Annotated in this window: 91 protein-coding genes, 1 tRNA gene and 17 pseudogenes (2 of these 109 running past the window's edge); 56 read left to right on the top strand and 53 right to left on the bottom strand. The window is 61.0% G+C overall.

What is annotated here, in order from left to right; translation table 11 throughout:
* The 8 genes and pseudogenes from tnpC (ACVWYI_RS02435) to ACVWYI_RS02470 form a co-directional block, all read right to left on the bottom strand.
* Positions 1-739, bottom strand: a pseudogene (gene tnpC, locus ACVWYI_RS02435) (IS66 family transposase) (its annotated part extends 509 nt beyond the left edge of the window); the annotation flags it as partial.
* 6 nt (positions 740-745) lie between these two features.
* A protein-coding gene (gene tnpC, locus ACVWYI_RS02440) for an IS66 family transposase (RefSeq protein WP_456664471.1) occupies positions 746-2280 on the bottom strand; the annotation gives its coding sequence in 2 pieces (ribosomal slippage) (positions 746-2118 and positions 2118-2280; 1536 coding nt in all).
* A 94-nt stretch (positions 2281-2374) separates the two neighbouring features.
* Positions 2375-2722: an IS66 family insertion sequence element accessory protein TnpB gene (gene tnpB / locus ACVWYI_RS02445; RefSeq protein WP_456661124.1), complete on the bottom strand. Its 348-nt coding sequence runs from the start codon at positions 2720-2722 to the stop codon at positions 2375-2377.
* Positions 2723-2857: 135 nt separating this feature from the next.
* Positions 2858-3115: a transposase gene (locus ACVWYI_RS02450; protein WP_456661125.1), complete on the bottom strand. Its 258-nt coding sequence runs from the start codon at positions 3113-3115 to the stop codon at positions 2858-2860.
* A gap of 88 nt (positions 3116-3203) precedes the next feature.
* Positions 3204-3491, bottom strand: a pseudogene (locus tag ACVWYI_RS02455) (transposase domain-containing protein); the annotation flags it as partial.
* 69 nt (positions 3492-3560) lie between these two features.
* Positions 3561-3915, bottom strand: a pseudogene (tnpB, locus tag ACVWYI_RS02460) (IS66 family insertion sequence element accessory protein TnpB).
* A complete protein-coding gene (gene tnpA, locus ACVWYI_RS02465) occupies positions 3912-4364 on the bottom strand; it encodes an IS66-like element accessory protein TnpA (protein ID WP_456661126.1) in 453 nt (150 codons plus the stop codon). Before tnpA ends, tnpB (ACVWYI_RS02460) begins: the two are co-directional and overlap by 4 nt.
* A 676-nt stretch (positions 4365-5040) precedes the next feature.
* Positions 5041-5313, bottom strand: coding sequence for a hypothetical protein (locus ACVWYI_RS02470; protein ID WP_456661127.1), 273 nt, complete (start codon positions 5311-5313; stop codon positions 5041-5043).
* Between the two features lie 209 nt (positions 5314-5522).
* Between ACVWYI_RS02470 and ACVWYI_RS02475 the strand changes: the two are divergent.
* Positions 5523-6107 (top strand): annotated as a pseudogene (locus tag ACVWYI_RS02475) (transposase); the annotation flags it as partial.
* Positions 6108-6157: 50 nt separating this feature from the next.
* Here ACVWYI_RS02475 and ACVWYI_RS02480 read toward each other — a convergent pair.
* From ACVWYI_RS02480 to ACVWYI_RS02495, 4 genes and pseudogenes are all read right to left on the bottom strand, one after another.
* Positions 6158-7714, bottom strand: a complete 1557-nt coding sequence (locus tag ACVWYI_RS02480) for an ISL3 family transposase (RefSeq protein WP_456664472.1) — start codon at positions 7712-7714, stop codon at positions 6158-6160.
* Between the two features lie 88 nt (positions 7715-7802).
* Positions 7803-8239, bottom strand: a pseudogene (locus ACVWYI_RS02485) (antitoxin Xre-like helix-turn-helix domain-containing protein); the annotation flags it as partial.
* Between the two features lie 481 nt (positions 8240-8720).
* A complete protein-coding gene (locus tag ACVWYI_RS02490; protein WP_456661128.1) occupies positions 8721-9809 on the bottom strand; it encodes a hypothetical protein in 1089 nt (362 codons plus the stop codon).
* A complete protein-coding gene (locus ACVWYI_RS02495) occupies positions 9806-13474 on the bottom strand; it encodes an AAA family ATPase (RefSeq protein ID WP_456661129.1) in 3669 nt (1222 codons plus the stop codon). Before ACVWYI_RS02495 ends, ACVWYI_RS02490 begins: the two co-directional genes overlap by 4 nt.
* A gap of 343 nt (positions 13475-13817) precedes the next feature.
* Between ACVWYI_RS02495 and ACVWYI_RS02500 the strand changes: the two are divergent.
* The 4 genes and pseudogenes from ACVWYI_RS02500 to ACVWYI_RS02515 all read left to right on the top strand — a co-directional run.
* Positions 13818-14178 (top strand): annotated as a pseudogene (locus tag ACVWYI_RS02500) (IS21 family transposase); the annotation flags it as partial.
* 458 nt (positions 14179-14636) lie between these two features.
* Complete coding sequence (locus ACVWYI_RS02505) at positions 14637-16034, top strand: M12 family metallopeptidase (protein ID WP_456661130.1); 1398 nt, start codon at positions 14637-14639, stop codon at positions 16032-16034.
* Positions 16010-17356 (top strand): CHAT domain-containing protein, encoded by a 1347-nt coding sequence (locus tag ACVWYI_RS02510; protein ID WP_456664473.1) that lies wholly within the window; start codon positions 16010-16012, stop codon positions 17354-17356. Before ACVWYI_RS02505 ends, ACVWYI_RS02510 begins: the two co-directional genes overlap by 25 nt.
* 13 nt (positions 17357-17369) lie before the next feature.
* Complete coding sequence (locus tag ACVWYI_RS02515; RefSeq protein WP_456661131.1) at positions 17370-18251, top strand: hypothetical protein; 882 nt, start codon at positions 17370-17372, stop codon at positions 18249-18251.
* Between the two features lie 300 nt (positions 18252-18551).
* Here ACVWYI_RS02515 and ACVWYI_RS02520 read toward each other — a convergent pair whose 3' ends face one another.
* The 5 genes and pseudogenes from ACVWYI_RS02520 to ACVWYI_RS02540 form a co-directional block, all read right to left on the bottom strand.
* Positions 18552-19619, bottom strand: coding sequence for an IS3 family transposase (locus tag ACVWYI_RS02520; RefSeq protein ID WP_456661132.1), 1068 nt, complete (start codon positions 19617-19619; stop codon positions 18552-18554).
* Positions 19586-19738: pseudogene (locus tag ACVWYI_RS02525) on the bottom strand (transposase); the annotation flags it as partial. The pseudogene ACVWYI_RS02525 and the gene ACVWYI_RS02520, both read right to left, overlap by 34 nt.
* 62 nt (positions 19739-19800) lie before the next feature.
* Positions 19801-20301, bottom strand: a pseudogene (locus tag ACVWYI_RS02530) (transposase); the annotation flags it as partial.
* 476 nt (positions 20302-20777) lie between these two features.
* Positions 20778-23714, bottom strand: coding sequence for an SUMF1/EgtB/PvdO family nonheme iron enzyme (locus ACVWYI_RS02535; protein WP_456661133.1), 2937 nt, complete (start codon positions 23712-23714; stop codon positions 20778-20780).
* A 613-nt stretch (positions 23715-24327) separates the two neighbouring features.
* On the bottom strand, positions 24328-24555 hold the full coding sequence (locus ACVWYI_RS02540; RefSeq protein WP_456661134.1) for a hypothetical protein: 228 nt from the start codon (positions 24553-24555) through the stop codon (positions 24328-24330).
* Positions 24556-24724: 169 nt separating this feature from the next.
* Between ACVWYI_RS02540 and ACVWYI_RS02545 the strand changes: the two genes are divergently transcribed.
* The 5 genes from ACVWYI_RS02545 (at position 24725) to ACVWYI_RS02565 (ending at position 29855) form a co-directional block, all read left to right on the top strand.
* Positions 24725-26029, top strand: a complete 1305-nt coding sequence (locus ACVWYI_RS02545; RefSeq protein WP_456661135.1) for a hypothetical protein — start codon at positions 24725-24727, stop codon at positions 26027-26029.
* Positions 26030-26085: 56 nt separating this feature from the next.
* On the top strand, positions 26086-27960 hold the full coding sequence (locus tag ACVWYI_RS02550; protein WP_456661136.1) for a serine protease: 1875 nt from the start codon (positions 26086-26088) through the stop codon (positions 27958-27960).
* Positions 27942-28661: an MBL fold metallo-hydrolase gene (locus ACVWYI_RS02555; RefSeq protein WP_456661137.1), complete on the top strand. Its 720-nt coding sequence runs from the start codon at positions 27942-27944 to the stop codon at positions 28659-28661. The genes ACVWYI_RS02550 and ACVWYI_RS02555 overlap by 19 nt, the downstream gene beginning before the upstream one ends.
* Positions 28662-28692: 31 nt before the next feature.
* Positions 28693-29280: a hypothetical protein gene (locus ACVWYI_RS02560; protein WP_456661138.1), complete on the top strand. Its 588-nt coding sequence runs from the start codon at positions 28693-28695 to the stop codon at positions 29278-29280.
* Between the two features lie 344 nt (positions 29281-29624).
* A complete protein-coding gene (locus tag ACVWYI_RS02565) occupies positions 29625-29855 on the top strand; it encodes a hypothetical protein (RefSeq protein WP_456661139.1) in 231 nt (76 codons plus the stop codon).
* A gap of 142 nt (positions 29856-29997) precedes the next feature.
* Here ACVWYI_RS02565 and ACVWYI_RS02570 read toward each other — a convergent pair.
* Together ACVWYI_RS02570 and ACVWYI_RS02575 are read right to left on the bottom strand one after the other, a co-directional pair.
* A pseudogene (locus ACVWYI_RS02570) lies at positions 29998-31556 on the bottom strand (ISL3 family transposase).
* 1005 nt (positions 31557-32561) lie between these two features.
* Complete coding sequence (locus ACVWYI_RS02575; protein WP_456661140.1) at positions 32562-32807, bottom strand: hypothetical protein; 246 nt, start codon at positions 32805-32807, stop codon at positions 32562-32564.
* Between the two features lie 227 nt (positions 32808-33034).
* Here ACVWYI_RS02575 and ACVWYI_RS02580 point away from each other — a divergent pair, with 227 nt between their 5' ends.
* On the top strand, positions 33035-35983 hold the full coding sequence (locus tag ACVWYI_RS02580) for an MrcB family domain-containing protein (RefSeq protein WP_456661141.1): 2949 nt from the start codon (positions 33035-33037) through the stop codon (positions 35981-35983).
* A gap of 51 nt (positions 35984-36034) precedes the next feature.
* Positions 36035-37132, top strand: coding sequence for a 5-methylcytosine restriction system specificity protein McrC (locus ACVWYI_RS02585; protein WP_456661142.1), 1098 nt, complete (start codon positions 36035-36037; stop codon positions 37130-37132).
* A 290-nt stretch (positions 37133-37422) separates the two neighbouring features.
* On the opposite strand, the gene ACVWYI_RS02590 is transcribed toward ACVWYI_RS02585, so the two are convergent.
* The 5 genes from ACVWYI_RS02590 to ACVWYI_RS02610 form a co-directional block, all read right to left on the bottom strand.
* The gene (locus ACVWYI_RS02590; protein ID WP_456661143.1) at positions 37423-39279 is read right to left on the bottom strand and encodes an AAA family ATPase; all 1857 of its coding nucleotides are present in this window, start codon (positions 39277-39279) and stop codon (positions 37423-37425) included.
* A gap of 49 nt (positions 39280-39328) precedes the next feature.
* Positions 39329-39850, bottom strand: coding sequence for an ABC-three component system middle component 5 (locus ACVWYI_RS02595; protein ID WP_456661144.1), 522 nt, complete (start codon positions 39848-39850; stop codon positions 39329-39331).
* On the bottom strand, positions 39847-40416 hold the full coding sequence (locus ACVWYI_RS02600; protein ID WP_456661145.1) for an ABC-three component system protein: 570 nt from the start codon (positions 40414-40416) through the stop codon (positions 39847-39849). Before ACVWYI_RS02600 ends, ACVWYI_RS02595 begins: the two co-directional genes overlap by 4 nt.
* 36 nt (positions 40417-40452) lie before the next feature.
* Positions 40453-40653 carry a hypothetical protein gene (locus ACVWYI_RS02605; protein WP_456661146.1) on the bottom strand — a complete coding sequence of 67 codons (201 nt, stop codon included), beginning with the start codon at positions 40651-40653 and terminating at the stop codon, positions 40453-40455.
* Positions 40654-40881: 228 nt separating this feature from the next.
* Positions 40882-40956, bottom strand: a tRNA-Gly gene (locus ACVWYI_RS02610).
* 273 nt (positions 40957-41229) lie between these two features.
* Here ACVWYI_RS02610 and trxA point away from each other — a divergent pair.
* Both trxA and ACVWYI_RS02620 read left to right on the top strand, forming a co-directional pair.
* A complete protein-coding gene (gene trxA / locus ACVWYI_RS02615) occupies positions 41230-42153 on the top strand; it encodes a thioredoxin (protein ID WP_247352503.1) in 924 nt (307 codons plus the stop codon).
* 31 nt (positions 42154-42184) lie between these two features.
* A complete protein-coding gene (locus ACVWYI_RS02620) occupies positions 42185-42862 on the top strand; it encodes an LON peptidase substrate-binding domain-containing protein (protein ID WP_247352505.1) in 678 nt (225 codons plus the stop codon).
* 12 nt (positions 42863-42874) lie between these two features.
* Here ACVWYI_RS02620 and ACVWYI_RS02625 read toward each other — a convergent pair whose 3' ends face one another.
* The 6 genes from ACVWYI_RS02625 to ACVWYI_RS02650 form a co-directional block, all read right to left on the bottom strand.
* On the bottom strand, positions 42875-45373 hold the full coding sequence (locus ACVWYI_RS02625; RefSeq protein ID WP_456661147.1) for an EAL domain-containing protein: 2499 nt from the start codon (positions 45371-45373) through the stop codon (positions 42875-42877).
* Between the two features lie 196 nt (positions 45374-45569).
* On the bottom strand, positions 45570-46163 hold the full coding sequence (locus tag ACVWYI_RS02630) for a cytochrome b/b6 domain-containing protein (protein WP_456661148.1): 594 nt from the start codon (positions 46161-46163) through the stop codon (positions 45570-45572).
* A gap of 61 nt (positions 46164-46224) precedes the next feature.
* Positions 46225-46503: a PepSY domain-containing protein gene (locus ACVWYI_RS02635; protein ID WP_456661149.1), complete on the bottom strand. Its 279-nt coding sequence runs from the start codon at positions 46501-46503 to the stop codon at positions 46225-46227.
* A 177-nt stretch (positions 46504-46680) separates the two neighbouring features.
* The gene (locus tag ACVWYI_RS02640; RefSeq protein WP_456664474.1) at positions 46681-47430 is read right to left on the bottom strand and encodes an SDR family oxidoreductase; all 750 of its coding nucleotides are present in this window, start codon (positions 47428-47430) and stop codon (positions 46681-46683) included.
* A gap of 74 nt (positions 47431-47504) precedes the next feature.
* Positions 47505-48308, bottom strand: coding sequence for a crotonase/enoyl-CoA hydratase family protein (locus ACVWYI_RS02645; RefSeq protein ID WP_456661150.1), 804 nt, complete (start codon positions 48306-48308; stop codon positions 47505-47507).
* A 43-nt stretch (positions 48309-48351) separates the two neighbouring features.
* The gene (locus ACVWYI_RS02650) at positions 48352-48702 is read right to left on the bottom strand and encodes a hypothetical protein (RefSeq protein ID WP_247352517.1); all 351 of its coding nucleotides are present in this window, start codon (positions 48700-48702) and stop codon (positions 48352-48354) included.
* A gap of 109 nt (positions 48703-48811) precedes the next feature.
* Between ACVWYI_RS02650 and ACVWYI_RS02655 the strand changes: the two are divergent.
* Positions 48812-49343 (top strand): annotated as a pseudogene (locus ACVWYI_RS02655) (TetR/AcrR family transcriptional regulator).
* A 61-nt stretch (positions 49344-49404) separates the two neighbouring features.
* Positions 49405-49602 carry a Trm112 family protein gene (locus ACVWYI_RS02660; protein ID WP_027535355.1) on the top strand — a complete coding sequence of 66 codons (198 nt, stop codon included), beginning with the start codon at positions 49405-49407 and terminating at the stop codon, positions 49600-49602.
* Between the two features lie 32 nt (positions 49603-49634).
* Here ACVWYI_RS02660 and ACVWYI_RS02665 read toward each other — a convergent pair whose 3' ends face one another.
* A complete protein-coding gene (locus ACVWYI_RS02665; protein WP_456661151.1) occupies positions 49635-50855 on the bottom strand; it encodes a ubiquinone biosynthesis hydroxylase in 1221 nt (406 codons plus the stop codon).
* A 149-nt stretch (positions 50856-51004) separates the two neighbouring features.
* On the opposite strand from ACVWYI_RS02665, the pseudogene tesB reads away from it, so the two are divergent.
* A pseudogene (tesB, locus tag ACVWYI_RS02670) lies at positions 51005-51878 on the top strand (acyl-CoA thioesterase II).
* Positions 51879-51909: 31 nt separating this feature from the next.
* On the opposite strand, the pseudogene ACVWYI_RS02675 reads toward tesB, so the two are convergent.
* Positions 51910-52804 (bottom strand): annotated as a pseudogene (locus ACVWYI_RS02675) (DUF4339 domain-containing protein).
* 240 nt (positions 52805-53044) lie between these two features.
* Between ACVWYI_RS02675 and ACVWYI_RS02680 the strand changes: the two are divergent.
* The 13 genes and pseudogenes from ACVWYI_RS02680 to xth all read left to right on the top strand — a co-directional run bounded on the left by ACVWYI_RS02680 (position 53045) and on the right by xth (position 66627).
* Complete coding sequence (locus ACVWYI_RS02680; protein WP_247352526.1) at positions 53045-53383, top strand: P-II family nitrogen regulator; 339 nt, start codon at positions 53045-53047, stop codon at positions 53381-53383.
* A gap of 231 nt (positions 53384-53614) precedes the next feature.
* The gene (locus ACVWYI_RS02685) at positions 53615-54916 is read left to right on the top strand and encodes an ammonium transporter (protein WP_247352528.1); all 1302 of its coding nucleotides are present in this window, start codon (positions 53615-53617) and stop codon (positions 54914-54916) included.
* A 43-nt stretch (positions 54917-54959) separates the two neighbouring features.
* A complete protein-coding gene (locus ACVWYI_RS02690) occupies positions 54960-55274 on the top strand; it encodes an ArsR/SmtB family transcription factor (protein WP_211394987.1) in 315 nt (104 codons plus the stop codon).
* A complete protein-coding gene (locus tag ACVWYI_RS02695; RefSeq protein ID WP_456661152.1) occupies positions 55271-55624 on the top strand; it encodes an SRPBCC family protein in 354 nt (117 codons plus the stop codon). The genes ACVWYI_RS02690 and ACVWYI_RS02695 overlap by 4 nt, the downstream gene beginning before the upstream one ends.
* Positions 55625-55665: 41 nt before the next feature.
* Positions 55666-56268 carry an ATP-dependent Clp protease proteolytic subunit gene (locus ACVWYI_RS02700; RefSeq protein WP_456661153.1) on the top strand — a complete coding sequence of 201 codons (603 nt, stop codon included), beginning with the start codon at positions 55666-55668 and terminating at the stop codon, positions 56266-56268.
* Positions 56269-56699: 431 nt separating this feature from the next.
* A pseudogene (locus tag ACVWYI_RS02705) lies at positions 56700-57040 on the top strand (P-II family nitrogen regulator).
* 37 nt (positions 57041-57077) lie between these two features.
* Positions 57078-58526: an ammonium transporter gene (locus tag ACVWYI_RS02710; protein WP_247352533.1), complete on the top strand. Its 1449-nt coding sequence runs from the start codon at positions 57078-57080 to the stop codon at positions 58524-58526.
* Between the two features lie 194 nt (positions 58527-58720).
* Complete coding sequence (locus tag ACVWYI_RS02715) at positions 58721-60319, top strand: caspase family protein (protein ID WP_456661154.1); 1599 nt, start codon at positions 58721-58723, stop codon at positions 60317-60319.
* A 119-nt stretch (positions 60320-60438) separates the two neighbouring features.
* Positions 60439-60843 carry a GFA family protein gene (locus ACVWYI_RS02720; RefSeq protein WP_247352536.1) on the top strand — a complete coding sequence of 135 codons (405 nt, stop codon included), beginning with the start codon at positions 60439-60441 and terminating at the stop codon, positions 60841-60843.
* A gap of 230 nt (positions 60844-61073) precedes the next feature.
* A complete protein-coding gene (locus tag ACVWYI_RS02725) occupies positions 61074-62288 on the top strand; it encodes an aminotransferase class I/II-fold pyridoxal phosphate-dependent enzyme (RefSeq protein ID WP_456661155.1) in 1215 nt (404 codons plus the stop codon).
* A 9-nt stretch (positions 62289-62297) separates the two neighbouring features.
* Positions 62298-64772, top strand: coding sequence for a DNA translocase FtsK (locus ACVWYI_RS02730; RefSeq protein WP_456661156.1), 2475 nt, complete (start codon positions 62298-62300; stop codon positions 64770-64772).
* A 152-nt stretch (positions 64773-64924) separates the two neighbouring features.
* Positions 64925-65681 (top strand): annotated as a pseudogene (locus tag ACVWYI_RS02735) (outer membrane lipoprotein carrier protein LolA).
* 130 nt (positions 65682-65811) lie between these two features.
* Complete coding sequence (gene xth / locus ACVWYI_RS02740; protein ID WP_247352542.1) at positions 65812-66627, top strand: exodeoxyribonuclease III; 816 nt, start codon at positions 65812-65814, stop codon at positions 66625-66627.
* Between the two features lie 54 nt (positions 66628-66681).
* Here xth and ACVWYI_RS02745 read toward each other — a convergent pair.
* Together ACVWYI_RS02745 and ACVWYI_RS02750 are read right to left on the bottom strand one after the other, a co-directional pair.
* Positions 66682-67127 (bottom strand): annotated as a pseudogene (locus ACVWYI_RS02745) (cyclic nucleotide-binding domain-containing protein).
* 58 nt (positions 67128-67185) lie between these two features.
* The gene (locus ACVWYI_RS02750) at positions 67186-67872 is read right to left on the bottom strand and encodes a response regulator transcription factor (protein ID WP_007598630.1); all 687 of its coding nucleotides are present in this window, start codon (positions 67870-67872) and stop codon (positions 67186-67188) included.
* Between the two features lie 235 nt (positions 67873-68107).
* Here ACVWYI_RS02750 and ACVWYI_RS02755 point away from each other — a divergent pair, with 235 nt between their 5' ends.
* Both ACVWYI_RS02755 and ACVWYI_RS02760 read left to right on the top strand, forming a co-directional pair.
* Positions 68108-68644: a L,D-transpeptidase family protein gene (locus tag ACVWYI_RS02755; RefSeq protein WP_456661157.1), complete on the top strand. Its 537-nt coding sequence runs from the start codon at positions 68108-68110 to the stop codon at positions 68642-68644.
* Positions 68645-68650: 6 nt separating this feature from the next.
* On the top strand, positions 68651-69424 hold the full coding sequence (locus ACVWYI_RS02760) for a 2-keto-4-pentenoate hydratase (protein WP_456661158.1): 774 nt from the start codon (positions 68651-68653) through the stop codon (positions 69422-69424).
* A 22-nt stretch (positions 69425-69446) separates the two neighbouring features.
* Here the strand turns inward: ACVWYI_RS02760 and ACVWYI_RS02765 are convergent, their stop codons facing one another.
* Positions 69447-70136, bottom strand: coding sequence for a YggS family pyridoxal phosphate-dependent enzyme (locus tag ACVWYI_RS02765; RefSeq protein WP_247352549.1), 690 nt, complete (start codon positions 70134-70136; stop codon positions 69447-69449).
* A 108-nt stretch (positions 70137-70244) separates the two neighbouring features.
* Here ACVWYI_RS02765 and ACVWYI_RS02770 point away from each other — a divergent pair, with 108 nt between their 5' ends.
* The gene (locus ACVWYI_RS02770) at positions 70245-71942 is read left to right on the top strand and encodes a diguanylate cyclase domain-containing protein (protein ID WP_247352552.1); all 1698 of its coding nucleotides are present in this window, start codon (positions 70245-70247) and stop codon (positions 71940-71942) included.
* A 3-nt stretch (positions 71943-71945) separates the two neighbouring features.
* Here the strand turns inward: ACVWYI_RS02770 and ACVWYI_RS02775 are convergent, their stop codons facing one another.
* On the bottom strand, positions 71946-72992 hold the full coding sequence (locus tag ACVWYI_RS02775) for a GGDEF domain-containing protein (protein WP_247447915.1): 1047 nt from the start codon (positions 72990-72992) through the stop codon (positions 71946-71948).
* Between the two features lie 193 nt (positions 72993-73185).
* Between ACVWYI_RS02775 and leuS the strand changes: the two are divergent.
* From leuS to holA, 3 genes and pseudogenes are all read left to right on the top strand, one after another.
* Positions 73186-75811, top strand: a pseudogene (gene leuS, locus ACVWYI_RS02780) (leucine--tRNA ligase).
* The gene (gene lptE, locus ACVWYI_RS02785; protein ID WP_247352557.1) at positions 75798-76349 is read left to right on the top strand and encodes an LPS assembly lipoprotein LptE; all 552 of its coding nucleotides are present in this window, start codon (positions 75798-75800) and stop codon (positions 76347-76349) included. Before leuS ends, lptE begins: the two are co-directional and overlap by 14 nt.
* A gap of 47 nt (positions 76350-76396) precedes the next feature.
* Positions 76397-77425: a DNA polymerase III subunit delta gene (gene holA / locus ACVWYI_RS02790; RefSeq protein ID WP_247352559.1), complete on the top strand. Its 1029-nt coding sequence runs from the start codon at positions 76397-76399 to the stop codon at positions 77423-77425.
* A gap of 274 nt (positions 77426-77699) precedes the next feature.
* Here holA and ACVWYI_RS02795 read toward each other — a convergent pair whose 3' ends face one another.
* From ACVWYI_RS02795 to hemJ, 7 genes are all read right to left on the bottom strand, one after another.
* Positions 77700-78584 (bottom strand): ParB/RepB/Spo0J family partition protein, encoded by an 885-nt coding sequence (locus tag ACVWYI_RS02795; RefSeq protein WP_456661159.1) that lies wholly within the window; start codon positions 78582-78584, stop codon positions 77700-77702.
* A gap of 148 nt (positions 78585-78732) precedes the next feature.
* Positions 78733-79587, bottom strand: a complete 855-nt coding sequence (locus tag ACVWYI_RS02800; protein ID WP_247448231.1) for a ParA family protein — start codon at positions 79585-79587, stop codon at positions 78733-78735.
* Positions 79588-79617: 30 nt separating this feature from the next.
* Positions 79618-80301, bottom strand: a complete 684-nt coding sequence (rsmG, locus tag ACVWYI_RS02805) for a 16S rRNA (guanine(527)-N(7))-methyltransferase RsmG (protein ID WP_456664475.1) — start codon at positions 80299-80301, stop codon at positions 79618-79620.
* Positions 80302-80400: 99 nt separating this feature from the next.
* Positions 80401-82281, bottom strand: coding sequence for a tRNA uridine-5-carboxymethylaminomethyl(34) synthesis enzyme MnmG (mnmG, locus tag ACVWYI_RS02810; RefSeq protein WP_456661160.1), 1881 nt, complete (start codon positions 82279-82281; stop codon positions 80401-80403).
* 250 nt (positions 82282-82531) lie between these two features.
* A complete protein-coding gene (mnmE, locus tag ACVWYI_RS02815) occupies positions 82532-83890 on the bottom strand; it encodes a tRNA uridine-5-carboxymethylaminomethyl(34) synthesis GTPase MnmE (protein ID WP_456661161.1) in 1359 nt (452 codons plus the stop codon).
* A 315-nt stretch (positions 83891-84205) separates the two neighbouring features.
* Positions 84206-85471 carry a transcription termination factor Rho gene (gene rho / locus ACVWYI_RS02820; RefSeq protein ID WP_247352569.1) on the bottom strand — a complete coding sequence of 422 codons (1266 nt, stop codon included), beginning with the start codon at positions 85469-85471 and terminating at the stop codon, positions 84206-84208.
* Between the two features lie 247 nt (positions 85472-85718).
* Positions 85719-86153, bottom strand: a complete 435-nt coding sequence (gene hemJ, locus ACVWYI_RS02825; protein WP_456661162.1) for a protoporphyrinogen oxidase HemJ — start codon at positions 86151-86153, stop codon at positions 85719-85721.
* A 456-nt stretch (positions 86154-86609) separates the two neighbouring features.
* On the opposite strand from hemJ, the gene ACVWYI_RS02830 reads away from it, so the two are divergent.
* The 4 genes from ACVWYI_RS02830 to dnaQ are packed head-to-tail and all read left to right on the top strand — an operon-like array spanning position 86610 to position 89439.
* On the top strand, positions 86610-87449 hold the full coding sequence (locus ACVWYI_RS02830) for a pyruvate, water dikinase regulatory protein (protein WP_247352572.1): 840 nt from the start codon (positions 86610-86612) through the stop codon (positions 87447-87449).
* A gap of 19 nt (positions 87450-87468) precedes the next feature.
* Positions 87469-88077, top strand: coding sequence for a Maf family nucleotide pyrophosphatase (locus ACVWYI_RS02835; RefSeq protein WP_456661163.1), 609 nt, complete (start codon positions 87469-87471; stop codon positions 88075-88077).
* 23 nt (positions 88078-88100) lie between these two features.
* Positions 88101-88694 carry a dephospho-CoA kinase gene (gene coaE, locus ACVWYI_RS02840; protein ID WP_247352576.1) on the top strand — a complete coding sequence of 198 codons (594 nt, stop codon included), beginning with the start codon at positions 88101-88103 and terminating at the stop codon, positions 88692-88694.
* 28 nt (positions 88695-88722) lie between these two features.
* Positions 88723-89439 (top strand): DNA polymerase III subunit epsilon, encoded by a 717-nt coding sequence (dnaQ, locus tag ACVWYI_RS02845; RefSeq protein ID WP_456647628.1) that lies wholly within the window; start codon positions 88723-88725, stop codon positions 89437-89439.
* On the opposite strand, the gene secB is transcribed toward dnaQ, so the two are convergent.
* The gene (secB, locus tag ACVWYI_RS02850) at positions 89436-89918 is read right to left on the bottom strand and encodes a protein-export chaperone SecB (protein ID WP_247352580.1); all 483 of its coding nucleotides are present in this window, start codon (positions 89916-89918) and stop codon (positions 89436-89438) included. The genes dnaQ and secB overlap by 4 nt on opposite strands.
* 419 nt (positions 89919-90337) lie before the next feature.
* Here secB and ACVWYI_RS02855 point away from each other — a divergent pair, with 419 nt between their 5' ends.
* The 3 genes from ACVWYI_RS02855 to ACVWYI_RS02865 are packed head-to-tail and all read left to right on the top strand — an operon-like array spanning position 90338 to position 93175.
* On the top strand, positions 90338-91033 hold the full coding sequence (locus ACVWYI_RS02855) for a Tim44/TimA family putative adaptor protein (protein WP_456661164.1): 696 nt from the start codon (positions 90338-90340) through the stop codon (positions 91031-91033).
* Entirely contained in the window at positions 91011-92588 is a 1578-nt protein-coding gene (gene mltA / locus ACVWYI_RS02860; RefSeq protein WP_456661165.1) for a murein transglycosylase A, read from the top strand. The genes ACVWYI_RS02855 and mltA overlap by 23 nt, the downstream gene beginning before the upstream one ends.
* Positions 92585-93175, top strand: a complete 591-nt coding sequence (locus ACVWYI_RS02865) for a Smr/MutS family protein (protein WP_247448241.1) — start codon at positions 92585-92587, stop codon at positions 93173-93175. The genes mltA and ACVWYI_RS02865 overlap by 4 nt, the downstream gene beginning before the upstream one ends.
* Here ACVWYI_RS02865 and ACVWYI_RS02870 read toward each other — a convergent pair.
* The 4 genes from ACVWYI_RS02870 to hslV all read right to left on the bottom strand — a co-directional run bounded on the left by ACVWYI_RS02870 (position 93172) and on the right by hslV (position 96970).
* Entirely contained in the window at positions 93172-94296 is a 1125-nt protein-coding gene (locus ACVWYI_RS02870; RefSeq protein ID WP_247448242.1) for a hypothetical protein, read from the bottom strand. The two genes, ACVWYI_RS02865 and ACVWYI_RS02870, sit on opposite strands and share 4 nt — an antisense overlap.
* Before the next feature lie 29 nt (positions 94297-94325).
* Entirely contained in the window at positions 94326-95630 is a 1305-nt protein-coding gene (gene hslU, locus ACVWYI_RS02875) for an ATP-dependent protease ATPase subunit HslU (RefSeq protein ID WP_247448243.1), read from the bottom strand.
* Positions 95631-95681: 51 nt separating this feature from the next.
* Positions 95682-96299, bottom strand: a complete 618-nt coding sequence (locus ACVWYI_RS02880) for a DUF2585 domain-containing protein (protein WP_456661166.1) — start codon at positions 96297-96299, stop codon at positions 95682-95684.
* A 110-nt stretch (positions 96300-96409) separates the two neighbouring features.
* On the bottom strand, positions 96410-96970 hold the full coding sequence (gene hslV, locus ACVWYI_RS02885; protein ID WP_456661167.1) for an ATP-dependent protease subunit HslV: 561 nt from the start codon (positions 96968-96970) through the stop codon (positions 96410-96412).
* A 191-nt stretch (positions 96971-97161) separates the two neighbouring features.
* Between hslV and hisB the strand changes: the two genes are divergently transcribed.
* The 7 genes from hisB (at position 97162) to coaA (ending at position 101925) form a co-directional block, all read left to right on the top strand.
* Positions 97162-97755 (top strand): imidazoleglycerol-phosphate dehydratase HisB, encoded by a 594-nt coding sequence (hisB, locus tag ACVWYI_RS02890; RefSeq protein WP_247352596.1) that lies wholly within the window; start codon positions 97162-97164, stop codon positions 97753-97755.
* A gap of 63 nt (positions 97756-97818) precedes the next feature.
* A complete protein-coding gene (locus ACVWYI_RS02895) occupies positions 97819-98349 on the top strand; it encodes a DUF2628 domain-containing protein (protein WP_247352598.1) in 531 nt (176 codons plus the stop codon).
* Entirely contained in the window at positions 98346-98996 is a 651-nt protein-coding gene (gene hisH, locus ACVWYI_RS02900) for an imidazole glycerol phosphate synthase subunit HisH (protein ID WP_456661168.1), read from the top strand. The genes ACVWYI_RS02895 and hisH overlap by 4 nt, the downstream gene beginning before the upstream one ends.
* Entirely contained in the window at positions 98993-99730 is a 738-nt protein-coding gene (gene hisA / locus ACVWYI_RS02905) for a 1-(5-phosphoribosyl)-5-[(5-phosphoribosylamino)methylideneamino]imidazole-4-carboxamide isomerase (RefSeq protein ID WP_456664476.1), read from the top strand. The genes hisH and hisA overlap by 4 nt, the downstream gene beginning before the upstream one ends.
* A 10-nt stretch (positions 99731-99740) precedes the next feature.
* Positions 99741-100517: an imidazole glycerol phosphate synthase subunit HisF gene (gene hisF, locus ACVWYI_RS02910; RefSeq protein WP_456661169.1), complete on the top strand. Its 777-nt coding sequence runs from the start codon at positions 99741-99743 to the stop codon at positions 100515-100517.
* Between the two features lie 103 nt (positions 100518-100620).
* A complete protein-coding gene (locus ACVWYI_RS02915) occupies positions 100621-100947 on the top strand; it encodes a phosphoribosyl-ATP diphosphatase (protein ID WP_247352605.1) in 327 nt (108 codons plus the stop codon).
* Positions 100948-100968: 21 nt separating this feature from the next.
* Entirely contained in the window at positions 100969-101925 is a 957-nt protein-coding gene (gene coaA / locus ACVWYI_RS02920; RefSeq protein WP_247352607.1) for a type I pantothenate kinase, read from the top strand.
* A 483-nt stretch (positions 101926-102408) separates the two neighbouring features.
* Here the strand turns inward: coaA and ACVWYI_RS02925 are convergent, their stop codons facing one another.
* The 4 genes and pseudogenes from ACVWYI_RS02925 to ACVWYI_RS02940 form a co-directional block, all read right to left on the bottom strand.
* A complete protein-coding gene (locus tag ACVWYI_RS02925; RefSeq protein ID WP_456661170.1) occupies positions 102409-102930 on the bottom strand; it encodes a histidine phosphatase family protein in 522 nt (173 codons plus the stop codon).
* A 213-nt stretch (positions 102931-103143) separates the two neighbouring features.
* On the bottom strand, positions 103144-105369 hold the full coding sequence (locus ACVWYI_RS02930) for an ATP-binding protein (RefSeq protein WP_456661171.1): 2226 nt from the start codon (positions 105367-105369) through the stop codon (positions 103144-103146).
* A 140-nt stretch (positions 105370-105509) separates the two neighbouring features.
* Complete coding sequence (locus tag ACVWYI_RS02935; RefSeq protein WP_247352612.1) at positions 105510-105977, bottom strand: hypothetical protein; 468 nt, start codon at positions 105975-105977, stop codon at positions 105510-105512.
* 109 nt (positions 105978-106086) lie between these two features.
* A pseudogene (locus ACVWYI_RS02940) lies at positions 106087-106998 on the bottom strand (YifB family Mg chelatase-like AAA ATPase); the annotation flags it as partial.
* A gap of 149 nt (positions 106999-107147) precedes the next feature.
* Here ACVWYI_RS02940 and ACVWYI_RS02945 point away from each other — a divergent pair.
* The 6 genes from ACVWYI_RS02945 (at position 107148) to ACVWYI_RS02970 (ending at position 114943) form a co-directional block, all read left to right on the top strand.
* A complete protein-coding gene (locus ACVWYI_RS02945; RefSeq protein WP_456661172.1) occupies positions 107148-107537 on the top strand; it encodes a hypothetical protein in 390 nt (129 codons plus the stop codon).
* Between the two features lie 33 nt (positions 107538-107570).
* On the top strand, positions 107571-108014 hold the full coding sequence (locus ACVWYI_RS02950; RefSeq protein ID WP_456661173.1) for a hypothetical protein: 444 nt from the start codon (positions 107571-107573) through the stop codon (positions 108012-108014).
* Positions 108015-108028: 14 nt separating this feature from the next.
* A complete protein-coding gene (locus ACVWYI_RS02955; RefSeq protein ID WP_456661174.1) occupies positions 108029-109042 on the top strand; it encodes a hypothetical protein in 1014 nt (337 codons plus the stop codon).
* A gap of 102 nt (positions 109043-109144) precedes the next feature.
* Entirely contained in the window at positions 109145-110869 is a 1725-nt protein-coding gene (locus tag ACVWYI_RS02960; RefSeq protein ID WP_456661175.1) for a recombinase family protein, read from the top strand.
* A 220-nt stretch (positions 110870-111089) separates the two neighbouring features.
* Positions 111090-113567 (top strand): AAA family ATPase, encoded by a 2478-nt coding sequence (locus tag ACVWYI_RS02965; protein ID WP_456661176.1) that lies wholly within the window; start codon positions 111090-111092, stop codon positions 113565-113567.
* Complete coding sequence (locus tag ACVWYI_RS02970; protein ID WP_456661177.1) at positions 113564-114943, top strand: McrC family protein; 1380 nt, start codon at positions 113564-113566, stop codon at positions 114941-114943. The genes ACVWYI_RS02965 and ACVWYI_RS02970 overlap by 4 nt, the downstream gene beginning before the upstream one ends.
* A 26-nt stretch (positions 114944-114969) precedes the next feature.
* Here the strand turns inward: ACVWYI_RS02970 and hxsC are convergent, their stop codons facing one another.
* Positions 114970-115343, bottom strand: the 3' portion of a protein-coding gene (gene hxsC, locus ACVWYI_RS02975) for a His-Xaa-Ser system radical SAM maturase HxsC (protein WP_456661178.1). Its footprint extends 718 nt past the window's final position; the window shows 374 of its 1092 coding nt (coding positions 719-1092); its start codon lies off the right edge, out of view — the gene reads right to left on this strand; its stop codon occupies positions 114970-114972.

A 115343-nucleotide genomic window follows, 5' to 3' on the forward strand; every position in this document is an offset into this window, starting at 1 on the left:
GCACATGGGACCAGCAGAACGCCAGTTCTACGTCACCGCGCTCAGCCAGGACCCGATAGCCGGCATAGCCGTCGACCTGGAGGATGCCGGCAAAACCCGCGAGGTGGACGATCGGCCGTTCGGCCTTGCGATCGGGAGCGTAGACATAGGCGACGGCGGGCGGGTCCGTGCCGCCCCAGGGCCGGTCGTCGCGGGCATAGGCCCAGAGCTGGCCGGTCTTGGTGCGGCCGCGTCCGGGATCGAGCACCGGGGCGGTGGTCTCGTCGGCAAACAGTTTTGTCGACTGCTTCAGCCTCGCGAGCAGTCGCTCATGCACCGGCCGCAACAGGAAGGCTGCCCGCCCGACCCAATCGGCCAGGGTCGAGCGATCCAGCTCGAGGCCCTGGCGGGCGTAAATTTGAGCCTGCCGATACAGCGGCAGATGGTCGGCATATTTGGCGACGAGTACCTGCGCCACGGTGGCTTCGGTCGGTAGCCCGCCCTCGATCAGCCGCGCTGGCGCCGGTGCCTGCACCATGGTCTCGCAGGCCCGGCAGGCATACTTCGGCCGCCTTACGACCAGGACCCGGAACTGGGCCGGCATGATATCCAATCGTTCGCTCACATCCTCGCCGATCCGGTGCAGCGCCTGCTGACAGCACGGGCAGGCGTGATCGTCGAGGTCGATCAGCATCTCGACCCGCGGCAGATGCGCCGTACGCATCCGGCCAGCACCCCGGCCAGGCGCGCCGGTCTGCCGTAGCGCTCAGGCGGCAGCCGCTTTGGACCTTCGGTCCGCCTTCCAAATCCACGGGAGCAGGTCGGCGGCTCTGTTGATGGGGTAATCCGGAAGCCTGGCCAGCACGTCAGCGAGCCAGGCTTGCGGATCAACGTCGTTCATCTTGCAGGTTTCGATCAGGGTATAGACGGCGGCGGCACGATAGCCGCCAGCATCTGAACCGGCGAAGGTCCAATTTCGTCTTCCGATAGCCACGCCGCGTAGCGCTCGTTCGGCAGCGTTGTTCGAGAGGCAGACGCGTCCGTCGTCCAGGAAGCGGGTAAACGCCGCCCAGCCGTTGAGCAGGTAGTTGATCGCCTTTGCAGTATCGTTGCCTGAGGAGAGCAAGGTCCGCTGCTTGCGCATCCAGATCTCGAGATCAGCAACGATCGGCGCGGACTTCTCACGACGCACCGCAAGTCGCTGTTCCGGCGTTTTGCCGTTGATGGTGCGCTCGATCTCGAACAGGATATCGATGCGCCGCACGGCCTCGCTGGCAATCGGCGCCTCTCCAGACTTCGCCAAATCAAAGAACTTTCTTCGGCCATGGCTCCAGCAGGCCGCTTCAAGGATTGGGGCCGGCTTCCTTTGGGCCTTGTAGAGCTGGTTATATCCATCAAAGGCATCGGCCTGCATCAGGCCCGCATAGCCAGCAAGATGGCTTCGCGGGTGCTCTCCAGCCCGGTTGCGCGAGTAGTAGAACAGGGCCGCCGGCGGATCCGTGCCGCCAAACGGCCGGTCATCGCGAACATAGGTCCAGATCCGGCCGGTCACCGTCTTCAGCTTGGCCAGTACCGGCACCGTCGTATCGTCGGCGTGGATGCGTTCCGCGCTCATGACGTGGATTCGGATGGCCTCAATAATGGGATCGAGTGCTACCACGCAGGCGCCGACCCGATCCGCGAGGGTCGAGACGTCGATCTCGATCCCCTCACGAGCATAAGTCTTGCTCTGCCGGTTCAACGGCTGATGCAGCAGGAACTTGTTGACCAGCACCATCGCCAGCAGGTTCGGTCCGGCAAAGCCTCGCGGGATCGGATGGGAGGGCGCCGGCGCCTCTGTGATCGCCTCGCAATCCCTGCAGGAGAACTTTTCGCGGACGCGCTCGATAATCTTCCAGCGCCGCGGCTCGCATTCCAGCGTCTTTGATATCACCTCGCCAAGCTTGTGCAGCCGCTCGCTGCCGCACTTACCACACGCGCAAGGCGCGGGTTCGACGATACGTTCGACCGGCAGGTTATCCGGTAAGGAGCGTCGCGACGGCCGCGGATTCTGCCCGTGCTTCTGTTTGGCGGCTTCTGGTGCTGCGAACTCGGCTTTGGTTTCCTGCTCCGCCTGAGTCTCTTCAAGATCCTCGATGGCAGTTCGAGCTGCTCGACCAGCAGCTTGCCACGTTCAGAAGATTGCCCGAACTGTTCTCGCCGTGCCTTGGCCAGCATCAGCTTCAGCCGCTCGATTTCCAGCCGGCCGACGGTCACTTCGCTCTTCGCCAGCGTCAGCTGTTCGCGCTGCGCAATGATCATCGCATGCGCAGCGGCAAGGTCGGTGGGAAGCGGATCGGCGTGCGTCGTCACGAAGACGAATCAACCATATTCGTCGCAAAAAATCCCGCTCGATTTAACCGGAAGCCTGTGGACGCCAGGTTGCCTGCGGCATCCGCCAGTCGATACCGGACAGCAGATAGGAGAGCTGCGCAACGCTGACCGTTACAACGCCGTCCGCCAGTGATGGCCACACAAAGCGGCCGCGTTCCAGCCGCTTGGTGAACAGACACGCGCCCTGGCCATCATGCCAAATGATTTTGATCAGGTCGCCGCGGCGACCCCTAAAAACGTAGAGATCACCAGCGTGCGGATCACGCTTCAAGGTCTCCTGGACCAACCGCGCAAGGCTTGGAAAGCCGCGGCGCATATCGGTGTGGCCGGTCGCAAGCCACACCCGCACATTACCCGGTATGGCAATCATCGGCGCTCAAGCACATCGAGGACCCGCGCCAGCGCTTCTCGATCGACGTGCGCGTCCACTCGGATACGTCGCCGGTTGCCAAGGTCGATCTCGATCAACCCAATACGCGCGGCCACCACAGATCGCCGTCGGCTATCACCCGCAGGTAAAAGCTTCGAAGTTTCTTCCGCTTCCGTGGCGGCGATGTGCACCGGCGCAAAAGATGGTACGACCTGTTCGGATGTCCGGGCTTGTCGACGCCAGGTAAATACCAGGCTGGCCGCTACTTCCGTTGCGACGCGCGACCGCAGTCACCTTTGCGCCCGGCGCCAGCGTCTCCTCGACAATTCGCGCCTTGTCATCCTGCGACCAGCGCCGCCGCCGCTCCAGCCCGCCCAAAACCTCGACTCGCATCGCCCGATGACCTTAAAGCTAGACTTAAGGTCACAGGCTTGGCGAATTACAGCGCGTCAGACAAGACGGCGCCCGTCGGATGCGTACGATGCGCCGGCAGCGCGCCTCTGTTCCTGCGGCGCCGTGCGGCTCGGCTCGATCGCTCGGCAGCATTGGCTGCATCGGTCGCGGCATCACTGCTCGCCTCGACCTGCTCGACCTCCTCCAGGCCGAGCAGCAACTGGTCCTCCGGCAGCGTCTCGGCCCGGCGGCCGAAGCGATGACGCTGCAACTCCTTGATGATCTGCTCGAGCCGCGCGGCGCGCGCCCGTTCCGCCAGCAGCATCGCCTTGAGCGTGCCGGGGTCGTCCGGAAGCGTGTCGGCCGTCGTCGCCATGATGCGATTACACCATGCATCGCGGCATCCCGCGAGCGAGACATGCATACTGATTCACTGTGCCGCAGTTCAACTCGCCTGGATCGGCGACGGTGTCTCGCGCGCGGCGTGGACGCGCTTCCAGTCCAGTCCTTCGAGCAAGGCTGACAGCTGCGCCGCGGTCAGGCGAATGACGCCGTCCTGCACGTTGGGCCAGCAGAACGAACCGGTCTCAAGCCGCTTGGCGAACAGGCACACACCCGTGCCGTCCCAATAGATCAGCTTCACCCGGTCGGCGCGCTTGGCGCGGAACACATACACGGCGCCGGAGAACGGATCGGCCTGCATGCTCTCACGCCAGGGCCGCGAGCCCTTCGGCACCCTTGCGGAAGTCGACCGGCCTGGTCGCCACCATCACCCGCACCGCGCCCGTCGGACCGATCACGTGCAGGTCTTCAGCGCATGGATCACCGCCGCAATCGTCGCGGCATCCGCGCCGCGGCCGACCCGGAGCGCGACGCCGTTGATCTCGAGCTCGATGATGCCACTGTTCTCGGCGCCCTCGGGCGCCTTCCGAAGGCGTCGGCGCTGCCGCGGTGAGCGCTCCGGCGGCGTGCACGATGGGGTAACGACAGCGGGCACGAACGTCTGCGGCTCGGGTCCCACAGGGCTCGCAACCGGCCGTCGCATTTGCCGGCGCCACGTAAACAGCTGTTGCGGCGACAATCCGTGCCGCCGCGCGACCTCCGATACCACGGCTCCCGGGGCCAGCGTCTCCTCGACAAACCGCGCCTTGTCGTCGGCCGAGAACTGCCGCCGTCGGCCGCTCTCCGTGATGACCTCGACCCGACGAACCGAGGTCCTGGGCTCAAGCATATGGTCAAGCTTAGACACAAGCCGATCTCCAATCAGAGATCGATCATTCCTCGCTCGAGGCCTTCAATGGAAGGTGGGACCGAAACAGCGCTTACAGCATAGGGGAGTGATCATGAACTTCAAAAGCTCACCAGATCACTGCTTGCTAGCCGCGTGGCAAAGCATCCAAGGGCAAGTTGCGGCGGATGATGCGGCTGGCGGACGCTACCGGTTCAGGCCCAAACCTGCGCGCTTATGCCGAACAGCTTCAAACCGAGCTTGAAGAGTGCAAGCTCCGGTACACCCCAATCCGGTGGCAGAAGACGATGAAGAAACCAAATTGTGGACGTGCCTAGCGACGTGCGGGAGTTGGTCGAAAGAACGATAGACCAAACCGAGAAGGCATTCTCCTTCTTCTTCCAACAAGCCAAGTTGCCCGGTGATCTTGCCCTGAACTTCGCCCAACCAGAACGTCACGACTGCGTTGGAATACGGTTCTCAGACCTAGAGCCCGTCGTAAGAAGACGAAAGTTGAGATTGAAGGGTTTCCTCGACCGGATCCTGTGCGCGTCGAGCAGCGCTTAGTTGAGCTGCGACATAAACTAGATGGGCGCGGCCTTCGGCACGCGGCAGCCTATGAGTTGCAAGAGCTCTTGCTCGAGTGCTTGGACAAGGCCGAGCGTCGCCATCTCATTACCTCGACGACTGTCGACGCTCAGAGCGCCTCAAGGAGCATATCGAAGAGGATCACTGATCGACTGGCAGAAGGCGTGAATATTCGAATTGAGACATCGGCCGAGCTGGAGGCAAAGCCGAGCGGAAGCTTGGCTCCTTTCAACCCGCTGTGCAGCTTTGGCTCGAAGCGCAGCAGCGAGGGAATCTCACGCTGGCAGCTCGTAATCAGCCTGGAGATGAATTGTTCTTTCTCGTGAAGGATGATGATCTTGCCGTCGTTTCGGATCGTCCGTTCTTGAGTTCCAGCCGGCAAAAGTGCTTTAGTCCTTGCGTTTCCTTAGTTAGCCGGCTTCCTCAGCAGGTTCGTCAGATTGCCCAGATTGCCGGGCTGAGCGAAGCGAGCCCGGTGTTTCTCAGGAGGAAAAGTTGACGTGGCCGACACTAGCAGTCTGCTGAAAAACCCCCTCGCCAGGGAGGGGACTTGATGATTCACTTTATCATCTCGAATCGGCGGAGACGATCATGCGCGGCAGGTTTACGGATCAGGGCGGCCTGTTTTCGTACATCGCGCCGGATAAACGTGTGCCAGCGAACCATCCGCTGCGGAAGGTCCGGGAACTTGTCCGGGATGTTTTGAGTGATTTGAACCGCAGCCTTGGAAAGCTATACGCCAGCGAGGGACGTCCTTCGATCCCTCCGGAGCAATTGCTGAGCGCCTTGCTGCTGCAGGTGTTCTACGGCATCCGCTCGGAACGCCAGTTGATGGAGCAGCTGGACTACAATCTTTTGTATCGCTGGTTCGTGGGACTGTCGCCGGACGATCCGGTCTGGGACCCGACCACCTTTACCAAGAACCGGGAGCGGCTGCAGAACGGCGATGTGTTCACGAAGTTCATGACCAGGCTTCTGAACCATTCTCAGGTCAAGCCGCTATTGTCGGACGAGCATTTTTCGGTGGACGGAACGCTGATCGAAGCCTGGGCTTCGCAGAAGAGTTTTCGCCCCAAGGACGGCAGCGGCGACGATGATGACGGCGCCAACTTCCATGGCCAGAAACGCAAGAACGACACCCATGCGAGCACCAGTGACCCGGACAGCAGGCTTTATTGTCAATCGGCGTTCAAATTTGGCTCTGACGCAATTTTGGTGCATCGGGATCATGTAGCACCGATCAAGCGGGCCTGCAGAAGATCGAGCTTGGCGCGCCCGTACATCTGACGCTTGACGAGCTTGAGCTTGGTAATCTGGCCCTCGGTCTGCCCGTTGGACCAAGATGTTTTAATCGCAGCGTTGATGGCGGGCCTTGTCTCTGGTGACACCGTTGGCGAAGACCCGACGAGACTTGCGCATGCTCGTTCCAGCCAAGGGTCAAGATCTACGTGAGCCTTCTTGCGGATCATCGTGTGGAAAGCTGCGATGATTTCGCGAGCTTCCACCAGGAGAGGAACGCCTTGCTCGATCGCCGCGATGGTAACGGTCTCAGACTTTGATAGCGCATCGCGGCCATTAGTCATCAGGCGGGCAATGGTTCTGGCGGACGGCACGCGCTGTACACTTTGAGCATCGGGCGTTTCGGCGCGCCGATGGCGTGTCGCCCACTCTCTAACAACCCGCTCGGAGCCCCTAAAACCCAGCCTCCTGAGGCGACGCCACAAGTCGGCACTGTTGTGATGACCACTCGTCCACTGGGCATCAAGCCAAGACAGATGATGTTCGAGAGAACTCTCACGCACTCTGAATACATCCGTTCGCTGACCTCGGAGCACCTTGCGGACGAGGCCTCGGCTATGTCCCGTAAGTCGTACGATCTCCTTTATGGAGACGCCCGTCTCCGCCTGTCTGAGGATTGCCGCGTTGGTATCCTCACGCCGTAGATAGCCCTCGTACTGGATCCGCTCCGCGGCCGTCAGCAAGGCAGGATTTATTGTGGCGGAGCCGACCGCCACACGAACCTGGCGCATTGATTTGCGGACCGCATCGAGAAATGCGTGGCTGGCATTCTCCATCAAATGCCAGCGGTCAGCGACCTGGGTGGCCTGCGGAAGCGCCTTGGCTACAGCAAGGGCGTAACCACCGCCGCGATCGCGCGCGACGACAGCAATTTGCGGCTGCCCCGAGAGCCAGGCCTGTGCAGTAGCTGGCTCTCTGTCGGGTAACAGGGCGATCGGTCGTCGCCGCTCGAGGTCGCAGATGATTGTTCCGTACCGCTGATTGCGCCGCCATGCCCAGTCATCGATACCGATCACGCTCGGCGCAGCAAAGGGCTGGCAACCGCGCCTTCGCACCACCCGAAGCAATGTATCGTTGCTCACGGGCAGCATAAGTCGGCGAGCGAAACTCGCGGCCGGGCGGCCACCTAGGGCGAGCCCAAGGTGATGGACCAGCAGATCGAGCCGCGCCGTTCGCCGCGCCCACGGCGCTAGAGCCCCGTCATCGAAGCGCTCGGTGAAAATACGTCGCCCGCACATAACAGTGACGCAGCGGAAGCGGCGCGCCACGACCATCAGGCGAACCGGCCGCCCCGCCAGCGGCAGATCGGTGAGGCATCGCTGATATCGGCTATGAATCCGCCCAGAACTGGCTCCGCATCCGGGACAGAGACTCTTGTCGCTCGTGGGACGGACGGTGATCACGGTCGTGGCGCCATCACAGACGGCGCGCTCCACGTCAAACCCAGGAGGGATCAGGACCGACGGTCGCAGGGCACGCTGCATCATGTTGATTCCTTTGTGAAACCAACGCGAGCCGGCGCTTGAACTTCATCAAAAGTGAGTCAGAGCCAATATTGCAGGCCGAATGACACTCAACATCAGCCGGTGTGGTCAACAGATCGATTGGCCTATGCTGGTTCAAGCCGATAGCCGGCCGTTTCAACCATTGCTCAGGTTCCTGCATGGAACCGAAAATGGAGGTTGCTTTCGCCAGGACTTCCGCGAGCTTCCATGTTCGCCCACTTTGCTCGGGCTGAGTGGCTTGGCTCCCGCGGAGGCATGGCGTTGGTAGGTGCGATGGCTCATTCCAATCGCTTTGGCGGAAGAGTCGTCCCAGCGAAGAAACGCTAGGTTCTCAACCAGATGTAACAGTGCTCTGGACGGCAGCCCGTTCAGAAGCATCTCATGCGCCTCCAACGGGCTTTGGGGAACCTTTCGAAAAGTGGGCGGAGCGCCAAGCAGCCTGGCGACTGCAGCTAGCCGCGTCTTCTCAATCGGTTGTGGCCGGTCGGTCCCTCGGTTACGCATTTAAAGTCGTTCAGTCATGTGTCGTTCCATACATGACAGTTGGCGCAAACGTTCCAGACAGGCGGATCGGCGTTCCGGCGGTGCCCGCGGGATCCGCCGGCAGGACGCCCTGCTCAAGGGCCTCGAAGCGAGTCGAGCCACCTCACTGAATATGGTGGGGTCGTACCCTCATGACCAAGATCCGGGGCATTCAGACAAGCGATTGAGCGCGCACCATTGGGCTTCGCGGTGCGGGATGTCGGCAATGCTGCGTAGCCACCTGGTGGGTGGGCGTCGCCAGCCAGACTCAAGGTTCGCTTAAATCGACTCGATTCTTCTTTGCGAGCACACGTTGATTTTATTGAAATGCGATATCGGTCCCTTACGCCGATCATAGTCGAGTCCCTACGCGGAATCACACGTTGTCCGCTTCAGGGATTGTCAGACTTCGTGAATCCAAGAACTTCGCATCGTAGCCCAACGATCCGGCCCGTGGCGTCAGTCAAATTCCCGGAAGGCGCGTCAATTCCTCGACGGTACGACGTTTCAGCCGATCCAGAGCCCAGAGTTGCGCGGCAGAATATTCCCGCGTTCCCTGCAAAATTTCGGCGCGCAAGTCGACGTAAGCCGTCGTAATACTACCCTTCCGGATAACATTCGTATTCCAGTCAGACTCCACGAGTTGCATCGCGTCGTATCGCGAACTCTTGAGTTCAGGACGGTCGAGATCATATACATCTCGAGAGCAGTCGCCATACTCGGAATGCGCGGCGGAGAAGCCGGTTGCATCGAATTCCAGGTGGTCGAACGGATTGAGTTTTCTGTCGTATGGATTCAGGAGCAGAGGAACCTCTCGAGCAAGATTCCGTGCTTCGCGCGAATGAGCACCTTTGACAGGAAAGCGCGTCTGCTTCGCACGCCGCGGTTGATTGCACAGGCTGCAGGATGGTAGGAGGTTTGTCTCGTCATATGCTAGCCAAAAATAGCCTGGATGGTTTTCGTCCTCGTCCACTTTTCCCTTCGGCCTGTAATGCTCGACATCTCCAGCATAGCCCGCGCGCGGCTTGTTTTCGCAATACGCGCACTTTTCATGAAACAGCTCAAAGAGGTGCCACTTCAGTTCTCTCCAGATATTGTCGTTGAATGAGATCGCAGTTTTAGGAAGTTTTTGCCCGGCTGCGGGCGTTTCTTCTTCGAGCTGTGCGGACCAAGAATCGATCTGTGAGATAGCCTCGGTCTCAGAACAGTCATTCTGCTTCTTGATCTTCGCGATCAGGCGTTTCTTGGTGCCGTCGATCTCGGTCAGGTCCGCTGGTGCCAGCCATGACCATCTGGCTCTGGCTTGGCCGCTAACGTAACTCCACCGATCCTTGATCCGCTGCCAGATCGCCTTGTCTTTGTAGGTGGCCGCTCTCTGTCGCCACTCACTGAAATCGTAAGGCGCTATCGAGATGACTGTCAGACCCTTGCGATCCAAACGTTCTCGCAGGCTGTTCGCATCAACCGCATGGCAAATGAACTCGTGCGTCGTATTCTTGCTGTCGCTGGCCTTGAACTTGAAATTGGGATCTACCCAAGTCCCCCAAATCATATGGGCCTCCGCGAGCCGGTGATGGACTCCGTGAGTTGCGCCTTCGCTTCTACCAAAACCCTTTCTTTCTCTTCGGAAGGGAGCTTTTGCAATCGGTTCTCGGCGAATTCGCGAATGAGTTCGAACGCCTCGCGCGCGGCCTTCGATTCATGCGGCGCGGGCGCTCGCATCTTGAGTTCGGCGGCGACGGTCTCCAGTTCCTTGGCGTCAGGATCCGACTTCGCGGCCAAGCGTGTAAACCTGTCTATCAACTCCGCCGTCCGGGCGTCGCGCGTCCGCTCCAGACCAAAGTAAGGTAGCATGAGGATCTGGTCGACGCGCCATCCTTCGGGGGGAATATCTATGCGCTCAGCGGCGATCTTCACGTCCTGAAGCGTAAGCGCCTCGCCCATTTCGACAATCTCACCGTCGCTAATTCGCAAATTGACGTCGGCCGGAACTTTGTATCGGCGCTCCTCCCGCGGCGGATCGTCATCGTCTACGGGCGCAGGCCCCGTCACTGTAATCTCCGTTGCGCCGTCCATCTGTTTGACATGTGCCACGCCGTAGATTTCCGATTGAACGGGGACGCTGCGAATGATCCATATCTCGTCCTTGGTCAGAGATCCCACCATGAGGGGAGAGTGAGTTGTGGCGACGACTTGAACACTGGGAAACTTTTTGCGAAAAGCTTCAATGAAGAGCTGTTGCCACTTCGGGTGCATATGGGCGTCGACTTCGTCGACGAGAACGAGCGGCCTGCTGTCAGCTGAGATATTCACTTCGTGCATTCGCTGGATGAGGTTTCCAATCCAGCACATCACGGAGCCGGCGCCTTGGCTCACGGCGCTTAGCGGCACGACGCTCCCGTTGCTTTCGATCCAGATTCCCAGTGGGTTCTTTTCGATTCGGGGACGGCCAATGCGAATTCCCGGACTGAGCGCCCCGAACACGTCGAAGAATTCCTCGATGACTTCCTGCTGGCCTGCATAATCCAGGTTGACGAGCCACTGTTTCAAGTTGGCGATACGTCCGTCGGGGGCTCCTTGGAGCAGTGGCAGCAGATCGTCCGGTCCGGGCTCGGCAATGGTTTCCGGGGACTTATCTGGGCCCGCCGGGTTCTCCCAGGGGATGCTTCGCAAAGCCGGAAAGCCGATTGCCAACCACCGGTCCGACTCGAGCGGCGAAAGGCCGATATAACGCGCCTTCACTTTTCCACCACGGATCCGCGTCAACTCCATGGTGTGCTCGCGGCTCTCGACCTCGAGCCGGATTGTGCCACGGTCTGCGCCCGAGCGCAGGAGCCTCTCCAGCAGTGCCGGATCGGCCGCTTCGCCGCACAAAGCTGCGGCAATCGCTTTCAGGATGACCGTCTTGCCTTTCCCATTGTCGCCGAGCAACAGGTTCCAGCCTGGCGTCAAGTCAAGACGCAGGGTTTCGAATGGCCCAATGTTTTCGAGCGCCACGGATTTTAACGTCATGTTGCCGGCTGTAGCTCGACTTGGTGTCGGCTTGGGGCGGATCGCGTCGGTCGCCTTCTCCAGATATTCGACGAATCCCGAGTAGTTGAATCCAGGCTCGTACTCCACAATGTGCATATTGTAAGTGCGATCAAGATAACGCACCTCGACGGGATCCAATTGGCCTTCCCGCGGTATCAATGCATATTGCCGGCGGGCTGGCGGTCCGCTCAACCCGAGGGCGTCGAGGAACCCGCGAATGCCATCGACGTTAGACCCGACAAACAGCGTGTGGTACTGGAGAAACAGGGTACCTAGAAATTGCTTGAATTGAGGATTTTCCGAGACCCCGGTTCTGAACTGCCGGGAATTGAGAACGACGGAATCGGGAAGCGCGGGCAAGCCGCTCACGTTGAGCGCAAATCGCGCCTTGGATTGAAGCACCGATACGAGCTGGGCCGTATCGGCCGGCAATAGGGCGGCTGTACTGAAGGCTTTGGCGAGCAAATTATCGAGGCCCGTGTTGAGCGCGCCGACGAACGGCAATTCCGCCAATAATTCGTGAGCATGGCTTGGCTGCGTAGAGGCTTCGAATGTGGTCCTTAGATACTCAGCGATATCCTCTCGCGGAATACGGTGCGATAAATCATCCCCAACCTCCTCCAAATCGCCGGCTTCGATTGCGGCATCAAGTTCCTTTGCGACTGCAGGATCGATCCGCGAGCGCTCCCTTGCGTACGAAAGCAGCCCTCGCAGCAGCTCTGGCCAGGTAGGCAAGCCTGCCTGAGCCCCGAGTCCGGCACCCGCATAGAGAACGCATTCCCCCGAGGCGATGGCGTCGATCAGCCCGACAGGTATCGCCTCCGGAGCACGCAACGGTTCGACGTTTTTCAGGTCGGGCCGAAGCACCTGTCGGATGCTGCGAAGCACCTCTTCGAAGGGTACCCGCGGCCATTCGGAGGAATCCGGCACCTCCCGCACCAGGCTTCCCACCGCATATTCACCCAGCCTTCGATAACACTCGTGCTCGTCCTCATCGAAGCTGCCGGGACGAACATCCAACATTGGAAACGTCGGGTGAGCGCTGGCGAACTGCAGTACGTCCGTTGGCTCTTCGCCAGTGACCGCGGGCTTGAAAAGTAGTAGAAAGCCGGCCTTGCCGTCGGGGTAGCGAATCGTTCCCATCTGGTAGTGTCTGCGGACCTGCTTTTTTTGGCTGAGCGGGCCGAACGAGAATTCAATTTCCACACCAAGATCCAGGCGACATTTCCGAATGACTCTCCCGAGTGCGTCGAAGGTAAGATCCGCATCGGACGTGCCATCGCAGGCGATCACGAATTCGCAGCGGCGCCGAACCAATTCGTAAATGCCAAGGCTATCGAACAGGCTGCCGGGATGTAGCCGAGAGATGGGAACTCTCTCTCGTACCAACAATCGGCTCAGCCCGGCCAGCAGACCGCGGTTAGCTACGGGAGCATCAGGCGGTGGCCCCGATGCGGTAATCGCCTCTGCGGTACTGAAGCGGTCAATCGGGGAAAGCGCTATCGGCTTCCGCTCGCCGACCACGGCACCAAACAGAGGATATGGCCCACCATTCGCAAGCTGACCGAGAGGGATGTCGCCGTTCAGGTATCGCTTACCTACAAAGTGCGAGATGGCGCGACGGGTCGGAAAAAGTTGCTTCAATCCAAGGATTGCGGCGGCTCCTAGCACAATTGGAGCCGTGACTGGGGTTATGAGTTTGGCCAGTTCTGGGACTAGTTGCGGCAGAGACCAATCCAAGGGCACGATCTTTGCCAGGAGCGGTATGAGGGCGGCTGTTCCGGCGAGCAGAAATAGTAGCGGACTGAGATAGTCGATCACCGAACTCAGGAAAATGAGCCTGTATGGGGCGTTCGGCAATGAGATCCGTTCTCTCGGCAAAGCATCATTGACGTGCTCGAATCCGTCCCGCGCGATCATCGCGGAAATTCGTCCGCCAATGTAGCCGCCGCCTCCAACACAGGAGAGATAGTCGATTCCACGCAGGAGCCCCGCCGCTGCAAGCCCTTGCAGCACGCCCAGGCAGAACGTTGCGCTGCGGAGTCCTCCGCTGGAAAGTGCGAGCCCAACAAGGCGAGAGGGATCTGTCTGGGATAGACCGTGCGCCGCGCGCACCCGGGCAATTTGCTCGCGCTCTGCAAGCATGCGTTCTTCTATGGAGCTTTCAGATAGCCAAACGGCCATTCCGGTCTAGCCTTCCCTTGAGGTTGGTTCGCGACGAGCCGCGCATGGCGGGGAATTTGCAGGGCAATATCCTGCTCATCCGCTGCGGCGAGCACCGATTGGTGTAGCACCGGTGGTGCAAAGATGGAACTCGGAAACTTGTGATTTAGTTTCCTTCGTTTCGTTTTTCGCCCTTGCGCCAGACCAGCAGCTGCACCGTACGCCGAGCGGGGCCCGCTTCGCGATCACGGAGCGAGGATACAGCAGGGCTCATTCCCCTTCTGCGGTCGGCGCTGCCGCGCGTGCCGCGCGACTGCAGGTGCCCTTGACAGCGCGAACGCCCGATCGCGGACGTCGAACACCGTGCAGCCACTACTCGGTCGACCCGGTCGCTTACACGCCGGCCTCCGGCTGCGAGGTCGAGAACCAGGTTGGACTGCTCAGGGAGCGGTTCTTCACGCCGCGGCCACGGTCCAAGAAACTGAACGAGCTAAGCGCTGGTTGCTCGACAAATGCATCGCCTACGCCAAGGCACATTGCCATCCGGAGCTGGCCGATCAGGCGATCTGGGATGTGTTCGAAGCCGCGCGTCCCAAGCTCGTCCCCTACGCCGGCCGGTTCGACGGCTTCCACGCGGTGCCGGCGTCTTTCTCGAAGATTTGTCTGGTGCGCTCCGAGAACAACAATACTCGGTCCCAGCCAGCGCGGTCGGGCGGCCCGTTGAGGGTCTAGGCTTCTGCTGACCGCATCGTGATACGTTAGGATAGAAGGATCGCTGCGGAGCATCCACAATCCTTTCGGGCGGCGAGACGACCTACGACCCCTAAGTATCTGATCTAACTTACATGATAAGCGCGACCGTCCAGCGCCCGTTGATCGTCTTCTTGACAATCCGGTTTCTGACATTCAACCTAACGTCATTGTTGGAAGTCGATACACTTTTGCGGCTGTTTTTTGGAGGGCTTTAAATACTTTGACCATTGAACGCGTGGTACGCGGAGATATTGCCGTGACCAATCTGCTTCGCAATGCAGCAGATCGCGCCGCCTACAGAGCTGAGCATATTGCAATTTCGCCATAGAGGCGGCGAATGCCCGAGAGCAAAGAGTCTCCCTATTCGCGCGAGGCAAACGCCTGCCTGATTTCGTTGCATGATGACAACTGCTGAGAGTTAGGAGGTCCGATGTCGATCATCGTCTGCCGACCGAAGAGTCTTCAGCTCGACATGCTCGCGAACGCGGAGCGGAAAGCGCTGATAATCAATCCAGCCAACGAGGCCGAGCGGCACACGATCGAACGCACGGCTATCGGGCGCCGAGGTGGCGCGCGACGCATCGCCGTGGTGATCGGGCGCAAATGGCCGGTCAAAGGAGTGCAATTGAGCGTCTCCTTCATGGACAGCCCGAAGAGCGATTTGCGAAGGCGCATCCTGCTGCACATGAACGCCTGGGGGCAGAAAGCCAACGTGAAATTTGCCGAGACCTCCGGCGTCGGTCAGGTCCGTATTGCGCGACTCGACTCTCCCGAAGACGAGGCAGGCTACTGGTCGTATGTCGGCACCGAAATCCTGGAGATCGACAAGGGTAAGCCGACCATGAACCTCGAAGGCTTCACGATGCGAACGTCGGAAGCCGAATTCAAGCGCGTCGTCCGTCATGAGGCCGGGCATACTCTGGGGTTCGACCACGAGCACATGCGCAGCGACATCGTGAAGCTCATTGATCGCGACAAGGCCATCAGATTCTTCGACGAGGACCAGGGCTGGACTCCCGAAGAAGTGGACGAGCAGGTTCTGACACCGCTTGCGAAAAAATCGATCATGGGCACCAAGGAGGCCGATCCGGTCTCGATCATGTGCTATCAGTTGCCCGCCGCCATCATGAAGAACGGCAAGCCCATCAAGGGCGGCAACGACATCAATCCAAGGGACCATGCGTTCGCGGCGTCGCTCTACCCGAAAAAGAGCAGGACCGCCACACCGCCACCACTCGACCCCGAGGTCATCTCGCAGCCGCCGCCGGAATCGGCAGAGCCCGATTCCCGCGAGCGGCCGGATGCTGCGACACCGCCGGGGTCCGAGATCCGAGCCACGTTTCCCGCACCGCGGAGCGGTCTGGTCAACGTATTCGAACTCGTTGTCATGGACGAGTTTCAGCCGAACCGTGAGGCGCCGCGCAACGGCGAGACGCCGGAATTCGCCCAGGTGCTCGCGAGCTACGGGGGCGCCCGCGTCGCATCGGTGATGCGGCTGCGTGCCGGCGCAGGCGGCGAGAAGACCCAGTTCGGAAAAATCATCGGCACGCACGAGCGCATCAAGAAATATACCAACCGGGTAGAAGGTTCGCTTCCCGGGGACAAGGACATGATCGCCTTTGGCGAACAGCTGTTTGATACGCTTCTTCAGGGCGATGTCCGCCGCTTGTACGACGAAGCGCGCACGCGGCAGGGCCGAAAGCTCGATTTCATCTTCACCTCGATGATTCCCTGGATCGCCGAAAAGCCCTGGGAGTTTGCCTACGATCCGGTGCGGAAGTGTGTTTCCTTGCGACCGAAGAGATGCGCTTTACGCGGAATGTTCTGACCAGTATCCCCGCCGACCAGATCGACCCGGATTCAGGACCGTTGCGAATCCTGGTCGCCTCGGCTCAGCCCGTCGGATACGCCCGTTTGTCCATCGAGCAGGAAGAGGCGGTGATCCGGCGCGGCTTCGAGCCGCTTATCGCGGCCGGGCTCGTTACCGTTACGGCGCTAGCGCGGGCAACAGCCGAAAAGCTGCACGGCCATCTCTCGAACGGCAAATTTGACATCGTCCATTTCATCGGCCACGGAACGTACGATGAGGAGCGCGGCGAGGGACGCCTCGTGTTTGTGAATGAGCAGGGGCAGGAACACAGCCTCGGCGAACGCTCGGTGCGCGAGATTTTCTGCAGCCGAAACCTGAGTTTGGTGTTTCTCAACGCCTGCGAAACGGGCGCCGCAGGGCGCGCCGAGTTCAACAAGGGAGTCGCGCAGTCGCTGGTCGCGCACGGGCTGCCGGCGGTGGTCGCAAACCAGTATAGCGTCCTGGACTCGTCGGCCACCTCGTTCGCACGGCACTTCTATTGGTCGCTCGCCCAAGGCAATTCTCTCGGCGAGTCGGCGCGTGAAGCGCGCATCGCTGTCAACTATTCATTGCAAGGCGAACCGATCGACTGGGCCGTTCCCGTACTGTATGCGCGAGATTCGGGCCAGGTACTGTGCAAGCCCCCAGCAAAGCGCAGCTTCGTTCCCGAAACCCGTGTGCGTCCCGATGCACGGCGTGCGACTGCTGCGTACAGCGTCCGCGTCGCCGTCTGGGACATGGACAATGTCTTTCCGGCACTGGACCGCACGCTCGCGCAGATGAATGCACCACAGAAGGAATTTGGCTTCGAACTCGTCCGGCTGTCGGTGCCGCTCGATGTCTGGGATCTGCGGGAAGACAAAACGATGTATCTATGGGCGGAACGCCTTGCAGATCGATTGCGCGGAACGACGGTCGAACTGGAGGTCGACATCCTGGCCTGTATTACGCGTCATCCGATGCGGGATGATGAATGGGAGAATATCTACGCTTGGTGGCCGTCCAATCGTAAGCCACCGATCCTGATCCAGTCCGTAGCCGGATTCGACCAGCTTGCGCCGGAAGGACGCGAAACAGATCGCGTGATCGCCAACGAGATGGTTGGGAACCTCGCCGGATTCTACGGCGATCTGGAGGGTCACGAGGAGGGAAGCAAGGATTGCCCGCTGTACTTCAACCGCGAGCGCCAATTCGAACATCTCGCCGCCCGGAAGCGGTTCGACAAGGATTGCCGGAAAAAACTGGAGGGGCGCGGCGTTAACCTCGATGCCCTCGATGCGCTGCTAAATGCCTTTCCATAAAGGGAGATGAGTGATGGCAAAGAAGACCCGCAGGTCCAGACGCTCAGCGCGCGTTGATGCCAGCGTCAGCGCCGCAATAAGGAGCGGCCAGGCGATGGCGGAAGAAGTCATCGCGTTCCGGACCGCACGGACCCGCAAGCGATCAGCGGCAGTCCGACGGATGGCGCGTGCGCCCAAACCACGTCGAGCGCCGGCCGCGACACAGATTCCCTCCCGGACGCGAGCCTTGCTCGGAAGTCCGGTGAGCGCGGGCGTGCTGATCGCCGAAGGCGATTCCTGGTTTGATTATCCCTTTCACGACGTCCTACAGATGCTCGAGGACGACTATCTTTACGATGTGGAATCCGTTGCTCACAAAGGCGATACGGTCGACGACATGGCGCACTCAGGCGGCCAGTTTGAGGAGTTTGCGAGGCGGCTGGAGAAGTTGTTGCGCGCCAACAAGGTCCCGCGCGCGATTCTGCTGTCCGGCGGCGGTAATGACATCGCCGGAGACGAATTCGCGATCCTGCTGAATCACGCGGCATCGTCCCTCCCGGCCATCAATGACGACATTGCTCGCGGGTTGATCGATGTGCGCCTGCGAGCGGCCTATGCACGGATCATCAGCGGTCTGACCATGATCGCGCAGGACCTATCTCGGGCGGCCGATTCCCATCGTGACACACGGCTACGACTACGCGCTTCCCGATGGCCGGGGCTTCTGGGGCGGATTCTGGCTGCTGCCCGGCCCCTGGCTGGAGCCCGGATTCCAGAAGAAGGGCCACGTAAACTTCGGCAAGAACTCCGCCGTGGTCGTCAAGCTCATCGATCAGTTCAACGCGATGTTGAAGGACGTAAGTGCCACCTCTGGCTTTGGACATGTCCATTATCTGAATCTTCGCAACACGCTTAAGCACGACGGGACCTACAAGAAGCATTGGGAAAACGAGCTGCACCCGACAGAGGAGGGCTTTAAGCTGGTCAGCAAGAAGTTTGCTGACCTGGTTGCGAAACTCTAGACCGTCGTTACTTGTCAATCGCGCGCCTTGAACACTAGAAGTCCCGTATCCCAACAAAGTCGGCAAGAAGGTTTGCGAGAGGAGGGCAATCTCAACCTCAATGCCCACCCTTGCTGAGATCCCGGAGGCCTTGAGCGTTGGAAAGCCTAACTGCAACGGCCGCAATTGCCTGGCTCTGACCTGCCCCTGAAGTTTCACCCAGTAGCGGTTAGAGTCTCGGGGGATGTTACGCCGTTTGGCGCGGTGTGAGCAACGTGCGATCGGCGGAGCTGGTCGGGGTTGCGCAGCCGATCGCACGTTGCGGTGAGGTAGGCGGCATAGGCCGCAGGAGTCAGATAGCCGAGCGAGGAATGCGGGCGTTGGCCGTTGTAGTCGCCGACCCAATCCGCAATCTTGGCGCGGGCGTGATCGAGGCCGAAGAACAAGGTTTCGTTGAGAAGCTCGTCCCGCATCCGGCCGTTGAAGCTTTCACAGAAGCCGTTCTGCATCGGCTTGCCCGGCGCAATGAAGTGCCAGTCGATCTTGTTCTCCTCCGACCAGGCCAGCATGGCATTGCAGGTGAACTCGGTGCCGTTGTCGGAGACGATCATGCCCGGCTTGCCGCGCTGATTGATCAGCGCCGTCAGTTCGCGTGCCACCCGCCGCCCCGGGATCGAGGTGTCGGGGATGGCCGCCAGACATTCCCGGGTCACGTCATCGACGATATTCAGGACCCGGAAGCGACGGCCGCTGGCGAACTGGTCGTGGACAAAATCCAGCGACCACCGGGCGTTCGGCCGAGCCTCGACCAGTATCGGCGCTCGGGTGCCCACGGCGCGGCGGCGGGCTCGGCGCTTGCGCACGCTGAGGCCTTCCTCTCGATACAGACGGTAGATCCGGTTCCGCCCGGACGGCTCGCCCTGCTGGCGAAGCAGCACGAACAGCCGGCGGTAGCCGAACCGCCGACGGGCATTAGCAAGCTCGCGCAAGTGGCCGCGTAGTTCGGTGTCCGGCGGTCGGCACGATCGGTACCGAACCATCTTGCGGTCAGCGCCGACGATGCCGCAGGCCCGCCGCTCCGACAGACCCATGACGGCCTGCAGGTGCGCGACGGCTTCGCGCTTGGCGACGGGCCCTACCATTTTTTTGACAAAAGCTCGCGTAGCGCTGCAGCATCCAGCATCTGCTCGGCCAGCAGCTTCTTCAGCTTGGCGTTCTCGTCCTCGAGTTGCCGCAACCGCTTGGCATCGGAGACGTCCAGACCGCCGAACTTCGCCTTCCAATTGTACAGCGTCGCTTCAGAGACGCCATGCTTCCGCGCCAAATCGGCAGCCTTCGCACCTGCCTCATGCTCACGCAGCACGCCAATAATCTGCTCTTCCGTAAACCTGGCTCGCTTCATCTGTCCGTCCTTCAGAAGGCCGGACTCTAACTTCAACTGGAGGAAATCGGCAGGGGCAGGTCAGCATGAAGCAGCTTGGCATCGGTCGGAAAGGTGATGGCCTTCGGCTGCACCGTGGTGTCGACGGTGACGCGCTTGAGGTCCTGGCCGCGTAACGCGCCGGCCTCGTGCGCCACCCGCAGGCTCTCCGCCAGCAGCAGCTCCAAACTTGTCGCCGAGCCGCTTGCGCCAATGGCTCAGGTCCGAGCGCTCGTGCGGGAAGGCATGCTGAAAGAACTCTTGCCCGGTGAAGAACTGGAAATACGGGTCGTGAACCCAGCGCTCGCAAACGCCCTCATCGGACAGCCCGTAAGTGTGCTTGAGCAACAGCAGCCCGATCATGAACCGGGTCTCGATCCCGGGCCGGCCATTCTCGCTGTAGAGCGGCGCGACCTCGCCGTCGATCCAGTCCCAATCGATCTTGCCGGCGAGCTGAACCAGCTCGTGCTTCATGTTGATGATCTGTCCAGCCGCGCCCGGAACAGATCGTTCGATCCCGTCGTCCTGTGCTTCTTCGGTCGCATCGGCCCCTCCGATGCACCACAGAATCATGGTCCGCAGCGAAAGGGAATCCACAAACGAAAATTGCAAGGTTTGGGGGCCTCAAGCCCCCAATCCCTGCAATCTCAAATGCCGCCGCAACCGGAAAACTGACTCCTGCTCAAACGCGCTTAGAGCCTTGTTCACGGACGACTGAAAAGTCGGCTGTTGCGGCACACAGACATCAGTGATCCAGTCTGTCTAATTGGCAGGACTGAAGGTCATGATGAGGCATCGGCAAGTCGAACAGGCTGCGTTGTTCTATGAGTTCTCGCTCGAGGTTAGAAGATTCGACTTCAGCTTGGCGGCCGAAATGACGCGATTTGGGATCTGAACACCGATCAGCGGATGAAGCTGCTGGGTTAGCCCATCCGGTCGGCCCACTTCCGTTGGCGCAAAGACGGTGGCGACGTCTCTGCCGATACTCTTGAGCGGATTTCGCACCCAGCCTTTTGGATCATCACTGTTGAGTTCTCCTTTCCGGTCCGAAAGGATGCTCTGTTTCACCCCCGTCAAAGTGGATACGGAGTACGGACGAATCTGAGCCCCTTGCTGTGCTCGTCAGGCCCCTCCCCTGAACAGGAGGCTTGGCCGGGCCACCTGTGATCGAGACGGATTCCGTGGAAAGCGTACGCGCAACCCGGAAACCCAGAATGTTGTTGCGATTTTCAGGGGAGTACCAAAACCGATTGGCCGAGCGGAGTACCCGCGGTTCGCTGACCCAGGAGCCTCCGCGTACAGAACGCAGATTGCAATTCCCATCGGTCCGCGCACTTCCGTCGTCGGGCGCCCCCAGGTATCCGCTCTGGTAGCAATCTTGCACCCATTGCCACACGTTACCGACCATGTCGTAAAGACCAAATGAATTGGGCTTGAACGATCCAACAGGAGAAGTTTGCTCACCATCCCATCTGGTTCCGCAGGCATTGCAGTTGGCATTCCCCTGGCCGATCTCATTGCTATCCCAAGGATAGGCAGTCGTGGTACGAGCGCGAGCCGCATATTCCCATTCGGTCTCCGTGAGCAGGCGATAGGGCCGATCGGTCATTCGCGTCAGCCAAGATACGTATCGCTGGGCGTCCTTCCAACTGACATTGATCACCGGTTTCCGGCCCCGTCCCAGGCCAAGGTCATCAATCCAGGGGCACCCTCCGAGCGAAGCGCAGAGATCCCAGTCGGCAAAGGTCACATCGAACTTTGAAACGGCAAATGGTTTGGCGATAGTTACCTCGCGTAGTGGATCCTCTTCCTTTGGATAGCGACCTAGCTCGGTGTCAGGTGATCCCCTCTTGTATTTTCCCAACTCGATAACGATCATCTCAGGGCAATCATCGTCCTTGCTGCATTCCTTGAATAGGTCCTTCGGCTTGAGCATGCGCTCGGCATCAGGCTTAAGGACGTAGGGCTGAAAGTGGTCGCGCATATACGGCCTAACGACGAAGAGCCAATGCGCGAACTCATGAAGGCTAGGAAAGCCGATGACGATGCTGACCGCCAGTAGCGCCGGGGCGGCGTAGGCGTTAATTTGTCTCAGAATTTGGCTTCGACGCCGGCCCAGAAAACGCGCGACGGCATGCGCAACAAAATCGTGCGATAATTCCCACTCCGCGCGCTCCTCGTCCAAAGTACGCGCAAGCCCAGCCTCGTCCAACGCGTTCAATACCGCTCGAACCTCCGCAGGCCGGAGCTTGGCATCGGCGACGAGCTCCTTTTCCGAGCGTGGCCGCTTCGTTCCTTGTTCAGAGATCATTTGCTCAAGCATTTGCGGCGCGCAGTCGCGAATGCCCGGCTGCTCAATTGTCCGCTCAATGTAGCGACGTACGAGAACCCCAGCATCGAGCGAGGGAGCAATGGGTTTACCAGAGGCAAGTACGTAACCAATTACATTCAGCGTGATTGGCCGCACCATTCCGGGTGTTTCATCCAACTCAGCGGCGCTCGTCAATAGCCGATCGATTGCATCCGCCTGCAATCCTAGCCCGGATTCTTCCATAAATGCGCAGGCGGACGGGAACATGAAACGGCCGACCTGGTACAGGTTCTCGCCGCTGCGCAGGAGGGGAAGGCCGATCTTTTCGAGCGGCACCTGATATTCGGTGCGCACGACAAGCATCAGGGTGAAGCCTTTCACAGGACGCGATCTAAGATCAGCGACGAACGCAGCGAATTCCCGCTGCTGCATCGGTTTGCCCAAGATCACGAACTCTTCGAACTGATCCAAAACCATGAGGAGCCGATCCGATGTCCGATCGACAAATTCCTGAATTGTCCCCCGAAGCTCGTGCTTCTTCGAATCCTGCGATTCCGCGTGCGCCGAGCGCAGTAGCGCGTCGAGCAAAGCACGTTTCGGGTGCTGCCATGCGCGCGCTTCAATCACCGTCCATCCTTGCTCCCTGAATTTCGGAAGGACATAGGCATTGAGCAACGAACTTTTTCCGGATCCAGAATCTCCGCATAAGAAGAGTAGGGCCTGATCGGATCTCTCGATCCATTCCAATACCCGCCGTTCCGCTTGGTCGGCTCGCTTGAACTTCGCACGATCTTCAATCGTGTTAAGATACGGTCCGATGCGGAAGTAACCAGTCTGCTTCGCGCCCGTTTTGACAGCGAGCACTTGCATCGCGCGCCGCGTCTTTTCCGCGAGCGCCTCTTGGACCACCTGGGCGATTACGGCGACAAGACAAAGTCCGATCAGAAGACCGTATGCCCACGTCGGAATTCCGAGATTGAGTGGGTCAATGATGTATTTTATTGCCGTAACGAAGAACAGAATCCCCAGCAGCAGCGACAATAAGGCTGCTGTACGTCCGAGCAGTCTGCCGGGCAGGAAGTTGCGGATCGCCTTGATATCGTGCTCGCCAAGTAGCGGCAATTTAGGAGCTCTAGACGTGGCAGTTTCGCCCTCGTCGACCGCGCTTTGCGGTTGTTTGCCCAAGCGAGGATAGTAACGATTTAGGAGAAATTCATGCTTGAACAGGCGCGCGAGGATTTCGGGCCAAGCAAGGACGTCCACTCTGAACAAGCCCTCAGCCGCATTCCGGTCGCTGATCAAGCGTGCGGCGGCTTGAATCTTCGCATCCGGGAGCGCCGTTGTTGCAACGATGAGGTGCCCGAGCGGTGGCTTGAATTTCTTGGCCTCCGATACTTCACGCTCGAGTTCTGCGCTCGCGAGCGCGTTTGACTCAACTGTCGAGCTCTTTAGCTTGCACTGGATACCGTGAAATCTGGTCCCATTCTTGGGTAGCCCGAATATGTCGACGCCGAACTGGTTCTGGCCTGATCGGCCGTGGCGTTGAATGTTCGGGCAATCCCACTCAAGCTCCCAGAGCGCCAGACAAAGCTCCTCGAAATCCTGCCAGTTCTTGGGAGGCGGTAAGTCGAAATACTGCGGGTCCACGCCCAGTCCTTCATGCTGGCTCGACTGTTGGAACTCACACTACCACCCGCTTCGAAGCGAGCGATAGGCGCGAAATGCGAGCGAGGCCTTGACGGCTAGGGGGCATCGTCCAGGAGGACGACGCCGAGGTAAAGGCTCCATTGACTGATGGCGCGCAGGCCATCGCAAACCATCGAAGTATCCTCGGGCAAATTCTTCTTTTGCGACGCACAACAAAAGTGGAGGCGCGCGTCGATGGCGTTTCGCTCAATTCCGAAGCTCTATCAGTTGTTGGATAGGTACGTTCAGTGGCCGACCTTCCGTTTGCCGCGACGCACAAGCGTAGATGTCTGAACTAGCACAACAAAGGGGGCACCAACGTCCGGGGTGATACTTGCAGGCTTAAATGAAAACTCTGCGTGTCCACATCGCTCGACCTTCTTCAGCGCCGGCTTCACCTCGGATTCGAAGCGCTCGGCGAGCGCTCAGCCAAGTCACTGATGAATAGCGAAGTGCTCGCCTCGACCATTTGAGAGCCGCATCGGCCTGCTGTGGTGCGACTTAAATTCTTTGTCTTTCAGTACTATCAAGCTGGCCGTCGCTCGGACTGCGGACATTTGGCTCGACATAAAACTCAGGAATCGCTGAGCATCTGCAGCGTTGCGGTTCGCAAGCCCATCACGTCCTGCATCAGGGTCGTCTTCGATCGTAAGTTGATCTCCGCCAGGAAGGCGGTCGAGTCCTTCCGCATTGCGGCTTCTGCGGGAAGCTCCCATTTGCTCCAGCGCGCCTTGACGTGCTTATCATCCAGCAGTTCGAGAGACTCCTCGCGCGACAACTTCTTCTGCTTCGACAATGACATGGCGAAATCCCATCAAATACCGAGACGTTGAGGATCTGCCCTCTGAGGGCAGATTTGAGTAGATAAGACGCCGGAAAGAGACTAAACTACCTAAGATAGACGTCAAATTTATATTCTCGGCCGCTGGACGGTCGCAAGACGCAGGCACGGGCTTCAATTTGGCAGACCGATGAATCCGTTCTTGATCTTCCCGCGGCCGCCGACGCTTCCTCTGCGGCCCTCCCGCATCTACGCACGGCTCGACGATATTGCCGAGCTTGCTAGCACAGGCGGCTGGGAATTCCTATTTGGCGGCCTCGATGCCGACTGGTTCGACCAGAGTCCCGGCATCGCGAAACTGCGCGGAAACCAACGAATCGGCATGATCGAAGTCATGCCCGTATTCTACTTGGAATTCGACGCCCAGATTGGCGATCCGCTACACCTGTTTGTAAGGACCGGGTTGATCCAGTCTGCTTGGATAGAAGTCAGGCTACAAGAGGGGCTCGGCGCTCGTCTCTATCGCAACCTCTACGCGGAGGCTGAGCCCATCAACATCGTGGACGTCAGGGCAGTCTCCGCTGAGGTCGCTGACGACCTTGATGAGGTTCACGAGCTGTCGGATTGGGACGCCACAGACGAAGCCGTCCAATCGAAACTCTCAAGGTTGAGGGGCTCGACTATCGAATCGCTTGCCGTTTACGACGTTGGTCAAGGCGCTGCCAATAGCGGCAGTCCATCGTCGAACAAGCCCGCCTTTTACTTCGATTTCGGAGGCGGAGTTCGATCCCACACTAGCACGAGGCCTCATTCGACACCCGATCTATGCTTGTGCGCTGATCCTCTGATCGTGCTGTCGCACTGGGATTCGGATCACTGGTCATCAGGTCCTCTCGTCGCGAAATCGCTGACTCTCGATTGGATAACCCCTTTCCAATCGATCACCTCTCCTCATCTTACCTTTGCCAGCTCGATTATTTCGGCAGGTGGTACGCTCTTGGTGTCGAAAGCAGCGGCTGGTAGGAGCTTTTCGGCCGGCCAACTACATGTCTATCGAGCCAGCGGGACTAGTCGGAACGATAGCGGGTTCACTTTGAACGTCGACCCGCCTACCACAGGCAGTCCATTCTTCTTTCCGGGTGACGCCGACTACACCTATGCCGCCGGCAAGCCCTCCATGAGCGCGGGGCTGGCAGCGACCCATCATGGTGGAGGTTGGAAAAGCACGCGGGGTCCGCCAACGGCCACGGGCCTGGGACGAGACCGGGTCGTGTTCAGTTACGGCATATTTCCCTCGGGACTGCCGAACACCTATGGGCATCCCACCTCTCGTTCAACCGGCGACCACGCGATGGCCGGGTTCAATCGTCTCGACACCCCATTGCGGACTGCCCCCGGTTCTACCGGCCACGTTCATCTGGACTGGGCGGGCACGCCCGTTGCTACCGCACCATGCGGTCGGCGCGCTTGCTATCAAAATCTGGACCAAGCCTGAGGCCTTCAACGAAACGCCATTTCGTTGGATCGCGATTTTCTCGTCGGAGGGCTGATATGACATCTAGCAAGCCAGCCAAGAAGAAGGCCAAGGCCAAGCCACCGGCTGTGGCAAATAAATCGACGAAAGCAGCGTTGCTAAGTTTATATGCAGCACAAAAATATCTCGACGGTGACGTCCAGAAGGGTGCGGGCCTGAAGATCCCCTTCGACGTTTACTTTCAGGACCCACTGTTCGCAAAGAACAATCCCGAACTAGCATTCGACCGATTGTTCGTCGCCTGGGAGCCAGGGTTGTCCTCTGGGCCGACCAGCGCTCGGTTCGCGGTGGTCGACTACAACGGCGATACGGGCGCATTGGTACCGCCCGTTCGGTGGGATTTCGGGACCAGGCAATTCATCGACTCTCATGGGACTGCCATAGACAGGAAGCTCTTGCACCGCTCCCTGCAGGCCCATCAACTGCATGTATGGGCGGTTCTCCAACGAGCCCTGGATTTCTTCGAAGGCGGGCCCGGTCTTGGTCGCCGGATATCTTGGGGATTTGAGGGTAACAGACTGATTGTCGTACCTCACGCCGGGTACGGTCAGAACGCATTTTACGATCGCCAGAGCAAATCCCTGCAATTCTATTATTTCGATGGAGCCGGAGGAGCGGTTTACACCTGTCTTTCCACGGACATCATCAATCACGAATTCGGCCATGCAGTGCTCGATGGCATCCGTCCTTACTTCATCGAGGCGATCAACCCGCAGACAGCCGCTTTCCATGAATTCATGGGTGACCTGACGGCAATACTGATCGCTTTCCGCAACAACGATTTCCGCAACTACCTGGTGGAAGCATCCGGCGGAGACCTCGGCAAAGATACGAAGCTAAACCGACTTGCTGAGGAGTTCGGTAAAGCGGTGAGCGACAAGCCCTATTTACGAACGGCTCGCAACAAAGAGAAGCTATCCACGCTGAGGGACGAACAGAGGCCACATCTACTGTCGCAGGTCCTCACCGGCGCAATGTTCGACATCATCATAAGGCTTTCGCGTTACTACATTGACAAACGCAAGCGTACAAAATCTCAAGCGTTTTGGGATACCATTCAGCGCATGCAGCAGATGGCCGTGCAGCCACTCGATCTGTTGCCGCCCGTGGACGCGTCGTTCAAAGACTACGCGCTGGCTGTATTGCGCATGGAGCAGATCGCCAATCCATCGGATCCAGACAACTACCGCGGCATGATGATGGATGTATTTATCGATCGCGAGATCCTAACAGACGCTGACATTAAGGATCTGAAACTGCCTCGTCAGGTCTTCGAAAGGCTAACGCTTGACGTATTCCACGAGGTGGAGGACCTATCCGGCTCACGGGCCGAGGCTTATAGATTCCTCGACGATAATCGAGACCGCCTCTACATACCCGCGAATGCTGACGTTGTAGTATCTGATCTTCACGTCGCGCAAAAGCTGACACGACAATCCCGTCGGCTGCCGAAACAGATAATCTTGCAATACATCTGGCGCGAGGATGTCGCGCTTGAGGGACCAAGGTTCGGCCGCTTCGAGGGACAATCGGCTAGCATGCTTTGCGGCGCCACGCTGGCTTTCGATCATGAAGGCAACGTCCTGGCATGGTCACGAAAAGCGGGGACCGAATTCTACGGGCGCGGCCAAAAGAAGGACGACGATCAACGCGAGCGCGACGAAGGCGTGAAGCGTAAAGCCGCATTCCTCGATTCGATTGCGGCCAGAGTAAAGGCCGGTCGGATCGGCAATGCCCTTGGAGGCGCAAAAGGAATGCTCGGCACGAAAATCCCGCCATTCGTTTCACGCGAAGTCGACGGCGCGCTGCGGTTCGAGCTCTCGCCTCATTTCGCCATTCATGACGACTCCAAAGACGATCTGGGTGAACGCCGATGGCAAATAAGCTCCTGATCCGCGCCTACAACGTCGAACTCGGCGACTGCATCTATTGTCGCATCCCAAAGGCGAAGTCGACACAAGGAGGTGCCGAGGACTTCCACATGCTGATTGATTGCGGCTCGTGGGGATCTTTCGCATCGTTGAAATCGGCGGTCGAGCACCTGAAATCCGAGCTGCCCGACGGAGATCACGGAAAGAAGCGGCTCGACCTTCTCGTCGTGACCCACGAGCACAAGGATCATATCGCCGGCTTCGACGCCGATCTCTTCAAGGACTTGGCGATTGGAAGCATCTGGATGAGCACGGCGATGAACCGCGACCATCCGCAATCCCAAAGAGCTTTCGCTCTCCAGGACTTTGCCAAGAGCGCAATGCGCGAATTGGCTGCGCAAAACCTGGAACTGGATCCAGAGCTTCGAGAGCTCGTGGAGCTGTATGGCGTCTCCAACGACGATGCGATTGAGACATTGCAGAAGACGCTTCCGCAGGCGAACCAAGATCAAGCCGAAGTACGTTCACGCCGGCGACACGGCTGCCAGCCTGGGAATCAAGCTCACAGACACGACGATCGAGGTCCTCGGGCCCGAGCAGGACATCGACGGATATTATCTGGGCGAAGACCCGGATGTTTCCCTACGGGGCTTCCAAGAAGGGGCAAAGCCCTTCAAGGCTCATATCGCAAAGGATTCCGGCTCGCCCCCCAAGAACATTAGCCTGGCCGATTTCCGGCGACTGCAATCCAGAATGATGTCCAATGCGCTCGCATTCGCGGATGAGGCCGGCAGCGTGATCAACAACACAAGCGTAGTCCTCCTGATTGAGTGGAACGGCAAGCGCCTGCTCTTCGTGGGAGATGCTGAGTGGGGCACTCGTTACAGACCGAAGAAACAAAACGCATCGTGGAACGTGATGTGGCATCTACACAAAGATAAGCTTGGAAAACCTATCGATTTTCTCAAGATCGGACATCACGGTAGCGTCAATGCCACCCCTTGGAACGACGCCGAGGACGGCGAACAGACCGAGGCTTCTGCGATCTTGGACGCTATCCTGCCTCTAGAGCGCGCCAGCAAAGCGAAGGCGGTCGCCTCGACATTACGCAAGAATTATAAGTCCATTCCAAGCTCGGCTCTCCTGGTCGAAATAGGGAATCGAGTGCAAGACTCTAAGGTTTATGAAAAGGTCCTCACCTCAGACGGCATCAAACTCAAGGATCTGCCCTTCTTCACACAACGTGAGAAGCGTTGGCTCGGCAGCAAGCAACCCCTCCGGACGGATTTCGAGGCCCTTCTTTCGAAAGACAATTTCGTCGAAGTGGAAATCGGATCGTAGGCACCTCTTTTGCAAGTTTGACGGGTACACGCACGTGAGCGATCTCGCGATTATTTCGAAAATAGAGGATACGGGCAACGATACGCCGCGCGCGGGCTTCGAAGTCAGAGACGTCCTCGGGGAGGTCGAGGAAGGCGTCGGTCTAAGCCTCTCTGGGGCGACTTCCGCGCGATGCTCTTCCACTTGGGGAGCCTGATCCGACTGAACGAACTGGGTCTACTGCCGACAATTGATTGCATCGCGAGTGTCTCAGGGGGGGCTCAATAGCTGCGGGAATTCTCGCAGCCGGATGGTCTCAGCTCCGATTTCGCGACGAAGGCGTTGCAGACGGCTTCCACGACGTAGTGTCGGTGCCGCTGCTGCGTCTTGCAAGGAAGCACGTGGACATTCCGGCCGTCCTGGCTGGGTGCATACCGTTCGTGCACGCGGCCAACGTCGCGGCGCAGATCTACGACCAGGCCGCATTCAAAGGGAAAACCCTGCAGAGCCTGCCTCAACACCCACGTTTTTGTCTTTCTTTCGACGAGCCTGCAAAGCCGGGTGCTGTGGCGTTTCGCGCGCGACTACACGGCTGATTGGAAAGTTGGCCAGTGGAAGGATCCGAATCTAAGTCTAGCCCTCGCGGTCGCTGCTTCGGCGGGTTGTCAATCGGCTTGCAACTTTGACCCCTCATCGGCGTCCAATTTTGGCTCTGACGCAATTTTGGTGCAGCACTGGTCATGTGGCGCCGATTAGCCGAGCCTGCAGCAAGTCGAGCTTGGCGCGCCCGTACATTTGGCGCTTAACCAGTTTGAGTTTGGTGATCTGGCCTTCGGTCTGTCCGTTGGACCAGGACGTCGTAATCGCTGCGCTGACGGCGGCTTTGTCCTTGATGACGCCATTGGCGAAAGACATGACGAGGCTTGCGCATGCTCGTTCCAGCCATGGTTCAAGCTCTCCGTGAGCCTTCTTGCGGATCATCGCATGGAAAGCGGCTATGATCTCTCGAGCTTCCACCAGGAGAGGAACGCCTTGCTCAATCGCCGCAATGGTGACGGTCTCTGACTTTGATAGCGTATCGCGGCCATTGGTCATCAGGCGGGCGATAGTTCTCGCGGACGGTACGCGCTGCAGGCTCTGAGCATCGGGCATTTCGGCACGCCGACGGCGTGTCGCCCATTCGTGCAACGACTCGCACCGAGCCTCTAAATCCCTGCGCCTTGAGGCAACGCCACAGGTCGGCGCCATTACAATGACCAGCGGCCCACTGAACATCGAGCCATGGCAGGTAGTGCTCGAGCGAGCTCTCGCGCACCCTGAACACGTCGGATCGCTGACCTCGCAATACCCTGCGGATGAGGCCCCGGCTATGGCCGGTGAGCCGTACGATCTCCTTTATGGAGACGCCCGTCTCAGCCTGTTTGAGGATTGCCGAGTTGGTGTCTTCTCGCCGAAGATAGCCCTCATATTGAATGCGCTCGGCGGCGGTCAATAAGTTGGGATTTATGGTGGCGGAGCCGACCACGATGCGGACCTGGCGCATGGATTTGCGAACAGCATCCAGGAAGGCGTGGCTGGCGTTCTCCATGAGGTGCCAACGGTCGGCGACCTGGGTGGCGTGCGGGAGTGCCTTGGCCACAGCAAGGGCGTAACCGCCGCCGCGGTCGCGCGCGACCACAGCGATCTGTGGTTGCCCCGCGAGCCAGGCCTGCGCAGTGGCTGGCTCTCTGTCGGGTAAGAGAGTGATCGGTCGTCGCCGCTCGAGGTCGCAGATGATCGTTCCGTACCGCTGATTGCGCCGCCAGGCCCAATCGTCGATGCCGATAACGCTCGGCGCAGCAAAGGGCGGACACCCGCGCCTTCTAACCACCCGAAGCAATGTGTCGTTGCTCACGGGCAGCATAAGTCGACGGGCAAAACTCGCCGCCGGGCGGCCGCCCAAGGCAAGGCCAAGGTGATGGACGATCAGATCGAGCCGGGTCGTTCGCCGCGCCCACGGTGCCAGAGCGCCGTCATCGAAGCGCTCGGTGAAAATGCGCCGACCGCACAGAACCGTAACGCAGCGGAAGCGGCGCGCCACGACCACCAGGCGAACCTGCCGCCCCGCCAGCGGCAGATCGGTGAGGCGCCGCTGATATCGGCTATGGATCCGCGCAGAACTGGTCCCGCATCCGGGACAGAGACTCGTCCCGCCTCGTGGGACGTACGGTGATCACGGTCGTAGCGCCATCACAGAAGGCGCTTTCCACTTCAAACCCGCGAGGGACCAAGGCCGACGGACGTAGGGCTCGCTGCATCATATTGATTCCTTTATGAAACCAACGCGAGCCGGCGCTTGAACTTCATCAAAAGTGAGTCAGAGCCAATATTGCAGGCCGAATGACACGCGTGGCCGTGAATGTTGGGATGAAATATGGGACATCGTTGGTCCCAAGACTGAATACGTCATGGCAGGTAATGGTGCGACCTGGCATGAGGATCAGTTTGTGCCTGTAACCGGACACGGTCGCGCGAGAATGTATGGTGGACGTATAGCTTCGGCCCAACCGATGTCGAAGATTAAGTCGGCGGTGTGCTCGTTGTCTGCAAGGACGTCACCTCCGAGCACATGGCAAGAGAAGCCCCAAAGCTTATTGATGAGGAGCTAAAGAACCGCGCCACGAACACCTTCGCTGTGCTTGGTGCCCATTGCCAACCGAACATTTCGTGACGTGTCGAGCCGGACCGATCTTGAAAAGTATAGGGGCGGCTTGCCGCGTTCGGACGAGCGCAAGTCTTGCCTACCGCAGCAAACTGGGCTGCTGCCCTGCTTCGAGATGTGGTCAACACCGCCCTGAGCGCGCACAGGCAGGCGAAGAGCGCATTACTACTTCCCGCCTCCACTTGTTCTAAAATCGCGACAGGCGCACTAGTAGGAGTCTTTTACCCGAGCCTGTCTTTGTGTCACTTGAGTTGGTTCTGCGGGATAGAGTGCTTGGCTCGGTTCGGCCCCCGCTCAAGGTTACGAGGGGCCAGAGGATCGCGTCGTATGAACTTCGATGTCGAAGCAGGTGCCGACCATGACATCTGCTCGATCCATATCCGGGCGCATCCAGCGCTGGGGCAATGGCTTGATCTGCCACGACGGACAACGAACGAATTGGACCAAGCGAGAACTCCGTCGCCGTAGTCACACCATGCAACGTGGGCCGATTTCGGGTTTGGGCATCTGGATCGCTTACGTCTCGTCTTTGTGTTCAAGTAGCTGAACGCGACGGGTAAACGGCCAACAGCGTCATTGCCCCTGCAGCATCCATCGCCTTTCATTTGGTGCTCGGTATGTCCTTCCCGATGGAATCGTGCAACTGCATACTGATGGCATGAATGGCGTCAGCGAGATCGTTTGGATCTCCCGTTTCTCGATGTGCGATCGCGGTCTCTTGTACAGTCTGCACAAATTCGTTTGCATCTAAAACGCCCTTCCGATCGAGCTCAAGCACCAACGTCCGAAGGACGGAAAGCATGCCTAGCACCAATCGATCCCCAGGTATCTTTCGGCTGGTCGCCATGGATCAACTCCCGCTATCTGGCTTAGTCCACAGTATCGGACCCGTTCGCGACTAGCTAGACCACTCAATTTTGGACCATCATCCAACTGCTAGTAGACCAGGAGTGCAATTTTAGGTCTATGCTTGCCCGGCGATAGTTTACAGTTTGGGGCGGGGATGAAATGGCTAAACTCGCGGGCTTACCTGAGGAAACGTTCAATGCGATGCAACGTGTCCGGGACACTGCCTTGGTTCGATTCGATAGCCTGTTCTCGCCCGGTAGCAAGCTATGGTCGCTCGCAAACCTTCAGCTGTTTCACGATATGTTTGTGGACCGATTTGACGAGGGTGACGGATCTTTTCTAGAAAAATTCAAAAAACAGCTCGAGGGCGCTAGTGACGACATTTTTCAGCTAGCCGCAGAGCTTCTATATACCCAACAATTCTTTACAAGCCTCTCCGGCCCCGAAAAGAAACTCGAAAACGTAGAAGCGGTACTTAGTTGGAGCGCGAATCCGCCACTGATTCCAGAATGGGCAGTCGTTGGTGTGAAGAATGGACTTGCGGGTGACCAAAGCTTCAACCAGCATCGACCATTCCATTTGGCATGGCTAGATGAATTTCTAATACATTGGCAAGCACTGCCGGAAGCGGATCGATCTGCTTTGCTTGCCGATCCTTGGCGCTTCGCGGCCGACGTTCGCAGTGTGGAGTCATCCCATGGAGCCTACCAGCCAATGCAGGAAGCTTGGCTCTACATCGTGTTTCCCGACAGATTCGAAAACATTTCGTCGAGAAAGGATAAACGGCGGATTCGCGAAGCCTTCTACGATCGCCTTAGAGGAGGTCCCACCGATAATATTGACGCCGATCTGTTGGAAATTCGAGGCCAACTAGCCGATCAAGAAGGAGAGGGCTTTCACTTCTACCGGTCGCCCATTGTTGAGCGATGGCAGGAGGCTAAGATTTCCGGGCGCGACATTGAGCTATTTCGGCAGAGCCGGTCTCGCGAAAAATACACTGATTTCACTACCGACGAGCGTACTGCGCACAAGAGAGTTCACGACGCACTTCGTAGACTGGGCGAAATAGCGCTCAAAGAGCTCGGGGGCGAGCGCGATTATGCATTGAAGCTAACTTCAGGCTTTCATCCGGTTTCAGGTATCCGAGGAAGAAAACCGAAGGACCTCTGGTTTGGGGTCTATCGTAAGGCTAACGATGAGAAATTCCTCGGGAATCCACAACTGTTCATGATCGTTTCTACCAGAGGGGTTGAGTGGGGATTTGCACCTCTGACTCATCCCGACGATTTCTCGAACCAGGACATCAAGCGTCGGACGAGAGAGGTAGCTAGTCTAGTCCTTGAACAGTTACCCATACCCGGCTCGCCAGAAGCTAAGGATCTGGGAAATCGATTATCAAAATCGGGCAAATGGAATTTGCGGCGGAAACAACGCCTGGAGCCAAACCACTCTGAGTTTCAATCCCTCGATGAATGGCTTTCGTTCCTGCGGTCCGATGACGGCATTCGAAATGCTGGTGGCGCAATTACACGTTACGTCCTGGCGGAGGAAGTTGATTCTGTTGATTTAACGGAGGGCGTCCGAGATTTGGCTCTCCTTTTCCGTCCGCTCATGGAACGGATGATAGCCGATGCTCCACCCAGCGCGGCCGCACCCCATGAAACTCAAACCATGATTTCGCAAGTACCTAAAGCTGGGTTGGTAACTCTCAGCGATTTGCTCCGTACGTTTCTACGCGAGCTGATTTCTGCGCAAAGTGGACCATTCCAGAAAACAGACCCACTTTGGAACGCAATGTCTGAAGTGAAAAGCCGTCTCGAGCAGTTTCCGGCAGTTCAGAACCGTCCAAACTTATTGATCAATATCAGCGTAGGTCAAGGCAACTGGGCGACGGTTCCTTGGATAGCGCTGTTGAATACAAAGATTACGAGATCGACTCAGGAGGGCATCTACGTTGTTTTTCTGATTGCAACCAAGTTGGATCGTATTTTTCTTACTCTCAACCAAGGCACAACAACTTTAGTCCGTGAGTTAGGGCAACGCGAGGCACAGAAGCAAATGCTTGATGTTGCCGGAAAAACAAGAGCGCTCATTCCGGAGCTCGCGGCCGCAGGATTCTTACTAAATAATGAAATCGAGCTTGGCGGTGGCGGCTGGCTTGCGAAGAACTATGAAGCCGGAACGATCGCTCATGTAGAATTGCCGACCGACGCATTTCCAAGTGATGAGAGACTAAATGAGCTGCTTGAGGCTGTACTCAACGCCTACGACCGAGCAGTAGATGAGCCCACTGGTGAGAAGGCGGCTTCAGGAGAGCCTCCGACCCCCGCCATTCCAAAGATAGAATCTTATACCTTGGAGAACGCTATCTCGGAGCTTTTTCTCGAGCAGCCAATGCTCGAACGGCTTTTAGCAATTTGGGCCGGAAAGAAGAACCTTATCTTACAGGGTGCGCCGGGAGTGGGTAAAAGCTTCGTTGCAAAACGACTCGCTCATCTGCTGATCGGACAGAAGGATTCGGGGCGCATTGAAACGGTTCAGTTTCATCAATCATATAGTTATGAGGATTTTGTCCAGGGATATCGTCCAGATGGAAAGGGAGGATTTACGCTGCGTGATGGCGTCTTCCATCGATTCTGCGAGAAGGCGCGGCTGTCGCCTAGTCGAAAACACGTTTTCATCATCGACGAAATTAATCGTGGAAACCTTTCAAAGATTTTTGGCGAGCTTATGCTTCTCGTCGAGTGTGATAAGAGAGGTCCTGCATGGGCCACAAGCTTAACCTACGCTCAACCTGATCAACCCAGGTTCTTTGTTCCAGAAAATGTCTATATGCTGGGTATGATGAACACTGCTGACCGGTCGCTATCAATGGTGGATTACGCGCTCCGCCGTCGATTCTCCTTCGTCTGGCTTGAGCCTATGTTTGGAAGCGAGCAATTCAAACAGTTTCTCGTTGACCGAGGCGTTCCGGAACTAGTCGTCGGACTGATCGTGACGCGAATGACGGCACTAAACCAAGCTATTGGCGAAGACCGATCCAATCTTGGGCCCGGCTATCGTATTGGACATAGCTTCTTTGTTCCTCCTCAGGATTTTGAGTACGACTCAACATGGTATAGGCGAGTTATCGAAAACGGAGGTGCACCCGTTGTTGGAAGAGTATTGGTTTGACGACCCAGACAAAGCCGACAGTTGGCGCGAAAAGCTCCTACAAAGTGCTCCATGACGATCCCGATCCGAAATCTTTATTATTTATTCCTCTATGCTTGGGCTCGATTTCCCGGCGGCTCGACCACAGAGATCGGGTTCGACAACAGTCCAGATCTACCGAACCTGTTTGCGAGATTATTGGTTGTCGGAACGCGCAGTCTTTTTAGACGCGGTCTCGATCGTGGATACAACGTGTACACATGTGAGTTACAGGGCCTGCGCGGACGCCTGCGCATGGACCGCATGATCAAGGGAGCAACGCAGCTTCGAGGCGCCACCGTCTGTGATGTTGATGAACTTTCTCACGATGTTCTTCACAATCAGATTTTGAAAGCCACGCTAGTCAGTCTCGCTGCTTGTCGAGGTGTGGAAGCGTGTAATAGGCACGATCTTCACGCATTGGCGCGACTGTTCCATGATGTTGAACAAATATCTCTATCGGCCAGCCATTTTCGTCGCACGTCTGTTTCGCGCAATAGCCGCGAATACGGCTTTTTGATAAGACTGTGTGAATTTGTCTTCTGGTCTCTCATGCCTGATGAGCGCGGCGCAAAGACACGATTCCAAACTGTTGATGAAGACGAAATGCGTATGTCTGCGGTTTTTGAAGAGTTTCTGCGTAACTTCTTTAAGATGCATCGCAGTGAGTATCGCGTACGAGCAGAATCGCCGGCATGGAACGTAAGCGAAGCAACTCCAAGTGATCTTGCGTTTTTGCCTCGTATGATTACGGACATAACTCTACGGCAGTTAGACCATACCATTATAGTTGACGCAAAGTTCTATAAGAGTGCTTTGTTGCAAAGCCCCTATGGTGAACGCGTACGATCGCAGCATTTATACCAGTTGATTACCTATCTCCAACACGAACGCGCACGGCAGGTAGGGATGGGGCTTTCAGGCATGCTGATTTATCCCGACGTTGGTCAATCGCTTCGTCTGCGTTATCGATTGCTCGGCATCCCCGTGTTGATTGCCACTGTGGACTTGAGCAAAGAATGGCCGATCATCGCCGCTGAGTTACATGAACTCTTGAATGATTGTGCGACGGCGGCGCGCAAATCTAGTGAAACCGAAAAACCTCAAGCTGGCTCGCCGCCGCAGCGATAGCCGACCTCGCGCGATGCTCCATTAAAATAGAGGTCATGAGCGTCGCGTCCGCCGCCCCACGGCGTTGGGTTACGCACCTGAAGCAAGATTCCCAAGCCGGCGCCACTATTCTTCATGAAGTTCTGCGGCGCGAGCTCGTCGAGCGGACATACCTCGAGCGGTCTGCGTTGCGCAGACAATTGGAAGCCGACGTCGCCGAGCGGCCTTCCGGATCATCGAGGGATGATCCGCCATACCCCCCAAAGCCCCTCCTATCTCTAACGGCTTCCGTCGTTGGCGCTTATCCCCCGTCAACTCATGATATCTATGGTGTGATCGTCTCTAGTCGAATACTTACCCACCACATAACCTTCATCGTCTAAGTCGGGAGCAATCATTGCTGTCGCATAGATAATTTGGTGCTCAACCTGAGACGCGTTTGAGACCTTCAAAATAAGGTTCTGGAAGTTATGACTTCGCTCGGGCTCCATTCCCTTGTCTTCGATCGTGTCGAGCATTACGAAGCGCGGGTGCCGAAACTGCGAATCCTTGGTTGCCGCTGCGAAGAAACCAAGAAAAAAACTGCTCCTCAAAATTGCGCGCGAACTAGCGGAAAAATACGAATGACCATCGACCGATATCCTGTTTGTGGCGAAATCAAACTGGACGCTCTTAGCGCTCTCGAACGAGTCCTGCCGCCGCAAATCGTGATGCAAAAGATCTCGCACTTCATCAGCAATCAAAGTGTAAGCTTGCTCCAAGCGGCGCGCCTGTGAAGCTTGCAACGCATCATTCTGCGATTTCAGTCGATTTATCGCATCGTTTAGATCGTTCTTCTCATTCGAAAGCTTATCTACAAGCTGGATGATGTGGGCCTTTTCGTTAAGGTCTTCAATCTGCCTGTCCAGATAGCCGGATCGGCGATGCAATGCCCGCAACTGCTCGCGTGCATCCGATGAGGGCAGACGTTGCAACGATGAAAGTTCACGCGAGCTAGTCATCCATTCGGATTCCAGCGTTTCGAGCCTTTTCCCGAAGCCTTCAAGCTTCTCTTGTCGGCGATCTTGTAACAGGCGCGACTGCTTCAACTGCAAGGCGGTATCATTTATTAGCGCCACAATACGATCGGAAGCCCGCGCAGTGTCAAACGGTGTTCGGCACAGGTGACAGGAATGCACCGCTTCCGCTTTGTCTTCAATGGCCGCAAAACAGGCGGGACAATTATTGAAGCGGACGTCACCGATATGGCGCGCCGTCATGTCTGCGTCAGTCAGTGCGCGCAGCTTTTGCTCTAGCGTGGAAATGAAGCTCGCCGAGTCGCTAATTGCGAGCTGCAACGCATCTCGTTCTTGGCGAACTGCCCCAAGGGACTTTTGAAGAGCTTGGGTCTTTGAATAGGCCTCGTTCTGAGCCTTGAGCGTCAGTTCGTCGTCTTTGGAGCTGACAAAAAGTTGCCGCTCTGCGAGTTCAATCTGATTCTGTAAGGCCGTACGCTCCGCCTCAAAGTTGCTTCTCTGCGCATCCAGCCAGGTTAGAGTCAGGCTGTGTTGCGTATTTCCAAGAACGCTAAATAGGCTGCGAAGTTCTGCGCTTTTTGCATCGAATTGCCGGGTGAGTTCTCTCAGCCTTACGGCGTTTTCGTAGAGCGCAGATTCGTAGCCACCCGCGAGCAACCGACCGATGGCGTCTCTTAGCGCAGGCGGATCAAATCGGCTCTCAAATCTGAAGATGTTTTCGACAGGGCTGAGCTGGTCGGAATAGAGCAAGCGCAAGATTTGATGGATCGTGAGGTTGCCAGATACATCGTTGGCAACCTCCGGAATGCCCAACAGTCTAAACAAAGCTTGAGAGAAGCTTTCCTGCGCGCTTGAGCGCCGGTAGGGATAGCGGGTCCAATCCGAGCGAGAAGCTGATTGGCTGGCTTCAAACGAGCCGCCAAATATTTCCATCGGCTGGCCGTTTTGAGATGATATCTCACGACTGAGCGTTGCAACCAAACCGTTTAGCGAAACCTCAACCAGCACTCGCGAGCATAACAGCGCGACCTCACTCCAATCGGACAAGTCGCCGCCCAGCCCATAGTAGATGAAGTTCAGTACGGTTGATTTCCCGGATGAGTTCTCGCCACGAATGACATTAACCCCCACGTGAAACAACTCATCGTACACCGGCCTATCGTTTCGTTCGACGACAACCCGCTTGACTATTAGCGTGGGGTTATACCGCGTCATGACGATATTCCAACAATCCCGTCCGGGCCTTCAAACCGTCCGTGCCTGGCAACTCATATTCAGTGGCGAGAGTTGTTAGAAACTCTTCCAATTCTTCGTCCTCTTTATGAAGCTGTTGGAGTCGATCGACTAATTCTGGCGCGATGCGTTCGCTCGTGGATTCAACTTCATTGAAGTGCCACCGAGCGGGCGAGAATATGTTTTGCTCTGCCAACGTGTCCATGGCTGCGTTTTGTATCGGCTCCATCCTATTGAAAAGGATACGGCTGTCCGGCTGCTCGCCGTATGGCTTCTTAGATTCATAGCGCTCGGCCAGTTTTCGAAACTTCCTGTGCTTCGGCATGAGTCGGATTTCGTTGATTCGGAAGGGAAACAGCTGATAGAAATCTAAAATCCGAAGATGATCGCGGTGCAGAGGACCGTGCTTCGAGGCAATCGGCCGTAGCCGGAGAAAACGGAAAGCTGTGTGGTATGGATCAAGAGCCGGTTCATAGGTGAGCTGAATCATTTGTGCCACCGGATGAAACACTGCTCGGCCAGCCAGTATAACATGCCCATGGCTGTTCCATGGTTCAGTACGAATACGTCCACACCGCATTCGTCGATGGTGGTCTGTACGATTCGGTCGTGAACGAGCTGGTCAATGTCCATGGCAGACACCAGCGCAATTTTGGGATGAACGAAGTGATTGAACTCGTGCTCGGCTTTCGCAAGTAGGTACGCAAAGATCTCTTGCGCAGATGCGTACAGCGACCACTTCTGAAGCAGCTTTGCGAACTGCTCTTTTTTATCCAAGGCCGCCCAAATTTCGTCTTCGCGGCCAGCCGCTTGCAGTTTCGCTTCTAAGCCTTCGATGCCATCGACCGGGCGGCGCTTTTGAAAGCTGGCTAGTGCATCGATGGTGTGTTGAGTGCGGATGTCGAGCGCGATTTCCGATTGTAGTCTGCGAATAAGCTTTTCGACGACACCGGAAGCGGCGGCTTGAGGATGGTAGTGGTGTTCGATCTTGTCTCTTGCAACAATATCGCCAGCCGCCCTTGCACCACTCTGGTTAATGACGTCGCCTGATGACACGACTTCACCGTTGTGAGTGCGAATCAGGTTTGTCGCTCAATTGGGTGTTCTCTTGTCCCGGCCGACAATGTCACCACCCGCCGTCGAGCCGCTTTGATCCAAGACGCTGCCCCCGTTGTTGGCGCGGTTGGTGCGGGTGACTTTATACGTGATGAGCGAACCGGCAGCTCCTCCGCCAACAAGGCCCGTCAGAAAGCTCCATATGGCAGCTGCGTGCTGCGAGAAGAAATCCGCCAATTAAGTCGCCCCCCATGATTCGGGAACAATGATTAGCGTCGAGCCGAAACGCAAGCGGGGGTTGCACACACACACCGCACAATTGGTCGAATAGGCCGGAGCATAAGCTTGCCGAAACGGACCTGAGGCTTCCCCGCGTTTTACCCCGGCTTTACCCCACACCTAAATTCGGCGCAGCGGCTCGCCCCAACGGGGGCAGCTAACTTGTTTTCAAATACTGGGGAAATTTGGAGCGGGCGAAGGGGCTCGAACCCTCGACCCCGACCTTGGCAAGGTCGTGCTCTACCACTGAGCTACACCCGCATCCTGTGTCGGCCGCGTAAGGCGACCGGCAACGGCTGTCGTATGCCAAAACCGGACGCCGAATGCAACAGCTACGCGCGGCATAGATTCGCATTGGACGGCCCATATGGACCCAAACCCGGCCAAATCGGCCAAAAACGCCCCGCAACCGCCGAATCGTCGCGCACGGATTGAAATTCGGCCGCCCCGGCCCAATTTTAGGGCGGACAGCGAAGCATATGAATTGGCGGCGTGCTAAAGACCCGCCATTCCAGATACAGACGAGGGGATCCCGTGACGATCATCGAACAGGGTAACGGAGCGGCGGGCCCGGCTGCGACCGATCTGATCAAGGACACGACCACCCAGACCTTCGTGAAGGACGTCATCGAGGAATCGAAGCACCAGCCGGTGCTGATCGACTTCTGGGCGGAATGGTGCGGCCCCTGCAAGCAGCTTACGCCCTTGCTGGAAAAGGCCGTCAAGGCCGCCAAGGGCAAGGTCAAGCTGGTCAAGATGAACATCGACCAGCACCCGGCGATCCCGGGCCAGATGGGCATCCAGTCGATTCCGGCGGTGATCGCCTTCGTCAACGGCCAGCCGGCCGACGGCTTCATGGGCGCGGTGCCGGAGAGCCAGCTCAACGCCTTCATCGAGAAGCTGACCAAGGGCGTGACCGCCCCGGGTGAGCCGAATGTCGCGGAAATCCTCCAAGAGGCCGAGGCCGTGCTCGCCGAGGGCGATGCCGCTGCGGCCGCCCAGATCTACGCGGAAGTGCTGGAGCACGAATCGACCAACATCGCGGCCCTTGCCGGACTTGCGAAATGCTACGCCACCTCCGGCGCGATGGAGCAGGCCAAGCAGACGCTGGCCATGGTGCCGGAATCCAAGCGCAACGATCCCGCGGTGAAAGCCGTGCAGACCGCGATCGATCTCGCCGAGCAGGCGCAATCGCTCGGGCCGGTCGCCGAGCTGGAACAGAAAGTCGCCGCAAACCCGCTCGATCATCAGGCGCGATTCGACCTCGCGACCGCGCTCAACGCGCAAGGCAACCGCGCCGCCGCCACCGAGCAACTACTCGCGATCATCAAGCACGACCGCAAATGGAACGACGACGGCGCCCGCAAGCAGCTGGTGCAGTTCTTCGAGGCCTGGGGCGGCACGGATGATGCAACCGTCGAGGGACGCAAGCGCTTGTCGATCATCCTGTTTTCCTAAGGCGAGCAGGCAAGGCCAGGGGACCGGGCAGATGCCGATCAATATCGAATATCGCGGGCCCGCCGACCTTCCGGAGATCCTTCCGGTGTTTCCGCTGCCGGGCGCGCTGCTGCTGCCGCGCGGGCAGATGCCACTCAACATCTTCGAGCCGCGCTACCTCGCGATGATCGACGACGCCTTCCGCGACGGCCATCGCCTGATCGGGATGATCCAGCCCGACATCGCGCACTCGCGGAAGAACTCCGACAGGCCGGCGCTGTTCAGCGTCGGCTGTGTCGGCCGCATCACCCAGCTCGCCGAATCCGGCGACGGCCGCTACATTCTCGAGCTGACCGGCGTCTCGCGCTTCAGGGTGCTCGAGGAGCTCGAAGTGCTTACCGCCTACCGGCAGTGCAAGGTCGACTTCTTCGCCTTCGTCGACGATTTCACGCCGCGCATGGGCGAGGACGAGGTCGATCGCGAGGCGCTGCTGACGGTGCTGGCGGACTTTTTGAAGGCCAACAACCTCAAGGTCGATTGGGAGGGCGTCGAAACCGCTCCCAATGAGGCGCTCGTCAACGCGCTGGCGATGATGTCGCCCTATGGCGTGGCCGAGAAGCAAGCGATGCTGGAAGCGCCTGACTTGAAGACCCGCGCCGAAATCCTGATCGCCGTCACCGAGATGGATCTCGCCAAGAAGCGCACCAGCGGCGATCCGCCGCTGCAGTGAGGGCCTGGACGCTCAGGCAGCGCGGACGGCCGCTCCGGCACCTCGCATCATTCTGGCGATGTCGGATGCAGGCATCGGCCGGCTGAAATAGTAGCCTTGCGTCTCGACGCACCCCTCCTCACGGAGGATATCCAGCTGCTCCTTCGTTTCGACGCCCTCGGCGGTCGTCACCTTACCGAGGCTGATTGCGAAACGAACCACTGCTCGCGCGAGATGGTGCGCCTCTGCCCTCGCGCTGGATAATTCGTTGACGAAACTGCGGTCGATCTTGATCTTGTCGAACGGGAATCTTTGCAGAAAGCTCAGTGATGAATAGCCGGTGCCGAAATCGTCCAGGGCGATCCGCACGCCGAGTTCGCGCAATTGGCCGAGCACTGCAAAAACAGCTTCGCTGTCATGCATGATCGCCGTCTCGGTGACCTCGAGCTCGAGCCGGTGCGACGCGACTCCCGAACTCGCCAGCGCGCCGATAACGACCGGAACAAGCTCCTTGCTCCTGAATTGAGCGGGAGACAGATTGATCCCGATCCTGACATGCGCAGGCCATTTGGCCGCTTCCGCACAGGCGGTTCTCAGGACCCATTCTCCCAGCGGCACGATCAAGCCGGTCTCCTCCGCAAGCGGGATGAATTCGTTCGGCATGACCAGACCGTGCTGTGGGTGATGCCAGCGTAGCAAGGCCTCGAAGCCGCTGATTTTGCCGGTCGCGGAGCTGACGAACGGCTGGTAGTGGAGCTCGAATTGATGGCCGGCAATCGCAGCCCGCATGTCGCGCTCCAGGTTGCGTCGCGCATGCATGAGCTCGTCGAGTTCCGGCTCGAAGAAGCGGAATGCACCACGTCCGCCACTCTTGGCGGAGTAGAGAGCGAGATCCGCACTCTTCATGATCACGTCGGAATCGTTGCCATCACGCGGCGCGATGGCAATGCCGATGCTGGTGCCCACCGTGACCCGGTGATCGCCGAGATCGAACGGTTCGCAAAGCGCTTTTCTGATGTTCTCGGCGAGGGCGGCGGCTTCCACGGCTGGGCTGGTCACGTAGTCGATCACCGCGAACTCGTCGCCGCCCAGTCGAGCGATCAACGCAGTTTCCGTGGTGCATTCGCGCAGACGCGCAGCAACGGCGCGCAGCAGGGAATCGCCCGTCGGATGTCCAAGGGTGTCGTTGACTTCCTTGAAGCGATCGAGGTCAAGTATGAGCACGGCTAGATCGACGCCGCCGTTGCGCGTAACCGCAATGGCATGCTCCATCCGCTCTCTGAGCAGCACGCGATTTGGCAGATCGGTCAGCGCATCGTGTTGCGCCATATGAGTGATCTTCGCCTCGGACCGGCGTTGCTCGGTGACGTCGAGATGCGTAGCCACCCATCCGCCACCGGCCATTGGCTGTCGCGTCACGCAGATCAGCCGACCATCCGCAAACTCGTCGATTCTGCTCGAGACAGCATCGAAAGGCAACGCGGCCAGCTTCGAGATGAATTGCTCGGCAGCGTCCTCGCTGGGGTCGCCCTTGAGGACTCCCTTCACGATGCGATGCCTGATGATGTCGGTGTGCGATGTCCCCGCCCTCAGTAGCTCCGGCGGCAGCCGATAGAGCAGGGCATAACGCTCGTTGCAGACGACAAGCCGCTTCTCCGCATCGAACATGCAAAGGCCCTCGACCATGTTGTTGATGGCCGTGTCCAGCCTGATTTTCTGGTCCTGGATTTGCTTTTGCGAATCTTCTACCTGTTGCCTGGCGAGCGAAAGCTCACTGATGATTTCCTCGAATCTGCTGGTTCTGGTCGCAAGGCGGCGATCCGCCAGCACGCCGATAAAGCTCATCCCGAGTACTGACAGAGCCACACCCGCAATTGCCACGGCGAGGAAGCCGGGAGAAAGCGACAAGGTATCGCTTGCCAGCGTCGGGTCTGGGATGATCTGCACGGCCCCCATAGCCGTGAAATGATGCGACACGATGGCGAGAGTCAGCAGCAGCGCCGCGACGAAGGTCCCCCACTTGTTCTTGCTGCCCAGCGCAACCGCAAGGGCGGCGTAGCCCAGGACCATGCCGAGGGCGATGGAGACGAGCACCAGCTCCGGCGACCAGCTCACGCGACCAGGCACTTCGAGGGCCCACATGCCGAGATAATGCATGCTCGCAATGCCGGCGCCGATAATTCCGCCGCCGGCAGCCGCGCGCCACGGGCCGGAATTGCTGACGGCAACGCCAAAACCGCATGACGTCAGGATCATCGCCGCGGCGAGCGACAGAGCTGTCAGAGCGATGCCGTAACCGGTTGAGACTCCGGGCTCGTAGGCGAGCATTGCAACAAAATGCGTTGCCCAGATTCCATAACCGATGGCGGCGCCGGCGATCGCAATCCAGATCAGTCGGGTCCAAGCTCGCGACGCGATCGCCCGATGAAAAATGCTGACGGCTACAATACTTGCGGCGAAGCAAACCAGACCGGCGAGCATGACAAGGCGCCAATCATGCTCTGCCGTGAGGCAGGTAAAAACGCGGAACATCGAAATCGCCTCCGTCGTCCGATATCGCCGATGGTGGATGGGCTAAACGTTCTTCGCGTTAATTTGGTGCAACGCCTGATTGCATGCTTAGCGGCAGGTTAACGCTGTCTATGCAATTCGATTTGCCGAGCATTTGCGCGGAGGATGTAGCGCCATCAGACCGCGAACAACCTGTGCCGAGATCCGCAACGGACATTTAGAGGTGACCGCGGATGCGCTTGCGTCCCGTGATCATCGCGCGGATCAGGTTCTCGCGCTGAAGAAGGCCCATCAGCAGCACGCCCAAGACGTGCAGCACGACCAGGACGATGACCGCGTCCGATGAATAATGATGGGTGTCCTCGACCCACCAGACGCCGAAGAAGGTCACGGTCACCGACATCGCGCCTGATATCGTCGAGACCGCGAGTGAGGCCAGCAGCGCCACCAGCATCAACGTGCCGGCGGGATTGAGCCCGATATAGCGGCCGGTGATGCCGCGGCGCAGATTCCAGAGATAGCGCGGCGCGGCCCGAAGCCTGACGCCGACCATGCGGAAGCGCGAATAGCGGCTTCCCCCAAAACCCCAGACCAGACGGAAGGCGAGAAGCCCGAGCACCGCATAGCCGGCGATGCGGTGAAGTCCGTCATAGACGGTGGGCGTGAACCAGGCGGCCAGAACGCAAGCCGCGAGCGCCCAGTGCCAGAGGCGCAGCGGGAGGTCCCAGATCGCGACTGTCCGCGAAGTGGTTCGATCCGCGGGGGTCCGGTTGGACACCCCGCGCGCTTCCGGTACCGGTTCTTCAATCAAGCGAGGGCCACCCTCAGGCGTAACTTCGCGCAGACCATTTGCGCAGACTATCTCGCGCGGTCTACTTCGCAATCGTGTGCTTGAGGCTGAGATCTTCGGGGCTGTAGAACAGTTCGTAAAGCTTGCCTTCCTTGACGCCGTAGACCTCGTAGCAGGAGCCTTCGACCTTGGAGCGCCGCACCTCGTAGCCGAGCGCCTTGGCCTTGGCTTCGGCTTCGCTCGCCGGCTTCCACGACGCCTTGTCGAGCTTGGTGCAGTCCTTGAAACCGTCAGCCATGGCCGCCGATCCCGCGCCAATCCCGATCGTCAATGCAATGGCAACAACACGAATGACCTTCACGAACGTCTCCTCCTCTGTCGTGGGCGCTGCGCGAAGCCGCGAAGCGGGACCGAAGGAAGCAAAGCACATGATGAAGTCAATCCGGTTCAGCGTCGGCAGGCTTTAGAGTTATTCTAACGATCCGAAAAAGATCAGTTCTCTCCGTATGCAGCACGCATTTGCCGGACTACTGCGGCCTTACGTCTCACGGTTTGCGCGCAGCCAATCCGACCACGAGAGACGTCCACGCACGCCGCGGCTGACGACAATACCCATGCCCCGGACCTTCGCATCCGAAAGGCCGATCGGCAGGATCCTTCGATGCAGTTTCCTCGCATCCTGATATTGGCGGGCGGAGGTAACGAGATCGAGCGCTTCGGGGCCGCCGATCTCCGTGCGCCCGCCGCGCAGCCCGTCGAACGCGCAAGTCACGACATGAGCGGCCACATCGGAAGCGTCGACGGGATCGAACGTCGTGGTCGGCACCGGCCAGAGCGGAAGCCAGGCGAGGCCCGAGAGGAACTTGTCGAGCAAATAGTAGAACGGCATTGCGCGAACCACGGACCAGGACAGGGCCGACGCACGCACCAGCCGCTCGCCGGCCAGCTTGACCCGCGCGTAGGGCAGGGTCGCCTCTTCGAGGCCGACGATCGAGACGTGCAGGAAGTGCCGCACCGACGCCTCCCGGCATAGCGACAGCAACCGCTCCGTTCCCTCGACATCCACGGCGGAGGGCGATCTGAAGAAGTCCACGGGCCGCACACCGCCGCGCCGCGCGATCGGCGAGCAGGTCGCCGCGTTGATGACCGTATCGACACCATGCAGTGCTTCCCGCAGTCCGGCGCCGGTGGCGAGATCGCCGGTTGCCCATTCGACGTCCGATCGCACGGCAGGCGATCGCGCGAAAACCCGGACCCGATGTCCGTCCCGGACGAGGTGATCGACGATATCCCGGCCAAGATGGGCCGGTTCCGCCGGTGACGAGTGTCAGAGCCATGCTTCAAAGTTCGTTCATGTTGTGCTCATGGGTGACACCATCGCGGCGTGCGGTTTTCGAGATTGCTTGTGACCGCCTCGACGTGATTGGCGGAACCGAGCAGTGCCGCCTGCTCGGCCGTTTCGGCAGCGAGACCCGTGGCCACGTCGCAGGTCGCGGCCAGGTTGAGCAGCCGTTTGGCGGCGCGGACCGCATCGGGGCTCCGGCCCGCAATCTCGTGCGCGATTGCCAGCGCAGCCCTCACGGGATCGTCGGCGAGCTTCGTGGCAAAGCCATAGGCAAGCGCATCCTGCGCCGAGAACACCCGGCCGGTGTAGGTCAATTCGCGCACGACATCCTCGCGCGCGAGGCGGCGCATGAGTTGCGTGCCACCCATATCCGGCACCAACCCCCATTTGGCCTCGATGATTGCGAGCTTCGTGTCGGGCGCGAGATAGCGGAGATCGGCGCCGAGCGCGAGCTGGAAGCCGCCGCCGAAGGCGACGCCGTGGACTGCGGCCAGCACAGGCACGGGCAGCTCGCGCCAGAGCCACACGAGGTGCTGGGCATAGTTCGCCAGACCGTGGGTTCGGCGCGTCAGATCGACCGAGGGGATCAACGACTCGCCGGTCGTCGTGGCCAGAAGCCGGTCCAGATCGAGCCCCGCGCAGAAGGCGCGGCCTTCGCCGGAGAGGACGACAGCGTGGACGTCGCTGCGTTTTGCAAGTTTGCTACCTGCCTCGATGATCGCCTCGAACATCGCCGGATCGAGCGCGTTCATCTTGTCCGGACGATTCAGCCGGACATGAACCACACCGTCGTCAATGGTCAGGCGAACACGATTTTCCATGGCGCCGCTCTCCGCTGTAACGCGTGACTTCTCGTTTTGGTACTCAGTAGCCGGCAACCGCGATGACGACGACGGTGCTGAGCGCCATCCAGCCGAAATGCCGGCCGCGCGTGGCCCATGCGTTGGCGAAGGCAGAGAAGCCGAACACACCGGCCATGGTGACGACGATCCAGTGGCGCGCCGGCTCCGATTCCATCCAGGGCGCCGCGATCAGGAGCACACCGCCGCCGATCCAGGCGACGGTCGAGGCCTGCCAGACCAGGCGGATCAGGGTCCGGAGCCGTTCCGGCTCGATGCGGGCGCGGGCAAAGACCCTGGCCTCGCCGAGGATGCCATGGATGAGCGCGACGACAATGGTCAGGACGCCGGCGCACTGGAGCAAGAGGTCACGCATGGTCAGGGGCTCCCTAAGGCTTCATCCATACAGCTATGTATGGATAGATAAGTGCTGGCCTGCTGCCTGTCAATACACTAGTGTATGGTCGAACTCCGGGGAACCCGACATGACCGAACAGCTCTCTGCCGACGACTGGATCAAGGAGGGACTGAAGGCGCTGGCTAAAAGCGGCTTCACGGCCCTGAAGGCAGATCCGCTTGCCAAGGCCATGGGCGTCTCGCGCGGCAGCTTCTACTGGCATTTTCGCCGATCTCGGCGCGTTCCACGCCACTGTCCTGAAGCGCTGGCGCGAGATCGCGGCCGAGCAGATCATCGCCGATGTCGAAGCCGCCAGTGACGAGCCGCTGAAAGCGCTGCTGCGCAGGACGTTTGGCGCGCGGCTCGACCTCGAGCGCGCGGTGCGGAACTGGGCGGCCTTCGATGCGGCGGCACAATCGGCGGTGCGCGCAATCGACCGGCGCAGACTGGACTATATCGAGACGCTGCTCTCGAAGCGGGGGCTTGCGCCCGCGACAGCGCAGGCGCGGGCGCTGGTTCTGTACTGGACCTTTCTCGGTTTTGCCTTGTCGGGCACGCCGGTGCCGGCGGCACGACTCCAGGGCCTGCTCGACGAGATCCTGCGGATGGTATCGGCCTAGCGGACCGCAATGGGCGGCCGCGGTTTTCTGTGCTAGAGGCAACCGATCGTCGGAGACAAAAATGAACGCGCCCACCGAACGCCCCGAACCCAGCGTCGATCCCAAATTGCTGGAGATCCTGGTCTGCCCGCTGACCAAGGGCCCGCTGGAGTTCGATTCTGCAAAGCAGGAGCTGATCTCGCGCAGCGCCAAGCTCGCTTATCCAATCCGCGACGGCATCCCGATCATGCTGCCGGAAGAGGCGCGGAAGATCGATTGAGGGTTTTGTAGCCGGATGGAGCTACGAAAATCCTACAACGCCTCGCCCTTCAACAACCGCGGTATCTCACCGGTCAAACCTGCGGCCTGGCGGATGAAGAGGTTCTTCAGCGGCGGGGCGCGGTCGACGAGGCCGAGGCCGATGTCGCGCACCGTGCGCAGCAGCGTCGACTGGTTGGAGAACAGGAAGTTCAGCGAGTTGGTGGCGACGCCCATCGCCATGGTGTCGAAGCGCCGCCAGCGCTGGTAACGTTCGAGCACGTCGGCGCCGCCGATATCCATGCCGAGCCGCGCGGCATCGACCACGACCTCGGCCAGCGCGGCGACGTCCTTCAGCCCCATGTTGAGACCCTGGCCCGCGATCGGGTGGATGACGTGGGCGGAATCTCCGACCAGCGCGAGACGCTGGGCGATGAAGGAGCGCGCGACGAAATAGGACAGCGGGAACGCACGCGGCTTGTCGAGCGCCTTCACCTCGCCGAGATGCAGGCCGAAGCGTCGCTCGAGCTCGCCGTGAAATTCCTCGTCGCTCAAGCCAATGATGCGCGCGGCTTCGCTGCGGCGCTCGGTCCACACCAGCGAGGAGCGCTTGCCCGATAGCGGCAGGATCGCGAACGGACCGGCGGGCAGAAAGTGCTCTTCGGCGCGGCCCTCGTGATCGCGCTCATGCCCGACGGTGACGACGATGCCGGACTGGTCATATTCCCAGCCATGGGTGGCGATGCCGGCGCGCTCGCGCAGTTTCGACTTCGCACCGTCTGCCGCAACCAGGAGGCTCGCCGCAATGACACTGCCGTCACCGAGCGTCACGTCGATGCCCTCGGAACGCGCGTCGTAAGACGACACGGTGGTCGCGCGGAGATCGATGCCCTCGGCCTCGGCGCGCACCACCAGCGCATCGATCAGGCGGCGATTCTCGACCATATGCGCGAACGGCTCGCCCGGCGCGACGTCGCCGGCAAAGTTGAGGAACGCCGGACGGGTGGCGTCTTCCAGCTTTGAATCGGTGACGACCATGTCGAGGATCGGCTGCGCCTCGCCCCTGACGTCGTCCCAGGCGCCGATCGCCTCGAACAGGCGGCGGCAGGCGGCCACGATCGCGGTCGCGCGCGGGTCTCGGCTCGGACGTGTGGAGAGCGCGGGGTCGGCGACGATGACGGGGATCTCGGGGCCGAGCCCCTGGCGCAGCGCCAGGGCCAGCGCAAGGCCCGCAAACGCGCCGCCACCGATGACAATGCTACCCTGTACTGACATACCCAATTCCCGGCCAAATCCTGGTCTTGCTAGCAGACTTGAGGTGGGCGAAACAGTGCGGTGAAACAAGGGCGGAACGGCCCGAGCTGTCATTCCGGGGCGCGCACAAGCACCAACCCGGAATGGCGAGGCATTTTGAAAGCACCACCATGTCCAAAAGCCTGATCGACCTCATTTCGATCCTCGACCTCGAACAGCTCGAGGTGAACCTGTTCCGCGGCAACAGCCCCAAGACCAGCTGGCAGCGGGTGTTCGGCGGCCAGGTGATCGGACAGGCGATGGTTGCGGCCTGCCGCACCGTGGAGGGCCGGCTGCCGCATTCGCTGCACTGCTATTTCATCCTGCCGGGCGATCCGCAGATCCCGATCATCTACCAGGTCGAGCGCCTGCGCGACGGCAAGAGCTACTCGACGCGCCGCGTCACCGCGATCCAGCACGGCAACGCGATCTTCTCGGTCATGGTGTCGTTCCATGCCGAGGAGGAGAGCGCGTTCGACCACCAGGACAAGATGCCCGACGTGCCGCCGCCGGAAAAGCTGACCGCGGAGGAGGTGGCGAAGCAGCCGATGTTCAAGGAGATGCCGGAGTTCATCCCGCCGCTACTATGAATCCGACCGTCCGATCGAGCTGCGCCCGGTCGAGCTCGGCCGCTATTTCGGACAGAAGATCGAGGACGGCCGCATCCATGTCTGGATCAAGACCGCAGCGACGCTGCCGGACGATCCGGCGCTGCACATGTGCGCGCTGGCCTATGCGTCGGACTTTTCGCTGCTCGACGCGATCATGGCGCGCTACGGCCGCACCCTGTTCGACAAGCGCATGATGCCCGCGAGCCTCGACCACGCGATGTGGTTTCACCGTCCGTTCCGAGCGGACGAATGGCTGCTCTACGCGCAGGATTCGCCGAGCGCGCGAGGCGGCCGCGGCTTGACCCGCGGCTCGATCTTCAAGGCCGATGGCACGCTGGTCGCCTCCGTCGCGCAGGAAGGCTCCGTGCGCGAACGGAAAACCCCAGAGGCATAAGCGCGATTGATCGCGCCTATGGCTCTCGACGTCATGCCCGGAGCGATCCTCGCGGAGCCAAGGCAGTCTCCGACGCGAACCAGTTCATGATCCAGCGATACACCCAGGGGATCGGGATGATGAAGCCGCACAGGAATGCGGCCACGATGCCCCGCCAGAGAATCCCGAGACCGCTGCCGTTGAAGACGATCTCGCGACGCGAGCCTTCGATGCTGCGGCAGAACCAGCGCATCTGAGCCGCGGCGACCCAGGCCCAGCCGATGATGGTGATGATGGAGATCGCAAACAGCAGGCTCCAGCCGACATAGGCCCAGACCGTGCCGGTGAAGCTCAGGCCGAGCGGCTGCCCGTTGGAGGCGAGGTTCGCGACCATCCATTTGATCAGGAGCCAGTAGAGAACGATCTGGGCGATGAATATCAAATTGCTCAGCAACGGGACGCCGATGTAGCCGATCACGATCGCCAGAACGATGAATCCGAAATACCAGGGCACCAGCGCCATCGCATTGCCGGTGAAGCTGAGATTGGGCCGTCCGGGGACCTGCACGCAGGACACGATCCATTTCGTGTACACCAGACGAACACCCACGGCACCGGGATGTGAAGCACATGCCGATCAGCATCACGATGCTGCGCCACGTGAACTCGAGGATGCCGAAATCGACCGCCAGCGATCCGCCGCCGCCACCGCCAGCATAACCGCCGGAGCCCATCATCGGCGGTCCACCGGCCGGCATCATCGGGGGCGCACCGCCGCCGCCGCCGATCAGGCCGGGGATTTCGGCGGCCTTCTGCCAGCCGGCCATGCCCTCCGACCACACCAGCGTATCCGGGCGCACGATTCCTTGCGCGGCCAGGTCGCGGAATTGCCCTTCCGGATAGGGCCCCTGCTGCTTGCCCTCGGATGCGTAGAACCAATTCGCCATGATGCGTCCCCCCTCAAACATACTTATGTACCGGCCGGGACGCTTGGGTTCACCGCATCCATGCCAAAAACGCATTGTGGAGGATGAACGGCTGCCCTGTACAGAGGCGGCCGTTCACATGGCTCCACGTTTTTCCGCTTCAATCTGCAAGTTTTTTATGCCATTTGCCCGGAAAGATGCCAGATTGACGCAGCGCCGGGGACATACGGCGCGGCGCATCCCCGGGGAATAGGCCTGACCATGAAACTCGTCGTCGCGATCATCAAACCCTTCAAGCTCGATGAGGTCCGTCAGGCCCTGACGGCGATCGGCGTTCACGGCATGACCGTGACCGAGGTGAAGGGCTATGGCCGTCAGAAGGGCCACACCGAAATCTATCGCGGCGCCGAATATGTCGTGAACTTCCTGCCCAAGCTCCGGATCGAGATCGCGGTGGCCTCCGATATCGCCGAGAAGGCCGTCGCCGTGATCACCGCGACGGCGCGCACCGGCCAGATCGGCGACGGCAAGATCTTCGTCACGCCGATCGATCACGCGATCCGCATCCGCACCGGCGAAACCGACACCGACGCGCTCTGAAGACCCTCAGGGTGAGGAGCGCGGAACGCGTTTCCGGACGATGCTTTGCATCGCCGGGCGAACCATGAAGGCCCGGCACTCGCCCGCGGCCGTCCTTCGAGACGCCTGCTTGTCGCGGGCTCCTCAGGATGAGGGTGGAGTGCGGTGAGACAGGGACTAACTCTTATCTAGATCGCACCGGGCAACGACGCCACAGCGTGCGACGCAATCACTATGCTGGGGGAAATCGACATGGCGGGATTGTTGCGCCGCGCGGCTGCTATGGCCGCGCCGATCGGGTTTGTGTCGATCATGGCTTCGCCGGCGCGCGCCGCAGGCTCCGAGATCAACACCGCCGACACCGCCTGGATGATCGTCGCCACCGCGCTGGTGCTGATGATGACGATCCCGGGGCTCGCGCTGTTCTATTCCGGCATGGTGCGCAAGAAGAACGTGCTCGCCACCATGGCGCAAAGCCTCGCCGCGGTGACGATCATCTCCATTCTCTGGGTCGCGTTCGGCTATTCGCTGTGCTTCGTCGGCGATGGCCCGTGGATCGGCACGCTCGACCGCTGGTTCCTCGCCGGCATGACCATGGACAGCGTCAACCCAGCGGCGAAGACGATCCCGGAAGCGCTGTTCATGCTGTACCAGATGACGTTTGCGATCATCACGGTGGCGCTGGTCGCGGGCGCGGTCGCCGACCGGATGCGGTTCTCCGCCTATCTGCTGTTCTCCGTCGCCTGGTTCATCTTCGTCTACATTCCGCTCGCGCATTGGGTCTGGGGCGGCGGCTTCCTCGCCGGCATGGGCGTGCTGGATTTCGCCGGCGGCCTCGTGGTGCATCTGTCGGCCGGCACCGCTGGCCTCGTCGCCGCGAAGGTGATGGGACGCCGCCATGGCTACGGCACCGAAAATCTTTCGCCGTTCGATCTGTCGCTTGCGGTGATGGGCACCGGCCTGTTGTGGGTCGGCTGGTTCGGCTTCAACGGCGGCTCGGCAGGCGCGGCCAATTCGCGCGCGGTGCTGGCGATCATCGCGACCCATCTCGCAGCCTGCTCCGGCGCGCTGACCTGGGCCGCGATCGAATGGTCGACGCGGCGCAAGCCTTCCGTGCTCGGCATGATCTCAGGCGCGGTGGCCGGCCTCGGCACCATCACGCCGGCCTCGGGATTCGTGGCGCCCTGGCACGGTATCGTCATTGGCGTGATCGCAGGCCTCGTCTGCTACTGGGCCTGCACCTGGCTGAAGCACCGCTTCGACTATGACGATTCGCTCGACGTGTTCGGCGTCCACGGCATCGGCGGGATGACCGGGACCCTGCTGGCCGGCGTGTTCGCAACCAGCGCGATCGGCGGCACCGCCGGCCTGTTAGAAGGCCATCCGCAACAGCTGCTGATCCAGCTCGGTGGGGTCGCCGTCACCTTCGTCTGGTCGGCGGGTGTGAGCTTTGTGCTGCTCAAGCTGGTCAGCCTGTTCGTGCCCTTGCGCGTATCCCGCGAGCACGAGCTCGAAGGACTGGACATTTCGCAGCACGGCGAGGCGCTGCAGTAATCGGGGGCTTGCGCAACACATAAGCGTATGCTTATGTGTTGCCATGATCGAAGCCGATATCTTCAAGGCGCTGGCCGATCCGACCCGCCGCAAGGTCTTTGAGAAGCTTGCCGGCGGAAGCCTGAATGCGAGCGCTTTGCGCGATGGATTGGAGATCAGCCAACCGGCGATGTCACAGCATCTTGCGGTGCTGCGCGGGGCAGGCTTGGTGCGCGAACAGCGGCAGGGCCGCTTTGTGAATTACGAAGTCGATCCCGAAGGAATCGTCGCTATCGGGGCCTGGCTTGCGCGCTACCGCGCCTATTGGCCGAAACGCATGGATGCCCTCGCCGATCTCTTGAAGGATATGGATCAATGAGTGACGCCGTGAAGCCTGATCCCTCCGACGCAGCGCTCGTGCTCGAATATGAATTCGATGCGCCGCCGGCCAAGGTCTGGCGCGCTGTGACCATTCCGGCCCTGCGCGAGCGCTGGCTACCCGGTTCCGACCTTGTGGGCGCCGAGCCTGAATCATCGATCGTGGGCGAAGAGGTGCGCTACCGGCTTCGCGATTCCGAACCGCCGTTTCGCGAAAGCCACGTCATCTTCCGGATCGAACCGAACGAAGCCGGTGGCACCCGCGTTCGCATCATCCAGCAAGCCTGCGACGACCGCGTAAAGCTGCCGCAGGCCGCCAATACCAATTGCTGTCTGATGCGCGCGGCCTAGCGGCAAAAAGACTTCATCACCTGCAGAAATGGAGGTCGCCGATGCGCGACATGCTTCAGCTCGTCCCTATGGTCGTCGAACAATCCGCTCGCGGCGAGCGATCCTTCGACATCTATTCGCGGCTCTTGCGCGAGCGCATCATCTTCCTCAACGGCGAGGTCAATGACGCGATGTCCGGACTGGTCTGCGCGCAGCTCTTGTTTCTGGAGGCGGAGAATCCGAACAGGCCGATCAATCTCTACATCAATTCCTATGGCGGCGTGGTCACCAGCGGCCTCGCGATGTACGACACCATGCAGTTCATCAAGGCGCCGGTCCACACGCTGTGCATGGGCACCGCGCGCTCCATGGGCTCGTTCCTGCTGATGGCCGGCGAACCCGGTCACCGCGCCGCGCTGCCCAATGCAAGCCTCCACGTGCATCAGCCGCTCGGCGGTTTTCAGGGCCAGGCGTCCGACATCCTGATCCATGCCAACGAAATGCAGGAAACCAAGCGGCGCATCATCCGGCTCTATGCGCAGCATTGCGGGCGTCCTGAGCAGGACGTGGAACGAACCTTGGACCGCGACCACTTCATGACCGCACAGCAGGCGGTCGACTGGGGACTGATCGATAGGGTTTTTGCAGAGCGCGACGCCGCCTGATGGTCTCTGCCGGCACCGTCCGGCAAGCCTCGACCCGCCCAAGCTGGTTGGCCGGTTGCGTTTCCCGTGAGCACAAGTGCGAGGGGCCCGATATTTCGCAGCAGGAGAAGCCCTGCAACAGGCGCCTGCCTTACTAAATTACCTTTCTGCTGCCCGACGCGTGAGCACCATTGTGTCGGCAGCCTGTCGTGCCTTTATTTTAATCAGGCATGATCAGGTATTGAGCGCGACGTAATAGCGCACTGCGGCGCGATACGCGCCAAACGCGAAAACACCCGTTTTCATAGTCCGTTAGCCAACGCGCCCGATCTGGCACGGCATTTGATTCTATGGGTCCTGGCTGTGCCCGCGTAGTGAACTTTCTCCCTCGTGGCGAACCAGTCGAGAAACGCCCGGCCATGTCCGGACCGGGCCAAGCGGGGATAGGACCCATGAAAATTGTTATGGCGATTATCAAGCCATTCAAGCTGGAAGAAGTCCGTGACGCCCTGACCGCCATCGGCGTTCACGGTCTCACGGTGACGGAAGTCAAGGGGTATGGCCGCCAGAAGGGCCATACGGAAATCTATCGCGGCGCCGAATATGCCGTGAGCTTCCTGCCCAAGATCAAGATCGAGGTCGCTGTCGCCTCCGACCAGGTCGACAAGACCATCGATGCCATCACGTCCGCCGCGAAAACCGGACACAGATCGGCGACGGCAAGATCTTCGTCATCAATCTCGACCATGCGGTTCGCATCCGCACCGGCGAGGCCGATGCAGCGGCCCTGTGATTTCGCGCTCAACCTTTACCAATCAGGAGTGAATACAATGACGTTTAAGCGTCCCTACGGCGCGGGATTGGCGGCTCTCGCAGTCGGCATGTTCGCTGCGACCGCAGCCTATGCCGAGCCAACGGTCAACAAGGGAGACAACGCCTGGATGCTGACATCGACAGTGCTCGTGCTGTTGATGACGATCCCCGGCCTCGCGCTGTTCTACGGCGGCCTCGTCCGCTCCAAGAACATGCTCTCCGTCCTGATGCAGGTGTTCTACACCGTCTGCGTCGTCACCGTGATCTGGGCTGTGTACGGCTACAGCCTCACCTTCACCGGCGGCTCCGACTTCATCGGCGGCTTCTCCAAGGCCTTCATGATGGGCGTCACCACCGATTCGAAGGCTGCGACCTTCTCGGTCGACGCCAACATCTCGGAGCTCATTTATATGTGCTTCCAGATGACCTTCGCGGCGATCACGCCCGCCCTGATCGTCGGCGCCTTCGCCGAGCGCATGAGGTTCGCTGCGATCGCGCTCTTCATCCCGCTCTGGGTGACGCTGATCTACTTCCCGATCGCGCACATGGTCTGGTACTGGCCCGGCCCGGACATGATCCAGGACGCAGCCAAGGCGCTCGCTGCTGCCACTGACGCGGCCGCCAAGACCGCGGCGCAGGCCAAGCTCGACGAGATCAACGCCGACGCCGGCTGGATCTTCAAGGCGGGCGCGATCGACTTCGCAGGCGGCACCGTGGTGCACATCAACGCCGGCATCGCAGGGCTCGTCGGCGCTCTGCTGATCGGCAAGCGCGTCGGTTACGGCAAGGAGCTGATGGCCCCGCACTCGCTGACCATGTCGATGATCGGCGCCTCGCTGCTCTGGGTCGGCTGGTTCGGCTTCAACGCCGGCTCCAACCTCGAAGCCAACGGCGGCGCAGCCCTCGCCATGACCAACTCCTTCGTCGCTACTGCAGCCGCCGCGCTGTCGTGGATGTTCGCGGAGTGGATCATCAAGGGTCACCCGTCGGTGCTCGGCGTCATCTCCGGCGCTGTCGCGGGTCTCGTGGCCGTCACGCCTGCCGCCGGCTTCTCCGGCGTGATGGGTGCGATCGTCCTCGGCCTCGTGGTCGGCGTGGTCTGCCTGTTCTTCTGCACCGTCGTAAAGAACGCGCTCGGCTACGATGACTCGCTCGACGTGTTCGGCGTGCACTGCGTCGGCGGCATCGTCGGCGCCCTCGGCACCGGCATCCTGGTCAATCCTGCTCTCGGCGGCGCCGGGATCATGGACTACACCGCGATCCCGCCGAAGGTGGCCGACTACGACTTCGCAGTACAGATGATCGCCCAGCTCAAGGCCGTCGGCACCACGCTGGTGTGGTCGGGCATCGGTTCGGCGATCCTCTACAAGGTCGTCGATGTGATCGTTGGCCTCCGCGCCAATGTCGAGAGCGAGCGGGAAGGCCTCGACATCACCGAGCACACCGAGCGCGCTTACAACATGTAAGTCTCCTCCCGGGCGCGGCCTCCTCGGGGGGCCGCGCCCACAACTACGGTTCGGGGCACATACCCGGCAATGTCCCGACCGTTGAGGGGCTCCAGCGCAAGTTGGAGCCCCTTTCTTTTTGTCCTCGCGGAGGCCCGCACAAATTGCTTTGTATCGGCGTTGAGGAATATCATGGGCGGATTGGGGCTTATCTCATGCGCCTGTTCATTCGCCTCGCATTCTGTTCATGGCTGCTCGTCCTGTCCGTTTTGGAAGCCCAGGCCGATAAGCGCGTCGCGCTGGTGATCGGAAACAGCGCCTACAGGAACGTTCCCGCGCTGCCCAATCCGACCAATGATGCAGCCGACGTTGGAGCGGCCTTGAAGCGATCGGGATTCGATCCTCTCATCGCGACCGATCTCGATCAGGCCGCCATGCAGGAGACCGTTCTTCGCTTCGCGCGTGAGGCCCGCGGCGCCGATGTCGCCCTGTTCTACTACAGCGGGCACGCGCTCCAGTTCGCCGGCGTCAACTATCTGGTGCCTGTCGATGCCGTCGTTCGCGACGAGGTCGATCTGCGCCGCCTGGTACGTGCAGACGAGATCCTGGCGGATCTGCAGCAGGCCAAGAACCTGCGCATCCTCGTGCTCGACGCCTGCCGCGACAATCCATTTGCCGACGAGTTGCGGCGAAACGTCGGACAGGGCCGCGGCGTCACCGTCTCACGCGGCCTCGCCAAGATGGAAAGTCCCGAGGGCACCATCATTTCCTATGCAACACAGGCCGGCCGGACCGCCGACGACGGCAGCGGCCGCAACAGCCCGTATACCAGCGCGTTCCTGGAGCACATCGGCGACAAGGGCAACGTCAACACGGTATTTCAGACGATCAGCGCCGGCGTCTACCAGCGCTCCAAAGGCTCGCAAGTGCCGGAGCTGTCGCTGTCGTTCTTCGGCGAGTTCTACCTGAACGGCAAGCCCGAGACGGCGGCGTTGTCGCCTGCGACGCCCCAGGTCGATCCCTGCGCGGAGGCCGGAGACCATTGGCGCAGCGCGGAAGCGCTGGGAACGCTCGCGGCATTCAAGGATCACCTCGTACGATTCCCGGCCTGCGCCTTCGCAGATCTGGCGAAATCACGCATCGAGACCTTGGCGAAACCAGCGGACGCCGCCAAGCGCGTAACCGCGTTCGATGGAACCTGGATCGCGAAGGAGACTTGCGACAACAAGCCTCCATTTCCCGAGGCCTATTTCCAGTATGCGCTGCGCGTCAAGGATGGCGTGCTGCACACTCTCTCCGGGGAAGAGGGCAAGCCCGGTGCGACAATCCATGACGGGAAGATCGAAGCGGACGGCAGCGCGACGGTCACCGTCAGCGGGCTGATTGGCGAGAATGATCCGCTGCGCCGCACCGCCGGCGCGCCCTATCAGTACAAGCTCGCACTCGAGCTGAAAGGAACCACCGGCGCCGGCGTCCGCACCGAGACCAGCCGACCGTGTCGGATGGAACTCTCCAAGCTGACGACACAGAGCCCCGCTGCAAGTCCGGGCCAACCTGATTCGAAGCGGGCGCCCAAGCGCGAGGACAAGACGGCCGTGCTGCCGCCAGATCAGGCCGGAGCAGGGCAACCGCGGCAGACCGGAAGTGGCATGAGCTGTTCGTTCATGCGAAGCAGGTGCGCCACGGCATGCGTCAGTATGGGCGGCCGCGCGGATTGCGCTTCAACCGCTTGTCCACGGCTGGAAGCCGAGTGCATGAGCAGCGGGTGCTGGCGCGGCCGGGGATTCAACGGCTGCGGACTTGCCAAGAGATAGTGCACGAACCGGCTGCAGGCGGTCTGTCTTGGTCCGTCCAGGCGAAAGAAAAAGATTGCCATTCCAGGCAGCCGGCGCAGAAATATCAACCACAAGAAACAACAAACCGGGAGGTCGTCATGCGTTTGGAAGGCAGATGCTATTGCGGCGAAGTGCGCTATGTCGCCGAGGGCGACCCGATGATGCAGGCCCAGTGTCATTGCCGCGAGTGCCAGTACATCTCGGGCGGCGCGCCCAACACCTTCATCGCGATGCCGGCGGCCGGCTTCAGCTACATCACCGGGCAGCCCAAGCAGTTCACGCGCAAGGACCTCGAGCGCGCCGTCACGCGCGAATTCTGCGCCGAATGCGGCACGCATCTGGTGACGAAAGTGCCGGGACTGCCGGCGACGATCGTGAAGGTCGGTACGCTGGACGAGCCAAAACAGTTCCATCCGCAGATGGCGATCTACACCTGCGACAAGCAGGAGTTTCACGCGATCCCCGCGGGCATGGCGACATTCGAGAAGCTGCCGGGGCATTAGGCGCCTTCCGGGGTCGCTAGAGGTCGGGGCACATCGGTTGCTTTGCCGCGGTCAGTGCCAGCGCGCGGCCATGCATCCCGTTGTTATCCGGCCTCATTATTCCGGCTCTGGACCGAGGCGGCGACCGATGGTTAATCGCGTCTTAACCTCGCCCTATCTATGGTGAACTGAACCGCTTCCCCGCCGGCGTATCCATGCGACCGGCTGTTCCAAGAGTGCTGGCGCCCAGAATGGCTATGACCGCTTCATCCCGCGCGCCGCAGGCCGGTGGAAGCTCCGATACCGAACGCTCGCCCTTCGTCCGGCTGAACGAGCTGCTGGCGCCGCATCAACCCGGCAAGCCCTTGATTTCGCTTGCGGTCGGCGAACCGCAGCATCCGGTGCCGGACTTCGTCGGCCCGGTGCTGACCAAGCACATCGCCGATTTCGGCCGTTACCCCGCGAACAAGGGAACCGACCCGTTCCGCAAGGCGGCGGGCGCCTGGCTGTCGTCGCGCTTCAAGCTGCCGCGGCCGCTCGACCCAGAGAGCGAGATTCTCGTCCTCAATGGCAGCCGCGAGGGGCTGTTCCTCGCCGCGATCGCGGCCGCGCGCTATGTCGGCCCGCGTCCCGGCAAACCCGCCATCCTGATGCCGAACCCGTTCTACCCGGTCTATGGCGCGGGCGCCGGCGCCGCCGCTTGCGAGCCAATCTTTCTGCCGACCACGGTCGAGAACGGTTTTCTGCCCGATCTCGACGCGATCGACGAGGCGACGCTGGCGCGCACGGTGGCGTTCTATCTGGCGTCACCCGCCAATCCGCAGGGCTCGGTCGCGTCGCGCGATTATTTCACGCGCCTGAAGAGCCTCGCCGATCGCTACGGCTTCGTGATCCTCAGCGACGAGTGCTATTCCGAAATCTACACCCGCGAGGCGCCGGGCAGTGCGCTGGAATGCGCCGGCCCCGACTTCACCCGCGTGGTTGCGTTCCAGTCGCTGTCGAAGCGCTCCAACCTGCCGGGCATGCGCGTCGGTTTTGCCGCCGGCGACAAAAAATTCATCGGCATGTTCCTCGAGCTGCGCAACATTGCGGCGCCGCAGGTGCCGGTTCCGCTCCAGCATGTCGCGACAGTTGCTTACGGCGACGAGGCGCATGTCGAGGAGAATCGCAGGCTCTACCGGATCAAGTTCGATCTCGCCGACCAGATCATCGGCAATCGTTACGATTATCGCAGGCCCGATGCTGGGTTCTGCGTCTGGCTCAACACGTCCGAAATCGGCGACGACGTGTCTGTGTGTCTAAAACTCTTCACGGAAGCAGGCGTGCGCGTGGTGCCCGGCAGCTATCTGGCGCGGCTCCAGCCCGACGGCTTCAATCCCGGGGCAGGCTACATTCGCCTCGCACTGGTGCAGGATGGCGAGACCACGGCGCAGGCTCTGCACCGTCTGGTCGAGACTCTGGGTTAGGCGGGGCCCATGAGCATGTCGGCAATCGAACGTGTCATTCCCTTGGTCGGCCATCTGCCGCCCTCGATCCGCGAGGGGCTGGCGCGGCGTGTGCGCGAGCTCAGCGGTCTCGGCCTGATCACCTTGTCGGGCGTCGCCTCGGCGGCGATGATGACCTGGTCGGTGCAGGATCCGAGCCTCAGCCACGCGACGTCGCGGCCGATCCGCAACATTCTCGGCTATGCCGGCGCGATCGGCGCCGACCTTGCGATGCAGATCCTCGGGCTCGGCGCGATCATGCTGGTCCTGACCGTCGCGGTCTGGGGCTGGCGCATGCTGACCCATCGTCCGTTCGACCGCGAGGCGCTGCGGCTCGGCTCCTGGATTCTCTGCACGGTGATCGCGGCAGGCTTCGTCAGCTGCTGGCCGCATGGCGGCGCCTGGCCGCTGCCCACCGGCCTCGGCGGCGTAGTCGGCGATGCCCTGGTGCGCGCGCCCGCGGTGATTTTCGGACCGCCGGGCGCGATCTATCGCATGGTGCTGGGCACGATCCTGTTCGCCGCGATGGCGACGACCTTCCTGATCGCCTGCGGCCTCGGCGCGCGCGAGCATGACGACGAGCTCGCGGAGATCGAGGATGACGACAAGCCGCTCGACCAGGACGAGGACAGCGATCGCGGTTCGGTGTCGCTGGGCTGGCTGTTCCACGCATTGATGAGCACGAAGGCACGGCTGATTTGGCTGCTCGGCGCCGCCTACCGCTCGCTGGTCTCGAGCGGACCGAAGACCAAGGCCGTTGCGTTCAGCCGCCATGAGCCGAATCTCGGTGGCGGCCGCGCCGCGCCGCCGATCTCGCCGCAGTCCGAAGACGAGCACCGCGAGGACGATCACGAAGAAGAGGACGAGGAGGAAGAAGAGGAGGAGCCGGCCGCGCGCGCCCCGCGCAAAAAGGCTGCGCCGAAGGCCGCTTCCAGGAGATCTTCCGACAAGTTCGAGCTTCCGTCCGTGTCCGTGCTGGCCGCCCCCAAGGCCGGCGATCGCCAGCCGCTCAGCAAGGCCGAGCTGGAAGCCAATTCGCGCGCGCTCGAAGGCGTCCTGCAGGATTTCGGCGTGCGCGGCGACATCGCGAAAGCCAATCCGGGTCCCGTCGTCACACTGTACGAACTGGAGCCGGCGCCGGGCATCAAGTCGTCGCGCGTGATCGGCTTGGCCGACGACATCGCCCGTTCGATGAGCGCGCTGTCGGCGCGTGTCGCCGTCGTGCCGGGCCGCAATGCCATCGGTATCGAGCTGCCGAACGCGCATCGCGAAAAAGTCTATTTGCGCGAGCTGCTGGTGGCCAAGGAAACCATCGACACGGTCGCGAAGCTGCCGCTCTGCCTTGGCAAGACCATTGGCGGCGACCCCGTCATCATCGACCTCGCGCGCACGCCGCACATGCTGATCGCCGGCACCACCGGCTCGGGCAAGTCGGTCGCCATCAACACCATGATCCTCAGCCTGGTCTATCGGCTGCGCCCGGACCAGTGCCGACTGATCATGGTCGATCCGAAGATGCTCGAGCTCTCCGTCTATGACGGCATTCCACACCTGCTCACGCCGGTCGTGACCGACCCGAAGAAGGCGGTGGTCGCGCTGAAATGGGCCGTGCGCGAGATGGAAGAGCGCTACAAGAACATGGCCAAGCTCGGTGTGCGCAACATCGACGGCTACAACACGCGCCTGCTCGAATTGAAGGCCAAGGGCGAAGAGCCGACCCGCACGGTGCACACCGGCTTCGACAAGGAGACCGGCAAGGCGATCTACGAGGAAGAGAAACTCTCGCTCGACCCGCTGCCCTACATCGTCATCATCGTCGACGAAATGGCCGATCTGATGATGGTTGCCGGCAAGGACATCGAAGGCGCGGTGCAGCGCCTCGCGCAGATGGCGCGCGCCGCCGGCCTGCACGTGATCCTCGCGACCCAGCGGCCGTCGGTCGACGTCATCACCGGCACCATCAAGGCGAACTTCCCGACCCGCATCGCCTTCCAGGTGACGTCCAAGATCGACAGCCGCACCATTTTGGGCGAGATGGGCGCCGAGCAGCTGCTCGGCCAGGGCGACATGCTCTACATGGCCGGCGGCGGTCGCATCAGCCGCGTGCACGGACCTTTCGCGTCGGACGAGGAAGTCGAGAAGGTCGTGCGCCACCTCAAGACGCAGGGCCGGCCGGAATATCTCGAAGCCGTTACCGCCGAAGAGCCCACCGAGGGCGAGGATGGCGCGGTGTTCGACGCCTCCGGCATGGGTGCGGACGGCGGCGGCGATCTGTTCTCGCAGGCCGTTGCCATCGTCAAACGCGACCGCAAGGCCTCGACCAGCTACATCCAGCGCCGCCTGCAAATCGGCTATAACCGCGCCGCATCGCTGATGGAGCGCATGGAACTGGAAGGCATCGTCGGACCCGCCAACCACGCCGGCAAGCGCGAGATTCTGGTCGAGGAAGAAGACAGCCATATGTGAGGCGAGCCGCCTCAGACGACCATTTCACGCAAAAACGTTATCTGCTTTTGGCCGAAATCACGCTAAAAGGGCGCCCAGCCACACAGGACGACGCGTTGATCAGACATCCGGACATTCGATTCGCTGCCATCGTCGCTGCGCGAAGCGCGCGCATGGCCGGCGTGCTTCTCGTCACCGCCGCCGATGGTGACCGCGACGTCGTTCGCGCAGACCGTTCCCGTGCCGAAGCCCGCGCCGAAGGGCCGCGATGGCGGTGCCACCGCCGGGGGCCCGTCGATCACCGGCGCGACCCAGACGCCGCCGAATCCGGTGATTCCGGATCCGCGCCGCAACGTGCCGAGCAGCATCTTCCAGACCTTCGATGCCAATCAGAAGGCCCAGGCCGCCAAGGTCAGCGCCTACCTGTCGTCGTTGTCGACACTGGTCGGGAATTTCGTTCAGGTCGGCCCCGACGGCAGCAAGACGCAAGGCGACTTCTACATCCAGAAGCCGGGCAAGGTGCGCTTCGAATATGACGCGCCGAGCCCGATCGACATCGTCGCCGACGGATCGTCGCTGGTGGTGCGCGACCGCAAGCTCGCGACGCAGGACGTCTATCCGCTGTCGCAGACACCGCTGCGATTCCTGCTGTCCGACCGGATCGACCTGATGAAGGACACCAACGTCGTCAACGTCTCGGCCGACGACGTCTTCGTCAGCGTCACCATCGAGGAGAAGCAGGCGCTGGTCGGCACCAGCCGCCTGATGCTGATGTTCGGCGCCAAGGACGGCCAGCTCAAGCAATGGACCGTCACCGACCCGCAGGGCTACGACACCACGATCGCGGTCTACAATCTCGACACGAGCAAGAAGCTCGATCCCGGCATGTTCAAGATCGATTTTACCAATTACGGCCCCGCGCCGGGCTGAGACCTACTCGCTGCTCCGACGATCGTCATGCCCGGGCTTGTCCCGGGCACCCACGTTCTGGACCTACAAAAAGGCGTGGATGGCCGGGTCAAGCCCGGTCAGGACGGATGGAGTTTGTTAGATCAATCTCATGCGTTTTTCCCTGACAACCTGGAACATCAATTCGGTGCGGCTGCGCATCGATCTGGTCGCGAAATTTCTCAAGAGCGCGCGACCGGACGTGCTGTGTCTCCAGGAAACCAAGTGCATCGATGACGCTTTTCCGTTGAAGCGCTTCAAGCGGCTCGGCTATGAGCACGTCGCGCTGAACGGGCAGAAGGGCTATCACGGCGTCGCCATCGTCTCGAGGATTCCGTTCGAGTCGAAGGACATCCGCACCTTCTGCGACAAGGTGGATTCACGCCACATCTCGGTGTCGTTCGGAGAGAAGGCCGGGATCGCAAAGCCCCTGGTGGTGCATAATTTCTACGTGCCGGCCGGCGGTGACATTCCCGATCCCGCGCTGAACGAGAAATTCGATCACAAGCTCCGCTTCCTCGACGAGATGAAGGCGTGCGAGCCGCTGCATCCGCGCGGCGAGGATCGCCACATCCTGGTCGGCGATCTCAACGTCGCCCCGCATGAGAACGACGTCTGGTCGCACAAGCAGCTTCTGAAAGTGGTTTCGCACACGCCAGTCGAAACCGAGAAGCTGCAAGCCGCGCTCGTCGCCGGCGAGTGGGTTGACGTCGCCCGCGAGCGCATTCCGATGTCGGAGAAAGTCTATACCTGGTGGAGCTATCGCTCCGCGGACTGGACCGTCGGCGACCGTGGCCGCAGGCTCGACCACATCTGGGTCTCGCGCGCGCTGAAGGATACGGTCAGCGATTTCAAGATTCTTCGCGATGCGCGGAGCTGGGAGCGGCCGTCGGACCATGTGCCGGTCACGGTGACGCTGGAGGTGTGATCTTGCAGCCCTTATGGAGCGCAGCGAAATCCGGGCTACGGATGCTTCTCAGGACTACGACGTCAGCTTCGCGCCCGCCATCAGGATATCGCTGGCGATCTGGCTGGAGCGAACCGCGAATTCGTCGCGAAGGCGGACGGCGGCGGCAGGGTCGCTTTCGAGCACGCGCTGAAACAGGCTGCGCGCGACGCGGATGACGGTGGCGTGCTCCAGTGCGATCGCGCTCGACGGACGCTTCATCGGTACCACCAGCGCCAGCTCGCCGATCAGAGCACCGGGACCTGCGATCATCTCCGCGCCGGCACCGTCGTCGACCCGGAAGGCGCCACGCGCTGGACCACGAAGCCGGCATCGGCATCGTCGCCGAGATTGAACAGGACGTCGCCGCGGACGAAGTCACGCTGCTCGGAGCCGATCGCCAGCATGCGCAACGAAGCGTCTCCCAACAGGCGCAGTGTCGGGACACGCTCGAGAAGCACTACATCGTCGTCGATTGACATTCAGGTCCGAGGCTCAAAGGCACGCGATCTAAAACGATTCGCACGCCCCTGAAGCGTATCACGGCACCAGCTTGTAGCCACCGGCTTCCGTGACCAGGATCTCGGGGTTAGCGGCGTCCTTCTCGATCTTCTGGCGAAGGCGGTAGATGTGGGTTTCCAGCGTGTGGGTGGTGACGCCGGAATTGTAGCCCCAGACCTCCTGGAGCAGGGTCTCGCGCGAGACCGGCATCTGGCCGGCCCGGTAGAGGAAGCGGAGGATGGCGGTTTCCTTCTCCGTCAGCCGGACCTTGCGTGCATTGGCGGCGGTCAGCATCTTGGAGCCGGGCCGGAAAGAATAGGGGCCGACCGAGAACACCGCGTCCTCGCTGGCTTCGTGCTGGCGGAGTTGGGCGCGGATACGAGCCAACAGAACCGCGAAGCGGAAGGGTTTTGCGACATAATCGTTGGCGCCGGATTCCAGCCCCAAAATCGTGTCGGAATCGGTGTCATGCCCGGTGAGCATGATGATCGGAGCCTTGAACCCGCCCTTGCGTAAGGAACGGACCACTTCACGGCCATCGGTGTCGGGCAGGCCAACATCCATCAGAACGAGATCGGGAGCATTGGCCTTCGCGGCGCTCGCGCCCTTGGCGCCGGTATCGACGGCGGAGGCTTCAAATTCCTCGTGCAGCGATAATTGCTCCACCAACGTATCGCGCAGATCGGTATCGTCATCCACGATCAGGATCTTGCGGGCATTGGCCATAGGGGGTCATCCTTTTGGGGTCCGGCGCGGCGCGCATCCATGCTGCACCCAGCCGAGAGGGAAGTTTAGGGGTCGCTGTTATTATTGTTGTTCGTGTTGAAGTAGTGGGCTGTTACCGATTCACAAGCCAGAACCACTCTAACCCAGAATAGCAGGGCGCTTCGATGAATGTCCTGTAATGAATTCGACATTGCACGTTCACATGAAAAACAAAGCTGCTTCAGCTAGTTACACCATGAACCGAGGCGCCGGACCATTATCCGCGATCCGCGTTAAGCCTGCGGCGGGGAATCCATGCCGGGGCTGGCTGACCGCGGGGGCGCTGACGATTCCGGTTGCGCTGGGGCGGGGCGGCATTCTGGCCAACAAGCGCGAGGGCGATGGCGGCACCCCGAGGGGCAGCTTCCGTCCCAGGCGCTTGTGGTGGCGGGGCGACCGGCACAGCCGCCCGCAGACTTTCTTGCCGGCGAGGAGCATCGGCGACACGGACGCCTGGTGCGAGGATCCCGGGGACCGTCATTACAATCAGGGAATCCGGCTCGGCGAGGGGCAGGGCGGCGACCGGCTCAAGCGGACCGATCATCTCTATGACTTCATCATCGAAATCGACCACAACACGAGGCCGCGCATCGCCGGCCGCGGCAGCGCAGTGTTCTTGCATCTGGCCCGCGACAATTTCGGCCCGACCGCAGGCTGCGTCGCGATGACCAAAGCGGCGATGCGACAGTTGCTGCGGCGGCTGGGACCAAAAACAGAAATCATCATCGGGTGAGGATACATGCTCGACAGGGATCAGATCGCCGCCACATCGCGCGTCCTCGTTCAACATTGGCGCGACGGCACCAAGCTTGACGCGCTGGAGCCACGGTTGCGGCCACAGGGCCGCGCTGAGGGCTACGCCGTGCAGGCTGCGCTCAGCGGGATATTGTTCGGCTGGAAGATCGCAGCGACAAGCGCGTCCGGACAAAAGCACATCAATGTCGCGGGACCGCTGGCCGGTCGCATCATGAGCGACACCGTGATCGCCGATGGCGGCACGGCTGCGATGAAGGGCAACGCGATGCGCGTCGGCGAGCCTGAGTTCGCTTTCCGCATGGGACGCGATCTGCCGCCGCGCGCGGCGGCGTACACTGTCGACGAGATGCTGGCCGCCGTGGACGGCTTGCATCCTGCAATCGAGATTCCCGATTCGCGCTTTGCCGATTTCGCAGGCGCCGGCGAGGCGCAGCTCATCGCCGACAATGCCTGCGCGCATCTGTTCGTGCTGGGTGCGGCGACCACTACGAACTGGCGCGCCATGGATCTCGTCGAGGAGCGGCCGCAGATCACGCTACGCGGCGAGCGCTATCTCGGCCACGGCAAGAACGTGCTCGGCGATCCCCGAATCGCCCTGGTCTGGCTGGCCAACGAGCTGCGTGGCCTCGGCATCACCTTGCGGGCAGGGGAGGTGGTGACCACGGGCACGTGCCATCCGCCGCTGCCGCTCCAGGCCGGCGATCATTTTGCGGTGGATTTTGGGGTGCTGGGAAAGGTGTCGGTGGGATTCGCGTAGGCGCTACGCGCCCCCGGCGAAATTACCGGTGCCCGAAGATCGCGCTTCCCACACGCACATGCGTGGCGCCGAGCATGATGGCGGTCGCAAAATCCGCGCTCATGCCCATCGAGAGCTTGTTCAATCCATTGCGCGCGGCGATCTTGGCGGTCAGCGCGAAATGCGCCGCCGGCGGCTCGTCCACCGGCGGGATGCACATCAACCCGGAGATCGTCAGCCCGTAGGTGTCGCGGCAGCTCGCGATGAAGGCGTCGGCCTCCCCGGGGGCAATGCCGGCCTTCTGCGGCTCCTCGCCGATATTGATCTGGACGAACAGTTCCGGGTGCTTGTCCTGAGATTCGATTTCCTTGGCTAACGCTTGGCAAATGCTCGGGCGGTCGACCGAATGGATGGCATCGAACAGCGCCACGGCCTCTTTCGCCTTGTTGGATTGCAGCGGCCCGATCAGATGCAGCGCAATATCGGAGTAAACAGAAATTAACGCGGGCCATTTGCCCTTGGCCTCCTGCACGCGATTCTCACCGAATACGCGCTGTCCGGCGTCGATGACCGGGGTAATTGCATCTGCTGCGAAAGTTTTCGAGACCGCGATCAGCGTCACGGAGGCACGTTCGCGCCGCGCATCCGCGCAGGCGCGCGCGATTTCGGCTTCGACCGCGGCGAGCGCGTTTGGTGAATGGCCGGTTACCGGCGCGGCGTTGGCTTCAGTCATGATGTCGCATGGGTACTGGTTGTTGCGGAGCTAGTTCTAATTTTACCGAGTTCAAGAAAGAGTTTTTGAACCCTTCGCTTTACCTTGGCCGCGGGGTGGGCAGCGAAGATGGCAAACGTCAGTTTCAACCGCAAACGAGCGAAACTCAAGCAGGTTCTCGGAATCCGGGCGCGGCTTGCGTTGCTCGCGGTAATTCTGGTGGCGCCCTTGATGTTCGAGCGCATCCGTTCGCTCGAAAACACGCGCACGAAGCAGATCGCGCAGGCCGCAGCTGAATTCACCACCGTCGCAAGGCACAGCGCCGACGCCCAGCGCGAGGTGATCTCGTCAGTCGAGACCATCCTGAAATCTGAAGCCTTCATCCGCGCCTCCGCCGGCGGCATCAGCAAGAGCTGTGACGTGCTGCGCGCGAGCCTGCCGTCGAATCTTCCATGGATCCGCACGCTTTTGATCGCCGGCCAGGACGGCCGCATCCAGTGCGCCACCAACAACATGTATGTCGGCCTCGATCTCAGTGACCGGCCGTACTTCCAGCAGGCACAGGAAACCGGCCGCTTCGTGCTGAGCGACTTCATCCTGTCGCGGCCGGTGCTGGCGCCGACCGTGATGGCGGTTTACCCGGTGTCTGCCTTCAGCGGCGTCACGGATGCCGTCGTGCTTGCCACCGTCAACCTCGACTGGATGTCGAAGGTCATGAGCAATCTGGGTGGCCGCGCCGGCATCACCGCCGTCCTGGTCGACAGCGCCGGCACCGTGCTGGCGGCACCGGCCGACCAGCACAGCGCGGTCGGCCGTCCGCTCGACAACATGCCGCTGATGTCCGCGATCGCCGACAAGGCGCTGCGGTCGGACCAGGACGAGGGCGCATTGTCTTTCCTCGCCGCCGACGGCTCCCGCCGCGCGGTCAGTTATATCCGCATCGCCGGCACCAATGCCCGCCTGATCGCCAGCATCGACGAGGACAAGGTGTCTGCGGCCGTGAGCCGCGACATCCGCACTGCTTATCTCCAGCTCGCTTTCGTCGTCGTGTTCGTCCTGCTCGGCGCGCTGATCGCCGCCGAAAAGCTGGTGATCAAGCCGATCGAGATGCTGGCCGATATGGCCAAGCGCCTTGGCGAGGGCGATCTGTCGGCGCGCGCTGCGCGCAATCGTCTGCCGGCCGAGTTCGTGCCGCTGGCCCGCGCGTTCAATGCGATGGCCGCGCAGCTGAGCCAGCGCGAACGCGAGCTGATGGCGAGCAACGACCGGCTCACGGTGATGGCCTCGATCGACATGTTGTCGGGGCTCGCCAACCGCCGCGGCTTCCAGAGCCGGCTCGACTTCGAATGGATGCGCGCGCAGCAATATGGCAGCGAACTCGCGCTTTTGATGATCGACGTCGACCATTTCAAACTGTTCAACGACACCTATGGTCATCTCGAAGGCGATTCTTGCCTGACCAGGCTCGGCGAGTCGCTGTCCGGCATCGCCGCCGACACGATGGGCTTCGCGGCCCGCTATGGCGGCGAGGAATTCTGCCTGTTGCTGCCGAACACCGACGTGGCGCGCGCCGTCGAAATCGGCGAGCAGGCCCGCGCGGCCGTATTGAAGCTGTGCCTACCGCACATCACTTCCGCCCACATGATCGTCACCGTCTCGATCGGTGTTGCCGCGGCAAAGCCAAACGAGAGTCTGCGCCCCGGCGATCTGATCGAAGCCGCCGACGCCGCGCTCTACGCCGCCAAACACCGCGGCCGCAACAACGTCGTCGAGCACGGCATCACCGTGATCGACAACGGCGCGGCGGAAATGATGATGGCCGGTTGAGGGTTAACCCGCGGCCGCGGCGCGATCGAGCTCGATCTCCGTCACCACACGATTGCGGCCGCCGTTCTTCGCAAGATAGAGCGCGCGGTCGCAGCGCTCGATGAGGTCGGCGGTTGCCTCGCCGATCCGATACTGCGCCACGCCGATCGAAACCGTGATGTCAGGCAGGACCTCGCCGGTCGAGCGACGGGTGATCCTGGATTCCGCGATTGCTCGCCTGATTCGCTCAGCGACCTCGGCGCAGGCGGCCAGATCGGCATCCGGCAGCACCGCGATCAGCTCCTCGCCGCCGTAGCGCGCCGATAGATCCTGCTCGCGGACCTTTTCGCGCAACACCTTTGCCATCAGGCGCAGCACCTGGTCGCCGACGCCGTGGCCGAAACTGTCGTTGAAGGTCTTGAAGTGGTCGATGTCGAGCATCAGCACGCTGAACGGCTCGCCCCAATCCGCAGTCGCCTGCACCTTGCGCAGGAATTCATCGAGCGCCCGCCGGTTTGCAAGGCCTGTGAGTGTATCGGTCCGGGCACGCTCCTCGGATTTGGAGAGAGAGTCGCGGATCACGTCGAGCTCGCGGGTCTTTTCCGCAAAGCCCGCCTCGAGCCGCGTCGCGCGGGTGGCCGCGCGGCCCAACTCGTTCATGAGCTGGGCAACCAGCGCTTTGGGGTCGACACCGGCGTTGCCCTGGTCGGCGACCTCGTTGATCGCTTGCATCTGGGAGTGATTGTCGGCAATCGCAGTCGCGAGAAAATCCTTCGCCGCGCCCATAAGGGTGTGGAGCCGCTCGGACGTGTCGACGACGATGGCGCTCACCTGGGGCGCGACGTAGGTCTCGAAAAGATCCTGATTGGTCCTGACGTCGAAGGGTCGATTGTGGTCGATCAGGAGATCGATCGCGTTGCGCAGATCGTCATGGCTTCCCGCGAAATATTGGAACCAGACGGCGAAATTGGTCGGCGTTGCAGGGATCCGCTGTTCGGCCATGCTCCGCATCGCCCGTCCGGCAATGGACGCGGCATAGTCGTAATCGGGATCGTCGAAGCTGGCGTCCATCACAAGTCTTGAGAGTTCTGGTCGGTCGCAAACTGGCATCGACCCCTTAATCACACCCCAACGCGGCCTCAGTAGTTATGCGGTGCAGCGCCGAAGGTTCCCAAATTGCGGCAACCCATTGACCCCTTGAGGACTTCTATGGCCTAGTCCGCCGTCTTTAGACGGCCGAACCCACGAAAACCCAAACGATTCCATGACCTCCGAACGCTATAACGCCCGCGACTCCGAACCGCGCTGGCAAGCCGCCTGGGACCAACAGGCAATCTTCGTCTCCAAGAACGACGATTCGCGGCCGAAATACTATGTCCTGGAGATGTTCCCCTACCCGTCGGGGCGCATCCATATCGGCCATGTCCGCAATTACACGCTCGGCGACGTGCTGGCCCGCTTCATGCGCGCCAAGGGTTTCAACGTGCTGCATCCGATGGGCTGGGACGCCTTCGGCCTGCCGGCCGAGAACGCCGCCATCGAGCGCAAGGTCGCGCCGAAGGCCTGGACTTACGACAACATCGCCGCGATGAAGAAGCAGCTCCGCTCGATCGGGCTGTCGCTGGACTGGAGCCGCGAGATCGCGACCTGCGATCCCAGTTACTACAAGCACCAGCAGAAGATGTTTCTGGACTTCCTGCGCGAAGGCCTCGCCGAGCGCGAAAAGCGCAAGGTGAACTGGGACCCCGTCGACATGACCGTGCTCGCCAACGAGCAGGTGATCGACGGCAAAGGCTGGCGTTCGGGTGCCGTTGTCGAACAACGGGAAATGAGCCAGTGGGTCTTCAAGATCACGAAGTACTCGCAGGAGCTGCTGTCGGCACTGGATGCGCTGGACCGCTGGCCCGACAAGGTGCGGCTGATGCAGCGCAACTGGATCGGCCGGTCGGAAGGCCTGTTGATCCGCTTCGCGCTCGATGCGGCGACGACGCCGGCCGGCGAGAGCGAGCTGAAGATTTTCACGACGCGCCCGGACACGTTGTTCGGCGCAAAATTCATGGCGATCTCGGCCGATCATCCGCTGGCGCAGGCCGCCGCGGCGAAGAATCCGAAACTTGCCGAGTTCATTGCCGAGATCAAGAAGATCGGCACCGCGCAGGAAGTCATCGACACCGCTGAGAAGCAGGGCTTTGACACCGGCATCCGTGCGGTCCACCCGTTCGATCCGTCCTGGAAGCTGCCGGTCTATGTCGCCAACTTCGTGCTGATGGAATACGGCACCGGCGCCATCTTCGGCTGCCCCGCGCATGACCAGCGCGACCTCGACTTCGTCAACAAGTACAGTCTCGGCAACATTCCGGTGGTGTGCCCCGAGGACCAGGATCCGAAATCGTTCGTCATCACCGACACCGCCTATGACGGTGACGGCCGCATGATCAATTCGCGCTTCCTCGACGGCATGACCATCGATCAGGCCAAGGAAGACGTGGCGAAGCGTCTCGAAACCGAGCTGCGCGGCAACGCGCCGGTCGGCGAGCGCCAGGTGAACTTCCGCCTGCGTGACTGGGGCATTTCGCGCCAGCGCTATTGGGGTTGCCCGATTCCGATCATCCACTGCCCCAAATGCGATGTGGTGCCGGTGCCGGACGCCGACCTGCCCGTCATACTGCCTGATGATGCGACCTTCGACAAACCCGGCAACGCGCTCGATCATCATCCGACCTGGAAGCACGTGACCTGCCCGCAATGCGGCGGCAAGGCGCAACGCGAAACCGACACCATGGACACCTTCGTGGATTCGTCCTGGTACTTTGCGCGCTTCACCGATCCCTGGAACGAGAACGCGCCGACGACTCCAGAGGTCGCCAACCGGATGCTGCCGGTCGACCAATATATCGGCGGCGTCGAGCACGCGATCCTGCATCTGCTCTACAGCCGCTTCTTCACGCGTGCGATGAAGGCGACCGGGCACATTGCGCTGGACGAGCCGTTCGCCGGCATGTTCACGCAGGGCATGGTGGTGCACGAGACCTATCAGAAGGCCGACGGCACCTATGTGCAACCGGTCGAGGTCAAGGTCGAGACCGGCGCCAACGGCCGCCGCGCGACGCTGCTGACCTCAGGCGAAGACATCCAGATCGGCCCGATCGAGAAGATGTCGAAGTCGAAGAAGAACACGGTCGACCCCGACGACATCATCGAGACCTACGGCGCCGACGTCGCCCGCTGGTTCATGCTGTCGGATTCCCCGCCTGACCGCGACGTGATCTGGAGCGACGAGCGCGTCCAGGGCGCCTCGCGCTTCCTGCAGCGGCTGTGGCGGCTGGTGAACGACTCCATGAAACTGGGCAAGACCGCGCCGACGGCTCGCCCGGCCAGCTTCGGCCCGGACGCCACCGCCTTGCGCAAGGCCGCCCATGGTGCGTTGGACAAGGTCACCACCGGAATCGAGCGGCTGCACTTCAACGTCTGCCTCGCCCATATCCGCGAGTTCGCCAATACGTTTTCGGAAGTATTGCAGCGCCCCGGCCAGCCCCACCCCCGACCTCGTCTGGGCGATCCGGGAGGCCAGCCAGATCCTGGTCCAGCTGTTCTCCCCGATGATGCCGCACCTGGCCGAGGAGTGTTGGCAGGTTCTGGGCCACAGCGGGCTGGTTTCCGAGGCCAATTGGCCCCAAATCGAACGCGATTTGCTGATTGAAGACAGCGTGACCCTGGTGGTCCAGGTCAACGGCAAGAAGCGGGGCGAGGTCACAGTTGCAACAGCGGCCGAGAATCCGGAAATCGAGGCTGCCGTTTTGGCCCTCGATGCGGTAAAACTGGCTCTGGACGGCAAGCCCGTCCGCAAGGTGATTATCGTCCCCAAGAGGATCGTGAATGTTGTCGGCTAGGATCCGCATCGCAGCCCGCTTGCTGGCGGTCGCCGCCCTGGCGGCCCTGACGGCCGGCTGCTTCCAGCCGATGTATGCCGAGCGCACCGACGGCACCCCCGGCCTGCGCGAGAAGCTGATGGGGGTCGATCTGCCCCCGATCGCCAAGGCGAATGCCTCCCGCGAGGCGCGCGTCGGCGTCGAGGTCCGCAACGCGCTGGCCTTTAAGCTCTATGGCACCGCCACCGGCATGCCGCCGACCCACCGCCTTGAGATCCGCTTCTCAAGCAGCAAGTCGTCGCTGATCGTCGATGCCAATACCGGCCTGCCGAGCAGCGAAAACTACGGCCTCGACGCCCAGTACAATTTGATCGAGGTCGTCAGCGGGAAGTCGGTGATGACCGGCACCACGTTCTCGCGCGTGTCCTACGACATGCCCGGCTCCTATCAGCGCTTCAGCCGCAACCGCGCGGTACGTGATGCCGAGGATCGCGCCGCCAACGAGATCGCCGAGAACATCACGACGCGCCTCGCCTCGTTCTTCACCGCAGGCACTTAATTCATCCCGTCATTCCGGGGCACCCGGAACGACGAACCTCAGGCAACATGGTCGCGCTGCGCGGAAAAGAGATCGACGCCTTTCTCGCCCGCCCCGATGCGGGCCGTCCGATCATCCTGCTCTATGGTCCCGATGCCGGCCTCGTGCGCGAACGCGCCGATGCGCTGATCGCCTCGGCTGTCGACGATCCCAACGATCCCTTCTCGCTGGTCAAGCTCGATGGCGACGAGCTCTCCGCCGAGCCGTCGCGGCTCGTGGACGAAGCGATGACGGTGCCGCTGTTCGGCGGCCGCCGCGCCATACGCATCCGCGCCGGATCGCGCAGCTTTGCCAGCGGCATCGACACGCTGGCGGAGATGGGCGTGAAGGATTGCCGCATCGTGATCGAGGCCGGCGAGCTGCGCCCGGAATCGCCACTGCGCAAGGCCTGCGAGCGTGCCAAGACGGCCGTCGCGATGGCCTGCTATCCCGACACCGAGCGCGACCTGGCCAAGCTGATGGAAGACGAGCTCCGCATCGCCAATCTGCGCATCGCGCAGGACGCCCGCGCGGCGCTGATGTCGTTCCTCGGCGGCGACCGCCAGGCCTCGCGCAACGAGCTGCGCAAGCTCACCCTCTATGCCCATGGCAAGGGCGAGATCACGCTGGACGACGTGATGGCCGTCGTCGCCGATGCGTCGGAGCTGAAACTCGATCCGATCGTCGACGGCGCCTTCGCCGGCCGGCCCGAGATCGTCGAGAACGAGTTCGCCAAAGCCATGATCGCCGGCACCTATCCAGGCGTGATCATCTCTGCGGCGCTGCGTCAGGCGGCGTGGCTGCACAAATCGGCGCTCGCAATCGCCGACGGCACGCCCGCTTCCGCGGTGCTCGACGGCGGCTATCCGCGCCTGCATTTTTCACGAAAGCCCGCGGTCGAAACCGCGCTGCGCAATTTCAGCGTGGCGCGGCTCGCCGCCATCATCGAGCAGCTCGCGACCGCTGCGCTCGACACCCGCAAGCAATCCACCCTCGCCGCCGCCATCGCCCAGCGCACGCTGATGTCGATCGCCGCGAACGCGAAGCGGCGGGGCTGAACTTCCGTTCTCTCCGCGCGTCATTGCGAGAGTGTCTCTCCCTCTCCCCTCGTCATTGCGAGGAGCGCAAGCGACGAAGCAATCCAGAGTCTCTCCGCAGAAAGATTCTGGATTGCTTTGCTGCGCTCGCAATGACGTGTGGATGGGCGTTAATTCCTCATCCTGAGGAGCGCGCTCTTGCGCGCGTCTCGAAGGATGAAGGCCCGGGCCCTTGCCCTTCGAGACGCTGCTTCGCAGCTCCTCAGGGTGAGGGTAAGAGAGTACGAATGACGGCCTACAGCGCGCCCTTCGCCAGCCGCCGCATTACCTCGTCGAGCTGGTCGAGATTGCGATAGTTGATCTGGACGGAGCCGCCGGGGTCGCGGTGGCTCACAGTGACCTTGAGGCCGAGCGCGTCGCTGACGCGCTTCTCCAGGTCGACCGTGTCTGGGTCCTTTTCCTTCGTCCCCGTGCGCGCTTTCTGCGGCTTGCGTTCCGGCACGCCCTCTTCATGCGCCAGCGCCTCGGTCTGGCGGACGTTGAGGCCCTCTTCGACGATGCGCTTGGCAGCCGCGAGCGGATCGGGCACGCCGATCAGCGCACGGGCGTGACCTGCGGTCAGCTCGCCGCTCGTGATCAAGGCTTGCACCTCGTCGGGCAGCTTCGTCAGCCGCATCATGTTGGCGATGTGGCTGCGGCTCTTGCCGACGACTTTGGCGATGTCGTCCTGGCTGCGTTTGAACTCGTTGGCGAGCGCGTGATACCCAAGCGCCTCTTCCATCGGGTTGAGGTCTTCGCGCTGCACGTTCTCGACGATCGCGAACTCCAGCGCATCGCTGTCGCTGATGTCGACGGGGACGATCGGCACTTCGTGCAGGCCGGCCATCTGCGAGGCACGCCAACGCCGTTCGCCCGCGATGATCTCGAAGCGGTCCTGCGCGCCCTTCACCGGACGCACCACGATCGGCTGGATCACGCCATGCTGCTTGATGGAGTCAGAGAGCTCCTTGAGCTCGGCCTCCGAAAAAGCGCGGCGCGGGTTGCGCGGATTGGGTTTGATGAATTCGATCGGCACCTTGCGCTGCGCGCGCGGGCGGTCGACATGCTGAGCCTCGCCGCCGACGTCCCCGATCAGACTCGCAAGACCCCGGCCCAATCGCGAACGCGCTTCATCGGCCATCGTCAGCTCCCTTGGATTCACGGTGCAGCACTCCAGAACTGAATTCTCGAAACTTGTAGGATGGGTAGAGCGAAGCGAAACCCATCGCTGTTGGCGCGTTCGATGATGGGTTTCGCTGCGCTCTACCCATCCTACGAATTAGCGCACCTCAATGCGTCGTCCGCAGCTCGCGCTCGCGCTGGATCACTTCGGTGGCGAGCCGCAAGTAAGCTTCGCTGCCGACGCATTTGAGATCGTAGACCAGCACCGGCTTGCCGTAGGACGGCGCCTCCGATATGCGCACGTTGCGCGGGATCATGGTCTTGTAGACCTTTTCGCCCATGAACTGCCGGACGTCGGCAACGACCTGGTTCGAGAGGTTGTTGCGCGAGTCGAACATGGTCAGCACGATGCCGTGGATCGACAGGTTCGGATTGAGCGTCGAGCGCACCTGCTCCACCGTCTGCAGCAATTGCGACAGACCTTCGAGCGCGAAGAACTCGCACTGCAGCGGCACCAGGATCGCGTCGGAAGCCGCCATCGCATTCACAGTGATCAAGTTGAGCGAGGGTGGACAGTCGATCAGCACGTAGGTGTAATCCGCGTCGGGCGAGACGTTGTTGTTGAGCGTGCTGATCGCGTCACGCAGCTTGTAGGCACGACCGGGCGTGGTGCCGAGCTCGAGCTCGAGGCCGGAGAGATCCATGGTCGAGGGCGCGATATGCAGCCGCGGCACGGCAGTCGACACCACCGCTTCTCGCAGGCTCGCCTCGCCTACCAGAACGTCATAGGTCGAGCAGGAGCGGTTGCGGCGATCGATGCCGAGGCCGGTCGAGGCGTTGCCCTGCGGATCGAGATCGACGATCAGGACGCGTTCGCCAATCGCCGCGAGCGCCGTGCCGAGATTGATCGCAGTGGTTGTCTTTCCCACGCCGCCCTTCTGATTCGCCAGCGCCAGGATGCGCGGATGGCCCTGCGGGACGGCGGCGGTCTGTTCTTGCTGCGGTTCGTCAATCACGCTCATCGCAAATTCCCCACTCGACCCCTGAACGCCTCACCCGCGCCGTTCGACGGAAGCCAGCTCGACGATCCAACCGTCACCTGTCCGGCTTTGGTGGAGCTGCGGCTGAATACTCCAATATTTAGTGGCTTCGGTCAATTCAGACTCTACATCTTGACCCTTGAGAAACAACGCTTTTGCGCCCTGGCGCATCAGCGGCTCCGCAAAGCCAATGAGCTGGTGTAGCGGAGCCAGCGCACGCGCGGTGACGCAATCGACCGGGCCGGTGATTCTATCCACATTATCCCCGATCTCGGCGAGATGTACGACTCCCGGAGATGTCGTGACGCGAATAGCTTCGCGCAGGAAGGCCGCCTTCTTGGCGGTTCGCTCGACCAGATGGACGCTCGCCTCGGCGGTCCCCGCCATGGCGCAGGCGAGGACGACCCCAGGAAAACCGCCGCCGCTGCCGAGGTCGGCCCAGCGTTTGGCCGACGGCGCGAGCGCCACGAGCTGAAGCGAGTCGGCGATGTGCCGGGTCCAGAGATGCGGCAAGGTCGAGGGCGCGACGAGGTTGGTCTTGGCTTGCCATTCCCGGAGCAGTGCGATGTAGCGATCGAGCCGGGCTTCCGTTTCATGTGAAACGGGCGCGAGCTTGAGCGCCGCGATCTTGTCGGCAGCGACGATGGAGTCCAGCGACTGATCGTTGGCGCTGGCCTTGTCCAGCTTCGGCCTGATCGGCGCCGGTTCGGAGCGAGGACCAGTGCCCTCGCCCGCCGAAGGTTTTTCTGATGACGATCTGCCGCCGCCCGGCCCGCGTTGTTTCACGTGAAACGCCTATGCGATTGCTTTGGAAGCCTTCCGCGCCTCACGGCGAAGATAGGCCGCGAGGATGCCGAGCGCCGCCGGAGTCATGCCGTCGATCCGGCCGGCCTGGCCGACGGTGAACGGCCGCGCCTTCTCCAGCTTGGCCCGGACCTCATTGGAAAGACCGGGGACCTGCTGGTAATCGACGTCCGACAGCACCATCCCCTCATCCCGCCTGAAGGCTTCGACGTCCGCGCTCTGGCGCTCCAGATAGACATCGTACTTGGCATCGATCTCGAGATGGGCGGCAATGACGGGATCAATGGCAGAGAGCTCCGGCCAGATTGCGCGGACCTGGCTCCAGCCGATGTCGGCATACGCCATCAGCTCGAAGGCCGATCGACGCTGGCCATCCCGGTTCAGGGACAGCCCATGCTTGATGGCTTCGTTCGGGGTGATCGTCAGTGACTTCGATAGCATTCGTGCCGCATTCAGAGCGTCCATCTTGGCCCGATGATGCAGCGTCCGGGCACTGCCAACGCAGCCCAGGGCGATGCCCTTCTCGGTCAGACGCTGATCGGCATTGTCGGCGCGCAGCGTCAGCCGGTACTCGGCCCTGGAGGTAAACATCCGATAGGGTTCGCTGATGCCGCGGGTGACGAGGTCGTCGATCATCACACCGATATAGCCATCGGCACGATCGAACACCGTCAGTTCGGCGCCGCTGGCGGCCAGCGCCGCATTCAGCCCGGCCACGATGCCCTGGCCGGCGGCTTCCTCGTAGCCGGTCGTGCCGTTGATCTGCCCGGCCAGGAATAGACCGCGAAGTCGCTTGGTCTGGAGAGTCGGATCGAGCTCCCGGGGATCGACGTGGTCGTATTCGATGGCATAGCCCGGCCGGACCATCTTCACCCGCTCCAGGCCGGGAATGGTTGCGAGGATGGCGAGCTGGACCTCCTCCGGCAGCGAAGTCGAGATGCCGTTGGGATAGACGGTGCTGTCGTCGAGCCCTTCGGGCTCCAGGAATATCTGGTGACCGTCGCGATCCCCGAAGCGAACGATCTTGTCCTCGATCGAGGGGCAATAGCGCGGTCCGGAGCTCTTGATCTGGCCGGAGTACATTGGGGAGCGATGGACATTGGCCCGGATCACCTCGTGGGTCGCGGACGTGGTCCGGGTGATCCCGCACTGGATCTGCGGCGTCGTGATCCGTTCGGTCATCACCGAAAACGGCTCCGGAGGCTCGTCGCCCGGCTGCATCTCGACGGCCGACCAGTCGATCGTCGTGCCATCCAGACGCGGCGGAGTCCCCGTCTTGAGCCGTCCAAGGGTGAACCCGGCTCGCTCGAAGGAGGTCGAAAGGCCCATCGCAGGAGCCTCGCCAACCCGGCCGGCCGGCCAGTTCTTCTCACCTAGATGGATCAGGCCGCGGAGGAAGGTGCCGGTGGTGACGACCACGGCCCCTGCCCGAAGTTCGCGCCCATCCGCTAGACGCAAGCCGGTCACGCGGCCCTCGATCACGATCAGCTCGTCCGCCTCGCCCTCGACAACGGAAGGACCCTCGGTCTCCCGGATCGCCGTCTGCATCGCGGCGGCATAGAGCTTCCGGTCGGCCTGCGCGCGCGGACCACGGACCGCTGGGCCCTTACGGCGATTGAGGACGCGAAATTGGATGCCGCCGGCATCGCCGACCCGGCCCATCAGCCCATCGAGCGCGTCGACCTCACGGACCAGATGACCCTTGCCGAGACCGCCAATGGCGGGATTGCAGGACATCGCGCCGACCGTGGAGAATCGATGCGTCACCAGAGCGGTCGCTGCGCCCATGCGGGCAGAAGCAGCCGCGGCCTCACAGCCGGCATGACCGCCGCCAATCACGATGACGTCGAAGCTCTCTCGCTCTGTTCGCATGGCGGGACTTGTATCCCAGAGGCCGAGAAGCCGGAAGTGGAAACTGAATGAGGATGCTGTTTCACGTGAAACGGAACTTCGAGGCCAGAACGCTCTTCGTGAAAACAACCCCATGCACAGTCGCCTCCTGTTTTTCACGAAGCAAAACGAGTTAGAGCCAATGTTTCACGTGAAACACGTGGAGCTCCACTCCTTCTCAGCAAAAGCCCAAAGAATGGAACAAGTGCTAGTCCTACAATCAAGACTAGCGCTACTTCCCGATACAGAACTTCTGGAAAATCGCCCCGAGGACATCCTCGACGTCCACCCGACCCAACAGCCGGCCCAAGGCATAGGCGGCAGCACGCAGTTCTTCGGCGGCAAGCTCCTCGCCCTCTTCTATAAGCTCCAGACTCCGGCGCAAGCTGTCCGATGCCCGGCCTAACAGATCCCGCTGGCGGGCCCGGGTCACCAAGGCGCCCTCGGTCGTTCCGAAGAAGTCCGCGGCGAATTTCACGAGGGCATCGACCAGCTCGGGAATACCGTCGCCCCGGCTCGCCGCGATTCCGAACCCACCGGGCGGCCCGGCGTCCTTGACCTCGCTGAGATCGATCTTGTTGCGCACGATCCAGACCGAGCCGCTGGAGGGACTGCTCCCGCTGCCGGACTTCCCCAGCGATCCCATCGCGTCCAGATCGACAGCGCTGCCACCCTCCACCAGCCACAACACGAGGTCGGCGTCTTCGGCCCGCGCTCGCGCCCGGCGGACACCCTCCTGCTCGACCGGATCATCGGTCTCGCGAATGCCGGCGGTGTCGATCACCGTGACGGGATAGCCGTCGAGATCGAGCTGCACTTCGATCACATCACGTGTCGTGCCGGCATGCGGCGAGACGATCGCGACGTCGCGGCGCGCGAGCTGGTTGATGAGTGTCGACTTGCCGACATTCGGCTCGCCCGCAATCGCAACCACCAGGCCGTCGCGCAGACGTTCAGCTTGTCCCTGTGCCGCAAGGACTTCTGCGATTTCGCCGTGCAGGGCCCTGATCGCCTTGACCGCAGGCGCCCTCAACTCGGCGGGCACATCGCCCTCGTCGGAAAAATCGATGCCGGCCTCGATCAAGGCCGAGGCCTCGATGATGCGCTCACGCCAGTCGCGCGCGCGATTGCCGAGCAGGCCCTGCAACTGCCGTAGCGCCTGGCGGCGCTGGCGGTCGGTGTCGGCATGAATGAGATCGTCGAGGCCCTCCGCCTCGGTCAGATCGAGCTTGCCGTTCTCGAATGCGCGCCGCGTGAATTCGCCGGGCTCGGCGGCCCGCATATCCGGAATTACGGAAATGGCGGCGAGGAGTGCAGCCAGCACCGCGCGGCCGCCATGGACGTGAAATTCGGCGACGTCCTCGCCGGTCGCGCTGGCCGGCCCCGGGAACCACAGCACCACCGCATCGTCGATCGGCTGGCCCGCGCCGTCACGAAGCAACCGGCGGCTGGCCTGCCGCGGCTTCGTCAGTTTACCTGCCAACGTTGTCAGCGCCAGGCCGGTGCCGGGCCCGGAGACACGCACCACCGCGAGCGCGCTCGGCGGGCGACCGGACGACAGCGCAAAGATGGTCTGGTCTCGCGGATGCATGGCCTATTTGTCCGGCTGACGGGGAAAAGGCAAACGTCCGTTGCGGGGCGACGGATCGCGTTGCTTTGCTGCACCAATTCCCGCAGCAAAATCCATATTGCGATGCAGTATGTCCGGGACGAGGTTTGCTGCAAAATTGCTCGCCACCGATTAAAGTGGCATTCCAGAATTCTATTATTGCCAAACAATATCAATGACTTATATAAAATCGGGTTAAGCCGAAAATGCCCAACCATGCTGCACCTTCGCTGCAACAAAGCCGCAAAAGAAAAGGGCGCCAGAAGGCGCCCTTTGATTTCCACGCTGCACCCTGGCTCAGGTATTCATCGAGTCGAAGAACTCGGAATTGCTCTTGGTCGAGCGCAGCTTGTCGAGCAGGAAGTCGATGCCGTCCATCGTACCCATCGGGTTCAGGATGCGCCGGAGCACGTACATCTTCTTCAGGACCACCGAATCGGTGATCAACTCTTCCTTGCGGGTGCCGGAGCGGGAAATGTCGATCGCCGGGAAGGTCCGCTTGTCCGAGACCTTGCGGTCGAGGATCAGCTCGGAGTTACCGGTGCCCTTGAACTCTTCGAAGATGACTTCGTCCATGCGGCTGCCGGTATCGACCAGCGCGGTCGCGATGATCGTCAGCGAGCCGCCCTCCTCGATGTTGCGGGCGGCACCGAAGAAGCGCTTCGGGCGTTGCAGCGCGTTGGCGTCGACACCGCCGGTCAGCACCTTGCCGGATGACGGCACCACGGTGTTGTAGGCGCGGCCGAGGCGCGTGATCGAATCGAGCAGGATCACGACATCGCGGCCATGCTCGACCAGGCGCTTGGCCTTTTCGATCACCATCTCGGCGACCTGGACGTGGCGCACCGCCGGCTCGTCGAAGGTCGAGGAGACGACCTCGCCCTTCACCGAGCGCTGCATGTCCGTGACTTCTTCCGGACGTTCGTCGATCAAGAGCACGATCAGATAGCACTCAGGATGATTGTGCGCGATCGAATGCGCGATGTTCTGCATCAGCACCGTTTTACCGGTGCGCGGCGGCGCGACGATCAGCGCGCGCTGGCCCTTACCGATCGGCGCGACGATGTCGATCACCCTCGCAGACAGGTCTTTCCGCGTCGGATCGTCGATTTCCATGCGGAAACGCTGATTCGGAAACAGCGGCGTGAGATTGTCGAAATTGACCTTGTGCTTGGCCTTTTCCGGGTCCTCGAAATTGAGCGTGTTGACCTTCAGCAGCGCAAAGTAGCGCTCGCCCTCTTTCGGGCTGCGGATGTGGCCTTCGATGGTGTCACCGGTGCGCAGGCCAAAACGGCGGATCTGCGAGGGCGAAACGTAGATGTCGTCCGGGCCCGGCAGATAATTCGCATCAGGCGAGCGCAGGAAGCCGAAGCCGTCGGAGAGAACCTCGACGACGCCTTCGCCGACGATGTCGGTCTCGGCGATCGCAAGCTGCTTGAGGATGGCAAACAACAGCTCCTGCTTGCGCATGGTGCTGGCATTCTCGACCCCGTTCTCTTCCGCGAACGAGACGAGCTCGGCCGGCGTCTTCGACTTGAGGTCCTGGAGTTTAATTTCCCGCATTGGGGTGGTCCTGTGGGGTAACCTGGGGAGGGGGTGCGAGGAGGCTCTGAAATGCGGACGCGAGAATGTAAGGTCCGCAGGTCTGGCAAGGAGAGCGCCGGTGAGGCTTCAAACCTGATGGGGTGTCCGGCTTTTGGAAAGCTCAGACACGACCACATCCGCCTGCGTTGGGTGGGATATCGCTAATATAGAAAATCGGCTCACACTCCGCAAGCCGAAGCGCTGAGCGATCGTTCGCGATCCTTGCCTAGAACGGCTTCACGATCACCATGATGACGATCAAAATCATCAGAGCAGTTGGTACCTCATTGATAATCCGATAGAATTTCTGGCTTCGTGGGCGCCGGTCCGCGGCGAAATCCTTCAACCATCGCGAAAAAAAGCCGTGGACCGCGGACATCACTAGGACCAGTGCCAGTTTTACGTGCAGCCAGCCGAAGGTGAACCAATGGCCGGCCCAGGCGAGATAGAGCCCGGCTAACCAGGTGACGATCATGGCGGGATTGATGATCGCCTTGAACAGGCGCCGTTCCATGATCTTGAACGTTTCCGACTGCTTCGAGCCGACCTCGGCTTCGCAATGATAAACGAACAGCCTTGGCAGGTAGAGCATGCCCGCCATCCACGAGATGACGGCGATCACATGCAGCGCCTTGATCCAGAGATAGACGTCTTCGAACATTTTTCTGCGTCCGGATTTCTGCCGAGGCAAGGGAACTGGGGATAGTAAGAACCCGTTAAGGTCTTGCCTGCACACTTATCCGTCCGTAGCGCCCTTCTCCAATAAGAATCTTAGGTTCTTAAGGTTTGTGTTTATGTGACGGTGAATTGGACTCACACAATTCAGTCCGCCCGTTGCCACGCGCTTATTCACATCCATCAACATATACCCGATCGCTCTGGTCGCTTTCGATAAGTCGACCAGCTTCAAAGGCTTGCGCGTTTCTGTCGGCAGCTTATCAAGGGGGTTATCGGCCCGATCCCGTTTCCCTTTCGGCAGGGCGTCGAACTTGTTCTCAGGGGCAGTGGTGTGAAGAAAGTTGGCGGTTATCCCGCCCCTGCTGTCGCACATCCCTTTCCGAGCGGTTAAGCTCCACAGAAATCCACAAACCACACCGCCTTCATACAAAGAGCTTTTGTGCCGACCTCGAATAATTATTTCCATCTGCACCTCGTCTCCGACTCCACCGGTGAGACGCTGATCACGGTCGCACGCGCCGTTGCCGCCCAGTACGCCAACGTTACCCCGGTCGAGCATGTCTATCCGCTGGTGCGCAGCCAGAAACAGCTCGATCGTGTGCTCGACGAGATCGAGGAAGCGCCGGGAATCGTGCTGTTCACGCTGCTCGAGAAGGACCTGGTTTCCAGGCTCGAGGACAAGTGCAAGGGGATCAATGTTCCGAGCCTGTCGATCATCGGCCCGGTGATGCAATTGTTCGAGGCGTATCTCGGAGCTGCCACGACCGGCCGGGTCGGCGCCCAGCACGTGCTCAATGCCGAATACTTCAAGCGCATCGACGCGCTGAACTACACCATGATCCATGATGACGGTCAGCATGTCGAAGGGCTCGACGACGCGGACGTGGTGCTGGTCGGTGTCTCCCGCACCTCCAAGACTCCGACGTCGATCTACCTTGCCAATCGCGGCATCCGCACTGCAAACGTGCCGCTGGTTCCGGGCATTCCGGTTCCCTTGCAATTGGAAACGTTAACGCGACCGCTGGTCGTGAGCTTGCATGCGACGCCGGAACGGTTGATTCAGGTGCGCCAGAACCGCCTGCTTTCGATGGGCGCCGATTCCAGCAGCGACACCTATATCGACAGGCAGTCAGTCGCGGAGGAGGTCGCATTCGCCCGCAAGCTGAGCGCCAAGCACGATTGGCCGCTGCTCGACGTCACGCGGCGCTCGATTGAGGAAACTGCCGCAGCGATCATGAAGCTCTATAGCGATCGCCAGCGTAACCGGCCTTCTGAATAGTCTTGGGAATAATTTTGCGATGGGTCTGTGGCTCGGCAAATCTTCGTTGATCCTGGCCTCGCAGAGCAGCGCGCGAAAGATGCTGCTGGCCAATGCCGGGCTCGAGTTCAAGGCGATCACGGCTGATATCGACGAGCGCGGTATCCAGGCTGCCTCGGGGCTTTCGAGTCCGGGTGGGATCGCCCTGCTGCTGGCGCGCGAGAAGGCCAAGGCAGTCTCGGCCAATCATGCAGGAAGCACCGTCATCGGTGCGGATCAAACGCTGGCTCTTGGCGATCGCCTGTTCAACAAGCCTGCGGGCCGCTCCCAGGCGCTGGCGCAATTGCGCGATCTCTCCGGCAAGTGCCATGAGTTGAATTCCGCCGTGGCGATAGCACGCGATGGCGAGATCATCTTCGAGGACGTCTCGGTCGCCCGCCTGTCCATGCGGCAAATGACCGAGGCTGAGCTTTCGGCCTATCTCGACGTCACCGGCGATGCAGTCACCACCAGCGCCGGCGGCTACCAGCTCGAAAGCCTGGGTATCCATTTGTTCGAGCGTATCGAAGGCGACCACTTCACCATTCTCGGCCTGCCGCTGCTGCCGCTGCTTGCGTTCCTGCGGCGCGAGCGGCTAGTTGCGGTGTGAATGGCAGATATGGCTGGGCACTGATGCGAATCCTGGGACTGACCGGCTCGATCGGGATGGGCAAATCCACCACCGCGAAATTATTCGAGGAGGCCGGCGTCCCTGTCTACGATGCCGATGCGGCCGTGCATCAGCTCTATGAGGGCGAAGCTGCGCCCGCGATCGAGGCCGCCTTCCCCGGCACCACCGCGAACGGCAAGGTCGATCGGCCGAAACTGTCGGCGCGTGTGGTGCACGATCCCGCCGCCATCAAGCAGCTCGAGAAGATCGTCCATCCGATGCTCGGCGCTTCCCGAAACAAATTCTTCGCCGACGCCGCTGACGCGCCGGTCGTGGTGCTGGACATTCCGCTGCTGTTCGAGACGGGCGGCGAGACGCGGGTCGATGCCGTGGTCGTCGTGACGACGTCTCCGGAACTCCAGCGCGAGCGGGTACTGGCGCGCGGCACGATGGACGAGGCCAAGCTCGACGCCATTATCGCCAAGCAGACGCCCGACGCGGAAAAGCGCAAGCGTGCCGATTTCGTGGTGGATACCTCACACGGACTCGAACCGGTGCGCGCCCAAATCGCGCACATCCTCGCCGAGGTCGTTAAGATGCCGCAGCGGCGAGCCTGATTCGCCGCCTTACACGGCTTGCTGAATCATGCGCGAAATCGTTCTCGACACCGAAACCACCGGCCTCGATCCGCTGCGTGGAGATCGCCTGGTCGAAATCGGCTGCGTCGAGATGTTCAATCGCATGCCAACGGGGCAGAGTTTCCACGTCTACATCAATCCCGAAAGGGACATGCCGGCGGAAGCCTTTGCCGTGCACGGGCTGTCGGCCGAGTTTCTGACGACGAAGCAGCTGTTTCACGAGGTCGTCGACGAGTTTCTGGAGTTCATCGGCGACGCGCCGCTGGTGATCCACAACGCCTCGTTCGACATCAGTTTCATCAACGCCGAGTTGGACCGGATCAAGCGCGCGGCGATCCCGCGTGAGCGGCTGGTCGATACGCTGCTGCTGGCGCGGCGCAAGCATCCCGGCGTGTCGAACCGGCTCGACGATCTCTGCTCGCGCTATGCGATCGACAATTCACGCCGAACCAAGCACGGCGCGTTGCTCGACGCCGAGTTGCTTGCGGAAGTTTATGTCGATCTGGTCGGGGCCCGGCAATCGCAGCTGCTCCTGGCTTCGGAAGCCGAGGAGATGCGCGTCAATGGGGCGGCCGATGCGCCGCGGCGGCAGCGGCCGGTGCCGCTCACGCCGCGGATTTCAGACGCCGAGCGCGAGGCCCACCGGGCCTTCATCGCGACCCTCGGCGACAAGGCGATCTGGAACGAGTTCTTGCCCGCTCCAGCCGCCGCTTCGGCCGGTTAGGCCTGACCGGCCGGCGGAGCGGCCATTTGCCGCTCCATGTTCTGACGATAGAGACCGACGAAGTCGACCGGATCCAGCATCAGGGGCGGGAACCCGCCGTCGCGCACGGCGGTCGCGATGATCTCACGGGCGAACGGGAACAGCAGGCGCGGGCATTCGATCATGACCAGCGGATGCAGATTGTCCTTCGGCACATTGGAGATCCGGAACACGCCGGCATAGGCGAGTTCGAACGAAAACATGATCTTGCCGGCGGTCTCGGCCTTGCCCTCGACCGACAGGGTCACCTCGAACTCCTGTTCGCTGAGGTTGTTGGCGCTGACATTGATCTGGATGTTGATCTGGGGCGGCTGGCTCTGCTGCTGGAGCGAGCTGGGCGCGTTCGGATTTTCGAACGAGAGATCCTTGGTATATTGCGCCAGCACGTTGAGCTGGGGAGCCTGGGCCGCTTCGGGAGGGGTGCCGTTACCGTTGGTCATAAGAGTGTCTCCTTACCCGATTGGGCTGAATTTCGCGGCGGTTGGCTAACATAGGGCTACCTCGTTCCACAAGGACGAACGGTCCCGGATGGGGAATTCAGGCCGCGCCGACAGCGGTGTCGTTCACCCCCGCCGATCCAGCCAAGTCGCGCCTTAAACGATTGAAGATGCGCGATTTCCGGGCAGGATCGGGTTTCCCCTTAAGCATAAAACGCGCTACACTCGGTGCTGTGCCAAAAGGCGCCATTGGCCGGGCCAGGTTTCGTGCCTACATCCCACGGACCTGACGCGCGGACCTAAAATGGTGACGTAGACTTGCCGTTTCCGTGTGGAACGGTCTACTGGCCGGATCGATTTTCCCGGCAACGACCCCTTCGGGACGGCTCCTTATCTACAGAAGACTAGAAAGCGAATACGACGTGGACATCTACACCATCATCTTCCTGGCGCTGGCGGTCTTCATCTTTCTGAGGCTGCGCAGTGTGCTGGGGCAGCGCACGGGCAACGAACGGCCGCCGTTCGACCGTAACGCGCTCCAGGGTGCCCAGGACAAGAACGTCGTGACCATGCCGGGCAAGGTCATCGACCAGGCCCCGTTGGCGCCGACGGCCGAGCCGGCCCCGCCCTCAGACCGCTGGAAGGGCCTGACCGAGCCGGGCACCGTGCTGGCGCAGGGCCTGGACGGCATCGTCGAAAAGGATTCCACCTTCGATCCACGCCATTTCATCTCCGGCGCCCGTGGCGCCTATGAGATGATCGTGCTGGCCTTTGCCAATGGCGACCGCCGCGCGCTGCGCGACCTGTTATCGTCGGAGGTCTATGACAGCTTCGATGCCGCCATCAAGGAGCGCGAGAAGAACGAGCAGAAGACCGAGACGCGCTTCGTCTCGATCGACAAGGCCGAGCTCGTCGGCGCCGAGCTGCGCGACCGTACCGCCCAGCTCACGATCCGCTTCGTCTCGCAGATGATCTCGGCGACCCGGGACAAGGCCGGCAACATCGTCGACGGCTGCGCCGATACCGTCGCCGACATCACCGACATCTGGACTTTCGCCCGCGACATCACCTCTCGCGATCCGAACTGGAAGCTGGTTGGCACCGGAAGCGCGAATTAAGGCTTTCCTGAAGACCAGCGCGACGGCGCTTTGCGCAGCTGTCGTCGCGCTATCGTCGTTTTCGCTCGGCGCCGAGGCGGCGCGGCGCCACTATCGCAGCCATCACCATCATCTCCCGGAATTGCCCGCCGCGCCGCCGCGGGCCTTGCCGTATCCGCAGCTTCCCCTGCCATTCGAAATCCCTGGCGCGCAATATCTGCCGCTGGCCTGGGCCGACGTAAAGGGCTGGAGCGACGACGCCCATCTCGCCGCCTATAAGACGTTTCGCGCGAGCTGCCGTCCGATCAGCGCGCAGACCGGCGCTCCCGAACCGAAGGCTCTGGGCGCCTCGCTGAGCGAACCCTGCCGGGCAGCGAAATCTCTTGAGCTTGCTGACGACGCGAAAGCCAAAACCTTCTTCGAGGAGAATTTCGCGCCGCTGCGCATCTCCCGCCTCGGGGAGCCCGATGGTTTCGTCACTGGCTATTACGAGCCGGTGCTGGAGGGATCGCGCACGCAGACCGATGTCTACAACATCCCGGTCTATCGCCGACCCTCGAACCTGTTCGTGCGCGGCTACAAGCAGGATTCGGTCAGCCTGCCCAACAAGGGCCCGGTGTATCGCAAGATCGGCCGCCGCAAGCTCGTGCCCTATTATGACCGCAGCGAGATCGAGGACGGCAAGATCGCCGGCCGCGGACTCGAGATTGCCTGGCTGAAGGACCCGACCGATCTGCTGTTCGCCCAGATCCAGGGCTCGGCGCGGATCAAGTTCGACGACGGCGGCACGGTCCGGCTCAACTACGACGCCTATAACGGCTATCCCTATACGGCGGTCGGTCGCATCCTGATCGAGCGCGGCATCATTCCGAAGGAAGAGATGTCGATGCAGAAGATCAGGGAGTGGATGGCGCAGACCCCTGACGGCGCCAGGGAACTGCGGCGCCAGAACCGTTCCTACATCTTCTTCCGCGAGGTCAATCTGTCCGACAAGGACGAGGCGGTCGGCGCGCAAGGTATTCCGCTGACGGCCGGCCGCTCGATCGCGGTCGACAAATCGCTGCACGTCTACGGTACCCCGTTCTTCATCGAGGGTGAGCTGCCGATCGATTCCGAACGCGCGAAGACGCCGTTCCATCGCTTGATGATCGCGCAGGACACCGGCTCGGCCATCATAGGACCCGCGCGTGCCGATCTCTATTTCGGCGCAGGCCAGGAGGCCGGCCGGGTCTCCGGGCGGCTGCGCCATGCCATGCATTTCGTGATGCTGGTGCCGAAGAGCCTCGATCCCACAGTGCGCGGCGCGCGGCTGCCGGTGCCGGATCCGCGGCCCTCGGAGAAGATCGCAAAGCTGTTTCCGCAAACCGAGCCTGCGAAGGATTCCGCCAAGGATCCGAGCAAGGATCCGACCAAGGATCCGACCAAGACGGCGGCTCCGGCCGCAGCCGTGACACAAGGCAAAGGTGAGACGGTCGCCGTCGCCAACCCGGTCCCGCTGCCGGCACCGCGCCCGGTGATAGAGCCTGTTCGCGAGCCGCGGCGGCCGGTGAAAAATCATCCCCATCGGCAGCAATGAAGCGATCGTCCCGTCCGCCCGTGCCGGAGCCTCGTCCCTCGCCGCGCCGTCGCGCGCTGAGCGAGGAAGAACGCGAGCTGTGGGATACGATCGCAAAGCAGGTCAAGCCGCTGAGGAAGCATCGCGCGGCGAAGGCGCAAGCTGCGCCGCGCACGGAGCCTTCACCCGCCGCGCCTGCCGCGCGGCCTGCGCCATCGCCGCGTCCGATCGCTGCCGTCCCGGCGCCGCGCGTCGCAAAACCGGCCATTCCGCCGCTGGCGCCGCTTGGGAAGCGTGAGCGAACGAAACTCTCGCGCGGGCGCAGCGAGATCGAGGCGCGCCTCGATCTGCACGGCATGACCCAGCTGCGCGCCCATCGCGCGCTGACCGGATTCCTGCACCGCGCTCACCATGACGGCCTGACCTTCGTGCTCGTCATCACCGGCAAGGGGCGAAGCGGCGGCGAAAGCGGCGTGCTGCGCCGCCAGGTGCCGGAATGGCTGAGCCTGCCGGAATTCCGTGCCTTCGTCGTCGGCTTCGAGGAAGCCGGTATCGGCCATGGCGGCGGGGGCGCGCTCTACGTGCGGATTCGCCGGGCGAGATTTTAGAATGGCCGCACGATCCCGACGCGGGGGATCAGCGTGAGGAACAGGCCGAAGATATTTGTGCTCCGATCTTCCGCCGGGATCAGTGTGGTCTCGCGCGCGGCGGGCAGCATCTTCACCGCGTGCAGGATCAGGAACATGCAGACCGCCCAGTTCGAGATCCAGCGCGAATAGTCGAACACCATTGCGAACATCACGAGATAGGCAACGCTGACGCCGGCGAGCGCAGCGACCACGAGACGGCGGTGCGTGTCTTTTGCAAGTGCAGCGATCAGGTTCGAAAAATAGCGCCACAGCGGCGTATGCAGCCAGATCAGCAGCGCGAATACGGGCACGCCCAGGATGTTGTGGGGCAGGCGGCCCCAGGTGTCGGAAATCTCCTGCGCCAGCGGCTGGTACCAGATGTAGGCGAATTGCAGCAGCTCGGTCCGCGACGGATCGGCCATCCGGGTTGTCAGATACGCCACGAAATCCGCTTCCGGGATCGGCATCGTTCCCAAAAACTGCGCGGCCAAGAACAGCGTGGAGACGACAAGCAACGCAATCATGCCGAATGCGACGTTGGTGCGATCGCAGCCGTGCGTCAGATAGTGCCTGATCACCACGATGGCGATGATGGTCGGCACATACATCAAGAGATGGATGTGGTGGACCAGCACCAGGATGATCGAGAACAGCGCGGCCAAAGCCACGAACAGCAGTGAGCCCGCCGGCACCAGCAGCAGGATGATCGCCAGCGCGCAGCCATAGATGTCGAAATGGCCAAGCGTGTGCATGAAGTTCTTGAGGAAGAACGGCGAGCCCGCGATGAAGACGAACAGCGGCAGCGTCCTTGCGGTGAAGCCGAACGTCTTCTGGAACAGTCTTGCATAAAGGGCGAGCGTCACCAGCCACGTCACGCCGCCGAGCGCGAACACCAGCCATACCGGCACCTTGCCCGTGAACAGCGCGACGATCGCCCCGATCAGCGCGCGCTTGACGAAGCCGAAATGGTAATCGACCAGAAGGTGGATGTAGGGGACGTAAGGCGGCAGCTGGATCTTGTGAACGAAGACGCCGACGATGACCGCAGCGTTGATCGCGAGCAGAAGGCGCCAGGGGTATTGCATGATGCGAGCGGTCACGCGGTAACTGATAGCGCGACCGCCCGAAATTACAAAATGAACCGGCTCAGATCCGCGTTCTTGGCGAGGTCGCCGACGTGCTTCTGCACGAAATCCGCGTCGATCTTGACGGTCTCGCCGTTGCGGTCGGGAGCGGTGAAGGAGATCTCATCCAGCACCCGCTCCATCACGGTCTGGAGCCGCCGCGCGCCGATGTTCTCGACGGTGGAATTCACCGCCACCGCGACGTCCGCGAGCGCGTCGATGGCGTCGCCGGTGATGTCGAGCGTGACGCCCTCGGTCTGCATCAGCGCGACATATTGCTTGATCAGCGAAGCCTCGGGCTCGGTCAGGATGCGGCGCATATCGTCTCGGGTCAGTGCCTGCAGCTCGACGCGGATCGGCAGGCGGCCCTGCAGTTCCGGCAGGAGGTCGGACGGTTTTGCGACGTGGAAGGCGCCGGAGGCGATGAACAGGATGTGGTCGGTCTTCACCGCGCCGTGCTTGGTCGAAACGGTCGTGCCCTCGATCAAGGGCAACAGATCGCGCTGCACGCCCTCGCGCGACACGTCGCCGCCGGCGCGGCCTTCGCGTGCGCAGATCTTGTCGATCTCGTCGAGAAACACGATGCCGTTATTCTCGACCGCGCTGATCGCCTCCTGCGTCAACTGATCGCTGTCGAGCAGCTTGTCGGACTCCTCGTTGACGAGGATCTCGTGCGAGCTCCCCACCGTCAGCCGCCGCGTCTTGCTGCGTCCCCCGAGCTTGCCGAAAATGTCGCCGATCGAAACCGCGCCCATTTGGGCGCCGGGCATGCCCGGGATCTCGAACATCGGAAAGCCGCTGCCGCCGCCTTGCGTCTCGATCTCGATTTCCTTGTCGTTGAGCTCGCCTGCCCGTAGCTTTTTGCGGAAAGAGTCCCGCGTTGCCGCGCTGGCATTGGCGCCGACCAGCGCGTCGAGCACGCGCTCCTCGGCGGCAAGTTGCGCGCGTGCCTGCACGTCTTTGCGCTTGCGCTCGCGGACCTGGGCAATCGCGACCTCGACGAGGTCGCGCACGATCTGCTCGACGTCGCGGCCGACATAGCCGACCTCGGTGAATTTCGTCGCCTCGACCTTCAGGAACGGCGCGTTCGCCAGCTTGGCGAGCCGCCGCGCGATCTCGGTCTTGCCGACGCCGGTCGGGCCGATCATCAAGATGTTTTTCGGCAGTACCTCTTCGCGCAAGGAGCCTTCCAGTTGCTGCCGCCGCCAGCGGTTACGCAGCGCGATCGAGACGGCTCGCTTGGCATCGGCCTGGCCGACGATGAAACGGTCGAGTTCGGAAACGATTTCACGGGGAGAAAAGTCTGTCATGGGACCTTAGCTAGGGTCAGATGCGGGGCGGGACAAGCCGTTTTTTTGTCGTCAGATGATCGGCGGACCCGATTGCCATTGTTTCACGGTCTCGATCGGATGGATCAGCATCAGGATATTGAGCGTCAGATTGTCGCGAATATGCAGCGCGAGCATGATTTCGAAGGCGAGCCCCAGCAGGACGGTCACCGGTACGGGCAGCAGGCGCGCGGCGAGGAAGCCCAGCATCATGGACAGCGTGTCCGAGATCGAATTGACAATGCTGTCGCCGAAATAGTCCAGCGAGATCGTGCCGGCGCGGTAGCGCTCGATGATGAACGGCGAATTCTCGACGATTTCCCAGGTACCTTCGATCAGCATCGCGATGATCAGCCGCGCGGGCCATGAGAGTTGTGGCGACGGCAGGCGCACGAACAGAAGCCAGGTCAATCCGTAGAACAGGAAGCCGTGCAGGACATGCGAGAAGGTGTACCAGTCGGCGATGTGCTGCGAATTCTCCGAGCTGTTCACCACGCCATGCCATAGCTTGACATAGCCGCAGGTGCAGATCGGCACCCGCCCCATCGCAAACAGGATCGAGGCCTGCAGCGCCAGCAATAGCAGCGCGATGCCGACCCAGTAGGTCGGCGGGATCGCCGTCTTGGCTTTCTCGGAAATCGCGAGCGTCATGAATTGCGCATCATCGGCAATGAAGGGGTCATCGGAAGTAAGGCATTGCTTCGCTTCGCCGCTTCGCTCGCAATGACGCGGAGCTCAGTTTTGACGCCGAAACCTGGACCCTAGCCGGCCGACATGGCTTCGATGGTGACGTTGCGGTTGGTGTAGACGCAGATGTCGGCGGCGATGTCGAGGGAACGGCGGACGATGGTCTCGGCGTCCTTGTCGGTGTCGAGCAGGGCTCGGGCCGCCGCAAGCGCGTAATTGCCGCCGGAGCCGATCGCCATCACGCCGGCCTCGGGCTCCAGCACATCGCCGGTGCCGGTCAGGACCAAAGAGACGTCCTTGTCGGCCACGATCATCATGGCCTCCAGCCGCCGCAAATAACGGTCGGTACGCCAGTCCTTGGCGAGCTCGACGGCGGCCCGGGTCAATTGCCCCGGATATTGCTCGAGTTTGGCTTCCAGGCGCTCAAAGAGCGTGAAGGCGTCGGCGGTGGCGCCGGCAAAGCCGCCGATGACATCGCCCTTGCCGAGTTTCCGGACCTTTTTGGCATTGGACTTGATCACGGTCTGGCCAATCGAGACCTGGCCGTCGCCACCGACCACCACCGTGCCGCCCTTGCGGACGGTCAAAATCGTGGTGCCGTGCCAGCCCGGCGAGCTGTTTGGGGAGTCCTGCATGAATGAACCTCGTTGTCCGGGCTGATTTAGGCGGTCAGGAGCCGCGGCACAACGGGCCGCTCCGGGCCCGATTTCGCTCACCATAGGCAGAAGTAGCAGCCCGGCCAGCCGTTCCCGCAGTAGCGAAGGTGTCATTTGGCTGTTAAAAGACCGGCGTTTTCGGCTCAAACCAGAATGGAAACCGATTTTCCATGCGCACCGCGACGATCAAGCGCAAGACCAAGGAAACCGACATCGAGGTATCAGTGAACCTCGATGGCACCGGCGTATCCAATATCGCGACCGGCATCGGCTTTTTCGACCATATGCTCGATCTCCTCGCCCGCCATTCCCGCATCGACCTCACGGTCAAGGCGGTGGGCGATCTGCACATTGATTATCACCATACCACCGAAGACACCGGCATCGCGCTCGGCCAGGCCATCAAGCAGGCGCTCGGCAACATGGCGGGCATCACCCGCTATGCCGGCGTGCATATGCCCATGGACGAGACGCTGTCGCGCGTGGTCATCGACATCTCGGGCCGCCCGGTCCTGGTGTTCAAGGTCGACTTTCCCCGCCACAAGATCGGCGAGTTCGACACCGAGCTGGTGCGCGAGTGGTTCCAGGCCTTCGCCATGAACGCCGGCGTGACTCTCCACGTCGAGACCCTATATGGCGATAACAGCCACCATATCGCCGAATCCTGCTTCAAGGGTCTGGCGCGGGCGCTGCGGACGGCGGTTGCGATCGACCCGAAGACGGTGGGCGAAATCCCGTCCACCAAGGGCTCGCTCGGCGGCTGACATCTCGGGCCGGCGGCACGCGCCGCTTGCGGTATCACTGAAATTAGAGAACGGGGCATCACCATGCCTGTCTACACAGTTCATGCTCCCTCTCCTGCCGGAGCCGATCTGCGCGCGACCGAGAAGTTCGTCTTCGTACGCGACGGCTTCCATTTCTGGGCGATGATTTTCGGCCCGCTCTGGCTGCTGTGGAATCGGCTGTGGCTGGCGCTGATCGGCTGGGTGATCTTCGTCGCCGCGTTCAACGCCGGGCTGTCCAGCCTCGGAATCGGACGCAGCTCGATCTTCTTCGCCGACATCATCGTCGCGCTGCTGATGGGTTTCGAGGCCTCCAGCCTGCGCCGCTGGACGCTGTCGCGCGGTAAATGGCGGCAGCTCGACGTGGTGATTTCCGACGACGAGGACACCGCCGAGCGCCGCTTCTTCGAGCGCTGGAGCCAGAAGCAGCGCGGCATCGTCAACGATCAATGGGCCGTCGATCGCGGTGGCCCGCCGCCGACCCGCAACGTGCCGGGGCAGCAATTCTCAAGCCCGCCGCCGATGCCGGCGGGCGGCATCATTGGTTTGTTTCCGGAACCGGGAGGGTCAAGATGAGTGTCGCCATCATCGATTACGGTTCCGGCAATTTGCATTCCGCCGCCAAGGCGTTCGAGCGCGCTGCGCGCAGCATGGAGAACCCGCAAAAGGTCTTCGTCACAAGCGATCCGGACCAGGCCTACAGCGCCGATCGTCTGGTGCTGCCGGGCGTCGGCGCCTTCGCCGATTGCCGGCGCGGGCTCGATGCGGTCAACGGCATGGTCGAGGCGATCACCGAGGCAGTGCGTGTCAAGGCGCGGCCGATGCTCGGCATCTGCGTCGGCATGCAGCTGTTCGCCACCCGCGGCAAGGAACATGTCATCACGCCAGGGCTGAACTGGGTCGGCGGCGACGTCGAGAAGATCACGCCGCGCGACGAAAGCCTGAAGATCCCGCACATGGGCTGGAACACGCTCGATGTGCTGCGCGAGCATCCGGTGCTGAACAAGCTGCCGCTCGGCCCCAAAGGCCAGCACGCCTATTTCGTGCACTCCTATCACCTCAATGCGGCCAACGAGGCGGACGTGCTCGCGCGCGCCGATTACGGCGGGGCTGTCACCGCGATCGTCGCAAAGGATACGGCCATCGGCACCCAGTTTCACCCCGAGAAGAGCCAGCGCTTTGGTCTGGCCCTGATCTCGAACTTCTTGCGATGGAAACCGTGATTCTCTTTCCCGCGATCGACCTCAAGAACGGCCAATGCGTGCGCCTCGAGCAAGGCGACATGGCGCGTGCGACCGTATTCAACCTCAATCCCGCCGCGCAGGCCGAGAGCTTTGTTGCGCAGGGCTTTGAGTATCTCCACGTTGTCGATCTCGACGGTGCGTTTGCCGGCAAGCCGGTGAATGCCGAGGCGGTCGAGGCGATGCTGAAGACGATCAGGATTCCGGTGCAGCTCGGTGGCGGCATTCGCGATCTCGCGACTGTCGAAGCCTGGCTCGAAAAGGGCATCACCCGGGTCATCATCGGCACCGCCGCGGTGCGCGACCCTGAATTGGTGAAGGCTGCCGCAAAAAAATTCCCCGGCCGCGTCGCGGTCGGCCTCGATGCACGCGACGGCAAGGTCGCGGTCGAAGGCTGGGCCGAGACCTCGCAGGTGACGGTACTGGAGATCGCGCAGCGTTTCGAGGATGCCGGCGTCGCCGCGATCATCTTCACCGACATCGCGCGCGACGGCCTGCTCAAGGGCCTGAATCTCGATGCGACCATTGCGCTGGCAGATGCGATCTCCATCCCCGTGATCGCCTCCGGCGGCCTCGCCTCGATCGAGGACGTCAAGGCGATGCTGACGCCGCGCGCGAAAAAGCTCGCCGGTGCGATCGCCGGCCGCGCGCTTTACGATGGCCGCCTCGAACCGGCAGCCGCCCTCACTTTGATCCGCACCGCGCGCGCCGCCTAGGAGCTGACACATGTTCAAGGTGCGCGTGATCCCCTGCCTCGACGTCAAGGACGGCCGCGTCGTCAAGGGCGTCAACTTCGTTGACCTGCGCGATGCCGGCGATCCCGTCGAAGCGGCGATCGCCTATGACGCCGCGGGCGCCGATGAGCTCACTTTTCTCGACATCACAGCGACCCATGAGAACCGCGGCACCATGCTGGACGTGGTCCGGCGCACCGCTGAAGCCTGCTTCATGCCCGTGACCGTCGGCGGCGGCGTGCGTGAGGTCAACGATATCAAGACGCTTCTGCGTGCCGGCGCCGACAAGGTCTCGATCAACAGCGCCGCGGTGTCGCGGCGTGAGTTCGTCAAGGAAGCCGCCGAGAAATTCGGCGGGCAGTGCGTGGTGGTCGCGATCGACGCCAAGCGGGTCAAGCGCGCCGGTGGCGGAGAGCGCTGGGAGATCTTCACCCATGGCGGCCGCAACTCGACCGGCATCGACGCCATCGAATATGCCCAGGAGGTGGTCTCACTCGGCGCTGGTGAAATCCTGCTCACCTCGATGGACCGCGACGGCACAAGGCAGGGTTTCGACATCCCGCTGACCCGCGCGATTGCCGACAGCATTCCCGTTCCCGTGATCGCCTCGGGCGGTGTCGGCAATCTCGACCACCTCGTCGACGGTATTCGCAATGGCCACGCCACCGCCGTGCTGGCTGCCTCGATCTTCCACTTCGGGGAATTCACCATCCGCGAAGCCAAGGAGCACATGGCCCGGCGCGGGCTGGCCATGCGCCTCGATGCCTGACGACTCCCGTCCATAAAAATGCTACACGATTGGCGGGACCGGCTTGTCCCGTCAGATAACCGGCCAGGGCAATCAGCCAAGGCGCGTTTTCCGGGTATTTTGTATGCCGCGTTTCACGATCCACGATCTGGCCGAGACCATCGACGCCCGCGCGGCAGCGGATGGCGAGGCGTCCTATACCCGCAAGCTTCTCGACAAGGGCGCCGAACATTGCGCCAAGAAGTTCGGTGAGGAAGCAGTCGAAACCGTAATCGCAGCAGTCGAAAACGATCGCGCGCATCTGATCGCCGAAGGCGCCGATCTGCTCTACCATTTCCTTGTGCTGCTCAAGGTCCGCGGCGTAAAGCTGGAAGAGGTCGAAGCCGCATTGGACAAGCGGACTTCGATGTCAGGGTTGGAAGAGAAGGCGTCGCGCAAGGGCGGCAACTAGCCGAGGTGGAAAGATCGCGTCATGGATATCCGCGCACCCGAGCAGCAGTATAATCCGTACCGCGTCTATACGCGCGAGCAATGGGCGCGGCTGCGCGACGACACGCCGATGACCCTGGAGCCGGGCGAGTTCGATCGCCTGCGCTCGCTGCACGACCGGCTCGATCTCCAGGAAGTCGAGGACATCTACCTGCCGCTGTCGCGCCTGCTGTCGATCTATGTCGATGCCATGCAGCGGCTCTATTACGCAGAGCGCCAGTTCCTCAACATCCGCGACCGCAAGGTGCCCTACATCATCGGCGTCGCCGGTTCGGTGGCGGTTGGAAAATCCACCACGGCCCGCGTGCTTCAGGCGCTGCTGGCGCGCTGGTCGCCGCGTCCCAAGGTCGAGCTGATCACCACCGACGGATTTCTGTATCCCAACGCCGTGCTCGAGCGGCAGGGCATCATGCAGAAGAAGGGTTTTCCGGAGAGCTACGACCTGCCGCTGCTGCTCAGCTTCCTCTCCGACATCAAGGCCGGCCGCCGCCATGTGCGCGCGCCGGTCTATTCGCATTTGACTTACGACATCGTGCCGAACGAGTGGGCCGAGATCGACCAGCCCGACATCCTGATCGTCGAGGGCGTCAACGTGCTGCAAACAGGCAAGCTGCCGCGCGACGGCAAAGCCGTGCCCGTGGTCTCCGACTTCTTCGATTTCTCGGTCTATATCGATGCCGACGAAGCCGCGCTGCGACAGTGGTACATCCGGCGCTTCCTGTCGCTGCGCGACACCGCGTTCACCAATCCGAAATCCTACTTCAACCGCTACGCGCTGTTGTCGGACGAGGAAGCCACCGCCACCGCGATCGCGATCTGGGAGCGTACCAACCTCGCCAATCTCGAGGACAACATCCTGCCGACCCGCCCCCGCGCGACGCTGATCCTGAAGAAGGGCGCCGACCACACGGTGGCGAGCGTGGCGCTCAGGCGGCTGTAGCTTCGTCCTGCAGCACGATCAATCATGGCGTTGGAAGTCGGAATGAAGCGTCCAAGATACCTCCCGACCGCCGCATTTCTGGCAACGGCTCATCTCTTGTTGGCGTTGAGCACTCTTCTCATCAGTCATTCCCTGGCGATGGGACGCTTCGACTCGGCTGGCAATATCAGCCAAGCCGAAAGTCTGGCCAGGGCACTGACAGACACGCTCTTTTGGCCCGTCTCTCACGTCCAGACCAAGGGATTATCGGCCGCGCTACAGTGGGCAGCAGTTCTTGGAAACAGCATCCTTTGGGGAGCTGTCCTTGCGGTGCCCGTGTGGCGATTGGGACGATCGCTGAGCGGTCAGGGTGCCGGCCTCCAACGACGCGTTTGAGTGGCCTGGGAAACGTCGTGGGCCGCGTCTAATCGCAGAATCTCGCGGATAATGCCTCGCCCGGCCGCCCACATGGTGCTCCGGCCGGTATGTCGCTTGCTCCAGCCGTCACCTGCCTGCCTTCGCGGTCCAATCCGCAGGCTTGATGCGCCCCACGAAAGCCGCCGCACCGGTGGTACTTGCCCGGTAGGCGAAGGCTTCGCCTTCCTGCACGTCGCCGGCGTCCTTGCCGAAGGCATCGGCGATGTTGGTCTTGTGCGTAACGAGGAACGTGTTGGTGCCGGCCTGCGGAGCCGCATCGACGAGCTGGCGTACGGCCTGTCCGGCCTTTGCATTTGCACCGGTCGGGTTTGCCATTCCCGATGCGCTGGCGTTGCTGCTGTCCGTCAATGCTTCGACCGGCTTGACCTCGCGGCCGGAGATCAGCTTGCCCGCCTCGATCGCGCGGTTCAGCCGGCTGGTGTAGACATCGCCGATCGGGATCGCGAGTTCCCTGATCGACGTCCCGATCTGGCGCGCCATGTCCCGGCCCTTTTCACTGAGCTGACGCTGGGCGCTCATGTCGTCGAATTTGAAAGGGTAGACATCCTTTTGGCTGTCGTCGGTGGCGGTGTGCCGAAACACCAGCACGTAGCCGCCTTGCTTGAGCGAGCGGCGATCAAGTCCGGCGTGTCGGCCGCGTTGGCTTGGGTGGAACCACAGAGAAGGGATATGACGGCGAGGCGGCAAAGCACGTTCATGCGCGACATCCTCCGTTGCAAATGCCCCGGAGGATGGTGACGCGCGACGCGGTCGATTTCAATTATCGATTGCCGGCCGATCAGGTTCCCATGAAATTCCAGGTCAGATCGCCAGATCCCGCGCCGCCGCCAGCCCCGCCAGCGCCTCTTCCAGCTTCTCGCGATCGAGCGGCTTGATCAGAAATCCGTTCATGCCCGCCTCGAAACAGGCGTAGCGATCTTCCACCAGCGTGTTGGCGGTGAGTGCGAGGATCGGCGTATGGTGGCCGCCTTTGGCCGCCTCATGCGCACGGATGCGCTTGGTCGTTTCGATGCCGTCGAGCTGCGGCATCTGGATGTCCATCAGCACGAGATCATAGGGCGTACCGGCCGATGACGCGCCGAGCCAGGATTCCAGCGCGGCCTCGCCATGGACGGCGATGACGACGCGGTGGCCGAGTTTCGTCAGCAGCGAGCGCATCAACAGCGCGTTGATCTCGTTGTCCTCGGCGACGAGAATCGACAGGCCTTTCGCCGGTACCGCGCCGGTGGATTGGGCCGGTGGCTCCGGCGCGAGATCGGGCGAGGCGACCTCCGGGGTCAGCGCGAGGCGTGCAGCGAGTGAGGCCGCGCGAAGCGGCTTGACCAGGAAGCCGGTGAAGGCCGGCGAAACTTTCTCGTGGCGCGAGCCCGATGTCAGCAGTACGAGGCGTTGCATCGCATGCCTGCGTGCGGCTTCGCCGAGGCGGTCAGTGATGGCGGCGCCAAGCGCACGATCGATCAGCACCGAATGCCATGAGCGTTCCGGCAGCAGCGCTTCCGCCACCGCCGCGTCCGTCACCATGCAGGTCTGGCCACCCCAGCGCTCCAGCCGCCGCGCGATCAGCGAGGCCTCGATACCGTCGGCGATCAGCAGGATCGACTTGCCGGCAAGATCAGGGCTCAGGAACGCCTTCGGTTCCGCGCCGGCGTGTGATGGCGCGAGCGGAATCGCGACCTCGAAGGTTGAGCCGTTGCCCGGCTCGCTCGTGAGCGTGATGCGGCCGCCCATGCGCTTGACGATGCGCTCGCTGATGGCGAGGCCGAGGCCGGTGCCGCCATAGGTGCGCGCGATGCGCTCGTCGGCTTGCTCGAATTCGCGGAAGATGCGCTGTTGCGCCTCCGGTGCGATGCCGACGCCGGTGTCGCGCACCAGAAAACTGATCTCGTTCGGCCAGATGCCGGGCTCGACGATCAGCGCAACGCCACCACTCGCAGTGAACTTGATGGCATTGCCGGCAAGGTTGAGCAGAACCTGGCGCAGCCGCGCGGCGTCGCCGACCAGTTCGAGCGGCAGGCGCTCGTCGACATAGGCGGCGATCTCGAGGCTCTTTGCCTGCGCGCGCGGCGCGAGCAGCTCGGTGATGTCCTCGATCAGGGCCGACAGCGCGAAGGGACGCTGCTCGAGATCGAGCTTGCCGGCTTCGATCTTGGAATAGTCGAGCAACTCCTCGATCAGCGCCATCAGCGCTTCGCCGGAGGTCTTCACGGCCTTGGCGTAGGTCGTCTGCTCCGGCGTCAGCGTGGTGTCGAGCAGCAGGCCGCCCATGCCGATGATGCCGTTGAGCGGCGTGCGGATCTCGTGCGAGGCCATGGCGAGGAAGCGCGATTTGGCGCGGTTGGCGGCGTCGGCCTGGTCGCGGGCGTCGGACAGCGCACGCTCCGTCTCGGTGCGGTCGGTGACATCGCGTCCGACACTCTGCAATTCGGCGGGCTGGCCGGCGTCGAGGCGGACATAGCCTTCGCGCCAGGCAATCCAGCGCGCGCCGAGCGGGGTTGCGATCTTCTGGTCGTGAATGCGCGTGCCGTTGCTCTCGCGGGCGCTGTCACCCTGCTCCAGCACGTCGAAATCAAAGCGCGTGCCGACCAGCGCGCCACGCGCCTGCACCGCGAGCGCGCAATAGGCTTCATTGGCGAAGGTGATGCGGCCGCTTGTGTCGCGCAGCACGATCAGATCGCCCTGCTGTTCGAACAGGCTGCGGGCGCGTTCTTCCGCTTCCTTCAGCTCCCAATTGCGGTCGATCAGCGCTTCGTTGTGGGCGGCCAGCGCACGCATCCGCTTGTTGACGAAGCGCAGGCGCATGCTGAGCGTGGCAAGGCCGAGGCAGGAGAGCGCGAACAGGAAGCTGGCGCCGATCGCAAACGCGTTGGGATCGTAGCCGGAATTCTCCGACCGGCTGCCGGAGACAAAGCCATAGGCGCCACCGAAGGTCGCCGAGAAGATCATGAAGGAGCGGATCGCGAAGGCGATTTTGGGGTACTGCCGCCTGAAGCGGCGCATGCGCACCTTGATCCGGAACGTCCGACCCATCGCCACCGACCCGACTGTTTTCTTAAAACCCTGTGCTCGCTGTAAACGACGATGTCCCGCCGACCTTGCGAACAGTTTGAGGTCTTGCGGCCGCCTCCAAACAGGGTTGACGAAGCATTAACGGCTCAGAGCGAGGCGGCTCAAAGCGAAGCGGCCTGGAGATGGCGGTGGCCGCCGTGGGCGCCTACGATCAGCGCCGCCGCCTCGCGCTGCGAGAACGTCTTCGAGCGCACATAGACGCGGTAATCCGCCGGCCCCTCGGTGGAGAGATAGATCACCTGGCCGCCATCGACGGGCTGCGCCGCAATCGAGATCAGGCGGGTCGAAGGATTGGCCTGGCAGGTCTCCGATTCCGAACCGAGGCCGTCGTCGACGACGGCGAAGTCTGCCGCATCCGCATCCTCGGTGATCTGAACCCGCACCGTGGCCAGGGCGGGATCATCGGTGAAGGCGACGTGCAAGCCGGCGGTCCAGAACAGCGACGTCAGCTCGACCGAGGTTTCGCCCAAGGCGATGCAGGGATGCGAGACCGATCCGATCTCGCTGCGGGCAAACACCGCAGCCGCGAGCAGGGGAACGACCGAGGCCAGGATCTTGAAACGCAACATGACACGCTACTCGCCGGGCCCCGGGAAACTCGTGGCGGGATCTGATGGGCCTTATGGTTTGCAGAGCGTAAAGGAAACTCGTTACCGCCGGGTTGATGCGCGGTTCACATCACGCCATCTGGCGCACATCCTCCGCGAGTGCGCGGTAGGACAGCGCCTCGGCGAGGTGCAGCCGGCCGATCTTGTCGGCGCCGTCGAGGTCCGCGAGCGTGCGCGCCACCCGCAGCACGCGGTGATAGCCGCGCGCCGACAGCCGCATGGTCTCGGCGGCGTCGCGCAGCAGTTTTTGGCCCTGCGCGTCCGGCTTGGCGATCTCCTCCAGCACCGAGGCCGGCGCTTCGGCATTGGTGCGGACCTTCGGCAGCCCCGCGTCCGCGTAGCGCGCAAGCTGGATGTCGCGTGCCGCCGCGACGCGCGCGGCGACCTCGGCCGAACCCTCCGCGGGCGGCGGCAGGATCAAATCGGCCGCGGTCACTGCGGGAACCTCGATGCGCAGGTCGATGCGGTCCATCAGTGGTCCCGAGATGCGGGCCTGATAGTCGCCCGTGCAGCGATCGATGCGGCCGCGCTTGCAGGCATAGCCGGGCTCGAACGCATTGCCGCAGCGGCAGGGATTCATCGCCGCGATCAGCATGAAGCGCGCAGGGTAGGTGACGCGGTGATTGGCGCGGGACACCGAGACCTCGCCGTTCTCCAGCGGCTGCCGCAGCGAATCCAGCACACGCGGATCGAATTCGGGCAGCTCGTCGAGGAACAGCACGCCCTGATGCGCGAGCGAGATCTCGCCGGGCCTTGCGCGCATGCCGCCGCCGGTGAGCGCGGCCATGCTGGCGGAATGATGCGGCGAGCGGAACGGACGCCGCGCCGTCAGCGCACCGCCCTCGATCTCGCCGGCGACGGAGGCGATCATCGAGACCTCCAGCAGTTCGCCGGGGGAGAGCGGTGGCAGGATCGAGGGCAGGCGCGCCGCGAGCATCGATTTGCCGGCGCCGGGGGCGCCGATCATGAGGATGAGATGGCCAATTAATATATAAAGACCGCGAACCAGCGCGGCTGACAGGGGCAGATGCCGCTAAGACATGCAGCACCGGCATAACAGAGCTGTGTAATCTTATATAGCCTTTATGACATATGTCGTTTAACATATGTCCGAAACGTAGGAGCTACAGCATGCCCGCAACGTACCAGCCGCAGCAATTTTCTGAGACCTTCAAAACTTCCCTTGGTCAGCAAATCTGGGCCTTCCTAAACGAGGGTGAGAACCTGATCCGGATGGAGACAGCAAGTTATCTGAGCAGGCCCGCTCTTGAGGCGCTGAGCCCGATTCTAAAACGCCGATTTGGCGACGCGGTATTTGAGGATCGAATCAAGCGCATGACCGGCCACATGGTCCGCCAGATCCTCGAAGCTCACGGTTATCGATTAGATCGGACAGGTGTACGGATTACAACCGAAGGTAACGGATACAGCACGGCAGCTAGGTACACGCTGCCTGCATCAGGCCATGTTCGACCCCAGCCCGATGCTTCCCTCGATCACGAGCCTGTCGGTCCGGCGTGAAACATCCACGAGCGGAATGCGAGGTGATCTGGCTTGCCCAATCGTAAGAACGTCGTACTAAGCGTTGCTAACGAAGCGCTCATCAAGCGTGGACAACTCAACCTCATTCTTTTCAATGCGCATTCAAACTTCAGAGGAAAACGAATGATCGACAAGCGCCCCTGGGAATCCGTGAAGAGCCGCTCCTACTTCGCAGACGTTCTTGGCAATCTGAAGCATCACATTCAGAAGGAATTTGACCTCTCACCAATCGATATACCGGTTAAAAACCCTCCCGTATCGGTTCGCTTCGGGCGAATGGGAGAGGGCGTGAATCCCAATTATCAGATCGAGACACCTACAGGCCAATTCAGATACGCCGGCTCCAATCATAAGCCGTTTCATGATTCTCCCACGGAGGGTTTCGAGCCCGAGAACATTTCTGAAAGCTTCACATACTTCGACGTTCAGAAAATGATGAGCCAGCTCAAGATCTGAAGGATACGTCGTTGATGGATTGGTTCGAGCGGCTGACCGGCTTCCGAGAAGAGAGCTATACTTCCACCGTCGAAAACCTACGTGTTGATGGAGAGTATCTTCGATCGACTGTGAACGGAAAGGCTTATCGGATAGGACATCTTGAACTCGCGTCGCTCGCGTCGCTTCGCGAGCGGGTCGGTCGGAAGGTTGGATTGAGCGGGCGATTGAGTGTTTCTGCCGTTACCGGCGATGTCAGAAAAATGCATCAAGTGGCCGAGAATGCGGGGGCCACGTTCCAGGTTGCATCGCAATTCAACCTTCTGGAGATGATCTCGGAAAATGTCACACCGAATGACGGAGTGGGACGTTACGAGGATGACCCAACTCAGGGGCCGGCATGTGCGATTGCTGCGGGGGCCGCTACCATCTATCGGAACTACTTCGCTCCAGTGAATGGCGAGACTGGCCAAACAGCGGAGCGTCAGATCGATGGCTTGTACGATGTGGGCGCAATGCTGTCGGTCATCTCAAAAATGCCTGCGGACCAACTATGGGAGATGCGCAATGGCTACGCGCTCTGCCGCGAACAAGGATTGGATGCAATCAATAAATGCATGCAGTCACTACCATCTGAGAAGCTTGACCAGATTCGGGGAAAGCTGAAAGTGGGAGTCCATGCTGGCGTAGAGGTTACCGACGCACCATCGAAGGTTAGACCAGTTGTCTCACAAGTATTCTGTTCGGCACTACCCGTGGCGTATACCAAGGTCCCAAGTGAGAAATGGGCGCCATTTGCATCGTTAGTTCTTGAAGCTGCCTATGAAGCGACATTGCTTGCAGCACTCCTCAATCGAGAGTGCGGCGGCTCCAACGTCGTTCTGTTAACTCACCTTGGAGGAGGAGTCTTCGGAAATAAAGCAGAATGGATCACGAATGCGATCAGACGTGCCTTGCTGTTAGCGTCAAATTTTGATCTGAACGTAAAGATTGTGAGCCGCAATCGAGTAAGCGACTCCACTAGGGAGCTTGTTGACGAGTTCCGCTAGTCTCATTCGCGCGACGACAGGGGCGGCAAGAAGCGCCCAATCCGTGTTCGGCCAAATTTATGTTGGATCAAAAATCGAATTGACGAATGCTGATGAATTAGGATGGCTGTCCCCCCTCAAACGATCCGGCCCAAGGCTTATTCCTACGTCAGGATGTCCACCGACCTTCAGCTGAAGGGCGATAGCCTTCGCCGTCAGCGTGAGGCCTCTCGAAAATACGCCGAAAAACATGACCTGGAGCTGGTCGAGGACTTTGATCTCCACGACATCGGGGTTTCTGCCTACAAGGGTAAAAATCTCGCCTCTGGCGCCTTCGGACGGTTCCTGGGGTCCGTACGGGAAGGGAAGATCGAACAGGGTTCATACTTACTTGTCGAATCATTCGACCGGATGAGCCGTCAGGAGCCGATGGTCGCCCTAAAGCCATTCATGGAGATCGTCGAAGCGGGCTTGATTTTGGTCACCCTGGACGATGAGCGCGTCTTCACCGGCAAAATTAGCTTTGAGGACCTGATTATTTCGATCGCCAAGATGAGTCGGGCGAACGAAGAGTCAGCCCGCAAGAGCGATCGTCTGTCCCAGGCCTGGAAGGCGAAACGGGCCGCCATCGGCCAGAAGAAGCTGACCGCAAGGTGTCCAAGCTGGCTGCGCCTGACCCCGGATCGGATGGGTTTTGAGGTGTTGGAGGACCATGCTGCCGTGGTCCGCCGGATTTTCGATGAGGCTGCATCTGGAATAGGTACGTTCACGATCGTTCGGCGCCTGAACGAAGAAGGTGTCCCGACCTTCACAGGCAAAGGCGGATGGCAGAACTCGACCGTCAACAAGATTCTGAGTGGCGCAGCGGTGGTTGGGACATTCCAGGCCAGTCGCATGGAGGGCGGAAAGAGGACGCCCGACGGTGATCCGATTCGAAACTATTTCCCCCGAATCGTGCCCCAGCCTGTTTTCGAGGCGGCGCAGCGCGGTCGGCTCGAGCGCAAGACCAAGCCGGACAAGGAAACAGGAAAGAAGGGCAGCGGCGGCTCGAAAGGGAAGCACTTCACCAACCTTTTTTCGAAGCTGGCGGTCTGTGACTACTGCAGAAAGCCAATGCATTATCAAAACAAAGGCACGCCGCCCAAGGGGCAGTCGTACCTTGTGTGCTCGAATGCACTCCGCAAGCTCGGATGCGAAATGACCGGCCGCTGGCGCTATGACCAGTTCGAGTCGACGTTCTTGTCGTTCGTTGAGCAGCTTGATCTGGCATCGCTCGTCTCGTCGAGTGAGCATTCGTCAAAGCGCAATGAGCTGGCCTTTCACCTCGAGGCTGCCGTGGGCAAAGTGAGGCTGCTGGAGGACGAACAGCGCAAGGCTTACGAGATAGGCCTGAAGATGTTGGATTTTGACAGCGCATTCATTGCCGAGCGGATCAAGAAAGCTGAACTGGAGCTGGTCGCAGCGAAGAAGCAGGAGCAGCAACTGCGCCACGAGATTGCGATCCTCGACCAGACGGCATTGACGTATTACCGAAGTCCTGAGCAGGTCGCGGAGCTGATCGAGCGTGTGCGGGCCGCCAGAGGTGGAGACGTGTACAAGCTCAGGTCCCAGATCGCATCGAGGCTGCAATCGTTGATTAGCGAGTTGCGCCTGACCGTGGACCCGGACACACAGCGCTTTGAGGTGGTCTTCCGAGATGGTCAGAGCATGACCCTGTTCGTCGATCCGGAAGATCCGGGGAAGTTCATCCAGAAGGTCAGTGGGAAGGCGCCGGATTTCGAGGTGCTTTCCGCAGATGCCACCGTCTTCCAGCTGCCGGTCGACGAGCCCGCTTTGGACGGGAAATAAAGAATCCCAAACAGGTCACTCAGAGAGCTTATCTTTCTCCAATGGGAAAACCGCAGATTCCGGTTGGGCAACGTTTGCCCTCTTCGCGGCGAGAGCTATCGGCAAGAAGTCTCTGCCCGTGAACCATATGGTCAACGTTGCCGCCGGTAAATTACGTCAAACTATCCCATAGAACTATGGATTCGGTGTCCGGCAGTGATCTATCGTAGGTAGAGTGACGTTGGCCAGAAAATCGACCGAATTCGGAGAAGAAATGGCTTCAAGTGAAGACGCGCTTCGTATTCAGCTAACGCAAGGCGCCATCGATAATGGGTACATTCGCATACCCTCGCACCAACAGCTGTTTCCCAGTAAATTCGTAGCGGGAGCCGACGGCGAACCGGAACAGCGCTTTACTCTGGCGCTTCCGAACGGAGCCGCCTTCCGAACTTGCATCCTAGGGAAATACAAACGTCTGCAACTTCGCCTGGGCGCCGCCTTTAAAGAGTTGCGGATATTGCCAGGAGACTACGCGGTTCTCGACCGTGAGCCAGCTAGTCTTGACTCCTACGTTCTAACCTTTGAACGGGATCAGGGGCGCCTTGGCGCTTCGCAGATCAACGCAATGTTGGAGAGTCCTATCGCAATGCCCGATCTCAACCGGATTTTCTATGGGCCGCCCGGCACGGGTAAGACCTACGCAACGGTGGAGGCGGCGCTTGAAGTGCTCGACCCGCATCACCTATCGGAGAACCGCGATGATCGTCCCGCCCTCAAGAAGCGATTCGATGAACTTAGCGCTTCCGGCGATATTCGCTTCGTGACGTTTCATCAGAGCTTCAGCTATGAGGATTTTGTCGAAGGACTCAGAGCTGAGACGGACGAAACCGGCCAACTTAGGTACGAAGTCACTGATGGAATCTTCAAGAGCTTATGCGTCGCCGCAACGGCGAAAGTCACTGAGCAGCGAGAAGCACCAGTTGGCCTAGAAGGCCGTCGTATCTGGAAAATGTCACTCGGTAACTCTCTGGGAGATGACGCCTATATCTTTGATGAATGCATCCAGAATAACTATGCGCTCTTAGGCTATGGGGGGATAACAGACTTCAGCGATTGTAAAGATCGAGAGGACGTATTCAATCGTTTTATTCAACGAGGTGAGGCAGTCACCCAAGATTCATATCCTGTCTCAGCGGTGAATACCTATCTCCTGAAGGTAAAAGAAGGAGATTTGCTGGTTGTATCGGAGGGCAACTCAAAATTTCGCGCCATTGGTCAGGTGGATGGTCCTTATCGAGTGATCAAACGAGACGAGCAAAGCGATTCTTACGGCCAATGTCGATCCGTCAAGTGGCTGCGTGTTTACAAGCCCTCTCTTCCCTTTGAGCAATTGATGAATAACCAATTTAGCCAGATGACGCTTTATGAGCTTCGTCCTGGCTCAATCGACACATCCAAATTAGCGGCGCTGCTCGACGCAGTAGCTACCGGACCGATCGAACCTTTTCGGACCGGAGATAGATTTGGAGCCGGTGCTGGCTACGAGGTCGTTCATGCGTCGGCGGATGTTGTGGAATTAGCCAAGCCAAATGGCAGCCGAGTGCCCCTAGGAATGAGCATTATTCGTGCTTTGGGGGACTACGTCCGAGGGGGGCAGCTGACCATAGAAGACATCCGAACATCTCGCGTATTCGGTAAGCTTCCAGCTACGAACCTGGAGAAGCACATAGTCAACGGGTACAACAACCTGCTTCCCTCACTAGTCGAACGGTTTCTGTCGGTGCAGAACTCGTCTGCGCCGTCTAAGGCGGACGCGAAAGTTCTGATCATTGATGAAATTAATAGAGGCAACATTTCGCGCATTTTCGGCGAACTGATTACACTGATAGAGCCAACCAAGCGACAAGGTGCATTGGAGGCTTTGGAAGTTGTCTTGCCATACTCCAAGAGTCGCTTCAGCGTCCCTAAGAACGTCTACCTAATTGGCACGATGAATACAGCCGATCGATCCCTGACTACCCTGGATTTGGCGTTGCGACGACGGTTCGTCTTTGAAGAGATGGCGCCAGAGCCAGATGAACTGGAGGGGATCGAGATATCTGGCGTTAATGTCGCCGAACTCTTAGAGGTGCTGAACGACAGAATCGAAGTTCTTCTAGATCGAGAGCATCGAATCGGACACGCATACTTTTTAGCTCTGGAGGACAATCCAACAATTGAGGCTCTAGGTGCTATCTTCCGCCGCCAAATTCTGCCTCTTCTTGAAGAATATTTCTTTGAAGATTGGGCCAAGATCCATTGGATTCTCAACGACCACCGCAAGTCCGCTGAGTACCGCTTCCTGAGTTCCGTTGAGGATGATGCCGATAGACTGTTTGGCGCCGACGTGCCGTTGCCGCGCGAAAGAACGCGCTGGCAGGTCAATGATGCGGCCTTTTGTAAGGCTGAAGCATACCTAGGAGTGATCGACTCCAATCGTCAACTTCAACATCAACGAGTCGATAAGGAGGCTACCAAGGGCGATCTAACCATCAGGAGGCTAGCCAGCGGAACTATCGAGGTGTGGGAAAAGGGCGCAAAGCTACCAGAGGCCAAAGCAACACTTCGTAAATTGGCGATCGAGATAGGCTTGAAAACATCTCACCCCAGCGGGAATTCGCTCAATACGCGAGCGCTGGGCAGCAGCGTTATAGACGCATTGAAGTCGGGTGCGATGTGAACGATACAATCGTCGTACGGGAGTTCGCGAGGTTGACTACCGATACATCGACGATTCGCTCTCTAGATGCCGCGTGTATAAGCCGGTCGGCATTCGATTGGCTTTGTGCATTGACTCCCGCACGTGACGCGAACGGATCCTCAATTGGGCGGATCGAGGGTCGCAGCTCATTGAGGCTAGGCAGCTACGTCGGTTGCCTCGAAACTCCGTGCGGTACACGTCTTGAGATATTGCCAAAACACTATGACGGTGAGGAGTGCACGGCGCAAAGTCGACTGCTGCTGCGACGAATGATCCAGATTGCATTGGACTTACCAGCTCGCGAGGTTGGTGAAGCTGATCTACATTTGTTCGATGCTCCGATGAGCGAGTGGGTCATCGGAAAGTTCTTATTGCTGCTCAAGCAGCTCGTGAAGCGAGGGGTGCGGTTCAGCTACGAAAGGGTTGAAGACGAGCAAGTCTTCATGCGTGGTCAGCTCAACGTCGCTAAACAGCTTCGTCAATCGCCAGGTCGACAGCACTATTTTCAGATCAATCACGACATCTTCTCGGGGAATCTGCCCGAGAACAGGTTGATAAAATCGGCGCTAGAGATTGCATGTAGGGCAACGCAAGATGCGCTTCACTGGCGGCTCGGACATGAGCTGCGCGTTCTTTTGCATGAAATCGCCCCAAGCGTGAATGTGTGGAGCGACTTTGCCGACTGGCGGAACGATCGATTATCCGCCGGGTATCAAGCAATCAAGCCCTGGTGCGAGCTGGTATTGCGGCAAAAGTTTCCCCTTGCTTTATCTCAGGATTGGAGGGGAATCAGTCTGCTCTTTCCTATGGAAAAGCTGTTCGAACGCTATGTGGCCCACACCTTGAAGCGTCAGCTAAGCAACGAAGCCTCAATTAAGCTCCAGGCTCGTCTGTATTACCTGTGCGGTCATAATGAAGGCAGCATATTTCGGCTCGAACCGGACTTTCTCGTTACGCACTCCGGGGTCCGTTGGATACTTGACGCGAAATGGAAGCGCATCGATGGTAGCAAGCGGCAAGATAACTACGGTCTCCATCAGGCCGACTTCTATCAGCTCTTTGCCTACGGGCATAAATATCTAGAATGCCAACCCGCAGGTGAGCTCGTACTCGTTTATCCGAAGACTTCATCATTTCCAAAGCCGCTACCACCATTTGACTTGCCACGGCAACTGAGACTCTGGGTTTTACCCTTGGACCTGGAGGAAGACTCTTTAGATGGAGTTGAGATGACGACTCTTCCTTTGAGTGGAAGCCCCGACGGGGCAGTTTCCGACCAGCTGCGGCCGCCAAGATCTAACGGGTGGACCGATCACACTGTTCGTCGACTCGGAAACCCGGCGAAGTTCATCTAGAAGGTCAGTAGGAATCCGCCAAGACGTCAATTTGCCTCGTTCAACAATGATTGAGTGATAGCGCTTACGCCGCGGCTGAACCGCGGACGTCCGGTCGTAAAAAAGCCGCTACAGGTGGTCTTTGCGTCACAGCGATCGCATTCCTCCACGAAGCCGTTTTTCCAGTCAGAGATCGATTGGAGCGCGTGCGGCCAGATTGACTTTGGGAGGACACATTTCGGAAGGTTGTAGACCGACACTTTGACGCCAGCGGCGCTCAAGTGATCGACGGCTCTTGCGAGCCCGTCGCCATAGTCCACCGGATCCATCCAGAGCATGGCATCGTTTGCAATTGCGAACCCTGTGTTTTCGAGGCCCATCAACGCGACGTGGTCGACGAACGGCAGATTGCGGGCAATCC

Source organism: Bradyrhizobium sp. LB13.1, assembly GCF_054056815.1.

What these genes read in the sequence shown, in the direction of transcription:
- tnpB (WP_456661124.1), bottom strand. Translation starts at nt 2,722, where the DNA reads ATGATTGCCATACCGGGTAATGTGCGGGTGTGGCTTGCGACCGGCCAC.
- ACVWYI_RS02450 (WP_456661125.1), bottom strand. Translation starts at nt 3,115, where the DNA reads ATGCGAGTCGAGGTTTTGGGCGGGCTGGAGCGGCGGCGGCGCTGGTCG.
- ACVWYI_RS02480 (WP_456664472.1), bottom strand. Translation starts at nt 7,714, where the DNA reads ATGCAGCGTGCCCTGCGACCGTCGGTCCTGATCCCTCCTGGGTTTGAC.
- ACVWYI_RS02490 (WP_456661128.1), bottom strand. Translation starts at nt 9,809, where the DNA reads ATGATTTGGGGGACTTGGGTAGATCCCAATTTCAAGTTCAAGGCCAGC.
- ACVWYI_RS02495 (WP_456661129.1), bottom strand. Translation starts at nt 13,474, where the DNA reads ATGGCCGTTTGGCTATCTGAAAGCTCCATAGAAGAACGCATGCTTGCA.
- ACVWYI_RS02505 (WP_456661130.1), top strand. Translation starts at nt 14,637, where the DNA reads ATGTCGATCATCGTCTGCCGACCGAAGAGTCTTCAGCTCGACATGCTC.
- ACVWYI_RS02510 (WP_456664473.1), top strand. Translation starts at nt 16,010, where the DNA reads ATGCGCTTTACGCGGAATGTTCTGACCAGTATCCCCGCCGACCAGATC.
- ACVWYI_RS02515 (WP_456661131.1), top strand. Translation starts at nt 17,370, where the DNA reads ATGGCAAAGAAGACCCGCAGGTCCAGACGCTCAGCGCGCGTTGATGCC.
- ACVWYI_RS02540 (WP_456661134.1), bottom strand. Translation starts at nt 24,555, where the DNA reads ATGTCATTGTCGAAGCAGAAGAAGTTGTCGCGCGAGGAGTCTCTCGAA.
- ACVWYI_RS02545 (WP_456661135.1), top strand. Translation starts at nt 24,725, where the DNA reads ATGAATCCGTTCTTGATCTTCCCGCGGCCGCCGACGCTTCCTCTGCGG.
- ACVWYI_RS02550 (WP_456661136.1), top strand. Translation starts at nt 26,086, where the DNA reads ATGACATCTAGCAAGCCAGCCAAGAAGAAGGCCAAGGCCAAGCCACCG.
- ACVWYI_RS02555 (WP_456661137.1), top strand. Translation starts at nt 27,942, where the DNA reads ATGGCAAATAAGCTCCTGATCCGCGCCTACAACGTCGAACTCGGCGAC.
- ACVWYI_RS02560 (WP_456661138.1), top strand. Translation starts at nt 28,693, where the DNA reads ATGATGTCCAATGCGCTCGCATTCGCGGATGAGGCCGGCAGCGTGATC.
- ACVWYI_RS02575 (WP_456661140.1), bottom strand. Translation starts at nt 32,807, where the DNA reads ATGGCGACCAGCCGAAAGATACCTGGGGATCGATTGGTGCTAGGCATG.
- ACVWYI_RS02585 (WP_456661142.1), top strand. Translation starts at nt 36,035, where the DNA reads ATGACGATCCCGATCCGAAATCTTTATTATTTATTCCTCTATGCTTGG.
- ACVWYI_RS02595 (WP_456661144.1), bottom strand. Translation starts at nt 39,850, where the DNA reads ATGATTCAGCTCACCTATGAACCGGCTCTTGATCCATACCACACAGCT.
- ACVWYI_RS02620 (WP_247352505.1), top strand. Translation starts at nt 42,185, where the DNA reads ATGCCGATCAATATCGAATATCGCGGGCCCGCCGACCTTCCGGAGATC.
- ACVWYI_RS02625 (WP_456661147.1), bottom strand. Translation starts at nt 45,373, where the DNA reads ATGTTCCGCGTTTTTACCTGCCTCACGGCAGAGCATGATTGGCGCCTT.
- ACVWYI_RS02645 (WP_456661150.1), bottom strand. Translation starts at nt 48,308, where the DNA reads ATGGAAAATCGTGTTCGCCTGACCATTGACGACGGTGTGGTTCATGTC.
- ACVWYI_RS02650 (WP_247352517.1), bottom strand. Translation starts at nt 48,702, where the DNA reads ATGCGTGACCTCTTGCTCCAGTGCGCCGGCGTCCTGACCATTGTCGTC.
- ACVWYI_RS02660 (WP_027535355.1), top strand. Translation starts at nt 49,405, where the DNA reads ATGAACGCGCCCACCGAACGCCCCGAACCCAGCGTCGATCCCAAATTG.
- ACVWYI_RS02665 (WP_456661151.1), bottom strand. Translation starts at nt 50,855, where the DNA reads ATGTCAGTACAGGGTAGCATTGTCATCGGTGGCGGCGCGTTTGCGGGC.
- ACVWYI_RS02680 (WP_247352526.1), top strand. Translation starts at nt 53,045, where the DNA reads ATGAAACTCGTCGTCGCGATCATCAAACCCTTCAAGCTCGATGAGGTC.
- ACVWYI_RS02685 (WP_247352528.1), top strand. Translation starts at nt 53,615, where the DNA reads ATGGCGGGATTGTTGCGCCGCGCGGCTGCTATGGCCGCGCCGATCGGG.
- ACVWYI_RS02690 (WP_211394987.1), top strand. Translation starts at nt 54,960, where the DNA reads ATGATCGAAGCCGATATCTTCAAGGCGCTGGCCGATCCGACCCGCCGC.
- ACVWYI_RS02695 (WP_456661152.1), top strand. Translation starts at nt 55,271, where the DNA reads ATGAGTGACGCCGTGAAGCCTGATCCCTCCGACGCAGCGCTCGTGCTC.
- ACVWYI_RS02700 (WP_456661153.1), top strand. Translation starts at nt 55,666, where the DNA reads ATGCGCGACATGCTTCAGCTCGTCCCTATGGTCGTCGAACAATCCGCT.
- ACVWYI_RS02710 (WP_247352533.1), top strand. Translation starts at nt 57,078, where the DNA reads ATGACGTTTAAGCGTCCCTACGGCGCGGGATTGGCGGCTCTCGCAGTC.
- ACVWYI_RS02715 (WP_456661154.1), top strand. Translation starts at nt 58,721, where the DNA reads ATGCGCCTGTTCATTCGCCTCGCATTCTGTTCATGGCTGCTCGTCCTG.
- ACVWYI_RS02720 (WP_247352536.1), top strand. Translation starts at nt 60,439, where the DNA reads ATGCGTTTGGAAGGCAGATGCTATTGCGGCGAAGTGCGCTATGTCGCC.
- ACVWYI_RS02725 (WP_456661155.1), top strand. Translation starts at nt 61,074, where the DNA reads ATGGCTATGACCGCTTCATCCCGCGCGCCGCAGGCCGGTGGAAGCTCC.
- ACVWYI_RS02730 (WP_456661156.1), top strand. Translation starts at nt 62,298, where the DNA reads ATGAGCATGTCGGCAATCGAACGTGTCATTCCCTTGGTCGGCCATCTG.
- xth (WP_247352542.1), top strand. Translation starts at nt 65,812, where the DNA reads ATGCGTTTTTCCCTGACAACCTGGAACATCAATTCGGTGCGGCTGCGC.
- ACVWYI_RS02750 (WP_007598630.1), bottom strand. Translation starts at nt 67,872, where the DNA reads ATGGCCAATGCCCGCAAGATCCTGATCGTGGATGACGATACCGATCTG.
- ACVWYI_RS02755 (WP_456661157.1), top strand. Translation starts at nt 68,108, where the DNA reads ATGAACCGAGGCGCCGGACCATTATCCGCGATCCGCGTTAAGCCTGCG.
- ACVWYI_RS02760 (WP_456661158.1), top strand. Translation starts at nt 68,651, where the DNA reads ATGCTCGACAGGGATCAGATCGCCGCCACATCGCGCGTCCTCGTTCAA.
- ACVWYI_RS02765 (WP_247352549.1), bottom strand. Translation starts at nt 70,136, where the DNA reads ATGACTGAAGCCAACGCCGCGCCGGTAACCGGCCATTCACCAAACGCG.
- ACVWYI_RS02770 (WP_247352552.1), top strand. Translation starts at nt 70,245, where the DNA reads ATGGCAAACGTCAGTTTCAACCGCAAACGAGCGAAACTCAAGCAGGTT.
- ACVWYI_RS02775 (WP_247447915.1), bottom strand. Translation starts at nt 72,992, where the DNA reads ATGGACGCCAGCTTCGACGATCCCGATTACGACTATGCCGCGTCCATT.
- lptE (WP_247352557.1), top strand. Translation starts at nt 75,798, where the DNA reads ATGTTGTCGGCTAGGATCCGCATCGCAGCCCGCTTGCTGGCGGTCGCC.
- holA (WP_247352559.1), top strand. Translation starts at nt 76,397, where the DNA reads ATGGTCGCGCTGCGCGGAAAAGAGATCGACGCCTTTCTCGCCCGCCCC.
- ACVWYI_RS02795 (WP_456661159.1), bottom strand. Translation starts at nt 78,584, where the DNA reads ATGGCCGATGAAGCGCGTTCGCGATTGGGCCGGGGTCTTGCGAGTCTG.
- ACVWYI_RS02800 (WP_247448231.1), bottom strand. Translation starts at nt 79,587, where the DNA reads ATGAGCGTGATTGACGAACCGCAGCAAGAACAGACCGCCGCCGTCCCG.
- mnmG (WP_456661160.1), bottom strand. Translation starts at nt 82,281, where the DNA reads ATGCGAACAGAGCGAGAGAGCTTCGACGTCATCGTGATTGGCGGCGGT.
- mnmE (WP_456661161.1), bottom strand. Translation starts at nt 83,890, where the DNA reads ATGCATCCGCGAGACCAGACCATCTTTGCGCTGTCGTCCGGTCGCCCG.
- rho (WP_247352569.1), bottom strand. Translation starts at nt 85,471, where the DNA reads ATGCGGGAAATTAAACTCCAGGACCTCAAGTCGAAGACGCCGGCCGAG.
- hemJ (WP_456661162.1), bottom strand. Translation starts at nt 86,153, where the DNA reads ATGTTCGAAGACGTCTATCTCTGGATCAAGGCGCTGCATGTGATCGCC.
- ACVWYI_RS02835 (WP_456661163.1), top strand. Translation starts at nt 87,469, where the DNA reads ATGGGTCTGTGGCTCGGCAAATCTTCGTTGATCCTGGCCTCGCAGAGC.
- coaE (WP_247352576.1), top strand. Translation starts at nt 88,101, where the DNA reads ATGCGAATCCTGGGACTGACCGGCTCGATCGGGATGGGCAAATCCACC.
- dnaQ (WP_456647628.1), top strand. Translation starts at nt 88,723, where the DNA reads ATGCGCGAAATCGTTCTCGACACCGAAACCACCGGCCTCGATCCGCTG.
- secB (WP_247352580.1), bottom strand. Translation starts at nt 89,918, where the DNA reads ATGACCAACGGTAACGGCACCCCTCCCGAAGCGGCCCAGGCTCCCCAG.
- ACVWYI_RS02865 (WP_247448241.1), top strand. Translation starts at nt 92,585, where the DNA reads ATGAAGCGATCGTCCCGTCCGCCCGTGCCGGAGCCTCGTCCCTCGCCG.
- hslU (WP_247448243.1), bottom strand. Translation starts at nt 95,630, where the DNA reads ATGACAGACTTTTCTCCCCGTGAAATCGTTTCCGAACTCGACCGTTTC.
- ACVWYI_RS02880 (WP_456661166.1), bottom strand. Translation starts at nt 96,299, where the DNA reads ATGACGCTCGCGATTTCCGAGAAAGCCAAGACGGCGATCCCGCCGACC.
- hslV (WP_456661167.1), bottom strand. Translation starts at nt 96,970, where the DNA reads ATGCAGGACTCCCCAAACAGCTCGCCGGGCTGGCACGGCACCACGATT.
- hisB (WP_247352596.1), top strand. Translation starts at nt 97,162, where the DNA reads ATGCGCACCGCGACGATCAAGCGCAAGACCAAGGAAACCGACATCGAG.
- ACVWYI_RS02895 (WP_247352598.1), top strand. Translation starts at nt 97,819, where the DNA reads ATGCCTGTCTACACAGTTCATGCTCCCTCTCCTGCCGGAGCCGATCTG.
- hisH (WP_456661168.1), top strand. Translation starts at nt 98,346, where the DNA reads ATGAGTGTCGCCATCATCGATTACGGTTCCGGCAATTTGCATTCCGCC.
- hisF (WP_456661169.1), top strand. Translation starts at nt 99,741, where the DNA reads ATGTTCAAGGTGCGCGTGATCCCCTGCCTCGACGTCAAGGACGGCCGC.
- ACVWYI_RS02915 (WP_247352605.1), top strand. Translation starts at nt 100,621, where the DNA reads ATGCCGCGTTTCACGATCCACGATCTGGCCGAGACCATCGACGCCCGC.
- coaA (WP_247352607.1), top strand. Translation starts at nt 100,969, where the DNA reads ATGGATATCCGCGCACCCGAGCAGCAGTATAATCCGTACCGCGTCTAT.
- ACVWYI_RS02930 (WP_456661171.1), bottom strand. Translation starts at nt 105,369, where the DNA reads ATGGGTCGGACGTTCCGGATCAAGGTGCGCATGCGCCGCTTCAGGCGG.
- ACVWYI_RS02935 (WP_247352612.1), bottom strand. Translation starts at nt 105,977, where the DNA reads ATGTTGCGTTTCAAGATCCTGGCCTCGGTCGTTCCCCTGCTCGCGGCT.
- ACVWYI_RS02945 (WP_456661172.1), top strand. Translation starts at nt 107,148, where the DNA reads ATGCCCGCAACGTACCAGCCGCAGCAATTTTCTGAGACCTTCAAAACT.
- ACVWYI_RS02955 (WP_456661174.1), top strand. Translation starts at nt 108,029, where the DNA reads ATGGATTGGTTCGAGCGGCTGACCGGCTTCCGAGAAGAGAGCTATACT.
- ACVWYI_RS02960 (WP_456661175.1), top strand. Translation starts at nt 109,145, where the DNA reads ATGGCTGTCCCCCCTCAAACGATCCGGCCCAAGGCTTATTCCTACGTC.